A 114326-nucleotide genomic window follows, 5' to 3' on the forward strand; every position below is an offset into this window, starting at 1 on the left:
ATGCGGCTGCGCCGGAAGCGCGGGAAGACACCGGCGGCGATGTCCAGGACTCCTACGAGCGTGCAGGCCCTGGCGACCAGGGCGGGGACGGCCTCGGGGCTCGGACCGCGGAGTATGCGCCGCGACCGGCCTGATCGACTCGGAACCTCGCCCGACATTTCCCCATCTATCCTGACAGACATCGCATCCCGTAGTTCTGCGAGAGACCTTGAATCCGGTGCCATTCCGGCATCCGGCGACATTGCGCCCTCTAGGACGGTGTCTTGGGGAGACAGGTTCACTCCCCACAGGAAAGCCGTTTCAAAAGGCAAGGAAAGTCCGGGGCAAGTGCTCGCGAAGGAGCGGCGCGGCCCGGGACAGGAAGCGCAGGCAGGAACAGCCCATGGGTCTCACGAGCAACAAGGTGCTGGTGCTGGCGGTCTTGCTCGCCGTGCTGCTGTTCGTCGGCACGGTGTGGTGGTGGCCACGGCTGGCACGGCGCAACTGGCGGGCCGTCAGCGGACGGGTCGGCCTGCTGCTGGCCACCCAGGTGGCGGTCTTCGCCTCGATCGGGCTCTCCGCCAACCAGGCATTCGGGTTCTACGCCAGCTGGGCGGACCTCTTCGGCCAGGAGAGCGGCCAGGGCGTCGTCGTCGACCACAACGGCACGGGCGGCTCGGCCGGCGGCCCCCTCCAAGTGGTCGACACCCAGGAGGTGAACGTCTCGGGCGGTTCCCGGCCGCAGATCGGCGGTCAGATCCAGAAGGTCGACATCGTCGGCCGTACGACGCACATCGCGACCCCGGCGTACGTCTATCTGCCCCCGGAGTACTTCCAGTCGCGCTACCGCACCCGCACCTTCCCGGCAGCCACCGTCCTGACCGGCTACCCGGGCACCGCCCAGGCGCTCATCAAGGGGCTGCACTACCCCCAGACGGCCCACGAGATGGCCAAGAACGGCAAGATGCAGCCGATGATCCTCGTCATGCTGCGGCCGACCGTCGCGCCCCCGCGGGACACCGAGTGCGTGGACATCCCCGGCGGCCCGCAGACCGAGTCGTTCTTCGCCAAGGACCTCCCCGACGCCGTATCGGCCCACTACAGGGTGGGCAAAAAGCCCGGCAGCTGGGGCATCATCGGCGACTCCACGGGCGGCTACTGCGCGCTGAAGCTCGCCATCCACCACCCCGAGGTGTACGCCGCCGGTGCGGGCCTGTCGCCGTACTACAAGGCAGCGATCGACCCCACGACGGGCGACCTCTTCCAGGGGGACAAGCGGCTGCAGGACAGCGCCGACCTGCGCTGGTACCTCAAGAACAGGCCCGCGCCCGACACCTCACTGCTCGTCAGCAGCAGCAAGATCGGCGAAGCCAACTACAAGGCCACGCTCGGCTTCATAGACCTCGTGAAGTCCAAGCAGCTCACCCGGATCTCGTCGATCATCCTCGACAGCGGCGGCCACAACTTCAACACGTGGCGACGGGAGATCCCGGCGACGCTGCAGTGGATGAGCGGACGGCTGAGCGACCGCTGACGGTCACTCGCGCCGGGCTGTTGCCCAGGGTCTGCGATTCGACGTTCGCGGAATTCCTCAATGCGAAGGACAACGGTGCGAACGCGAAGGTGGTCGCCGCCGGCGATGCCGACGCCACCGGCACCGCGCTTTGCCGAGAAGTGCAACCTCAAGACCCTTTCCGATCTCCGCAATTCGGTCCTCGAGGTCAAGATCGTGGCGGGTGACGAATGCGAGACGCGGCCCTTCTTTGCGCCCGGGCTGAAGAAGATGTACGGAATCGGCATCTCCGGAATCGACCCAAGGGCGTGGGCGCGCCACGGACGCGACGCTGAAGGCATGGGTGAAGCTCACCGGCGTGCTCAGCATGGATGACCTTGTGGAACTCAACCGGAAGGTCGACACCGAGTGCCAGAAGCGGCGGATGTCGTGAGGGGCTATCCGGGGTCGAAGGGCTTGATCAAGTAGGGCAAATTGATCGGGATGTGTGGCTCATGAGGGCGTAGGGCCGTGTGAAGGCTGCGGGGTGGCTGTGTTTTTACCGGGCGGGGCACCAAGATTCGCCTACGCGCGGTAAGTTTCTGGCCATGCCACGTGGACGTCACCGCCATTCCCCGCCCTTGCACAGGCTGCTGCCTCCTTCGGCGATCGCAGGCGTCTCGCTCGTCTGCGCCGTGGGGCCCTGGCTGTTCACGGAGCCGCTGGTGCTCCGTGCGCTGGCCGCGGGTGCCGCGGTGACGGCGGTCGTCGGCGCGGTCGTCATGCGCCGCTGGGACACGGCGGCCGGTAAACGCGTCGCGGACCTCACGCGCGCGCGGGCGAGCGACGAGTGGCGTCACGAGGAGCGCGTCGCCGAGCTGGAGACCGACCTCGACGAGTCGCGCGAGCTGCGGGTCAAGCTGGAGCACAAGCTGCGCGCGAAGCGTACGGAGCTGGCGGGCCTGCGCAACGAACACGCGGCGCTGCTTCGGCGGTACGCCACGGCGGAGACGGAGCGGGCGAGCGCCCTGGAGGTGCGCCGGCAGCTCGCGATAGAGGCCTCGTCCCCGCCCCCTGCGCTGCCCGCCGCGCGGACGGCGCCCACGGAGCCGGAGACTCCGGAGGCGGTGGCTGCTCCGGAGGCGGCAGAGGCGGCAGAGGTGGTCGACGCGGTCGAGGTTTCCACGGCCTCCGCGTCCTCCGAGTCCGCCACGGTTTCTGAGTCGTCCGTGGCGACCGAAGCTCCGGTGTCCGCTGAGGTCTTCTCCCCGTCCGGGTCCTCGCTCTTCCTGCGGGCCAACGCGGCGCTGAGCCGGATCGCGAGCGGTGGTCCGGCGACGGACGGCACGGAGGGTGCTGAGGGCGCGGAAGACGCGGGGGGCTCCGCACCGACCGAGTTGGTGAGGCCCGAGTCGTTGAAGTCCGACTCGGTGAGGGATGAGCCCGCGAGCGGCGAGTCTGTGAACGTCGAACCTCCGAAGGACGGTTCGTCCGAGACGGGTCCGTCCTCGGACGCCGTGGCGGAGGAGGGTGAGGCACAGGGGAAGCCCGAGGCGGTCGACGGGCATGAGCGCGCGGCCGCCGAGCCGAAGCCGTCCCAGCCCTCCCTGCCGTCCCAGTCTTCCCTGCCGTCCCAGCCCTCGAAGGCGCTCCAGGCCGCGAAGCCCGCCAAGCCGTCCGGGCACTTCACCGTGCCGACCGCCGTGGCTGTAGTACCGGCCACGCCTGTGCGGCGACCCTCGGTCGAGGGCGGGTTCGACTTCTTCGGTACGCAGAAGGAGTCGTCCGCCGCCGCCCTGGAGGCCGTCCAGAACGAGGACCTCGCGGACGTCGTCGGCCAGGAGGCGCTCGCTCTGCACAAGGCCGAGGCCGAGGCCGGGTTCAAGCCCGTGGACGAGGGGTCCCGCGGCGTCGGCCAGGTCATCGATCTGACGGCGCACGACGAGACGGAACAGATCGACATGGCGGGACTGCGGAGCGCGGCTTCCTGAAACCGCGCGTTTCCTGCATACGCGCGCATGCGTGGGCATAGGTCGCACACATGCGTTGCGTACATGCGTTGCGTACATACGTGAGGGCAGTGGCGCCGTGCCACTGCCCTCACGCCGTTACCGGCACCCTCGCGCCTCTGCACGCGCTCTCGCGCTCCTGGATGCGCCTTCACGCCTCCGAGCGCGCTCTCATGCTTCGTACGCTCTATTGCGCGCCCCGCACGCCCCCGTGCGCGCCCTCACGCCATCCATCGATCCGGGCGAGCCTCCCGCCGCCCGGTACGCGACCGGTCGGCCTGTGCCTGAAGAAGCGCCGCCGCCTCTTCGGCATCCCGCAGTCGCGCTGTCACCGTCTTGTTGGCCCCCGTGTCGACGTGGACGTCGGCGACCCCCTTGAAGCGTTCCCACGGCCCCTGCGTCAGCCGTACGCTCTGCACTTTCGCGTGCGGCACGAGTGAGAGGCTGCGGCGCAGCAGTCCGTGGCGCGCCGCGAAGACGGTGTCGGTGACGGCGAGCCCGTAACCCCGCCACCAGAACGGCATGCACCAGCCGGCCCGTCGCGGCGGCCGGTTCAAGGACGACGGCGACGGCACCGTCACCCCTGGCAGCACCCCGGCGATCACCGACTCGGCGACCTCGCGCGGAGCGACGGGTACGAGCACGGAGTTCGACGACCCGGCCACGTCCAGCTCGACGCGCACCCATCCGCGCCGCCGCCACAGCAGCGGTTCGACGATCCGTACGGTCTGCACGCGCCCGGGCGGCACCGTCTCATGCGTACGGTCGAGGAGCCCGTGGTCGATGCGGAGCCCGTCCGGCGATTCGCCCACCGTCCAGTCGTACTCGCCGACGAACCGCCCCACACTGCTCGCGCCCGCCGCGCCGAGCAGCGGCACGCCGGTCGCGAGGACCGTCCACACGCTGTGGGTGGCGAACCACAGCAGCGGCGGTACGACGAGCGCGGCGGCCAGCGAGCCCCAGGTGGCGCCGGTGAGCACCAGGGAAACGGCCAGCACGCGCGCGGGGACGTGCAGCAGCTGCCGTACCGGCGCCTCGCCGACCTCGTGCGCCGTCTCCGGTGCGAAACCGGCCGCGCGGGCCAGGAGTTCGGCGCGCAGCGCGCGGGCCTCACCCTCACCCAAGTACGCCAGTTCGTCCTTCTTGTCCGTCCCGATGACGTCGAGTTTCAGCTTGGTGACGCCCGCGACGCGGGCCAGCAGCGGCTGGGTGACGTCGACGGCCTGGAGCCGGTCGAGCCGGATGTGCGCGGTGCGGCGGAAGAACAGGCCGGTGCGGATGCGCAGTTCGGTGTCGGTCACCGCGAAGTGCGTGAACCACCAGCTCAGAAAGCCGTAGAGGGCGGCACCAGGGACGAACACGGCGAGCCCGATGAGCAGCGCGGTCGTCGTGAGCCTGGTCAGCTGCTCCTGCGCCTGGTTGGGGTCGTGCACGGCCCATCCGGCGATCACGGCGACGGGCGCCCAGGCACGCCGGAACGGGGTCACGGGGTGCAGCCGCCGTTCGACCAGGGCTTTCTCCTCCCGTACGGCGTCCTCGGCGCCCGGTGCGGCCATCGTGCCGGACGGACCGCGCGGCGCGGGCGGCGTCGTACCCGAAGAGCCCGGGGGAGCCGTGCTCACAGCCCCGCCGATCGTGCCTCGCCCAGCTCGGTCAGCCGGTCCCGCAGCCGCTCGGCCTCGGCCGGGTCGAGGCCCGGGATGCACGCGTCGGTCGCCGCGGCCGCCGTGTGCAGCTGCACGCTCGCGAGCCCGAAGTGCCGCTCGACGGGCCCGGAGGTCACCTCGACCAGCTGCATCCGCCCGTACGGCACCACGGTCTCCTCGCGCCACAGCACACCCCGGCTGATCAGCAGGTCGTCCGCGCGCTCGGCGTACCGCCAGGAGCGCCAGTTGCGCCCCAGCATGTGCAGGCCCCAGACCATCAGGGCGAGCGGCAGCAGGGCGAAGGCCGCCCAGGCAGGGCCGGCGAGCAGCCCGGGCAGCAGCCCCACGACGATCGTCAGCAGCCCCAGCCACACCACCAGCAACAGCCGTCGCATCCGCAGCAGCCCCGGGGGCAGTCCGGTCCAGACCGGCTCCGCCGCCGTGTTTCCGGTGCTTTCCATGCTCCCCGTCTCCATGTGGCAAGCGTACGTACGAGACACTGTCCCCATGACTCCTACGACGGAGACCATGGTCGGTATCGGCGGCGCTGCGGAGAGCACCGACATGGTGCTCAACATCGGGCCCCAGCACCCGTCCACGCACGGCGTGCTGCGGCTGCGGCTCGTGCTCGACGGCGAGCGGATCCAGCACGCGGAGCCGGTCATCGGCTATATGCACCGCGGCGCGGAGAAGCTCTTCGAGGCGCGCGACTACCGCCAGATCATCATGCTCGCCAACCGCCATGACTGGCTGTCGGCCTTCTCGAACGAGCTGGGCGTGGTCCTCGCCGTGGAGCGGATGCTCGGCATGGAGGTCCCCCAGCGCGCGGTGTGGATGCGCACGCTGCTCGCGGAGCTCAACCGCGTCCTGAACCACCTGATGTTCCTGGGCTCGTACCCCCTGGAGCTCGGCGGGATCACGCCGATCTTCTACGCCTTCACGGAGCGCGAGGAACTCCAGCACGTCATGGAGGAGATCTCCGGCGGGCGCATGCACTACATGTTCAACCGGGTCGGCGGCCTCAAGGAGGACCTTCCCGCCGGATGGACCTCACGCGCGCGTGCCTCCGTCGCGGCCCTGCGCTCGCGGCTGGGCGTGTACGACGACCTGGTGCTCGGCAACGAGATCTTCAGGGGGCGCACGCGGGGCGTGGGGGCGCTCGCGCCGGAGACCGTGCACGCGTACGGCGTGAGCGGGCCGATCGCGCGCGCTTCCGGCGTCGACTTCGACCTGCGCCGCGACGAGCCGTATCTCGCCTACGGGGAGCTCCAGGACACCCTCAAGGTCGTCACCCGCCAGGAGGGCGACTGCCTGGCCCGCTTCGAGTGCCTCCTGGAGCAGACCCACAACTCGCTTGACCTCGCGGACGCCTGCCTCGACCGGCTCGCCGAGCTGCCGCCCGGGCCGATCAACCAGCGCCTCCCCAAGGTCCTGAAGGCGCCCGAGGGCCACACGTACGCCTGGACCGAGAACCCTCTCGGCATCAACGGCTACTACCTGGTCAGCAAGGGCGAGAAGACCCCGTACCGGCTGAAGCTGCGCTCGGCCTCGTTCAACAACATCCAGGCGCTCACCGAACTGCTGCCGGGCACGCTGGTCGCGGACATGGTGGCGATCCTGGGATCACTGTTCTTCGTGGTCGGCGACATCGACAAGTAGCGCTCTCCGTAGAGGGGCGTTTTCGTCGGCCGGGCCGTCGTGGAGCGGGTCCGGAAATCCAACGGGCTGGAGCAGCCAGCCGAAGTCGCCGAGGCCGCCGGGCGCGGTGAGCTCCGCGGCGGCGCCCGCGCTCGCGAGGGCGCGCACGTAGGCGATGGGGTCCGTCGAGGCGAGCGCGAGCGGGGGGCGGGCGCCGCTCACGCCGAGCGCGCGCAACGCGGCGCGCTGCGTCATCACGCGCCCTCCGGGCAGCGCGCACGCGTCCAGTGCGACGTGCGCGGTGATGTCGCACGACCCGTCCGGCACCGGCACCGTCTCCCGCCCCTCCCGGAAGCCGGTGAGCGTACCGAAGGGCGGTCGGCCGGCGGCGAAGTGCGCGTAGTCGGCGGCGACGGCGAGACCCCGGTCGAGGGTGGACACGGCGGAGGCCCAGGCGGTGTCCCGGGGGAGCCCGATCTCGGCGCGGGCTCCCGCGGAGGGCGCGTGCGCCTGTTCGGGGAGCGTGGGCGCTTCATCGGAGGGCGCGCGGCCTCCCTCACGCAACGCGCGGGCGCCTTCGGGGAGGGTGCGCGCCCCTTCGGACGGCGCGCGCGCTCCTTGCGGCAGCGTGCCCGCCGACGGTGCACCGGCCAGCGGCCACCAGCGCCGCAGCCACTCGGCGTCCGCCCCCTCGACGGGATCCCCGAGGCGTTCGGTCCCGTCCTCCGCTCGTACGAGAACCAGCCGCACCACCCCGTCCGCGTCCACCTCGGCGACATCCACCGGCACGTTGTCCAGCCACTCGTTGGCGAACAGCAGCCCGGTGATCCCCTCAGGAGGCTCGGCGAGCCACTCGATCCGGTGATCAAGGCCGGCGGGGCGGTCGGCATGTTCGACGGCGTACCCGCGCGCGCGGGAGGCCACTTCGGCGGGGAGCGCGGCGAGGACGCCGGTCACCAGCTCGCCGCGGCCCGCCGCCATGTCGACGAAGGCGAGCGAGGCGGGGTGGCCGAGCGCCTCGTCGACGCGGCACAGCAGCCGGGCCACGGCCTGCGCGAAGAGGGGCGAGGCGTGCACCGAGGTCCGGAAGTGGCCCGCGGGTCCCTCGGGCCTGCGGTAGAAGCCGAAGGGCCCGTACAGCGCCTCCTCGGTCGCCTCGCGCCAGCCCCGCCACTCGTCCGTCGCCTCACGTCTCACCGGGCCAGGCTAAGCGTCAGGGAGAGGGGGGCCTCCACCTTGGGGAGTACGAGCGCCGGTCGCGGATCGATCCTCCGGTTGACCCCTGCACGCTGCACGCTTCCCTACCCTGGGCTACGTGCAGCGCCTCTATGACTTTCTCCGCAGGCACCCGACGTGGGTCGACAGCTTCTGGGCCGTCGTCCTGCTCGGGATCTCCGGCGTGAGCCTCACCAATGTCAACGGCGCCGCGAACCAGCAAGCGTCGCTTGCCGCGGCGCTTCCGATCGCCGTCGTGCTGAGTGCGGTCGTCGCGCTGCGCCGCGTCATGCCCGAGAAGATGCTGGTCCTGGCCGCAGTGGCAGGCTTCGCACAGGTGGTCCTGGACGTCCCGCCGGCGCCCGCGGACTTCGCGATGTTGGTGATCATCTATACCGTCGCCGCGGACGGCGACCGCTGGGCATCGCGCATGGGGCTGATCGGCGGTCTCTGCGCGGCGACCGTTGGGCAGCTCCGCTGGCCCGTGAGGGATCAGGGCCCGCTCGGCGCCGTCCTGATAGTGGTCTTCCAGACGGTGCCCTTCGCGCTCGCCTGGGTGCTCGGTGACTCCATCCGCACCCGCCGGGCCTACCTCGCCCAGCTGGAGGAGCGCGCCGCCCGTCTGGAGAAGGAGCGCGAGGCGCAGGCCAAGGTCGCGGTCGCCGCCGAGCGCGCCCGGATCGCGCGCGAGCTGCACGACGTCGTCGCGCACAACGTCTCGGTGATGGTGGTCCAGGCCGACGGCGCCGCCTACGTCATGGACGCCGCCCCCGACCAGGCCAAGAAGGCACTGGAGACCATCTCCGGAACCGGCCGCCAGGCCCTCGCCGAGATGCGCCGCCTGCTCGGCGTCCTGCGCACCGGCGAGCACCAGGAGAGCGGCGAGTACGTGCCGCAGCCCGACGTCGAGCAGCTCGACGACCTCATCGAGCAGTGCCGCACCTCGGGCCTCCCCGTCGACTTCAAGGTGGAGGGCACCCCGCGCCCCCTCCCCAGCGGCGTAGAACTCACGGCGTACCGGATCGTGCAGGAGGCGCTCACCAACACGCGCAAGCACGGGGGAGCGAACGCCGGCGCGAGCGTGCGACTGGTCTACTTCGACGACGGCCTCGGACTGCTCGTCGAGGACGACGGCAAGGGCGCGCCCCACGAGCTGTACGAGGAGGGGGGCGCCGACGGGCAGGGCCACGGCCTGATCGGCATGCGGGAGCGCGTCGGCATGGTCGGCGGCACCCTGGACGCGGGGCCGCGGCCCGGTGGAGGCTTCCGCATCAGCGCCCTGCTCCCGCTCAAGCCCGCCCACTGACACCTGTAACGACACCTTTTGATCACTTTTAACGCCTTTTGACCTTGAGAGAGACGGAAGAGGACCCCGATGGCGATCCGAGTCATGCTGGTCGACGACCAGGTGCTGCTGCGCACCGGTTTCCGGATGGTGCTCGACGCCCAGCCGGACATGGAGGTCGTGGCCGAGGCGGGCGACGGCGTCGAGGCTCTCCAGGTGCTGCGCGCCACCGCGGTCGACGTGGTGCTGATGGACGTACGCATGCCGAAGCTGGACGGCGTGGAGACCACGCGCCGCATCTGCTCGGAACCGAACCCCCCGAAGGTGCTGATCCTGACCACCTTCGACCTCGACGAGTACGCCTTCTCCGGGCTGAAGGCGGGCGCCTCCGGCTTCATGCTCAAGGACGTGCCGCCCGGCGAGCTGCTCGCCGCCATCCGCTCCGTGCACAGCGGTGACGCCGTGGTCGCGCCCTCCACCACCCGGCGCCTGCTGGACCGTTTCGCGCCGATGCTGCCCCACGCCGGCAAGGAGCCCCAGCACCAGGGGCTGGAGCGGCTCACCGACCGTGAGCGCGAGGTCATGGTGCTGGTCGCGCAGGGGCTGTCGAACGGGGAGATCGCGGCGCACCTCGTCCTGTCCGAAGCGACCGTGAAGACCCACGTCGGGCGCATCCTGACCAAGCTGGGACTGCGGGACCGGGTGCAGGTGGTCGTGCTCGCGTACGAGACCGGGCTGGTCCGGGCGGGCGGGCACGGCTGACCAGAAGCGGGGCGCGGGCGTGGGCGTGAGAGCGGGAGCGGGAGCGCGGGTGGTGCGCGCGGGCGCACGGGGCGCATGAGGTTGCGCAGGGGCGTGCGGAGTTGTGTGGGGCGGGCAGCGTTGTGCGGGGGCGTGACCGTGGCGTAACCGGCGCCCACTAGGGTCTGCGCATGCTCCTGTGGATCAACGGCCCCTTCGGGGGTGGCAAGACACAGACCGCACACGAGATCCAGCGACGGCTGCCCGGCAGCGTCGTCTGCGACCCGGAACACGCCGGCTTCGGCCTGCGCCGCATGCTGCCGCCCGAACTGCGCGGAGACTTCCAGGACTTGACGTCCTGGCGGCAGGGCGTGGTCGAGGTGCTCGACCTCGCCCTCAGCAAGCACGACGGCGTGGTCATCGCCCCCATGACGGTCACCAATCCCCGCTACTTCGAGGAGACCGTCGGGCGACTGAGCGAACTGGGCCACGACGTACGGCACTTCGCACTCCTCGCCGAACGCGAGACCGTACTGAAGCGGCTGCGTGAGCGTGGCTTCGGACACCTCATGCAGTACGTCGCAGGCAAGGACGCCCCGCTGCGGCGCGAGAGCTGGGCGGTGCAGCAACTCGACCACTGCCTGGAGCGGCTGCGCGAGCCGGAGTTCGCCGAGCACCTGTGGACCGACCACACGACGGTCGCCAAGACCGCGGACCGGATCGCCGTACTGGCGGGGCTGACGCTCACGCCGAACCGGGACGGGCTGGTGCGAGGGCGGTTGCGGAGGGCGTGGACGAGCGCACGGCACATCCGGTTCGACTGAGGGGCGCGCGGAGAGGCGCCGGGCCGACAGGACCTAGCGCAGGATGCCCTCAAGGAAGTCGCTGCCCAGCCGGGCCACCACAGTGACGTCCAGCTGGTGCAGCACATACCGCCCGCGGCGCCTGGTGGTGATCAGGCCCGCCTTCTTGAGCACGCTCAGATGCCGGGATATCTCAGGAGCCGTCATCCCGTGCATCTGCGCCAGCTCACCCGTGGTGTACGCGCTGCGGGCCAGATGGCGGCAGATGCGCATCCGGACCGGGTGGGACAGCGCGGCCATCCGCAGGGTGAGCTGCTCGACGGAGGGCGGGGCGGCGAGCTCGGGGGAGCCGATGGGGTAGTGCAGCACTGGCTGCCAGCCGGGCCGGTGCAGCACCATCAGGTGCGGCCAGCCGAGGCTGGTGGGGACGAGGAGCAGGCCGCCGTCCGCCGTGAAGGTGTGGCCGTCGGTGAGCTTGTCGATCGTGAGCCGCCCGGCCGTCTCGTCCAGTGACACCGCGGCGGACACCGAGGTCAGCGCCTCGGTCAGGCTCTTGTGCCGGAGCAGATCCGTCTTGTGGCGGGCCTCCGCGGCGAGCTGGTGGCGCAGCCGGGACCAGGAGTCGGCGAAGAAGGCCTCGTCGCAGTCCTCCAGGAACTGCCGCAGCCAGGCCCGCACGCTCGGCGGATCCTCCAGCAGCCGCTCGGTGAACCGCGTCTGCTGCGGCCCGCGCGAGGCGGCCAGGTCCACGGCACGCCGGCGCGCCTCAGGATCGGAGAGCGCACCGGGTTCGTACGAGCCGTACGCCAGCGCGCACGTGAACTCCAGGGCCGCGTCCACGAACTGCTCGTCGGTGAGCTTGTCCAGCAGATCCAGGTCCTCGGCGAGCGTCGCGCCCGGCAGCGTGGTCCCGCCCGGGATGCCCGCGCAGGCCAGGAACAGGTCCGAGAACGTCGTACGCCACAGGAAGTCCGCCTCGCACATCCGGTCCGCGAGATGCGGGTCGAGCCGGGCGGTCACCCCGGTCGCCCAGCCCCGCAGGCCGGGGTGGTGCCCGGGCTCGGCCAGAGCGTGCAGTGCCATTCCGAGCTCGGCCAGCGGCGACGGTACGACGGCGATGCGCTCCCGTCGCAGCCCGTTGATGTCGATGTGCACGCTCATGACCCCATGGTGCACCCCGCCACTGACAACGCCGCCGCCGATTGACGTCGGCCGTCAATCGGGGCGACAGGCGCCGTGAGCAGGCGCAATCTGGGATGACCAACTACCGGGGCAGTCCGCGCGGGGCCTTCGGATCCCATCCCTCGTCCCTGGAGGCGATCCCCCATGAGCATCACCCAGCAGTACCTCCTCGACAGCTACCGGGCCCGGCAGCACGGCGAGCCCGTGCCTCCGGCACCCGGCAGCCACGACTGGCAGGTCGCGAGAGAGCTGCGCGACTACCGGCAGTTCCGTGCGGTCGTGGCGGGGCGCCCGGCCCATGGGCGGATACGGGAGGCCCTGGGCCGGTGGCTGCACGGTCGGCGGCACGCGAGCTGCTGAGCGGCGCCGCCCGGGCCGCCGACCCGACCCCGGCCGGGTCAACCCGACCCGGGCCAACCCGACCCGGGCCTTCCGGGGCGGAGCCGTCAGCGGGGCAGCCGTGCCACGAAGTCCGCGACGGCTGCCCTGACGTCGTCGGCCGTCCACTCCAGCCCCTCGGACCGTACCGAGACCTCCGTGACGGTCAGGCCCGGCCCGCGTGGGTCCCAGAAGCCGGAGAACAGGTAGGTCTTCGTCTTCTCGGCCTGCTCCACCGCCGCGTCTTCCAGGACCTCGGCGTCGTACGGAAGCCAGACCTGGAACTCGTGGGTGTGCGGCTCCTCGGGGTGGACGCGGGCCCAGGGCAGCCCGGCCGCCGCGAACCCTTCGCGCAGCGCCGCGGCGACCACGCGCGCGTGGGCCGTGTACTCAGGCAGCCGGGGCAGCTCACGCTCCAGTCCGGCCAGCGCCGACAGCACCGTCGGGAACTGGGTGGCGACCATGCCTCCGTACCGATGGCGCCAGGTCTTCGCCTCGTCGACGAGCGTCTTGGGGCCGGCGAGTGCGGCGCCGCTGTATCCGTCCAGCGACTTGTAGAACGACACGTAGACGCTGTCCGCGAGTCCGGCGATCTCGTCCAGGGGACGGCCGAAGTGCGAGGTGCAGTCCCACAGGCGTGCCCCGTCGAAGTGGACCACCGCGTCGCGTTCCCGGGCGGCTGCCACGACCTCGGAGAGCTCCTCCCAGGAGGGCAGGACGAAACCGGCGTCCCGCAGGGGCAGTTCGAGCATCAGCGCCCCGAAGGGCTCTTCGAAGTCCCGGACCTCGTCGGCGGTCGGCAGCCGGGGCTCATTCGTGACACGGACCGGGCGCAGCCCGCTGACCGTGCTGAGCGCGTTGCGTTCGTGCACCTCGGGGTGGCTCAACCCGTGCAGGGCGACCGTCGTGTTGCCGGTGCGGCCCGCCCAGCAGCGCAGCGCCACCTGCTGGGCCATCGTGCCCGTGGGGAAGAAGGCGGCGGCCTCCATGCCCAGCAGTCCGGCTACCCGCTCCTCCAGGGCCTCGACTATCCGGTTCCCGTACACGTCAACGGGTTCGTCGAGGTCGTACAGGCTCGCCGCTTCGTCCAGGTCCGCCAGCCGCTCCCGGATCGTGGCCCTGTACCCGGGGCGCGACAGGAGACGCTGCGCTCCCCGGTAGGCGGCCGTCCGCCGCTCCCGCCGCTGCTCGGCCGAGGGCGCCTCGCCCAGCCCTTCGCCCGGCCCTTCGCCCGGCCCTTCGCCCGGCCCTTCGCCCGGCCCTTCGCCCGGCCCTTCGCCCTGCTCCGCCGAGGGCGCCCCGGTCCGTTCTTCGTGCTGCTCCGCCGTATCGCTCATCCCGGGATCATCCCTTGAGGCGGGCTGCTCGGGCACCCGCATTTCCGTGCCCTAGCGCCATGCGGATCCTCACAGCCTGTGGACAACGAAACGGCCCTCGAACCGATCGCGTTAACATGACGAGAAATCGTCCGGTACCCCGAGCGGACTGGAACGGAAGGCCGCCGTCGAGTGAGTACATTCCCACAGCCAGACCCCAAGGACCGCCCCGCGCGGCTCACTGTCGGCGTTGTCGGCGCCGGCCGTGTCGGCCCCGCGCTCGCGGCGGCCCTCCAGCTCGCCGGGCATCGCCCGGTGGCCGTCTCCGGGGTCTCCGACGCGTCCAAGCGGCGGGCCGCCCAGCTGCTGCCCGACGTGCCGCTGATGTCCCCGGCGCAGGTCCTGGAGCGTGCGGAGCTGGTGCTGCTGACCGTCCCGGACGACGCCCTGCCCGGGCTCGTCGAGGGACTGGCCGAGACGGGCGCCGTGCGGCCGGGGCAGCTGCTCGTGCACACCTCAGGGCGGTACGGCGCGCGGGTACTCGACCCGGCGCTCCGGGCGGGCGCACTGCCCCTCGCGCTGCACCCCGCGATGACGTTCACCGGCACCCCTGTGGACGTCCAGCGGCTGGCTGGATGCTCCTTCGGGGTCACCGCGCCCGAGGCGCTGCGGCTGGCCGCCGAGGCCCTGGTGATCGAGATGGGCGGCGAGCCCGAGTGGATCGCCGAGGAGAGCCGGCCGCTCTACCACGCGGCCCTCGCGCTCGGCGCCAACCACCTGGTGACCCTGGTCGCCGAGTCCATGGAGCTGCTGCGCGCCGCGGGCGTGGAGGCCCCCGACCGGATGCTGGGCCCGCTGCTCGGCGCCGCCCTGGACAACGCCCTCAGGTCGGGCGACGCGGCCCTCACCGGGCCCGTCGCGCGCGGGGACGCGGGCACGGTCGCCGCGCACGTCGCCGAGCTGCGCAAGCACGCCCCGCAGACCGTCGCGGGCTATCTCGCGATGGCCCGCGCCACCGCCGACCGCGCGCTCGCCCACGGACTGCTCAAGCCGGAACTCGCCGAGGACCTTCTGGGGGTACTCGCCGACGGCGCGACCCTGCCGGACGACGGGAGCGACCGATGACCACCGCCCTGCTGCGCACCGCCGACGAGCTGCACGCGCGTGCCCGCGCGGGCCGCCGAGCCGTCGTGATGACCATGGGCGCCCTCCACGAGGGCCACGCCACGCTGATCCGCGCCGCCCGCGAGATCGCCGGAGACCAGGGCGAAGTGGTCGTCACCGTCTTCGTGAACCCGCTCCAGTTCGGCAAGGGCGAGGACCTCGACCGCTACCCGCGCACCCTCGACGCCGACCGCAAGATCGCCGAACAGGCGGGCGCGGACGTCGTGTTCGCCCCTGCCGCGGACGAGGTCTACCCCGGCGGTGAGCCCCAGGTCCGCGTCAGCGCGGGCCCCATGGGCGAGCGCCTGGAGGGTGCCGTGCGCCCCGGCCACTTCGACGGCATGCTCACCGTCGTCGCCAAGCTGCTGCACCTCACCCGGCCCGACGTGGCGCTGTACGGGCAGAAGGACGCCCAGCAGCTCGCCCTGATCCGCCGCATGGTGCGCGACCTGAACTTCGGCGTGGAGATCGTCGGCGTGCCCACCGTGCGCGAGGAGGACGGGCTCGCCCTCTCCAGCCGCAACCGCTACCTCTCGCCCGAGGAGCGGCGCACCGCGCTCGCCCTCTCCCAGGCCCTGTTCGCGGGCCGCGACCGGCACGCCGCCCAGGAGGCCCTGCGCGCGCGTGCCCGCGAAGTGCCCGCCACGCGTGCGCGTGCCGAGGCGCTCAGCGCGATCGGCGAGTCCCGCGCGGCGGCCGACGCGCACGCCGTCGCCAAGGCAGTCCCCGCCGAACACTCCGGCGTCCGCGCCGCCGCCCGTCTCGTCCTGGACGAGGCCGCCCGCCTCAGGCCGCCGCTGGTCCTGGACTACCTGGCGCTGGTCGATCCCTCCGACTTCACCGAGATCGAGGACGACTTCACCGGCGAGGCGGTCCTCGCCGTCGCCGCCCGGGTCGGGACGACCCGGCTGATCGACAACATCCCCCTCACCTTCGGAGCCGCCTCGTGACCGGCAAAGGCACAGATCCAGGTACTGGTACAGGTACTGGCATACGACTGCACGCGCCCGCCCCCGGCTGGGCCCTCACCGCGGACGTCGTGGTCGTCGGCTCCGGAGTCGCCGGACTCACCGCGGCCCTGCGCTGCGAGGCCGCCGGCCTGCGGACCGTCGTGGTCACCAAGGCCCGCCTCGACGACGGCTCCACGCGCTGGGCGCAGGGCGGCATCGCCGCAGCCCTCGGCGAGGGCGACACCCCCGAACAGCACCTCGACGACACCCTCGTGGCGGGCGTGGGCCTGTGCGACGAGGACGCCGTACGCATCCTGGTCACCGAGGGCCCCGACGCCGTACGCCGTCTCATCGCGACCGGCGCGCACTTCGACGAGTCGGCCGAGGGTGACCTGGAACTGACCCGCGAGGGCGGCCACCACCGCCGCCGCATCGCGCACGCGGGCGGCGACGCGACCGGCGCGGAGATCTCCCGGGCGCTTGTCGAGGCGGTACGCGCGCGTGGCCTGCGGACGGTCGAGAACGCGCTCGTCCTGGACCTCCTCACGGACGCCGACGGCCGCACCGCGGGTGTGACCCTGCACGTCATGGGAGAGGGCCAGCACGACGGCGTGGGAGCCGTGCACGCCCCCGCCGTGGTCCTCGCGACCGGCGGCATGGGCCAGGTCTTCTCGGCGACCACCAACCCGTCGGTCTCCACCGGCGACGGTGTGGCGCTCGCCCTGCGCGCCGGGGCCGAGATCAGTGACCTCGAATTCGTGCAGTTCCACCCGACCGTGCTGTTCCTCGGCCCGGACGCGGAGGGCCAGCAGCCGCTGGTCTCCGAGGCGGTACGCGGCGAGGGCGCCCACCTGGTCGACGCGGACGGCGTGCGCTTCATGGCCGGGCAGCACGAGCTGGCCGAGCTGGCGCCCCGGGACATCGTCGCCAAGGGCATCATGCGCCGCATGCAGGAGCAGGACGCGGAGCACATGTTCCTCGACGCCCGGCACTTCGGCGCCGACATGTGGGAGCACCGTTTCCCGACGATCCTGGCCGCCTGCCGCACCCACGGCATCGACCCGGTCACCGAGCCCGTCCCGGTCGCCCCGGCCGCCCACTACGCCTCCGGAGGCGTCCGCACGGACGCGCGGGGCCGCACCACGGTGCCGGGCCTGTACGCGTGCGGCGAGGTCGCCTGCACCGGCGTCCACGGCGCCAACCGGCTCGCCTCGAACTCCCTCCTGGAGGGCCTGGTCTACGCCGAGCGCATCGCGGCCGACATCGCGGACAGCCGCTCGGAGAACGGCCTCCACGCGCGCGTGCCGGAACCGGTCCCGCACCCCGAGAAGCCCGCACACCCGCTGCTCGCCCCGGAAGCCCGGTTCGCGATCCAGCGGATCATGACGGACGGCGCGGGCGTCCTGCGCTCGGCCGAGTCCCTCACCCAGGCCGCCGACCGCCTCCAGCAGCTCCACGCGGACGCGCGCGACGCCCTCGACGAGAACGGCAAGACCTCCGAGCCCGGAGTCGACACCTGGGAGGCCACCAACCTCCTGTGCGTGGCCCGTGTCCTGGTCGCCGCCGCCCGTCTGCGCGAGGAGACCCGCGGCTGCCACTGGCGCGAGGACCACGCCGACCGGGACGACACGGACTGGCGGCGCCACATCGTCGTACGGCTGAATCCCGACCGGACGCTGGCCGTACACACCACGGACACCGCAGACTTCCCCCCGACCCTCCCCCAAGCGTTCGACTCGGTTCGAGCAGGGGGGACCCCCATGCCCCAGCCGGCGCCCCGTCCTCAGGAGCAGTGACAGCAGTGAGCACCCCCGACCTTCCCCTCGCCCAGAGCGGCGGCTGCGGCGACGGCTGCGGCTGCGGCGCCGACATGGACGAGGCGTACCTGGAGTGCGGCCTCGACCCCGCGCTCGCCCAGCTCCTTGCCGACGCCGGTCTCGACCCCCTTGAGGTCGAGGACATCGCGAACGTGGCCATCCAGGAGGACCTCGACCACGGCGTGGACGTGACGACCGTCGCGACCATCCCCGAGGACGCCGTCTCCACCGCCGACTTCACCGCCCGGGACGCGGGCGTCGTCGCGGGTCTGCGGGTGGCCGAGGCGGTCATCTCCGTGGTCTGCACCGACGAGTTCGCCGTGGAGCGGCATGTCGAAGACGGCGACCGTGTCGAGGAGGGCCAGAAGCTCCTCAGCGTCACGACCCGCACCCGCGACCTGCTGACGGCCGAACGCAGCGCGCTGAACCTCCTGTGCCGCCTCTCCGGCATCGCGACCGCCACGCGCGCGTGGGCGGACGCCCTGGAGGGCACCGAGGCCCGCGTACGCGACACCCGCAAGACGACGCCGGGCCTGCGCGCCCTGGAGAAGTTCGCGGTGCGCTGCGGCGGCGGCGTCAACCACCGCATGTCGCTCTCGGACGCGGCCCTGGTGAAGGACAACCACGTGGTCGCCGCGGGCGGCGTGGCGCAGGCCTTCAAGGCCGTACGGGAGGCCTTCCCGGAGGTCCCGATCGAGGTCGAGGTCGACACCCTGCACCAGCTGCGCGAGGTCGTGGACGCGGGCGCCGACCTGATCCTTCTGGACAACTTCACGCCCGTCGAGTGCGAGGAGGCCGTCGCCCTCGTCGCCGGCCGCGCCCTCCTGGAGGCCTCGGGCCGCCTCACCCTCGCCAACGCCGAGGCGTACGCCAAGACCGGCGTCGACTACCTGGCGGTGGGCGCCCTCACGCACTCCTCGCCGATCCTGGACATCGGCCTCGACCTGCGCGAGGCGTCGACGGACGAGGCGGAGTAGGACAGATGCTCCTCACGATCGACGTCGGCAACACGCACACCGTCCTCGGCCTGTTCGACGGGGAGGAGATCGTCGAGCACTGGCGCATCTCCACGGACGCCCGTCGCACCGCCGACGAGCTCGCCGTGCTCCTCCAGGGCCTCATGGGCATGCACCCGCTGCTCGGCGAGGAACTCGGCGACGGTATCGACGGCATCGCCATCTGCTCGACGGTTCCGTCCGTCCTGCACGAGCTGCGCGAGGTCACTCGGCGGTACTACGGCGATGTCCCCGCCGTACTGGTCGAACCCGGCATCAAGACCGGCGTACCGATCCTGATGGACAACCCCAAGGAGGTCGGCGCCGACCGGATCATCAACGCGGTGGCCGCCGTCGAGCTCTACGGGGGGCCGGCCATCGTCGTCGACTTCGGTACGGCGACGACGTTCGACGCGGTGTCGGCGCGGGGCGAGTACACGGGTGGTGTCATCGCTCCGGGTATCGAGATCTCCGTGGAGGCACTCGGTGTGCGGGGTGCCCAGCTGCGCAAGATCGAGTTGGCGCGGCCGCGGGCGGTGATCGGCAAGAACACCGTCGAGGCCATGCAGGCCGGCATCGTGTACGGCTTCGCCGGGCAGGTCGACGGAGTCGTCAGCCGGATGGCGCGCGAACTCGCCGACGACCCCGACGACGTCACCGTCATCGCCACGGGGGGCTTGGCTCCCATGGTTCTCGGCGAGGCGTCCGAAATCGACGAACACGAGCCATGGCTCACGCTGATCGGGCTCCGGCTGGTGTACGAGCGAAACGTGTCCCGTACGTAAGGACGCTCGCCCGTGGGTAGTTCGTCGGCTGCGGGCCGGTAGGGGTTGCTCGCGCAGTTCCCCGCGCCCCTAAAAGGGGCGCGGGGAACTGCGCAATCTTTTAGGGGGATGGGACGGCGAAGAAACGCACGGCGCGCGCCGTCCGGTATGACGATTTTGTCTGATTAGCGCGTATCGTCGGCGCATGCCCACGCCATACGGATCCCGCGGCGGCATGGCGTTCGGTGCGGAGGAGCTGCGTGTGCTCCGCCGCGCTCTCGCCCTCGCCCTGCACCCCCGCCCCGCCTCCGCAGAGGACGTCCAGGACTGCCTCCGTCTCGCCGAGTCCGTCGATGAGGCGACCCGCGAGGGAGCCAGGCTCCGGGCCTTCCTGCTGGCCGACCTCGCCCGCTACCGAGCCGCGCTGCCGGGCACCGCCGGCGGCTACCTCGTCCTCCTGGAGGAGGCGCTGGGCGCCGGCTACCGGCCGGACCCAGACGACCTCGCCGCACTCCGCGCCCTGCGCGGCAATCCCGTCGCGGCAGCCCTCCTGGACCGCTGCCAGACCCTCGCCGAGCAGGACGTACGCACCCGCCTGGCGGGCCGTGCGGCTCCCGTGGTCCCGCAGTCCCGCACGCGCCTGCTGGCCATCCCCGGAGGCCGGGCCTCCGAGGAACCCGTCAAGAAGCCCGCGGACAGGCCCGCGACGGGACCGAAGCCGCAGTCCCAGCCCCCGGTGAAGACGCCGCCCCCGGACCGGCCCATCCCCACGCCGGGTGAGGTCTTCCCGCCGAAGCGCAAGCCCGCACCGCCACCGGCCAACCCCCCTCAACAGCTCGCGGCGGGGTAGTTACCCTGGAGGCATGGACTATGTCTCCGCGCTCGTGCCCCCCGTAGTGATGGCCGTGTTCTTCATCGGGCTGATCGTGACGATCGTGAAGACCCAGGGCGGGGCCAACAAGGCCAAGGAGGACGCGTTCGTCGACGCGGCCCTCGCGCGCGCGGAGAGCGCCCGCCAGACCCCCCGGGATCAGCACACCAAGGGCTGATTCCCGCACCGCACGGAAGCTCATCGGCGTACGACTCATACGTTTTTCGAGTCGTACGCCCTTTTTGTTGCCGATCTCCCACTATTGTTCTGAACTGTGCCTCGCCCATTGGGAGAACTCGAAGACGCGGTCATGACGCGGGTGTGGAAGTGGAACCGCCCGGTGACCGTTCGAGAAGTCCTGGAAGATCTTCAGCAGGAACGGTCCATCGCCTACACCACGGTGATGACCGTTTTGGACAATCTCCATCAGAAGGGCTGGGTGCGCCGTGAAGCGGAAGGCCGGGCCTATCGATATGAGGCGGTCTCCACACGCGCCGCCTACGCGGCCGCACTGATGAACGATGCCTGGTCACAGAGTGACAACCCCGCCGCTGCTCTCGTCGCCTTCTTCGGCATGATGTCCCCGGAACAGCGCGAAGCCCTGCGCGATGCCGTGCGTATGGTCGCGGGACCGGAAACCCCCGCGCCCGAGAACCCGGCGGAGAACCCGGCCCGGAACCCGGCGGACGAGAACCCCGCCGCCACTGAGGGCGACGGCGGGCGATAGCGTCCGCTCATGCCAGCAGAGCATCCCGCGGAGCTTCCAGCAGAGCTTCCGGCACAGCATCCCGAAGCCGCCGCAAAAGCCATCACCGTCCGGCGGGCCAGGACCAGCGATGTCGCGGCCGTACGCCGCCTCCTTGACGCGAACGTGCGGCGCCGCATCCTGCTCGACAAAGCGACGGTGACGCTTTACGAGGACATCCAGGAGTTCTGGGTCGCCGAACGGGACGACAACGCCGAGGTGGTCGGCTGTGGTGCGCTGCACGTGATGTGGGAAGACCTCGCGGAAGTCCGCACTCTCGCGGTGAACCCCGCGGTCAAGGGTCTCGGTGTCGGTCATCAGTTGCTGGAGAAGTTGCTGCAGACCGCCCGCTGGCTCGGTGTTCGACGAGTTTTCTGTCTGACCTTCGAAGTGGACTTCTTCGCGAAGCACGGCTTCGTGGAGATCGGCGAGACACCCGTGGACACCGATGTCTACGCGGAGCTCCTGCGTTCCTATGACGAGGGCGTGGCGGAGTTCCTCGGTCTCGAACGAGTGAAACCGAACACCTTGGGCAACAGTCGGATGCTTCTGCATCTGTGATCGCCGACAACTATTCCGGCGGACTGCCTTGCCCAGGGTCTCTATGTCCGAAACGCGCATGTTTCCGGTCTGCCAGTGCCCTGTGAGTCTCCCCCAGGGGTTTGTGTTTTTCCAGCAAAAGCGGTTTGCTTTCCGACGTACTGCAGTACTGCATATAACAGGGGACGGCGAAACGGCGGACGCCGCAGGCCCCCGGCCCTGAAGTTATCGATGAAAGGAAATCCGGTGGCACAGAAGGTTCAGGTCCTTCTTGTCGACGACCTCGACGGTGGCGAGGCGGACGAGACCGTGACGTTCGCGCTCGACGGCAAGACGTACGAAATCGATCTCACGACCGCCAATGCGGACAAGCTCCGTGGCCTTCTTGAGGCCTACGTCAAGGGTGGTCGTCGTACCGGAGGCCGTGCTTCGGGCGGACGCGGAAAGGCGCGCGTCGCTTCCGGTGGCAGCCAGGACACCGCGCAGATCCGCGCTTGGGCGAAGGAGAACGGCTTCGAGGTCAATGACCGTGGCCGAGTTCCCGCGACCATTCGTGAGGCCTACGAGAAGGCCAACGGCTGAGCGCACACGCGCCGCAGTCTTACTCGGTGGCACTGCGTTGCCATCGTTTCCACGAGTCGTACGAGATCGGGGGCGCCCCCACCGCCCCCTCCGACCGCTCCGCCGCCCAGCGCCGACAGCGTCGGCAGTGTCGGCTCGACCTCGCAGCCAGGCTCCGGGGGCCGCAGCCAGACGGCGGCCCCTCGCGAGCCCGTCTGTGTTTTCACCGGCGCTTCCCTTTCCGGTGGAAGTTCCCTTCCGGGCGGCAGCAAAGCCTGGAATCCCGGTGACAGTGGGGCCTCGATTCCCGGCGGCAGCGAAGCCTCGATTCCGGTTCCGGGTGGCAGTGGAGCCTCGATGCTCCCGCCCGCGCCGATCGCCGTGAGGTCCAGCGAGAGCGTGCCCCACTCCAGCCAGTCGAGCAGCCCCGGCAGCTCGTCCGCGCTGCCCGCGGCCACGAGAAGCCGCATCCGCTCTCCGTGCAGCGCCACCGGAGAGGCGGGCCCCAGATGCCGCAGCGCCGCGAAACCCGCCTCCGCCGGCACCTCCAGGACGTCGAAACGCAGGCCCGTGACCAGCCGTACCGGCGACCCGGGCACTGTCGCCCAGCCCAGTTCGTTCTCGTACCACCGCTGCACCGGATCGACCGGGCCGAGCGGCCGACGCGGGAGAGGAACCGTGGGAACCATGCCAGGAGCAACCGCCGGAAGGGCCCCGGAGTTACGCTGGGTGTTCCGGCGAATGCGCAGAGTGCCGGAAAGGGGGGCGCTCGGGAGCGTTCGGCGGCGCAAGGATGTTCGCCCATAGCGGAGGGAACCGGTGCGCGCCGCATGGAGTGTCAGTGCGTACGGGTAAGACATCCCTAGTGGGAGGGGCGACACGCGTGGATCGGGCATCTCACGTTCGCCATCGGCGTACAGATGGTGAGGGTATCTGCCTGGCCTGCGGGAACATCGTCTCGCACCATCAGGTTGGAGCATATGTCGGCGTTCGGGGTCAGGAGGCCAAGGACGGTGTCGGCAGTTGGAATGAGCGGTCCCCGCTTGCGGGACTAAGCTGCGGAAGGACAGGGAGGGGAGCGTCCCCTTACTGCCTGACCGCTCTGAGGAGCGATTAACGATGTTCGAGAGGTTCACCGACCGCGCGCGGCGGGTTGTCGTCCTGGCTCAGGAAGAAGCCCGGATGCTCAACCACAACTACATCGGCACCGAGCACATCCTCCTGGGCCTGATCCACGAGGGTGAGGGTGTCGCCGCTAAGGCCCTGGAGAGCCTCGGGATTTCGCTCGAGGCGGTCCGCCAGCAGGTGGAGGAGATCATCGGCCAGGGCCAGCAGGCGCCCTCGGGCCACATTCCCTTCACCCCTCGTGCCAAGAAGGTCCTGGAGCTGTCGCTCCGCGAGGCCCTTCAGCTGGGCCACAACTACATCGGCACGGAGCACATCCTGCTCGGCCTGATCCGTGAGGGCGAGGGCGTCGCAGCCCAGGTCCTGGTCAAGCTGGGCGCAGACCTCAACCGGGTGCGGCAGCAGGTGATCCAGCTGCTCTCCGGATACCAGGGCAAGGAGACCGCCACCGCCGGTGGTCCTGCCGAGGGCACCCCCTCCACGTCCCTGGTCCTCGACCAGTTCGGCCGGAACCTCACCCAGGCCGCTCGTGAGTCCAAGCTCGACCCGGTCATCGGGCGCGAGAAGGAGATCGAGCGGGTCATGCAGGTGCTGTCCCGCCGTACGAAGAACAACCCGGTCCTGATCGGTGAGCCCGGCGTCGGCAAGACCGCCGTCGTCGAGGGCCTCGCTCAGGCCATCGTCAAGGGCGAGGTGCCCGAGACCCTCAAGGACAAGCACCTCTACACCCTGGACCTCGGCGCGCTGGTCGCCGGCTCCCGCTACCGCGGTGACTTCGAAGAGCGCCTGAAGAAGGTGCTCAAGGAGATCCGCACCCGCGGCGACATCATCCTGTTCATCGACGAGCTCCACACGCTGGTCGGTGCGGGTGCCGCCGAGGGCGCCATCGACGCGGCTTCGATCCTGAAGCCCATGCTGGCCCGTGGCGAGCTGCAGACCATCGGTGCGACGACGCTCGACGAGTACCGCAAGCACCTCGAGAAGGACGCGGCCCTCGAGCGCCGCTTCCAGCCGATCCAGGTGGCGGAGCCTTCCCTCCCCCACACGATCGAGATCCTCAAGGGCCTGCGCGACCGCTACGAGGCTCACCACCGCGTCTCCATCACGGACGAGGCACTGGTCCAGGCCGCGACGCTCGCGGACCGCTACATCTCGGACCGGTTCCTGCCCGACAAGGCGATCGACCTGATCGACGAGGCGGGCTCCCGGATGCGCATCCGCCGGATGACCGCTCCGCCGGACCTCCGCGAGTTCGACGAGAAGATCGCGGGCGTGCGCCGCGACAAGGAGTCCGCGATCGACTCGCAGGACTTCGAGAAGGCCGCCTCCCTCCGCGACAAGGAGAAGCAGCTCCTGGCCGCGAAGGCCAAGCGGGAGAAGGAGTGGAAGGCCGGCGACATGGACGTCGTCGCCGAGGTCGACGGCGAGCTGATCGCCGAGGTCCTGGCCACGGCCACGGGCATCCCGGTCTTCAAGCTGACCGAGGAGGAGTCCTCGCGTCTGCTCCGCATGGAGGACGAGCTCCACAAGCGGGTCATCGGCCAGAAGGACGCCATCAAGGCGCTCTCGCAGGCGATCCGTCGTACGCGAGCGGGTCTGAAGGACCCGAAGCGTCCCGGTGGTTCGTTCATCTTCGCCGGCCCCTCGGGTGTCGGTAAGACCGAGCTCTCGAAGACCCTCGCCGAGTTCCTCTTCGGTGACGAGGACGCGCTGATCTCCCTCGACATGTCGGAGTTCAGCGAGAAGCACACGGTGTCGCGTCTCTTCGGTTCGCCCCCCGGATACGTGGGCTACGAAGAGGGCGGCCAGCTGACCGAGAAGGTCCGCCGCAAGCCGTTCTCCGTCGTCCTCTTCGACGAGGTGGAGAAGGCCCACCCGGACATCTTCAACTCGCTGCTGCAGATCCTGGAGGACGGTCGCCTGACCGACTCCCAGGGCCGGGTCGTGGACTTCAAGAACACGGTCATCATCATGACGACCAACCTCGGCACCCGGGACATCTCCAAGGGCTTCAACCTCGGCTTCGCGGCCTCGGGTGACACGAAGACCAACTACGAGCGCATGAAGACCAAGGTCAACGACGAGCTGAAGCAGCACTTCCGCCCGGAGTTCCTGAACCGTGTCGACGACACGGTGGTCTTCCACCAGCTCACCGAGGAAGACATCATCCAGATCGTCGACCTCATGATCGCCAAGGTGGACGAGCGGCTGAAGGACCGGGACATGGGCATCGAGCTCAGCCCGACCGCCAAGTCGCTCCTCGCGAAGAAGGGTTACGACCCCGTCATGGGTGCCCGGCCGCTGCGCCGGACCATCCAGCGCGAGATCGAAGACATCCTCTCCGAGAAGATCCTCTTCGGCGAGCTGCGTCCCGGCCACATCGTGGTCGTCGACACGGAGGGCGAGGGCGACACCAAGACCTTCACCTTCCGCGGCGAGGAGAAGTCGGCACTGCCCGACGTCCCGCCGATCGAGCAGGCCGCGGGTGGGGCTGGGCCCAACCTGAGCAAGGACGCGTAACCTCCGGGTTCGCTGAATAGAGGGGCTGCCCTGGGACTTCGGTCCTGGGGCAGCCCCTTTTTATGTGTCAGCGCTCCGCGCGGCCGTCCTTGATGCCGAAGCGTTTGCCTCCGATGACCCGGACAGAGCCGCCACCTGACAGGGTCAACTGGAGATCTGGCAGCGCGTGCAGTGGGCGTAGATCCAGGCTTTTGGCGCGGCCCCCCGGCTGAAGCCTGAGCGCAAGGTCGGAAAGCGCCGGGAAGGCCGAGGGCAGGACGGCCACATCACTCCAGTCGACGATCCCGGACAGCCGCAGAACCGTGACGCGAGGCAGTGGGCGCACGTCGCTCAGTTCGGAGAGGGAACGGACCAAAGTGTCGACGCGGGTGATCCGGTCCGTCGCACGTACGGAGTCCCAGAACCTGGTGGGGGACAGCGGGCAGGGCAGGATGAGGTCGGTCAGTGACTCCCATGCTTCCAGGCCCGTGGTGTCCAGCAGCCGTGGCATGGGGAGTTCGAGACGAGTGACGGTCGGGTGGGCGGGGATGGATGCCACAGCGGTGAGATGGGGGGCGTTGAGCGTCAGCCACCGGAGCCGGGGAATGGCTCGTACGTACTCCAGCGTGTCAGCGGGAAGGGGCTGGAGCTGGAGGCTGAGGGAGCTCAGAGAAGACATCCGAGCCAGGCGGGAGACGTCCGTGAGCGACGGGCAGGACGACAGGGTCAGCCGGCTCAGGAACTCTTCCTGAGTGTCCAGAAAGGCCAGGTCCTCCAGGACCGGCATTCTGCGCAGAGCCAGTGTCCTGACTTTCGGAAGCGGGGCTTCCTGGAGTTCCTTCGACGAGAAGGGCCCGGTGAGCGTGAGGTGGTGGGCGCCGGGCAGCAGCCGCAGCAGCGACAGTTGCTCCCTGGTGGTCACCGGCAGGGAATGGTCGCCCAAGTGGTCCACGTGTCCGAGGACTTCGAGGGCGTATTCCTCGGCGGGAAAGTTGTCCCACGCACTGACGAGCCGAGACATGGTCGGGGGCCACGCATCAGGGAGAGAGACGAGGCGGCTCGTGTAGGGAATGATCTCGGCGCCTCCGATTCTGGCGACGAGGTCTGCGACCCGGTACAGCTGCATGCGCGCCAGTCCGCCGGGTGCCGGAAGGAACGGCAGGACATAGGGCCCCAGCCGTGCCAGTTGGGAGGCCTGTGCCCCGGTGACGGAGGAGACGAGGCCGCCGATATGGTCACGGACACGGTCGCGTAGATCCTTCTCCAGCCACGCCGCGTGCTCCGAGCAGAGGGCGGACAGGACGAGGAGCTGGGTGCGCAGGGGCTCCGGAGTGTCCCTGGCCTCCGCTTTGGTGAGGAGTCCGGTCAGCAACTCGCTGATTTCTCGGCGGCAATGGCCCGACGCCAGCAGGATGACGTCGTGCCACAGTTCGTCGTCGGCATTGCGGACGAGTTCCTTCAGGGAGCCGCTTTCGACGAGTTCCTTCGCGGCGAGGAAATCCTGGAACGTGCGGTGGATGAACTGGTAGGAATCCTCGGCGCGTTCCTGGAGCAGGCCCGAGCGGTTGAGGAGGTGCGTCAGGACGTCCTCGGTCGTGCCTTGACCCCGTACGCGTTCCATGCCCGCCAGGGCGGCTTCGAGTTGGGGACGGGCCTGGGCGCGGGTGAATTCGGACTGGCCGCAGCGGACCAGCCAGACCGCGATGCGCTGGAGGATCTGGTGATGTTCCTCGACGGACATGGTGATGCCGTCGGGGGCGTCCACTCGGCGGCGCTTGTCGCGGTTGCCGAGGAGCATCTCCAGGGCCGACTGGTACAGCTTGAAGCGGGTTTCCGGAAGAAATCCCTGGAGGCGGCGGTGGAGTGCGCAGATCACCGCGCACAGGAGCGGAGTGCGGGCCAGGTCGCTGAGAGCGGGATTGTGGCGGAACTGCTGGGACAGGTCCCTTTCCAGTTCGCGCAGCAGATCGTGGTCGTCGTCGTCCAGGCGGGCGGCGCGATGCCAGGCCTTGATGAACGTCTGGATGTCGTCGTCGCGCATCGGCAGGAGCCGTAACTCCTCGAACTGCTCCGACTCGAGCCAGTCGGGCTCGACGGCGAGGGGACGTACGGTGGCGACGCAGCGCGTGCCCGGGTAACGCCGCAGCAGGGCGGACAGCCAGTGGTGTGCTTCCTCGCGGTCGGTCTGCGGGACCTCGTCCAGACCGTCGACGAGCAGGAGGGCGCGTCCCGCACGCAGGACCCGGCCCACCCAGCCTTCGGGCGGCTCGTCCATCCCCAGTTTCGCCGCGTGCGGGAGCTGGGACGGGGACGGGAAGTCCACCCGCTGGGCGCGCAGGGTCCGCAGCGGGACGACGAAGGGGACGAGGCCGTTGAGCCCGGCCAGACTGGGGCCGTGGGTGCCCGAGGCGGAGTGGGCTGCCAGCCACCATGCCAGCGTCGTCTTGCCGGCGCCCGCGTCACCGCGCAGCAGGACGCGGGGGCGGGTGGACAGGAGCGTGTCGACGCGCTGGGGGGTGCGGTCCGTCCGGGACGACCTCTGCCGCGTCGTCGTGGTGTCCAGGTTGCGCGCGTCGGCCTCCGAGATACGGGTCGCCGCCTCCAGGCTCAGATACGCGGTGTCCAGGTCCCATTCGGCTTCGCGGCGGCTGAGATCGTCCAGACCGAAGATCTTGGTCTTGCGATAGGCGGCGCCGACGGCCTGCGCGTACTCCGCCTCGTAGTGGCGGTCCAGCGGGTGGTGGTGGCTGATCGGTTCGCTGAGCGGCAGGTCGTACGGCATGTCCGTCAGGTCACTGATCAAGGTGCCCTCGGCGCGGAGGTGGCCGCGCCCGCGGGGGATGGCGCCGACGATGCCGAGCAGGACGTCGCCCGCGAACACGGGGGCGCCGGACAGGCCCGCCAACGGGGAGGGGCCGTCGGGGAGTTCGACGGCGGGCGGCTGGTCGAAGGCGAACGTGAGGACGGAGTGGGGGCGGGCCGCGGCCGGCAGGACCGTGCCCGCGTACTGGTCGGAGGCGAGGTGGCCTTCCGGGCCCCGGCGCTGGACGTCCGGGTAGCCGATGGTCTCGCAGTGCGGAAGCGGCTGGGTGGTGTCCAGGTGGCCGATGCGGACGTGGGAGGAGCAGGGGAGGTCGGCGTTCGTGAGCAGCAGGGCCGCGTCCAGGCCGGCGTCCTGCCATATGACCTGGGCGGTGATCGGCTCCGCGCGGCCGGGATGGGCGATCTCCGGTGCCGGGCCGGCGCCGATGACGTGGGCGCAGGTGAGGACGAGGCGGCTGTTGAGGGCGACTCCGCTGCCCTGTGCCTGACCCAGTACGACCACCGCGCGGTCGGCCGGACCGGCGGCCCGGGTCATCGCGCCGCGGGCGGGTTGGGTACCTGGCCGAAGGCCGAGGTGCTGCCCTGCCGCTCGTTGCCGACCTGCCACGGGGCGTTGGTCCGCGCGTCCCGCGGGGTGAGGGTGAAGGCGACGCGGTGTGTCCGGCCCGTCTCGCGCGAGGCGTCGGCGCCCGCCTCGACGACCCAGGCCTTGACCTTGCCGCCTCCCTTCACCTCCTTGCGCAGCTCAAGCGTGAATTCCATCTCGATGGCACCGACCTCGAACGACACGGGCTGACCCGATGCCCGTGTCGCGGCCTCGATGAGCTGGTCGCGGACCGAGGCGATGGCGTCGGAGAGTTCGATGCCGTCCAGGTCGGTTGCGCGCGGCGGAGTGGCGGTCATGATCCCCCGGTATCCCTCAAAATGCCGTTCAAGTAGCTGGATTTTACGGGGTGTTGAGGCGCCCGCGAACGGTGTTGAGACAGTCGGCCGGGGTGCGGTTCACGGGGCCGGGGGCTGGGCGGTGTGGAGTAGCCGCCGTCACATTCCCGGGGCCCTGGATCTTGCCGCCCGGTGACATGACGCACAGGCGATTTGTCCGTTACTAGGGCGAATAGTGGAAAGACAAGAACGGGCAAAAGGGACCTTTGGCCTGGAACCCCGAGGGCGGGTTTCGCGTCAGGGTGCGACCTGGGGGATGCGGAGTTTTTTGGTGGGGCGCGACGCCTCCAAGTGGGGCTAAACGTCATTTGCCGGGAGAAATCCGGAAGGCCCCCGTACGGGATGTCGGCGCTGTCAAGGATCGCCAAGTTGCGGGGTTAAGTACTACTAAAGGTCGTAGATGGGTGGTTTGGGGGTCTGTGGGGTCGCGGGTTACCAAGAGGGACCCCATCCGGTGGCCGGTTGTGCGCCGGGTGGTGTTTGTGTCCTTGTCCCCGGCTCCACGAGGTCCCCATGTCGAAGCGCGTCACGTCCCGTCACTCCCGCATGTCCCGTATCCGCACAGGGGCGGCCGTCCTGGCCGTCGGGCTGGGTGCCTCGGTCGTGCTGGGCGCCGGGGTCGCGGGCGCCGCCGAGACCAGCCTCGTCAGCACCGGAACCGTCACGGCGGCGAACGCCGTGCAGACGCAGGCCGCCGCCCAGGCCAAGGCCGCCGCCACGGCGAAGACCGCGGCCGCCGCCAAGGCCGCCGCCGCGAAGGAGGCCGTCGCGACCGCCGCGAAGGCCGCCGCCGCGAAGGCCGCCTCCTGGGTCGACCCGGTGAAGAAGTACACCCTGTCCGCCAGCTTCAACCAGGCCGGCAGCATGTGGCAGTCCACCCACTCCGGGCAGGACTTCGCCGTGCCCAGCGGCACCGAGGTCGTCGCCGCGCACGGCGGCACCGTCGTCAAGACCGGCGGCAACGGCGCCGGTGACGGTCCCGCGTACGGCAACGCCATCGTCATCAAGCACGGCAACGGGACCTACTCGCAGTACGCCCACCTGTCGCGCATCGACGTGAAGGTCGGCCAGATCGTCGCCACCGGCCAGCACATCGCGCTCTCCGGCAACACCGGCAACTCCAGCGGGCCGCACCTGCACTTCGAGATCCGTACGACCGCGAACTACGGGTCCGCCATCGACCCCGTCGCCTTCCTGCGCACCAAGGGCGTGACGGTCTAACCGCTCGGCTCGGCCCCGCCCCGCTCAGCCCCGCTCAGGGCGCGGTGGTGCCGCCGTTCGCCTGCGTCACCAAGTCGATCGCGACCTCCAGGACCGCCTTGCGCTTGTCCTCGGGGTCGCCTTCGACGTCCTTGAGGACGAACATCCCGGCGTGCATCGAGAAGAGCGCGCTGATGCAGCGGACCTGGTCCTTCAGATCGGCGTCCGGCTCCTTGAGCAGGTCGATCATCCGGATCATGCGGTCCTTGAAGTCCTCGCCGGTGCGCAGCTCGCGTACAGTCGCCTGGTTCTCCTGCATGAAGCGGAAGAGCGGGGCCGCGTCGGCGAGGGCCTCGCTGTAGCGGTGCAGGATCTCCTGCTTCGTCGCCAGCGTGCGCGGCTGCTGCCTGCCCCACTCGATCAGCTCGTCCATGGGCCTGGACAGGTCCTGGAAGAGGCTGATCAGGATGTCTTCCTTGGTCTTGAAGTGGTAGTAGAGCGCCGCCTTCGTGACGTCGAGGTGCTCGGCGATCTCGCGCAGCGAGGTCTTCTCGTAGCCCTGCTCGGAGAAGAGTTCGAGGGCCACGTCCTGGATGCGCTGGCGGGTGTCCCCGCGGCGCTGTCGCTTGGTGCCGTCCATGGTGCCGCCCATCCTCGTACTCCTTGCGCTCCCTGAAAACTTACCTGTCGCCCGGCTAGTGAAACTACTTAAACTTACTTGACGCCCGGCTAGTTGCGGGTCTACTTTCCCTGAGTGTAGTCAACTTGCCGGGCGGCAAGTAAGTAGCCGGACGGCGGCAGCTGTACCGGAGCGGTACCTAGGGGAGTGGGAACGATGGCGGACAGCACCGAAGCGGCCATACAAGCCGGAAAACAGGACGGAAACCCGGGCGGGCAACCAGAGGGGGAGCAGCCGCGCAGCGTACGGGTCGTGCTGCTCGCGCTCATGATCGCGATGCTGCTGGCGATGCTCGACAACATGATCGTGGGCACGGCGATGCCGACGATCGTCGGCGAACTGGGCGGCCTCGAACACCTGTCGTGGGTCGTCACCGGGTACACGCTCGCCACCGCCGCCTCCACCCCCATCTGGGGCAAGCTCGGCGACATGTACGGGCGCAAGGGCGCCTTCATGACCTCGATCGTGCTCTTCCTGATCGGCTCCGCGCTCAGCGGCATGGCCCAGGACATGGGCCAGCTCATCGGCTTCCGCGCCATCCAGGGCCTCGGCGCCGGTGGTCTGATGGTCGGCGTCATGGCGATCATCGGTGACCTCATTCCGCCCCGCGAGCGCGGCAAGTACCAGGGCATGATGGCCGGCGTGATGGCGTTCGCCATGATCCTCGGACCGCTGGTCGGCGGCACCATCACCGACCACTGGGGCTGGCGCTGGTCCTTCTACATCAACCTGCCGCTCGGCGTCGTCGCGCTGCTCGCCGTCAGTGCCGTACTGCACCTGCCGAAGAAGCGGAAGCAGGGCACGATCGACTACCTGGGTGCCGGTCTGCTGACCCTCGGCATCTCCTCCATCGTTCTGGTCACCACCTGGGGCGGCACCGAGTACGCCTGGGGCTCCGCCCGGATCATGGAGCTGATCGGGATCGGCGTCGCCTCGCTCGTGGGCTTCGTCTTCTGGCAGACCAAGGCCGCCGCGCCGATCATGCCGCTGCACATCTTCCGCAGCCGCAACTTCACGCTGATGTCGGTCATCGGCTTCATCACCGGCTTCGTGATGTTCGGCGCCGTACTCTTCCTGCCGCTCTACCAGCAGTCCGTGCAGGGCGCGTCCGCCACCAACTCCGGGCTGCTGCTCCTGCCGATGCTCGGCGCGATGCTCGCCGTCTCGATGGTCGCGGGCCGGGTCACCACCAACAGCGGTCGCTACAAGGTCTTTCCGCTCGTCGGCAGTGTGCTGATGATCGTGGGGCTGTTCCTGCTCGCGCAGATGGACACCGGGACGACGCGTGTGACATCCGGGCTGTACATGGCCGTACTCGGCGCCGGCATGGGCTGCCTGATGCAGATCACCATGCTGGTCGCGCAGAACAGCGTCGAGATGAAGGACATGGGCGTCGCGTCCTCGTCGACCACGCTCTTCCGGACCCTGGGCTCCTCCTTCGGTGTCGCCATCATGGGTGCGCTGTTCAACCACCGGGTGCAGGACGTCATGGCCGAGCGGGCCGGGGCGCTCGGGTCCAAGATCACCGAGCAGTCCGCGCAGCTCGACGCGGCGAGTCTGGCGAAGCTGCCGGCTCCGGCTCGGGAGGCCTACCAGTTCGCGGTGTCCTCCGGTACGCACTCCGCGTTCCTGCTGGGGTCTGTCGTGGCTGTGGTCGCGCTGGTCGCTGCGGTGTTCGTGAAGGAGGTTCCGCTGAAGGGGGCGGGGGCGCCTGCGGCTGAGGCCGGCGAGGGTGCGGGGCGGGACTCTGCGGCCACGGCGACCGTGGCTGAGACGGTCTGACCTCTCACCTCTGACCTCTGACCCACCTGGTCCGAAGGCCCCCGGCGTTGTCCGCCCCGGGGGCCTTCTCCTGTTGTACGGGGCTGGGGCGGGCCGAGGGTTTTCGCCCCCGCCGCCCCTACCCGTCCCATCCCTGGGGGCTGCGCCCCCAGACCCCCTAAAGATTGCGCCGTTCCCCGCGCCCCTGAAGAGTCGGCTGCGGGTGGGTGGGGGCTGGGCGCGCAGTTCCCCGCGCCCCTTAAAAGCACCCGGGACGGGCCGGCGGTTGTTTAGGGGCGCGGGGAACTGCGCGAGCAACCCCCACTCACCCGCAGCCGACACACAACCGTGGCAGCATCGAATCGTGGACAAGATGCGGCAGTTGCGGCTTGCCAAGGATGCGATGGATCGGGACTGGGCCGAGCCCGGGCTCGATATTGATGTGGTGGCGGCGCATGCCGGGTACTCGCGGTATCACTTCATACGGGCCTTCAAGGCGGCGTACGGCGAGACGCCCGGGCAGTATCTGACGCACCGTCGTATCGAGCGGGCGGAGGAGATGCTGCGCAGCGCGAATCTGTCGGTGACGGAGATCTGCAACCTGGTCGGGTTCAGCAGCCTCGGCACGTTCTCGGCGAGCTTCAAGACGTGGACAGGGCTGACACCGAGCGCGTACCGGGCCAAGCATGTGGGGCAGGGGGCCGCACTCATACCGGGGTGTTACGCGATGTTGTGGGCCGGGGGATTCAGGCACAGGTCCACAGCCGCCGAGGACCGCAACTCTGGAGAAGCACGCTGAGCGTTCCCGCGCCTACCGTGACGAACAGGAAGCGAGACCACGGCGAATCCACAGCGGAACCACAGCGAATCCCACCCCGCACAGGAGAGCAGAGCCATGATCAAGGGCCTGGGCATCACCACCGTCTGGACGTTCGACCAGGAGCGCACCAAAGCCTTCTTCACCGAGAAGCTCGACTTCGAGGTCCACGACGACCTGGCCATGGGCGACATGCGGTGGATCACCGTGGGCGCCAAGGACCAGCCGGATGTGGAGCTGGCGCTGATGAGCCTGGACGGGCCGGGGCTCGACCCCGAGTCCGCGGAGGCGCTCAAGAAGCTGGTCAGCAAGGGCGCGCTGGGCGCCGGCGCGTTCCGTACGGACAACTGCCGCGCGGACTACGAGACGTTCAAGGCGCGGGGCGTTGAGTTCCTCCAGGAACCGAAGGAGCGGCCGTACGGCGTCGAGGCGATCTTCCGCGACGACAACGGCAACTGGTACTCACTCACCGAGCGCAGCGAGGAACTCGACTTCTCGAAGGACTTCGACGGCTAGACCCGAGCTCCCGAAAGCGACTGACCCCGAAGGGGACTAAGGCAGCATCGGATAGCTTCCCGTGTTCGTCGGTGCGTGCTCCGGCAGCCACAGCACCGCCACCGCGCCCTCGGCGGGTACGCCGTCCGGTGCGCCCGCGGGCCGTACGTTGCGGAAGGTCAGCCGGGCGCCCATCACCCGGGCCTGGCCCGCGGCGATGGTGAGGCCCAGGCCGTGGCCGTGGCCCGCGCGGTCGGTGCTGCCGGTGCGGAAGCGGCTCGGGCCCTCGGCGAGCAGCGCCTCCGGGAAACCGGGACCGTGGTCGCGGACGCGGATGACGCGGCCCTCGACGGTGACCTCGATGGGCGGTTTGCCGTGCCGGGAGGCGTTCGCGAGGAGGTTGAACAGGACACGCTCCAGACGGCGCGGATCCGTCGTGACCTCCGACTCGTGCACCACCCGCACCTCGACGTCCGGGTCCTTGGCGGCCACCCGCCGCGACACGAACTCGCCGAGCAGGATGTCCTGCAACTCGGCCCGCTCGGACGCGCCGTCGAGCCGGGCGACCTCCAGGACGTCCTCGACGAGGGTGCGCATGGCCTGCGCCCGGTCCCGGACGAGTTCGGTGGGGCGGCCGGGCGGCAGCAGTTCCGCCGCCGTCAGCAACCCGGTCACCGGCGTACGCAGCTCGTGCGCGATGTCCGCCGTCACCCGGCGCTCGGCCTCGATGCGCTGCTGGAGCGCGTCCGCCATGGCGTCCACGGCACGTGCGAGGTCGTCGGTCTCGTCGCGTACGACACCGCCGATCGCGTCCCGTACCCGTACCTCGGTCTCGCCCTTGGCGACCTGGTTCGCGGCGGCGGCGGCCTTGCGCAGCCGGCGCGACAGCTGGCCGCCGATGAGCACGCCGAGCGCGCTGCCGCCGAAGACGACCGCGATGGAGCCGATGACGAGGGCCTGGTCGAGGTCCTTCATGACGTCGGCGTTGCGGTCCGTGAACCGCTCGTGCCAGGACAGCACCCGGCCGTCCCTGAGCGGCACGGCGGCCCAGATGTCGGGCACCCCGTTCGGACCGTCGGACACATAGGTGGCCCGCCGTCCCTCCGAGACCTTCGCCAACAGGTCGGCCGGGATGGCCGGGTCGTCGATCTTGGCCCCGAAGGGGGGCGGCCGGCCGGGCCCGTACATGCGCTCCGCGAGCTGGATGCGCTCGTCCGCCAGATCGCGCGAGTTGTCGAGCATCGAGACACGGGCCGCGTTGTGCACGACCAGGCTCAGCGCGACCGCCACGAGCGCGCCGACCAGCGCGATCGCGGCGCTGAGCTTCCACCTGATGCCCGTACGGATGCCCCCGGCTCCGAACGGGCCACCGGCCGCGCCGCCGCTGCCGCCCAGGCCCGGTCCCGTACCGCCGCCCGGTCCCGTACCGCGGCCCCGTCTCCTGCCGCCGCCCGGACTCATCGAACCCAGACGCTGAAATATCCCCCGCATACCCCTGCTCAGGCCTTCAACTTGTAGCCGAAGCCGCGGACCGTCTCGATCCGGTCCTGGCCGATCTTCGTACGCAGCCGCTGCACATGCACGTCGACGACGCGGGTGTCCCCGCCCCAGCCGTAGTCCCACACACGTTCGAGCAGCTTGTCGCGGCTCAGCACCGTACCCGGCGCGGAGGAGAACTCGAGGAGCAGCCGCATCTCGGTGGGCGTCAGCGCCACCGGCGTACCGCCCTTGAGGACCTCCATGCCCTCGGTGTCGATCTCCAGGTCGCCGAAGGCGAGCACGCCGCCGTCCATCGAGGCGGGGCCGTCGGCCGCAGCGCCCTGGCCGCCGTTCGCGTGCCCGAAGCGGCGCAGCACCGCACGGATGCGGGCGACCAGGACGGCACCGTCGAAGGGCTTGGTCACATAGTCGTCGGCGCCCGCCTCCAGGCCGAGCACGACGTCGATCGAGTCGGCGCGGGCCGACAGCATGATCACGGGGACGGTCGACTCGTCACGGATGCGGCGGCACAGGGAGACACCGTCGAGGCCGGGCACCATGACATCCAGCAGGGCGATGTCGGGGCGGTCCGCGCGGAACGCCTCCAGGCCGGACAGTCCGTCGGGCATGGCGGTGACCGCGAAGCCGTCGCGCTCCAGGGCGAGCTGCGTGGCCTCGCGGATGACGTCGTCGTCCTCGACGAACAGGACGTGGGTCTGCTCTGCCATGCGGCTGCTCCGTCTGCTCTCAGTTCGAGGGGGCGGGCGTGTCGGCGCCGCCCACCGCGTTGCTGTACTCGTTGTGGATCCGGGAGTCCTCGGTGAAACGGGTCGCGGACCAGCCGTAGGTGATCACTTCTTCGCTGGAGGGGTACGACACCGGGTCGCCCTTCTTGTACAGCTGCTGGGTGACCACCAGGTCGCCCCGGTCGATCTCGGCGTAGACCGGAGGCTCCTCGGCCTTGAAGACGTTCTGGTACCTGCCGTCCTGCTCGCGGTACACATACGAGCCGACGCCGACGGCATCGCCGCAGGTCATCACGTTGACCACGATGTCGTCCGCCGACCCCCCGGTCAGATCCCCGTACGACACGTCGACCGGGTACTCGTCGGCGACACACGGCTTCAGATCGTGCTTGACCGACGCGCTGACCTCCGGATCGTCCTTGACGAGCTGGACCGCGTCCACCCGCTGGGGTGTCCTGCTGGGCGAGGCGGAGGCGGTGGGCGTGGCGGCGCCCTTGGCCACCGCCTCACTGCCCGCCGGACCCTCGTCGCGGGCACCCGTACCGCCCGTGGCGCAGGCGGTCACGAAAAGGCTGAGGGCGGCGAGCGCGGCCGCTGCCGTACTCCCCGCCTTCAGGACCCCTCTGGCCCGAATTCCTAGGCCGCGCAACGCTCCCGCTCCTCACCCGGTTCGAGCGCGCGGGCGCCGCGCTCGTCGTAGTCCCGGCTCTCCAGCTCCTCGCGGAGCCGGGCCAGCGCCCGGTGCAGCGTGCTCTTGACCGTTCCGGCCGACATGCCAAGCGCGGCGGCCGTCTCCTCGGTGGACATCTGCTCCCAGTGTCGCAGCACCACGACGCTGCGCTGCTTGGGAGCGAGAACCTTCATGATGTCCATAAGGAGCGCCCGGTCCGCGTGCTGCTCGGTGGAATCGTCGACGGACGCGTCCGGCAGCTGCTCGGTCGGAACCTCCTCCAGCTTCCGGGCCCGCCACCACTCGGTACGCGTATTGATCATCACGCGGCGCAGGTAGGCGTCGGCCAGCCGCTTGTCCGCGATGCCGTCCCAGCGGCCGTACGTCCGTACGAGCGCGGTCTGCAGCAGGTCCTGGGCATCGACCGGGTCGGGGACCAGGCGGCGGGCACTGCGCAGCAGCGCGTCCTGCCGAGTGCGGACGTACTCCTCGAATTCGAGCACCTCGCCGTGCGCCATGATCAACCGCCTCCATCCCCGTTTCCGACCTGCCTGCTGCCGGTTGTCCGTTACCTCTGCGCCGCGTTGTCTGCGGTACGCAAATGAAGCTACGGAGGCGTTGTCACGGGGTTGTCCGAGACAGCCTGCGACGAGCACTCGGCTGTCCGTCGGTTGTGTAACGGATGTACGTTCGGGGTAAGGCGAGGGGCTGATGTGTCCAGTTAAACCCTGTTTTGCCTGGTCAGTTGTGTCACCTGCCGCGCCAACTGCTGTGTGACAGCTATGTCGGCGGCTGTGTCGGCGTCGATGCCAGGGGCTACGTCAGGGGTGATGTCAGCGGCAGGCGGTACAGGCCGCCCGGGAGCGGTTCGACGAGTCCGTCGGCGACGAGACCGTCGAGCGCGCGGGCACGCTGTACCGGTTCGTCCCATACGCGGTCCAGCGCCGCCTGCGGGACCGCGGTGACCGCTTCCCTGAGTACGGCGAGGAGCTTGCCGCGGACCTGGCGGTCCGTACCCGCGTACGTCTGTCCGCGCCGGGGCGGGCCCTCGTGCTCCGGCTTGCCCGCCAACCGCCACGCACACTGCCCGGCGATCGGGCAGCTGTGGCAGGTCTCGTTCTTCGCCGTGCAGACGAGCGCGCCGAGCTCCATCGAGGCGGCGGCCCAGCGGGAGGCCGTGCGCTCGCTCTCGGGGAGCAGGGCGCGGGCGAGCTTGCGCTCGGCGGCGGTGGTGGCGTTCGGCGGGTACCGCACCCCGGTGACGGCCCGGGCGAAGACGCGCCGCACATTCGTGTCGAGCACCGCGTGCCGCTGCCCGTACGCGAACGACGCGACCGCGGCCGCCGTGTACTCCCCGATGCCGGGCAGCGCGAGCAGCTGTGCGTGCTCCGACGGTACGTCGCCGCCGTGCCGTTCCGTTATGGCCACCGCGGCGCCGTGCAGGCGCAGGGCGCGCCGGGGGTAGCCGAGCCTTCCCCAGGCGCGGACGGCTTCGCCCGGGGCCTCCTTCGCCAGGTCGGCGGGGCGGGGCCAGCGGGTCAGCCAGTGCTCGTACACGGGTAGTACGCGGTTCACCGGGGTCTGCTGGAGCATGAACTCGCTGACCATCACTCCCCAGGGGCCGGCCTCTTCGTGGCGCCAGGGGAGGTCGCGGGCGTGTGCGTCGAACCAGGCGATGACGGGGGTGTGCAGGGTCTCGCCGGGGGTGGTTTGGGTGGACTCGGTGGGTGCAGTCATCGGGGTCGATCCTGCCACGTGGGGGGTGGGTTTTTCTTTCGCCCCCGCCGCCCCTACCCGTCCCATCCCGTTCCTGGGGCTCCGCCCCAGACCCCGGGGGTGGGTTCTTCGGGTGCGGGTGGGTGGGGGCTGGTCCAAAAGATTGCGCAGTTCCCCGCGCCCCTAAAAACGGAGGCGGGCGGGGGATTGCGGGGCGCAGCCCCGCTTTCAGGGGCGCGGGGAACTGCGCGAGCAACCCCCACCGGCGCGCGGCCGACGAACAAGCCCCGGGGTCGAAGGGGCGGAGCCCCTGGGGGATGGGACGGGTAGGGGCGGCGGGGGCGAACAACGGGCTGTGGCCGGGATGATGATCCGGAAAAGTTGATGTCGGGGCGGCGGGTGGGGCGAGCGGCGGGGCGGATCTCTCGTACAGTTTGCGCCGTGGGATCTCTGCGCAATCCGGTCGGGCCGCTTCCCTCCACCATCTACTGGCGTCGGAGGGCCGTTCTGCTGTCCATGGTCGCCCTGTTGGCGCTGCTCATCGTGTGGGTGGTCGGCTCCGGCGGCGGAGGCGCCAAGAACAACGCCGGTGACTCCAACGGCAAGAATCCCGCGCCCTCGACCATCACGCCCGGCCCCTCCGGCTCCGGTCCCGCGATCAGCCAACACCCGGGCGGCCGCGACGAGTCGAGCGGCAGCGCCGGCAGCGGAGGAAGCGGGACCGGCGACGGATCCGGGTCCGGTTCCGGGGACTCCAGCGGCAGCGGCAGCTCCTCCACCGGTGGGTCCGACGACGGATCCAAGAACGGCGGCGGCTCGGGCGAGCAGCTTCCCGCCGGGTCCGGTCTCCCCAACTGCACCGCCGGTGGCGTGAAGTTGATCCTGCGCAGCGTGCACAACACGTACGCCCCCGGCGAGACACCCACGTTCGAGCTCACCGCCAAGAACTCCTCAGCCGGTGACTGCAAGGTCGATCTCGGCCCGAAGAGCGCAGTACTGACGATCACTCAGGCGGAGAGCGACACCGGAATCTGGGCGTCGGACGACTGCCCGAAGAGCGCCGCCGGCCTCCTCTTCCGGGTGCCGGCCGGCGGACAGGTGACCCACACGGTGGAGTGGGACCGCAAGGGCAGCGCCCCCGAGTGCGCCACGCCTCCGGCGGGTTCGGCCTCCGCGGGTACGTACTTGGTGGAGGCGACCGCACCGGGGCTGGCGAAGGCCCAGACGTCGTTCGTGCTCTCCAAGGACTGAAGCACTGGAACAGGACCAGGGCTGAAGCACTGGTCGAGGACGAGGACGAGGACGAGGGCGAGGGTTAAGGAGAGGGCGAGGGGCTCACGCCCCGGTTCGCCCGTTCCCCGCCCCGCTGCTCTTCGCCCGTCGGCCCCTCTACCTGCCCAGCCGTCTACCCGCCCACCCGTCTACCCGCCCCGCCGTTTACTCGCCCAGCCGTCGGCTAGACGTACCGCTCCAGAATCGACGACTCCGCCAGCCGCGACAGCCCCTCGCGGACACTGCGCGCCCGCGCCTCGCCCACCCCGTCGACCGTCTGCAGGTCGTCCACGCTGGCGGCGAGCAGCTTCTGTAGTCCGCCGAAGTGCTCCACAAGGCGGTCGATGATCGCGCCGGGCAGGCGCGGAACCTTGGCGAGGAGGCGGAAGCCGCGCGGGGAGACGGCGGAGTCCAGCGCCTCGGGGGAGCCGGTGTAGCCCAACGCACGTGCCACGGTGGAGAGTTCGAGGAGCTCCGCGTGGCTGAGCGCGTCCAGCTCGGAGAGGGCCTCGTCGACCGTGCGGGAACGCTTGGCGGTCGGCTCGGGCACGTAGTCCCGTACGACGAGTTCACGCTCGGGCTCGACGCCGGCGATCAACTCGTCCAGCTGGAGGGCGAGAAGACGCCCGTCGGTGCCCAGTTCGACTACGTACTCGGCGATCTCGGTGGCGATGCGCCGCACCATCTCCAGGCGCTGGGCGACAGCCGAGACGTCGCGGACGGTGACGAGGTCCTCGATCTCCAGCGCTGACAACGTTCCCGCGACCTCGTCGAGGCGGAGTTTGTAGCGCTCCAGGGTCGCGAGGGCCTGGTTGGCGCGGGAGAGGATCGCCGCCGAGTCCTCCAGGACGCGGCGCTGACCGTCGACGTACAGCGCGATCAGGCGCATCGACTGGGAGACCGAGACGACGGGGAAGTCGACCTGCTTGGAGACCCGGTCCGCGGTGCGGTGCCGTGTGCCCGTCTCCTCCGTGGGGATCGTCGGGTCGGGCACGAGCTGCACGCCCGCCCGCAGAATCTTGGTGATGTCCTTGTCGATGACGATGCCGCCGTCGAGCTTGCACAGCTCGCGCAGGCGGGTCGCGGTGAACTCGACGTCCAGCACGAAACCGCCGGTGCACATCGACTCGACGGTCTTGTCCCAGCCGAGCACGATGAGTCCGCCGGTGTTGCCACGGAGAATCCGCTCAAGCCCGTCGCGCAGGGCTGTGCCTGGTGCCACGGCGCTCAGTGAGGCGCGCATCAGGCCATCGGCACCGGAGCTCCCACCGGATTTTCCGGGAGCTGCTGCCCGGTCGTTGGCTGCCACTGCACTCCTCCGGTCGCAGGTTTCCGGTCGCCCTCTGTTCGTACGGACGGGCGAGACCAGGGCAAAGTCTACCGGCGCTCTTCCTCCTCCCGTGGGGCCTCTCGACGACGGGAGCGCGGGAGGACCCGCAGGGCGTCGCCCATGTCGGCGACTTCCAGGACCTTCATACCGGGAGGGATCTTGCCCGGGTCCGTCGGTACGAGGGCGTGCGTGAAGCCCAGGCGGTGGGCTTCGGCGAGCCGGCGCTGGACTCCCGTGACCCGTCTGACCTCGCCCGCGAGCCCCACTTCGCCGATCGCCACGAGGTTTTTGGGGAGGGGGGTGTCGCTCGCCGCGGAGGCGAGGGCGAGCGCGATCGCGAGGTCTGCGGCGGGCTCGGAGAGCTTCACGCCGCCGACCGTCGCCGAGTAGATGTCCCGCTTCCCGAGGGCCGTGATCCGGCCGCGCTGCTCCAGAACGGCCAGCATCATCGAGACGCGGGAGGTCTCCAGACCGGACGTCGTACGACGGGGGGAGGGGATCTGCGAGTCGACCGTGAGCGCCTGGACCTCGGCGACCAGGGGGCGGCGGCCCTCCAGGGTGACGGTCAGGCAGGTGCCCGGGACCGGCTCGGCGCGGCGGGTCAGGAACAGGCCGCTCGGGTCGGCGAGGCCCGTGATGCCCTCGTCGTGCAGCTCGAAGCAGCCGACCTCGTCCGTCGTCCCGTAACGGTTCTTGACCCCTCGGACCAGCCTGAGGCGCGCGTGCCGGTCGCCCTCGAAGCTGAGGACGACGTCCACGAGATGTTCGAGCAGGCGGGGGCCCGCGATCGCGCCGTCCTTGGTGACGTGGCCCACGAGGAGGGTGGACATGCCGCGGTCCTTGGAGGCGCGGATGAGCGCTCCGGCGACCTCCCGCACCTGGGCCATGCCGCCCGGCGCTCCGTCGATCTCCGGGGAGGCGACCGTCTGCACGGAGTCCAGGATGAGCAGGGACGGCTTCACCGCGTCCAAGTGGCCGAGGACGGCGGCCAGGTCGGTTTCGGCGGCCAGGTAGAGGTGGTCGTCGATCGCCTTGATGCGGTCGGCGCGGAGGCGCACCTGGCTCGCCGACTCCTCACCCGTCACATACAGCGTGCGGTGCTCGTCGCTCGCCGACTTGGCCGCCACGTCGAGCAGGAGCGTGGACTTGCCGACCCCCGGCTCGCCCGCGACCAGGACGACCGCACCGGGCACGAGCCCGCCGCCGAGGACGCGGTCCAGCTCGGGCACGCCGGTGGAGCGGGCGGTGGCCTGCCGGCCGTCGACCTGCCCGATGGGAACCGCGGAGGTGGTGACGCGGCCCGGAGTCGTCGTCCGTACCGCGGGCGCGCCGTACTCCTCGACCGTCCCCCACGCCTGGCACTCGGGGCAGCGGCCGAGCCACTTGGCCGTCTGCCAGCCGCACTCGGTGCAGCGGTAGGACGGCCGGTCCTTCGCGGTTTTCGTACGGGCAGCCATGCACGGAACCGTAGCCGAGCCCACTGACAGTCCGGCCCCGCATGTCATATGCCATGGCCTGCCATCGCCGCCCGTGAAGGCCCAGGCCATGGAATCGGAGGTTCGTGTCCCCTTTTGAGGGATCGTTTCACCCGTACGGATTAAATGTGCTCAAGGGGGAAGAAGGGGCCACCCCCGGGCGCCTACGGTCGCACGGGTGATGAGCAGCAGTCCGGAGACCTCCACGCACACCACCGGCGCACACCGGGCGCACGGAGACGCGCGCAAGCGGGTGGCCACGCCCCGTGGCGCGCACACCCGCACCATGGCTCAGCGCCCTCCCGCGCGCTACGAGCCCTATCTGGACGGCCTGTTCACCTACTGCCTGTCCGTGCTGTGCGACCACGACGCGGCCACCGCCGCCCTCGGGGACGTCCTCGCACTGGCCGAGCGCCGGAGCCCGCGCGGCCCGGAGTCCGCGGACGACCGCAGGGCGTGGCTGTACGCGCTCGCGCGCTGGTCCTGTCTGCGCAAACTGACCGAGGCCCGGCACAGGCGCCAGGCGGCGCACGCCTCCGGGCGCCGCGCGCCCCACAAGGACACCGCAGGCCGGCGCGCCAAGGGCGCCGCCGACCGGCGCGCGGCCGAGGCGCTGAGCGCCCCCGTGTCCGAAGAGGCCCAGGCGCAGCGCCAGCGCGAACTCGCCCTGCTGGCCTGGCCGGAGGCCGCCGGCACCACCCCCGAGCAGCGTGAGGCGCTCGAACTCGCCGTGCGCCACCAGCTCGCCGCCCACGAGGTCGCCGCCGTCCTCGGCATGGACCTCGCCAAGGCGCGTGAGCTGCTCGCCTGCGCCGCCTGCGAGGTCGAGCGCACCCGCGCGGCCCTCGCCGTGGTGGAGACCGGCACCTGCCCGAGCGTCGCCCGCCTCACCGGCGACAATCAGCTCGTCCTGAGCGCCACCCTGCGCCGCGAACTCGTCCGGCACGTCGACGACTGCCCGCGCTGCCGCCGCACCGCCGAGCGCGCGGTCCCCGGCGCCTGGCCCGGCACCAGCGTCACGCCCGCCGCGCTCCCGGTCCTGGAGGCGCCGCGCGCCGCCCTGCACGTCGCGATGGCGCACGCCCCCCGCGCGCGGGGCAGCGCTCCGCGCTTCGACCGGCGCGGTTTCCCGATGGACCCCAAGGACCACGCCGCGCGAAGGGACCGTCTACGCGCGCGTGCCGTCACGACCACAGTCGTCGCCACGGTGGTGGCCGCGCCCGTCCTCGCCCTCTGGGCGGCCTACCGTGGCGCGCCCCTCACCGGCGAGGGCACCGACGGCAGCTCCGTCACCGCGAGCGAGGCGCACGGCCCCGACGGCATCAACGGCGAAGAGGCGGGCGGTTACGAGAACGCGGGCAACGCCAGCACCAAACCCGACGCCCGTTTCACCAAGGGCAGCCGCTCGCCCGATGTCTCCGTGGAAGTCATCAGCACCCCGGGAAGCACCCCGGGCCAGAACGCCGGACACCTTTCCGTGGCGGCCGGCAGCAGCGGTGACACGACCCTCGTCACGCTGACCGCGTCCGGGAGTTCACCGGTGCACTGGTCCGCGCACACCGGGGTGTCCTGGCTCTACCTCAGCCAGTCGTGGGGAACCCTCGAACCGGGCGAATCGTTGACGATCAAGGTGTACGTCGATCATCTTCGCGAGCCGGTGGGCCCCTGGAGCGCGCGGGTGTCGATCGCACCGGCGGGCGCCGTGGTCACGATCGACGGGTATGGGAACGCGGGCCCGTCCGGCCCCGGCGGCCCGGGCCCCGACCCGACGCCCAGCGACCCGACCCCCTCCGACCCCGACCCCACCCCGAGCGACCCGACCCCGACCCCGACGCCCAGCGATCCAACGCCGTCCGACCCCCAGCCGACCCCCACGGACTCGGCCCCCTCCGACCCGGAGGGCTCGACGCCACCGCCCAGCGACAGCGGCGACCCGAGCCCGTCCTCGTAAGCCTGGTGGGGCTAGTGGGGCTAGTCAGACTGGTGTGGCTGGTGGGACGCGGCGCACCGGGTCGACCGGGACTCCCACCGTGCTGGCCGGGACTCAGCCCACCGGGTCGGCCGGATGCGGTGCCAGGAGCGGCAGCTGCGAGGCGAGCCGTGCCTCGCAGAGCTCGACCAGGCGGCCGTACCCCTCCTTGCCCATCAGCTCGATCAGCTCCGGACGGTAGGAGACGTACACCGGGTCGCCCGCGCCGTGCGCCGAGGTCGCCGAGGTGCACCACCAGTGCAGGTCGTGGCCGCCGGGACCCCAGCCACGGCGGTCGTACTCGCCGATGGAGACCTGGAGCACCCGGGTGTCGTCGGGCCGGTCGATCCACTCGTACGTCCGGCGCACGGGCAGCTGCCAGCAGACGTCCGGCTTGGTCTCCAGCGGCTCGCGGCCCTCCTTGATCGCCAGGATGTGCAGCGAGCAGCCCGCGCCGCCGGCGAACCCGGGCCGGTTCTGGAAGATGCAGGACCCCTGGTACGGCCGGGTCTGCCGGTCGCCGTCCTCGTCCTCCGAGACCCAGCCGGTGGCCACGCCCACGTCATGGTGCTGCCAGATGTCCGGCGTGAGCCTCGCGACATGCTCGGCCACCCGCTTCTCGTCGTCCTCGTCGGAGAAGTGGGCGCCCAGAGTGCAGCAGCCGTCGTCGGCGCGGCCCGCCTGGATGCCCTGGCAGCCGCTTCCGAAGATGCAGTTCCAGCGAGAGGTCAGCCATGTCAGATCGCACCGGAAGACCTGCTCGTCATCGGCCGGATCCGGAAATTCCACCCATGCGCGAGCGAAGTCCAGCCCCTTCTCGTCGGACACGGAGACCTTCTTCGGGGACTTCTTGGACGTGGACGCCTTCGCCTGCGAAGAACTCTTCGACGATCCCTTGGAGGATTTGTCGGGCTTCGCCTTTTTCGTCTTTGGCACGCGTCCAGGGTAAGTCGCTTCTGCCCGCTCCGGGGACGGTCGACGGCCGGAGGCGCAGTAGCGTTCCGTACATGAGACTCGGTGTCCTCGACGTGGGTTCGAACACGGTGCATCTGCTGGTGGTGGACGCCCACCCCGGCGCGCGCCCGCTGCCCGCGCATTCGCACAAGGCCGAATTGCGGCTGGCCCAACTGCTCGACGAGAGCGGGGCGATCGGCCCCGAAGGCGTCGAAAAACTGATCAAGACGGTCCAGGACGCGCTGGAGGCGGCCGAGGACAAGGGCGTCGAGGCCATGCTGCCGTTCGCGACCTCCGCCGTACGCGAGGCCAGCAACGCCGACGATGTGCTGGCCCGGGTGCAGGCCGAGACGGGCGTCGAGCTCCAGGTCCTGACCGGGGCGGAAGAGGCCCGGCTGACCTTCCTGGCCGCCCGCCGCTGGTTCGGCTGGTCGGCGGGCAAGCTGCTCGTCCTCGACATCGGCGGCGGCTCCCTGGAGATCGCGTACGGCATCGACGAGGAACCGGACGCGGCCGTGTCGCTGCCGCTCGGCGCCGGCCGGCTGACCGCGGGCTGGCTGCCCACCGACCCGGCCGACCCCGCCGACGTGAAGGCGCTGCGCCGCCATGTGCGGGCCCAGATCGCCCGTACGGTCGGCGAGTTCAGCCGCTTCGGCGCCCCCGACCACGTGGTCGCCACCTCCAAGACCTTCAAACAGCTCGCCCGCCTGGCCGGCGCCGCCCGCTCCACCGAGGGCCTCTACGTCCAGCGCGAACTCAAGCGTCGCACCCTTGAGGACTGGGTCCCCCGCCTAGCCTCCATGACCGCCGACGAACGCGCCGAACTCCCCGGCGTCTCCCCGGGCCGCTCCAGCCAACTCCTCGCCGGCGCCCTGGTGGCCGAGGGCACCATGGACCTCTTCGGCGTGGAAACCCTGGAGATCTGCCCCTGGGCCCTACGCGAGGGCGTCATCCTCCGCCGCCTCGACCACATGGCCTCGGAGTAGACACGTAGAAGCAGGCGGCTCCACGAGCATGATCCCCGCGCGCTGAAGGGGGCGCGGGGCTGTGACTTTGTGCGGTTCGCCGCGGGTGCGCGCCCAGCCACAACTGACAACCCGCACGGTCATGAGGCCCGAGCCCCGAAAGGGGCGCGGGGAACTGCGCGCCCAGCCACAGACAACCCGCACGGGCCCACGGCGAGCCCCCACCCCAGGGGCGCGGGGCTGTGACACTGTGCGGCTCCGCCGCGCGGGCGCACCCAGCCACACACAACCCGCACCCGCCCACGACAGCCCCCGCAACGGAGAATAGGCGCCCGACCACAGGCCACCACCCCCACCCGCAGGCCACCCCCACCCCGGCCGGAGGCCACCCCGGCCGGCAGCCACAAGAACCCCCGGCCGAAGCGAACCACCCCCGCCGAACCGCCGGAGGCACCCCGTACTCTGTCCCTCGTGGCAGAACCAGTCGTACGCATCCCGGATGCGAAGGTCGCGCTGTCCACGGCGTCCGTGTATCCGGAGTCGACGGCGACGGCCTTCGAGATCGCCGCACGCCTCGGCTACGACGGCGTGGAGGTCATGGTCTGGACCGACCCGGTCAGCCAGGACATCGAAGCCCTCCGCCGCCTCAGCGACTACCACCAGATCCCGATCCTCGCCGTGCACGCCCCCTGCCTGCTGATCACCCAGCGGGTGTGGTCCACCGACCCGTGGATCAAGCTCCAGCGCGCCCAGGCGGCGGCCGAGAAGCTCGGCGCGAGCACCGTCGTCGTACACCCCCCGTTCCGCTGGCAGCGCCAGTACTCACGTGACTTCGTCAGCGGGATCTGGCGGATGGCGAACGAGACGGACGTACGGTTCGCCGTCGAGAACATGTACCCCTGGCGTTACCGCGACCGCGAGATGCTGGCGTACGCCCCCGAATGGGACGTCACGAAGGACGATTACCGTCACTTCACGATCGACCTCAGCCACACGGCGACCGCCCGTACCGACGCCCTGCAGATGATCGACCGCATGGCCGACCGCCTCGGCCACGTCCACCTCGCCGACGGGAACGGCTCCAACAAGGACGAGCACCTCGTCCCGGGCCGCGGCACCCAGCCCTGCGCCGAGCTGCTCGAACGCCTCGCGCTCTCCGGATTCGACGGCCATGTCGTCATCGAGGTCAACACCCGTCGCGCGATGTCCAGCGTCGAACGCGAGGCGGACCTGGCGGAGGCCCTGGCCTTCACCCGGCTCCACCTCGCCTCCGCGGTGAAGGTGCCCCGCCGGTGACGGACGCCGCCCCCCGCCGCGGCCGGGGACGCCCCACTCGTACGCAGACGGAGGCGGCCCCCGCCACCCGCGACCGCATCCTGGAGGCGGCCCGCGAGGAGTTCTCCGAGCGGGGCTACGAGAAGACGTCGGTCCGCGGAATCGCCAAGGCGGCCGGGGTGGACTCCGCGCTCGTGCACCACTACTTCGGCACGAAGGAACAGGTCTTCGAGGCGGCCATCGAGGTCGCCTTCGCGCCCGCCCTCGGCGCCCCGGACGCGGTCGAGGAGGGCCCCCTCGACTCCGTGGGCGAGCGCCTGACCCGCTTCATCCTCGGCATCTGGGAGAACCCGGCGACCCGCACCCCGCTGCTCGCGATCCTCCGCTCCGCCGTGAACAACGAGACCGCGGCCGCCGTCTTCCGCCGCCTGGTCGCCACCCAGCTGCTGCGCCGCATCGCCGGGCAGCTGGACGCCCCCGACGCGGAACTGCGCGCCGAGCTGGCGGCGGCGCAGCTCGTCGGGATCGCGATGCTGCGATACGTGATCAAGGTCGAGCCCCTGGCGTCGGCGGACCCGGAACAGATCGTGGCAAGGGTGGCGCCGGTGGTGCAGGGACACCTGACGGCCCCCTAATACAGGGCCACCTGACGGCCCTCGAACCGGGACGAGGACGAGCCCAGCCACGTACGGCCCACGTACGGCCCACGTACGATCCGCAGCCGAAAGCCGAGACAGGCATCCCGCATTTCGGACACCCTGTCCGTATCGTGGCGCACCGGCGTACGCTCGACAGCAGTCACACATCTCCGAAGGAGCGAGCGACGATGCCCGAGCTGAGGTCCCGCACAGTCACCCACGGACGCAACATGGCGGGCGCACGCGCCCTTATGCGCGCCTCCGGTGTACCGGGTGCGGACATCGGACGGAAGCCGATCATCGCGGTCGCCAACTCCTTCACGGAGTTCGTGCCCGGCCACACCCACCTCCAACCGGTCGGCCGCATCGTCAGCGAGGCCATCACCGCCGCCGGAGGCATCGCGCGCGAGTTCAACACGATCGCGGTCGACGACGGCATCGCGATGGGCCACGGCGGCATGCTGTACTCCCTCCCGTCCCGCGACCTGATCGCGGACTCGGTCGAGTACATGGTCGAGGCCCACTGCGCCGACGCCCTGATCTGCATCTCGAACTGCGACAAGATCACGCCCGGCATGCTGATGGCGGCCCTGCGTCTGAACATCCCGACGGTCTTCGTCTCCGGCGGCCCCATGGAGTCCGGCCGCGCCACCCTGGTCGACGGCACGGTCCGTACGCTCGACCTGGTCGACGCGATCTCCGACGCCGTGAACGACAACATCTCGGACGAGGACATCCTCCGTATCGAGGAGAACGCCTGTCCGACCTGTGGCTCCTGCTCCGGCATGTTCACCGCCAACTCGATGAACTGCCTGACCGAGGCCATCGGCCTGTCCCTCCCCGGCAACGGCTCGGTGCTCGCCACGCACACCGCCCGCAAGGGTCTGTACGAGGACGCGGCCCGCACGGTCGTCGAGATCACCAAGCGCTACTACGACGGTGACGACGAGTCGGTGCTGCCCCGCAACATCGCCACGCACGCCGCGTTCGAGAACGCCATGGCCCTCGACATCGCCATGGGCGGCTCCACCAACACGATCCTGCACCTGCTGGCGGCCGCCCAGGAGGCGGGCGTCCCCTTCGGCCTGGACGAGATCAACGAGGTCTCGCGCCGGGTGCCGTGCCTCGCCAAGGTCGCTCCGAACGTGGCGAAGGACCGCACGTACTACATGGAGGACGTGCACCGCGCGGGCGGCATCCCGGCCCTGCTGGGCGAGCTGCACCGCGCCGGCCTGCTGAACGAGGACGTCCACACGGTCCACAGCCCGTCCCTCTCGGACTGGATGAAGACGTGGGACGTGCGCGCCGGCTCCCCGTCCCCCGAGGCGATCGAGCTGTGGCACGCGGCCCCCGGCTGCGTCCGCTCCTCCGAGGCCTTCTCCCAGTCCGAGCGCTGGGAGGCCCTGGACGAGGACGCCGAGGGCGGCTGCATCCGCTCCGCCGAGCACGCGTACTCCAAGGACGGCGGCCTGGCGGTCCTCAAGGGCAACCTGGCGGTCGACGGCTGCGTCGTGAAGACGGCGGGCGTCGACGAGTCGATCTGGACCTTCGAGGGCCCGGCGGTCGTCTGCGAGTCGCAGGACGAGGCCGTCGACAAGATCCTCAAGAAGGAGATCACGCACGGCGATGTCGTCGTCATCCGCTACGAGGGCCCCAAGGGCGGCCCGGGTATGCAGGAGATGCTCTACCCGACCTCCTTCCTCAAGGGCCGCGGCCTCGGCAAGACCTGCGCCCTGATCACCGACGGCCGCTTCTCCGGCGGCACGTCCGGCCTGTCCATCGGCCACGCCTCCCCGGAGGCCGCCTCCGGCGGCACGATCGCACTGGTCCAGGACGGCGACCGCATCCGCATCGACATCCCGAACCGTTCGATCGAACTGCTCGTGTCGGACGATGAGCTGGACACACGCCGCGCCGCCCTCAACGGCGTCTACGCCCCGGCGAACCGCGACCGCAAGGTCTCGGCCGCCCTCCGCGCCTACGCCGCGATGGCGACGAGCGCGGACAAGGGCGCGGTGCGGGACGTCTCGAAGCTGGGCTGACACGTCTTCGACACCGGCTGACGCTTGGTCTGTGGGGCCGCTCCTTCGGGGGCGGCCCCTTTCCATGTCACCTTCCGTGTCACCAGGCCGAGGGATCGCGCGCGTCGACCGCGAAGAGGGAGCCGTCGGGGGCGGTGGAGTAGACCTTGTTGTTGGCGGCGAGGGGGGCCGGGAGCACGTTGACGAGCGAACCCCGCTTGTCACCCAGGCGCGCCTTCGTCTGCCCGAGCAGGGTGCCATGGGCGGTGTCGACAGCGAGGAGGCGGCCGTCCGCGGCGGTGAGGTAGAGACGGTGTCCGGCCACGGTGGGGGCCGAAGCCCAGCTGACGGACGTCTCCATCCGCCATACCTGGGCCGACGTCTTGGTGTTCATGGCCACCAGCGCACCGCCGTCGGCCAGCAGATAGACCGTGTCTCCCTGTACGACGGCCTGCACCCCGGGCAGCGGGAAGCGCAGCTCGACACGCCTGACGGTGCGGTCGGCGACGTCGTATCGCACGATGGCCTCCGTGTACTGGGCGGTGTTCGTCGAGGTGAACCAGAGCACGCCGTCATGGGCGCCCACGAGGTTCAGCGAGTTGTCCATGCGCCGCTGCCAGCTCATGGCGCCGGTCTCCGGATCCACCGCGGCCACTCGGGTCTGCCCTCCGGCCAGCGTCACGGCGTACGCGACTCCGTCCCCGTACGAGGAGAATCTCGGCAACGACTGCCCAGGGATGGCGTGTTGCCACATCTGCTTGCCGGTCGCCGCGTCGAGCGCGGTGACCTTGGAGTCGCGGCCGGTGAGCAGAACGACGCCGCCGACGTGGGCGATGCCGCCGTCGTAGCGCGTGACGTCGCGGCTCCACCGGGTTGTCCCCGTGGCGGGATCGAGCGCCGTCAGCCGATGTCCACCCCGGCTGAGGACGTGCAGGAGCCCGCCGGACAACACCGGCGCGCTCGTGACGTCGTCGCTCCGCCACCCCGGGTCGCCCCGTGACCACAGCACCTCGCCGTCCGCCGGATCGACTGCGGTGGCCAGCACGCCGGCCCGGATGCAGTACAGCTTGTGGGGCGTGTACGTGCATTGCGGCTGACCGGCGGCCTTGACGCCGTGCGCGCTCAGCTCGACGTCCCACGGCTCGAAGCTGCTCTTCGACGGCTGTTCGGTGCGGCTCTCCGGGGTCGGGGTGTCCGACCAGCCGAGGAAGGCGAAGGCACCGACGCCGACGGTGAGCACGGCCGTGGCGATGGCAGCGGGAAGCCGCCAACGCCGCCCGGACCTCTTCACGGCGGCTGAGTGGGTGCGGTCGTCGGTCCGCTCCGGGCGCTCGCCTTCCGGCTGCTCCGGAGAACGTCCCTTCACGGACGGCGCCGACTCCCGCTCATTCCCGGTGCGCTGTTCGGGAATGAACGCCTGAGTGTCGTACGAGGCCGAAACCGACCGCAGCGCGGTCATCAGGTCGTCCGGTGTGGGCCGGTCCTCGGGTTCCTTGGCGAGACAGCGGGCGACGAGGTCGAGCAGATCGTCCGGTACGCCTGTCAAGTCCGGCTCGTCATGGACGACTTGATACGCCACGAGATACGGGCTGTCGGAGTCGAAGGGCCCACTCCCGGTGGCCGCGTGAACGATCACCGAGCCCAGCGCGAAGATGTCGGCGGCCGGCCCGACCTGTCGTGGCCTGCGGAATTGTTCAGGGGCCATGAACGGCGGAGTGCCGATCAACTTCCCCGTCTCCGTACGCAATTCACTGTCAGAAGGCCGCGAGATACCGAAGTCGATGACCTTCGGTCCGTCATCGGCCAGGAGTACGTTGCTGGGCTTGAGGTCGCGGTGGACAACGCCCGCCCGATGAATGTCACGCAAGGCCTCGGCGAGACCGGCCATGAGATGACGCAGCCGGGCCGGGGGCAGCGCCCCATTCCGCTTCACATGCTCGGCGAGGGTCGGCCCGGGGATGAACAGGGTTGCCATCCACGGGTGATCGGCCTCGGGGTCGGCGTCCACGACGGGCGCGGTGAAGGCACCGCTCACCCGCCGGGCGGCCGCGACCTCCTGCTTGAACCGCCCCCGGAACTCGGGGTCTTGGGCAAACTCGGCGTGTACGACTTTGACGGCGAGCCGCAACCCGGAGGCGGACCGCGCCAGATGCACGATTCCCATGCCACCGGAGCCGAGTTCCGCCTCCAGCAGGTACTGCCCGGCATAGCGCGGATGTTCCGCTTCCGGATCCGTACCCGTACTGCGCTGTGGCGGCATCACTCACCCCCGTGTGTCCGTCCGCATGCGCGACGCGCAGAGCCTAGTCGATGCTTCGTGCGAATCCTTGTCGGCTTGCTAGCCTCGGCGCACAGCATGAATTTGGCGTGAACCAATCAACGGGGGAGGCCGGAATGGCCACGGAAGACATAGAGATCACGGGCGCGGGGGAGACGGCGGAATCGGAGCCGCTGAGCGCGGCAGCGACGCTCACGTACCCGCTCGCACCCGGCTACAACGTCAACGTCCGCAGCGGCCCGGGCACGCACTACCCCGTCGTCCGCACCCTGCCGGCGGGCTCAAGCATCCCGATCCGCTGCCAGTGCCCGGGAGAGTCGGTCACCGGTCCGTACGGGACGTCGAAGATCTGGGACAACATCGCCAACGCGCAGTTCGTCTCGGACGCGTATGTGAAGACGGGCAGCGACGGCTACGTCGCGGTGCGCTGCTCCTGACGACAGCGAGGCCAACGACTGCGAGGATCCTGCTGGGCAGACGGGGGCTGCTGGCCGGAGGGTTCACCGCAGCGTTGCTGATGGTGGCGGGGGCTGCGTCCGAGGCGTCGGCCGCACTGCGCACGTAGTCCGATCGCGCCGGGTGTGCAGTTCCTTGTCCGCAGCGGCCCGGCACGCCACTTCACCATCGTCCGCACCCTGCCGGCGGGTTCCGTACGGGACGTCGAAGATCTGGGACAACATCGCCAACGGGGAGTTCGTCTCGGACGCGTACGTGAACACAGGCAGCGACGGCTACGTGACCCCGAAGTGTGACTCCTGACCGACGCCCCCTGCGAAGGCCCCGCGGCGCCCCCCGGAGCAATAATCGTCAAGTGAGCGACGAGACCAACACCGGAACCGGCACCCCCGCGGGGCCCCAGCCCGAACCCCTGCGCTTCTTCGGCACGACGTGGGTCGACCACGACGGCGGCTACACCGGCCGCCGGATCGGCGTGGCCGCAGGCTCCCTCGCCACCGCGGTGGCCGCCTGCTTCGTCCTCCGTTTCGCCTACCAGGGCCTGGCCATCGCGGACGTGGGAACACCTGTGACCCTCATGGTCGTGGTGATGTTCGCGGTGTGCAGCGCCCTCGCGTTCCGCCACACCTGGGACGCGTTCACCAAGCGCCCCGACCCCGACCGCCAGGCCTCCCTCCGCGGCCTCCTGGCCATCGGCTTCATCGGCTCCCTCCTCGCCTACTCCTTCCGCTCCCTCACGGAGGCCCCCGGCGAGAACCTCCACCGCGAGGAGTACGAAACGGCCCGCGACCAGTACACCCGCCGCACCACCCGCCGCACCGGCAACCCATCCCGAAAGCGCAACCACCGCTGAGCAGGCGGGGGTTGTTGGTTTGGCTGCGGGTGGGTGGGGGTTGGTCTAAAAGATTGCGCAGTTCCCCGCGCCCCTAAAGAACCGCCGGCCCGCCCCGGGTGCTTTTGTTTTTAAGGGGCGCGGGGAACTGCGCGCCCAGCCCCCACCGCCCCGCAGACGACTTTCAGGGGCGCGGGGAACGGCGCAATCTTTCAGGGGGGTCTGGGGGCGCAGCCCCCCGGAACGGGATGGGACGGGTAGGGGCGGCGGGGGCGAAAACCCCCCACCCCAACTCCCCCCACCCGCCACCATGAACCCATGACCCCTCCCACCCCACCAAGCCCTCCGACCCCTCCCACCCCGTCCTCCCACCCCACCCGAGCCCACTCCTTCAACACGGCGGCAGCCCAATACGCCGCCAACCGCCCCTCCTACCCACCCACCCTCTTCGAAGCCATAGAAGCCCTCGCCGACCGCCCGCTCACCGGCTCACGAGTCATGGACATCGGCGCCGGCACCGGCATAGCAACCACCCTCCTCCACCAGCGGGGCGCCACCGTCCTCGCCGTGGAACCCGGCGCCGGCATGACCGCCGAATTCCGCCGCGCCCACCCCCACATCCCGATCGTCCGAGGCAACGGCAACGCCCTCCCCCTGGCCACCGCCTCCGCCGACTTCCTCACCTACGCCCAGTCCTGGCACTGGACCGACCCGACCCACTCCGTCCCGGAGGCCCTCCGCGTCCTGCGCCCAGGCGGCGCCCTGGCCCTCTGGTGGAACACCGACGCCCTGGACGTCCCATGGATCGCGGCGGCAGCCACCCGCGCCGAGCGCTACCTCGGCATCGACCAGGTGGTCGAAAAGAGCGGCAGCGGCGCAAGAGCCGCCGCCACCCTCGCCGCCGACCCGAGCGGCCGGCTCACCTTCGCCCGCCGCCAGGTCCGCTGGAGCCGCCGCGTCCCCCTCGACACGCATCTCGCCAACATCGGCAGCCACTCGGCGTTCCTGGTCCTCGGCGAGGAACGCACCGCTGCGTTCCTCGCCGAGGAGCGACGCCATCTCCTGCCGGCCTTCCCGGAGGGAATCGTGGAGGAGACCTACGTCGTGGACCTGCTGGTGGCGACCCGTTCGTGATCCCGCCCGGCGGCCCACCCCTCCAGGGCCGCCGCACACGCGTGGTCGACATGCCGCAACCCGCCCAACTCCAGCCGTACGTCCCGGTCGTGCGGCAACGCCTCCAAGGCGTCCAGCAGCTTGGGCAGCCGGAGGAACGTGGCGTTGCCGACGACCCGTACGACCATCCCCGAGGCCCCCCGGTCCTCGGTCTCCACATGCACATGACTGATGTCCCACGCGGTCTTGGCCACGGCGAGCGCGAGCCCGACCAGCACGCCCTCGAACAGATTCCCGACGACGATCGCCACCGCGGTCACGCTCAGCACCACCACCTCCCCGCGATGCCCGCGCCACAACACCCCCACCTCCCGAACGGGCACGAGCTTGCAGCCCGCGTGCACGAGCAGCCCCGCCAGCGCCGCCACCGGAATCACCCCGAGCACCCCGGGCACCACAGCTGTGAAGAGCAGCAACCACACCCCGTGCAGCACCCGCGACACCTTCGTCCGCGCCCCGGCCTGCACATTCGCCGCACTCCGTACGATCACCGCGGTCATCGGCAGCGCCCCGAGCACCCCGCACACGGCGTTCCCCGCGCCCTGTGCGATGAGCTCCCGGTCGTAGTCGGTCCGCGGCCCCCGATGCAGCCGGTCCACCGCCGCCGCGCTGAACAAGGACTCGGCCGAAGCGATCAGCGCGAACGCCAGCACCGTCCCGATCACGCCCACTTCCGTAAGCCGCCCCACATCCGAGAGGCCCGGCGGCCGTACGGCATCCAGCAGCCCACGCACCTCGACCCGCCGCACGGACAGGTCGAACCCCCCGGTCACGGCCGACGCGAGCGCCACCGCCAGCAGCGGCGCCGGCACCACCCGCGCCCCCCGCCGCCACCGCGGCCACAGTTGCAGTACGACGACGGTGGCGCCGCCGATCGCCAACGCCACCGGATCCGCGTCACCGGCCAGCGAGGCCAGCCCCGCGATCTTCCCGAGCCCACTCGCGGGCGCGGAGGCGTCACCCATCGCGTACACCTGGCCCGCGATCAGCATGAGCCCGATCCCGGCGAGCATCCCCTGCACCACGGCCACGGACACGGCCCGGAACCAGCGCCCGAGCCGCAGCACCCCGAGCCCGAGCTGCACCAGCCCGGCCCCGAGCACCAGCACACCCAGCGCCTGGACGCCGTACGACTGCACCGCCTCGTACACGAGCACGGTGAGCCCGGCCGCGGGCCCACTGACCTGCAGGCTGCTGCCGGGCATCACTCCGGCCACCAGACCGCCGACGATCCCGGTCACCAGCCCCAGCTCGGCCGGCACACCGGAGGCTATGGCGACACCCACGCACAGGGGCAGCGCCACGAGAAACACCACGAGAGACGCGAATAGATCGGCTTTGCGCATGACAACTGCACCTCCGGTAGAGAAGCGGGAGATGCGTGGGCGCCGCACCGGGGGAGGGCGCGGCGGACGTACGGCGCGGCACGGACCGATGGGCACCCCGGCACCCCGGCATATGACCGCGCACTGAAATCCATTGTCAGGTACGGGAGTTGATCGCGCACCCCTTCCGCGTAACCGCCCCGTGAACGCGGAAGCGCACCACCCCGCCGTGCGCCGGAGCGCCCCCTTCCGATCACGCCGACGCGCGCCTGCGCCGCCGGACGCTCCGGGGCTTGACCGGCACGCACCACAGGAGGAATATTCATCACATGATGATTATTGAGTCGCGCCCACCCGACCCCGCAGGGCCACCCGACTCCACCACCCCACCCGCCGTCCGCGCCGAAAACCTCACCGTCGTACGCGGCACCCGCACCGTCCTGCGCGGACTCGACTTCGCCGTACCGCGCGGCCAGATCACCGGCCTGCTCGGCCCCTCCGGCTGCGGCAAATCGACCCTGATGCGCTCGACGGTCGGCACCCAGGCGAAAGTCACCGGCACCCTCGAAGTCCTCGGTCGCCCCGCCGGCGACCCAGCACTCCGCTCCCGTATCGGCTATGTCACCCAAGCCCCCTCCGTCTACGACGACCTGACCGTCCGCCAGAACCTCGACTACTTCGCCGCGATCCTCGACCCAGGCCGCGCCGCCGCCGAACGCCGCCACGCGGGCGTCACCCAGGCCATCACCGACGTCGACCTCACCTCCCACGCCGACTCCCTCGCCGGCAACCTCTCCGGCGGCCAGCGCAGCCGCGTCTCCCTCGCGGTCGCCCTGCTTGGCACCCCGGAACTCCTGGTCCTCGACGAACCCACCGTCGGCCTCGACCCGGTCCTTCGCCGCGACCTGTGGAACCTCTTCCACACCATCGCCGCCGAACGGAAAGCGACTCTCCTGATCTCCTCCCACGTCATGGACGAGGCCGAGCGCTGCCACCGTCTCCTCCTCATGCGCGAGGGCCAGATCCTCGCCGACGACACCCCCGACGCCCTGCGCGAACGCACCGACTCCGACACCGTCGAAGCCGCCTTCCTCCGCCTGGTCGACGAGGCGATCGCGGCGGGCAACCAGTCCGCGGCGAGCGACACGACCGACACCGCCTCCCCGTCCGGCGCCCCGCGCAAGGAGACCCACCGATGACCACCACCTCGGCCACAAGCCCAGGCACAAACCCCGTCACGGGTACGGGTACGGGTACGGGCGCGGGCCCGAGCACCGGCGCGACAGCACGCCCCAGCGCGCTCAACCTCTCCCGCACCACCGCCACCGCGACCCGAGTGCTGCGCCAGCTCCGCCACGACCCGCGCACGATCGCGCTGATGATCCTGATCCCGTGCGTGATGCTGTTCCTGCTCCGCTATGTCTTCGACGGCAGCCCGCGCACCTTCGACTCCATCGGCGCCTCCCTCCTCGGGATCTTCCCGCTGATCACGATGTTCCTGGTGACCTCGATCGCCACCCTCCGCGAGCGCACCTCCGGCACCCTCGAACGCCTGCTCGCCATGCCCCTCGGCAAGGGCGACCTGATCGCCGGCTACGCCCTGGCCTTCGGCGCCCTGGCCATCGTCCAGTCGGTCCTGGCCACAGGTCTGGCCGTCTGGTTCCTGGGCCTGGACGTCACCGGCTCCCCCTGGCTGCTCCTGCTGGTCGCCCTCCTCGACGCCCTGCTCGGCACAGCCCTCGGCCTCTTCGTCTCGGCCTTCGCCTCCTCGGAATTCCAGGCCGTCCAGTTCATGCCGGCCGTGATCTTCCCCCAACTCCTCCTCTGCGGCCTGTTCACCCCCCGCTCCAACATGCACCCCGTCCTCGAAGCCATCTCCGACGTCCTCCCCATGTCCTACGCCGTCGACGGCATGAACGAAGTCCTCAAACACACCGACATGACCGCCACCTTCATCCGCGACGTCCTGATCGTGGCGGGCTGCGCCCTGCTGGTCCTGACCCTGGGCGCGGCAACGCTGCGGAGGCGGACGCCATAGGACCGCCGCAGCTGTAGTCGGCGGTCGCGCCGCCGGGGCGCGGCACCAGCCGGTCGTAGCCGGTCGTAGCCGGTCAGCGCCGGGTTGCGCAGCCCCCGCGCCCAGCACCAGCACCGGGCAACCAAGCACCCGGCGTCCGCCCAACGGACAACCCAACCCAGCCCGCACCCCGAGTGCGAGGATGACCCCAGGACGACGCACCCCCGGAGGGCACCCGCACCATGACCCAGAAAGTCGCAGTCCTCGGCACCGGCAAGATCGGCGAAGCCCTGCTCAGCGGAATGATCCGAGCCGGCTGGGCCCCCACCGACCTCCTGGTCACCGCCCGCCGCCCGGAGCGAGCCAAGGAACTCCAGGAACGCTACGGAGTCACCGCGGTCACCAACCCGGAGGCAGCCAAGAGCGCCGACACCCTGATCCTCACGGTCAAGCCGCAGGACATGGGCACCCTCCTCGACGAACTCGCCCCGCACATCCCCGCCGACCGCCTGGTCATCAGCGGCGCGGCAGGCATCCCCACCTCCTTCTTCGAGGAGCGCCTGGCCACAGGCACCCCGGTCGTCCGTGTCATGACGAACACGCCCGCCCTCGTCGACGAGGCCATGTCCGTCATCTCCGCCGGCAGCCACGCCACCGAAGCGCACCTCGCGCACGCCGAGGAGATCTTTGGCGCCGTCGGCAAGACGCTCCGCGTCCCCGAGTCCCAGCAGGACGCCTGCACAGCCCTCTCCGGCTCGGGGCCGGCGTACTTCTTCTACCTGGTCGAGGCCATGACGGACGCGGGCATCCTGCTCGGCCTGCCCCGCGACAAGGCCCACGACCTGATCGTCCAGTCCGCGATCGGCGCCGCCGTGATGCTCCGCGACAGCGGGGAGCACCCCGTGAAGCTCCGCGAGAACGTCACGTCCCCCGCGGGCACCACGATCAACGCGATCCGCGAACTCGAGAACCACGGCGTCCGCGCAGCGCTCATCGCCGCGCTGGAGGCAGCCCGCGACCGCAGCCGCGAACTCGCCTCCGGCAACAGCTAGCAAACGCCGGCCTGAGCCAACAGCTGGAACTGAACGACGTGGGACCGGGCCCGCCCCGGCCCCACCGTCCTTCAGCCCACTGTTCTTTCAGCCCGCCGCCAGCAACCCGATCGCCCGATACGCCGCGTCCACCCTCGGCCTGGCCATCCCTCTGGCCTTCTCCGCACCGTCTCGCAGCACCCCCTCCACATACGCAGGATCCGCGCACAACTGCTTGTGCCTCTCCTGTACGGGCCTGAGGAGCTCGACCACGGCCTCGGCGGTGTCCTTCTTCAAAGCGCCGTACGACTCATATACACCGCTCAAGGCTTCGGGGTTCCCACCCTCACACGCCGCGAGAATCTCCAGCAGATTGGAGACCCCGGGCCGCGCCTCCCGGTCGTACACGACGTCCTGCCCGCTACCGCTGTCCGTCATGGCCCGCATGATCTTCTTCCGCACGGCATCCGGCTCGTCGAGCAGATAGACGACTCCCGGCCCGACGTCATCGCTCTTCCCCATCTTTGACGTCGGCTCCTGAAGATTCATGACCCGCGCCCCCACCTCCGGACGGACGGCCCGCGGCACCACGAACGTGTGCCCGTACCGCTGGTTGAACCGCACCGCCAGATCCCGGGTCAGCTCGACATGCTGCGTCTGGTCATCACCCACCGGCACCTCATCGGTCCCGTACGCCAGGATGTCCGCCGCCATCAGCACGGGATACGTCAGCAGCGACAGCCGAACACTCCCGCCCCGCTCCCGCTCGCGCGCGGCCTTCTCCTTGTACTGGATCATCCGCCGCATCTCCCCGTCGGTCGCGACGCACTCCAGCAGATACGACAGCCGCGCGTGCTCGTCCACATGACTCTGTACGAACACGGTGCACAGCTCAGGATCGAGCCCGGACGCCAGCAACAGCGTCGCCGCCTGCCTACTGAGCCTGCGCACCCGCCCCGGATCGTGGTCCACGGTCAGCGCGTGCAGGTCCACGACGCAGAACAGGGCGTCGGCCCGGTGCTGATCGACGACGGCCCACCGCCGTACGGCCCCCAAGTAGTTCCCCAGCGTCAGATGCCCGGTCGGCTTGACCCCACTGAAGATCCGCGTCATCTCTCCACCTTCTGGTCGAGGCCGCCGCGCCCGCCGGCCGGTCCTCCAGGAGGGAGACACAAAAACGGCCGCCGAGGCGGCGGCCGTTGAGTACATACGTGAGTACGGCCGCCGTCAGGCGGCCCACCACTGCTGGGTGCACGTATGCGTAGTCATGGCCCCGAGGGTACGCCTCCAGGGGCCACCCTGGAGCGGAGTTGACACGCCCCTACCCCGTACGTAGTGTTCTCCGAGTTGTCCGACGTGAGCGCCGACCCCGGTCGGTCCCCGGACAGCCACTCCGCAACAAGCACTCAACGAACGGCGACCCGTCGTCGGATCGTTTTCATGCGTGTTTGCGGAATGAGGAATCCGCGTTCGAAAGGACGCCACCCCGATTAGCTCGGGAGCCAGGAATCCGCTAAAGTCTCACTCGTCGGAACGGCCCAACAGCCGCGAAGACAAGCCCCGCTGACTGGGAATCAGGCCCGAAAGGATCTGATAGAGTCGGAACCGCCGGAAAGGGAAACGCGGAAGCGGAAACCTGGAAAGCACCGAGGGAAATCGGACCGGAAACGATCTGATAGAGTCGGAAACGCAAGAACGAAACAAAAACAAAGCAAGACCGAAGGGAAGCGCCCGGAGGAAAGCCCCAGAGGGTGAGTACAAAGGAAGCGTCCGTTCCTTGAGAACTCAACAGCGTGCCAAAAATCAACGCCAGATATGTTGATACCCCGTCTCCGGCCGATCGGCTGGGACGAGGTTCCTTTGAAAAAGTCCTGCCGGACGATGTTCGGTAGGCGCACAGCGAGGACGCTGTGAACCGAGGGGATTATTCCTCTCCTTGGTTCCGCTCTCGTGGTGTCCACCCGATTACGGGTAAACATTCACGGAGAGTTTGATCCTGGCTCAGGACGAACGCTGGCGGCGTGCTTAACACATGCAAGTCGAACGATGAAGCCCTTCGGGGTGGATTAGTGGCGAACGGGTGAGTAACACGTGGGCAATCTGCCCTTCACTCTGGGACAAGCCCTGGAAACGGGGTCTAATACCGGATAACACTTCTGCCCGCATGGGTGGGGGTTAAAAGCTCCGGCGGTGAAGGATGAGCCCGCGGCCTATCAGCTTGTTGGTGAGGTAGTGGCTCACCAAGGCGACGACGGGTAGCCGGCCTGAGAGGGCGACCGGCCACACTGGGACTGAGACACGGCCCAGACTCCTACGGGAGGCAGCAGTGGGGAATATTGCACAATGGGCGAAAGCCTGATGCAGCGACGCCGCGTGAGGGATGACGGCCTTCGGGTTGTAAACCTCTTTCAGCAGGGAAGAAGCGAAAGTGACGGTACCTGCAGAAGAAGCGCCGGCTAACTACGTGCCAGCAGCCGCGGTAATACGTAGGGCGCAAGCGTTGTCCGGAATTATTGGGCGTAAAGAGCTCGTAGGCGGCTTGTCACGTCGGGTGTGAAAGCCCGGGGCTTAACCCCGGGTCTGCATTCGATACGGGCTAGCTAGAGTGTGGTAGGGGAGATCGGAATTCCTGGTGTAGCGGTGAAATGCGCAGATATCAGGAGGAACACCGGTGGCGAAGGCGGATCTCTGGGCCATTACTGACGCTGAGGAGCGAAAGCGTGGGGAGCGAACAGGATTAGATACCCTGGTAGTCCACGCCGTAAACGGTGGGAACTAGGTGTTGGCGACATTCCACGTCGTCGGTGCCGCAGCTAACGCATTAAGTTCCCCGCCTGGGGAGTACGGCCGCAAGGCTAAAACTCAAAGGAATTGACGGGGGCCCGCACAAGCAGCGGAGCATGTGGCTTAATTCGACGCAACGCGAAGAACCTTACCAAGGCTTGACATACACCGGAAACGGCCAGAGATGGTCGCCCCCTTGTGGTCGGTGTACAGGTGGTGCATGGCTGTCGTCAGCTCGTGTCGTGAGATGTTGGGTTAAGTCCCGCAACGAGCGCAACCCTTGTTCTGTGTTGCCAGCATGCCCTTCGGGGTGATGGGGACTCACAGGAGACTGCCGGGGTCAACTCGGAGGAAGGTGGGGACGACGTCAAGTCATCATGCCCCTTATGTCTTGGGCTGCACACGTGCTACAATGGCAGGTGCAAAGAGCTGCGAAGCCGCGAGGCGGAGCGAATCTCAAAAAGCCTGTCTCAGTTCGGATTGGGGTCTGCAACTCGACCCCATGAAGTCGGAGTTGCTAGTAATCGCAGATCAGCATTGCTGCGGTGAATACGTTCCCGGGCCTTGTACACACCGCCCGTCACGTCACGAAAGTCGGTAACACCCGAAGCCGGTGGCCCAACCCCTTGTGGGAGGGAGCTGTCGAAGGTGGGACTGGCGATTGGGACGAAGTCGTAACAAGGTAGCCGTACCGGAAGGTGCGGCTGGATCACCTCCTTTCTAAGGAGCATCTAGGCCGCCAAGCTTTGCTTGGTGGTCCAGGGCCATTACGTCGGCACACGTCCGACGGTGGTTGCTCATGGGTGGAACGTTGATTATTCGGCCGGTTTCACGGGTCGGAGGCTGCAAGTACTGCTCGCAAGAGTGTGGAAAGCATGATCTCCGGACGGGAGTTGGTCGGGCACGCTGTTGGGTGTCTGAAGGTACGGCCGATTACGGCTGCCTTCAGTGCCGGCCCCAGTGAACTCCGGTGGTAACCGGGGGTGATGGGTGGTTGGTCGTTGTTTGAGAACTGCACAGTGGACGCGAGCATCTGTGGCCAAGTTTTTAAGGGCGCACGGTGGATGCCTTGGCACCAGGAACCGATGAAGGACGTGGGAGGCCACGATAGTCCCCGGGGAGCCGTCAACCAGGCTTTGATCCGGGGGTTTCCGAATGGGGAAACCCGGCAGTCGTCATGGGCTGTCACCCATACCTGAACACATAGGGTATGTGGAGGGAACGCGGGGAAGTGAAACATCTCAGTACCCGCAGGAAGAGAAAACAACCGTGATTCCGGGAGTAGTGGCGAGCGAAACTGGATGAGGCCAAACCATATGCGTGTGAGACCCGGCAGGGGTTGCGCATGTGGGGTTGTGGGATCTCTCTTTCACAGTCTGCCGGCTGTGAGGCGAGTCAGAAACCGTTGATGTAGGCGAAGGACATGCGAAAGGTCCGGCGTAGAGGGTAAGACCCCCGTAGTCGAAACATCAACGGCTCGTTTGAGAGACACCCAAGTAGCACGGGGCCCGAGAAATCCCGTGTGAATCTGGCGGGACCACCCGCTAAGCCTAAATATTCCCTGGTGACCGATAGCGGATAGTACCGTGAGGGAATGGTGAAAAGTACCGCGGGAGCGGAGTGAAATAGTACCTGAAACCGTGTGCCTACAAGCCGTGGGAGCGTCGGAGTGCATGCTTGCATGCACTCTCGTGACTGCGTGCCTTTTGAAGAATGAGCCTGCGAGTTTGCGGTGTGTTGCGAGGTTAACCCGTGTGGGGAAGCCGTAGCGAAAGCGAGTCCGAATAGGGCGATTCAGTAGCGCGCTCAAGACCCGAAGCGGAGTGATCTAGCCATGGGCAGGTTGAAGCGGCTGTAAGAGGTCGTGGAGGACCGAACCCACCAGGGTTGAAAACCTGGGGGATGACCTGTGGTTAGGGGTGAAAGGCCAATCAAACTCCGTGATAGCTGGTTCTCCCCGAAATGCATTTAGGTGCAGCGTCGTGTGTTTCTTGCCGGAGGTAGAGCACTGGATAGGCGATGGGCCCTACCGGGTTACTGACCTTAGCCAAACTCCGAATGCCGGTAAGTGAGAGCGCGGCAGTGAGACTGTGGGGGATAAGCTCCATGGTCGAGAGGGAAACAGCCCAGAGCATCGACTAAGGCCCCTAAGCGTACGCTAAGTGGGAAAGGATGTGGAGTCGCAGAGACAACCAGGAGGTTGGCTTAGAAGCAGCCACCCTTGAAAGAGTGCGTAATAGCTCACTGGTCTAGTGATTCCGCGCCGACAATGTAGCGGGGCTCAAGCGTACCGCCGAAGTCGTGTCATTGCAGCAATAGGGCCAACGCCCGCTGTGATGGGTAGGGGAGCGTCGTGTGCCGGGTGAAGCCGCGCCGGAAGGCAGTGGTGGACGGTTCACGAGTGAGAATGCAGGCATGAGTAGCGATACACACGTGAGAAACGTGTGCGCCGATTGACTAAGGGTTCCTGGGTCAAGCTGATCTGCCCAGGGTAAGTCGGGACCTAAGGCGAGGCCGACAGGCGTAGTCGATGGATAACCGGTTGATATTCCGGTACCCGCTGTGAAGCGTCAAACATTGAACCAGGCGATGCTAAGTCCGTGAAGCCGCCCCGGAGCCTTCGGGCAAAGGGGAGTGGTGGAGCCGACGGACCAGACCTGCAGTAGGTGAGTGATGGGGTGACGCAGGAAGGTAGTCCATCCCGGGCGGTGGTTGTCCCGGGGTAAGGGTGTAGGCCGTGCGATAGGCAAATCCGTCGCACATTAAGGCTGAGACCTGATGCCGAGCCGATTGTGGTGAAGTGGATGATCCTATGCTGTCGAGAAAAGCCTCTAGCGAGTTTCATGGCGGCCCGTACCCTAAACCGACTCAGGTGGTCAGGTAGAGAATACCGAGGCGTTCGGGTGAACTATGGTTAAGGAACTCGGCAAAATGCCCCCGTAACTTCGGGAGAAGGGGGGCCATCACCGGTGATTGAATTTACTTCATGAGCTGGGGGTGGCCGCAGAGACCAGCGAGAAGCGACTGTTTACTAAAAACACAGGTCCGTGCGAAGCCGTAAGGCGATGTATACGGACTGACGCCTGCCCGGTGCTGGAACGTTAAGGGGACCGGTTAGTCACTCTTCGGGGTGGCGAAGCTGAGAACTTAAGCGCCAGTAAACGGCGGTGGTAACTATAACCATCCTAAGGTAGCGAAATTCCTTGTCGGGTAAGTTCCGACCTGCACGAATGGCGTAACGACTTCTCGACTGTCTCAACCATAGGCCCGGTGAAATTGCACTACGAGTAAAGATGCTCGTTTCGCGCAGCAGGACGGAAAGACCCCGGGACCTTTACTACAGTTTGATATTGGTGTTCGGTTCGGCTTGTGTAGGATAGCTGGGAGACTTTGAAGCAGGCACGCCAGTGTTTGTGGAGTCGTCGTTGAAATACCAGTCTGGTCGTGCTGGATGTCTAACCTGGGTCCGTGATCCGGATCAGGGACAGTGTCTGATGGGTAGTTTAACTGGGGCGGTTGCCTCCTAAAGAGTAACGGAGGCGCCCAAAGGTTCCCTCAGCCTGGTTGGTAATCAGGTGTTGAGTGTAAGTGCACAAGGGAGCTTGACTGTGAGACCGACGGGTCGAGCAGGGACGAAAGTCGGGACTAGTGATCCGGCGGTGGCTTGTGGAAGCGCCGTCGCTCAACGGATAAAAGGTACCCCGGGGATAACAGGCTGATCTTCCCCAAGAGTCCATATCGACGGGATGGTTTGGCACCTCGATGTCGGCTCGTCGCATCCTGGGGCTGGAGTCGGTCCCAAGGGTTGGGCTGTTCGCCCATTAAAGCGGTACGCGAGCTGGGTTTAGAACGTCGTGAGACAGTTCGGTCCCTATCCGCTGTGCGCGTAGGAATATTGAGAAGGGCTGTCCCTAGTACGAGAGGACCGGGACGGACGAACCTCTGGTGTGCCAGTTGTCCTGCCAAGGGCATGGCTGGTTGGCTACGTTCGGGAGGGATAACCGCTGAAAGCATCTAAGCGGGAAGCCTGCTTCGAGATGAGTATTCCCACCTCCTTGAGAGGGTAAGGCTCCCAGTAGACGACTGGGTTGATAGGCCAGATCTGGAAGCCCGGTAACGGGTGGAGGTGACTGGTACTAATAGGCCGAGGGCTTGTCCTCAGTTGCTCGCGTCCACTGTGTTGGTTCTGAAACCACGAACAACCGTCGTAGCTATGCCACGGCTCCGGTTGACAGTTTCATAGTGTTTCGGTGGTCATAGCGTGAGGGAAACGCCCGGTTACATTCCGAACCCGGAAGCTAAGCCTCACAGCGCCGATGGTACTGCAGGGGGGACCCTGTGGGAGAGTAGGACGCCGCCGAACAAATTTTACAGAAAACCCCCGTACCGGGAAAACGGTACGGGGGTTTTCTGCGTTTGGGGTCACTTCGTTTTAAAGTGCAGCATGCGATACGACCTGGTGATCTTCGACAATGACGGTGTCCTCGTAGACAGCGAGCCGATCTCCAACACCATCCTGGCGGCCTATCTGACCGAGCTCGGGCATCCGACCTCGTACGAGGAGTCCATCAGGGACTACATGGGGTCCGCCATGCACCGTATCCACGAACTCGTCCAGGAGCGCAGCGGCAGGCGGTTGCCGGACGACTTCGACGACACGTTCTATGAGCGGGTCTTCGCCGCCTTCGAACGTGAGTTGGAGCCCGTTCCCGGTGCCGTGCAGGTCCTTGAGAAGCTGGCCGCGGACGGGGTGCCGTACTGCGTGGCCTCCTCCGGGAGTCATGAGCGGATCCGGGTGGGGCACCGGAAGACCGGGCTCGACCGGTGGTTCGACGAGGGGCGCGTTTTCAGTTCGCAGGACGTGGGGCGGGGCAAGCCGGCGCCGGATCTGTTTCTGCACGCGGCCGAGCGGATGGGCGTACTGCCGGAGAAGTGTGTCGTCGTGGAGGACAGTCCGCTGGGGGTGCAGGCGGCGAACTCCGCCGGGATGGACGTCTACGGGTTCACGGCCATGACACCCGCCGCCAAGCTCGCCGGTGCCACTCAACTCTTCGCCGACATGGGGGAGTTGGCTGACCTGCTCGTATGACGGCGCCCATGGCCCGGCACTGACATTTGTCATGCCGAGCTCCGGACGATCGTTTCTGTTGGCGGGTCGGGTCCGACCGCGAAGCTGAGTACATCGAAACGGGACGTACACAGCGACGACGGAGGGACCCGATCATGAGCATCACGGCCATCGAGACCAGCACCGAAGCGATCAGCACCGAAGCGATCAGCGTCGGGGCGACCACGGTCGAGTCGACCGCAGCCGTGAGCGCCGCGGACGTCGCCGCCCGGCCCAGCTTCCTGCCGCTGATCCTCGACGTGGCGGTGCCCGTCGGGTCGTACTACCTCCTGAAGAGCGGGTTCGGCATGAGCACCATGGCGGCGCTCGGCTGGAGCAGCGTGGTGCCGGCCGTGCGGACCGTGTGGAGCGTGGTGAAGGAGCGCAAGGCCAACGGGCTGGCCGGGCTCATCCTCTTCGTCAACATCGTCGGGCTGGCCCTCAGCCTCGTCGCCGGTGACCCGCGGCTGATGCTGGCCAAGGACAGCGGGGTCAGCAGCGCGATCGGCATCGGCATCCTGGTGTCGGTCCGGCTCGGGCGGCCGATGATGACGGCGGGTATGAAGCCGTTCCTCGTCAAGGGTGACACTGCCAAGAGTGCCGCGTGGGACCGGCTGGTCGCCGCCTCCCCGCGGTTCCGGAAGGCCGAGCGGACCTTCTCCCTCGTCTGGGGTGTGGCGCTGCTCGGCGAGTGCGTCCTGCGTGCCGTGGGCGCGTACACGCTGCCGATCGACACCATGGTCTGGCTCGGCACGGTCGTCATGGTCGCCTCGATGGTGCTGGCCTTCCTGGTCAGCGGGCGGCTGGCCGTCGTCCCGATGGAGAAGATGCTGGAGGCCGAACTTGCCGAGCAGGCCGCCGAGCAGGCCCGGTAAGGGCCCAGCCACTGAGCCGGCCACCGCCCCTCCGCAGTGCCCCAGCAGTGCAACGGCAGTCCCTCCGCAGCCAATCCGCAGTCCAGCCACACCGATCAACCGCAGAGCTGAGAGAAATTCATCTTCGGCTTGATCTACCCACGGGTAAGCCGGGGCCCTACGCTCGCCGCCATGACAGATGTGCTGCGGCGCGGTAGGGCCTCTTTGGCGTTTAGCTTCTTTGCTCAAGGCGCCACCTTCGCGCTGCTCGTGACGCGCATTCCGGCCATCCAGGACCGGTACGGGGTCTCCGACGCGCTACTGCCGGCGTTCCTGGCCGCCGTGCCGATCCTCGCCGGGGTCGGGAGCGTGACGACCGAGCACCTGGTCAAGCGAATACGGCCCAGCGTGCTCCTGCGCTGGTCCCAGCCCGTCGTGCTCCTGGCGCTGCTCGAGGTCGGGGCGGGGGACCAGCTGGTCGAACTGGCGGTCGCCCTAGGCGCCTTCGGGCTCGCGGTCGGCGCGCTCGACGCCTCGATGAACATGCTCGGGGTGAGCCTGCAACGGACGTACGGGCGCAGCATCATGCTCGGCTTCCATGCGGCGTACAGCCTCGGTGGGATCGTGGGCGCCTCCCTCGCGTGGGCGGGGGCGCACGGGCACCTCTCGCTGTTCACGTCATATCTGCCGGTCGTACTGGTGCTGCTGCCGGCGGCGTTCGTCGGGAGTCGGTGGTACGTCGACGGGGGCACCCCCGACGAGCAGCGCGATGCGGCCGAGGCCGGGCCTCTCGTCTTCAAGCTGCTGCTGCCGCTCTGTCTGGTGATGACGTTCGCGTACATCGGGGACTCGACCGTCTCCAACTGGAGCGCGAAGTATCTGCAGGACGTGCTGGGCAGTTCGGAGCAGCTGGCGACCGTTCCGTACAACGTCTACATGGTGATGACCCTGGTGGGGCGGGCTGCCGGAGACTTCGGGGTGCGGCGGTTCGGGGCGGTGGCCGTCGTACGGCTGGGGGCGGTTGTCGCGGCCCTCGGGTTCGCGGTGGTGGCGGTGGCGCCCGGGGCGTGGGTGGGGATGCTCGGGTTCACGCTGCTGGGCCTCGGGCTGTGTGTGATCGTGCCGCAGACCTTCGCGGCGGCGGGGCGGCTCTTCCCGGGTTCGTCCGACACGGCGATCGCGCGGCTGAACATCTTCAACTACGTCGGGTTCTTGATCGGTTCGCCGTTGGTGGGGGCGCTGGGGGATGCCTGGAGCTACCGCGGCGCCATGCTCGTACCGATGGTTCTGGTCCTGGTGACCTTGGGGTATGCCCGGTCGTTCGCTTCTCAACCGGACCGATACGGTGACGTGCATGAGCGGCCGCGCACAGCTGATGTGGGACGAGGCAGTAACGGGCTATGACTTCGGTCCGGATCACCCGATGGATCCGGTCCGGCTGGCGTTGACGAGGAAGCTCGTCGATGCCTTCGGGCTCGACCGTGAGGTCGACGTGGTCTCGGCGAAGCCCGCCGGGGAGTCGACGCTTCGGCTGGTGCACCGCGAGGACTATATCGAGGCGGTCAAGGCCGCCTCCGTGGATCCTGACGCTGCCGACACCTCGTACGGGCTCGGGACCATGGACGATCCCGCCTTCGCCGGGATGCACGAGGTGTCCGCGATGATCGCCGGGCAGTCGGTGGGCGCCGCCGAGGCGGTGTGGCACGGGGACGCGCTGCACGCTGTGAACTTCGCGGGCGGGCTGCACCACGCGATGCCGGGCGGGGCCTCCGGGTTCTGCATCTACAACGATGCCTCGCTGGCGATTGCGCGGCTGCTGGAGCTGGGGGCGGAGCGGGTCGCGTATGTGGATGTGGACGTCCACCACGGGGACGGGGTCCAGGCGGCGTTCTGGGAGGATCCGCGGGTCCTGACGATCTCGCTGCACGAGCATCCGCGGACGCTGTTCCCGCAGACGGGATGGCCGGAGGAGACGGGCGCCGACTCGGCCGAGGGCTCCGCCGTCAATGTCGCCCTGCCGGCGGGGACGGGGGACGCGGGGTGGCTGCGGGCCTTCCACTCGGTGGTGCCCGAGCTCATCGCCGACTTCCGGCCGCAGGTGCTGGTCACCCAGCACGGGGCCGACACCCACTTCGAGGATCCGCTGGCGCATCTCGCCGTGTCGCTCGACGCGCAGCGGGCTGTGCAGGTCGCTTGTCACGACCTGGCGCACGAGTACGCCGACGGGCGGTGGGTCGCGCTGGGTGGGGGTGGGTACGCGGTGGTGGACGTCGTGCCGCGGTCGTGGACGCATCTCGTGGCCATTGCGGCGGGGCGGCCCATTGAGCCCGAGACGGTGATTCCTGAGGGGTGGCGGCAGGATGTGTTTGCTCGTACGCGGCAGTTGGCGCCGGTGCGGATGACTGATGGGCGGTGGCCTGTGTCCTGGAAGGGGTGGGAGTCCGGGTACGACCCTGCGGACCGGCTCGACCAGGCGGTGTTGGCTACGCGACGGGCCGTGTTTCCACTACGGGGGTTGTTGGCGTAGGGGGTTTTCGCCCCCGCCGCCCCTACCCGTCCCATCCCGTTCCTGGGGGCTGCGCCCCCAGACCCCCCTAAAAGATTGCGCAGTTCCCCGCGCCCCTGAAGAGAGTCGCCTGCAGGCCGGTGGGGGCTGGTCGCGCAGTTCCCCGCGCCCCTAAAAACACGACCCACCCTCACCCGGTACGGCGACGCACCCGCGGTCGGCGACGCACGGCCCCGACCCACAACGCCACCGAACGCACTACGCCAACTGTGCGGCCTTTTCGGGATTTTCAGGGTGAACACCCGGCAAATGCGTCAGCATCGCTGACGTGTTGAGCACCGGAGCATTGCGTGCACACCTGTTGGCCGCCCGGTTGGCCGGGCCCGTGGCCACCTCGCGCGAGGAGAGTCTGCGCAGTTATCGGCTGTTCGCTGCCCGCGATCCACGTGTGCTGCTCGGGCTCGATCCCGAATGGACCTGGCAGCAGCGGGACTTGATCGAGCTGATGGCCGACAAGTGCGGGGTTTCGGCCGATCCGATGCACACGAGTGGGCATGATGTGATCGACCCGGAGCGGACCCTGGCGGCTCTCGACGCCTTCGCGGAACGGATCGGAGCGGCGGCCCGCAACCGTGACTCTGTGCTCCTCGGCACCGGCCACCCGCACCGACTGATCGGTTTCTACGCCGCCCTCGCGGACGCCCTGTCGGCGGCGGGGTGTACCGTCCTCACCCCCGCGAGGGGTAGCTGTGTCGACATAACGACCCGGTTCGGTCTACGCACGTACAACCTTGACTACGTACAAGGTGTCGCGCTGGTGCGCGAACCCGGCGTGCAGCCCACCGGTAGTGCGACCGGCGCGCACACCCACTCACCCCTCCCGGTTCGGACCGCTCTGGCCGCCGCCGCGGAGTCCGGCGGGCCGCTCCCGGAGCTGGTCATCGGAGACCACGGATGGGTCTGCGGAGCAGGTCAGCTGGGGTTTGAGGCGATGGGGCTGGCCGATACGGACGATCCTGCGCTCTTCGTCGGAGAGGCAGAGGGGCGCGTGTCCGTCGTCGTTCCGCTTGATGACGCTGTGCGGTCTGATTACTACCGACCGCTTACTCGCTATGTACTCAATCGAGCGTGTCTGTCACAGTAGGCGGCCGATGCCATCCCCTCTTCCCCACTCGCATCACCCGCCCCTACATTGGGGAGTGAGCACGCAACGACGAAGAGTCACCGGAAGGGGAAGCCGGTGGCCGTCGAGTGCGGAAGGTTCAGGTGTGTCATGGCTGCAGCTGGCGAGAGGCCTCTGAACGAGGTTCAGTTCCTTACCGTGGCGGAAGTCGCCTCGGTGATGCGAGTGTCGAAGATGACCGTGTACCGCTTGGTGCACAGCGGTCATCTGCCGGCGATCCGGGTGGGGAGGTCCTTCCGGGTGCCGGAGCAAGCGGTTCACGAGTACCTCCGCGAGAGCTATGTGGGGGTGGAGACAGCCTGACGGCGTTCCGGGAGACCGTCCAAGATCTCCCGGTACTCCTCGATTGACCCTCGATTACGACCTCGGCGCTCGGACGGGTAGGCTGGCCCCTCATAGGTCGTGTGGGCCCATGCAGCCCAGCACCGAGTAAAGAGAAGTGAGCGAGGGTAGTCGTGGGCTCTGTTATCAAGAAGCGGCGCAAGCGGATGGCGAAGAAGAAGCACCGCAAGCTGCTCAAGCGCACTCGCGTTCAGCGTCGCAACAAGAAGTAAGCGGCGCCGCAACTGCGCGTACTGTGGCCCCCCACCGGCTGGTGGGGGGCCACAGTCATATCCGGCCACAAAGATTGTGCGTACGCCTGTAGGCCGAATGGCTTGGTCTGATCGTACGTCTGTGGCTGTCGTCACTTCGTGCATCGGGCGGTCATCACAGCGCAACATCAACCCGCTAAGTTGGGCGGCACACGGGGAACGCGGCAGGGTACGAGCAGAGCTACGTCCATTTCTGGAAGGAAGGCGCTGATCTTGGGGAAGGTCGTGCTCGTGACCGGAGTGGCCCGACAGCTGGGGGGCCGGTTCGTACGACGGATCCAGCGTGACCCGCAAGTGGACCGGGTGATCGCCGTGGACGCGGTCCCGCCCGAGCACCATCTGGGCGGCGCCGACTTCGTGCAGGCCGACATCCGGCAGCCCACCATCGCGCGGGTGCTCGCCGAGCACTCCGTCGACACGGTCGTGCACATGGACGTGACGGGCACCGCCCTGGGCACCGGCAGCCGGACCATGGTCAAGGAGACCAACGTCATCGGCACCATGCAGCTGCTGGGTGCCTGCCAGAAGTCCCCGACCGTCAAGCGGCTCGTCGTGAAGTCCAGTACGAACGTCTACGGGTCCGCGCCCCGCGACCCCGCTGTCTTCACCGAGACCACTCCGCCCAAGTCGCTGCCCAGCGGCGGCTTCGCGAAGGACACGGTCGAGGTCGAGGGGTATGTACGAGGGTTCGCCCGCCGGCGGCCCGATGTCGCCGTGTGTGTGCTGCGGTTCGCGAACATCCTCGGCCCGAGCGCGGACTCGCCGCTCGCCTCGTACTTCTCGCTGCCCGTGCTGCCCACCGTGTTCGGCTACGACCCGCGGCTGCAGTTCGCGCACGAGGACGACGTCATCGAGGTGCTGCGGCTCGCCTCGCACGACCCGGAGCGCGGGACGCTCAACAGCGGCACGTTCAACATCGCCGGAGACGGCGTCCTGCTGCTCTCCCAGTGCGCGCGGCGCCTCGGCCGCCCCACCGTGCCGCTGCTGCTGCCCGCGCTCACCTGGGCGGGCACGGCGGTGCGTACGCTGGGCGTCACGGACTTCTCGCCGGAGCAGCTGCGGCTGCTCACGCACGGCAGGGTCGTATCGACGAACCAGATGCGCGAAACGCTGGGATACAAGCCCAAGTACACGACGGCGGAGACCTTCGCGGACTTCGCCCGAAGCCGGGGCCCCGGACTCCTGCCCCCCGAGGCCCTTGCGGGGGCCGTCGACCGGATCGCCGCGCTGCCCCTACTGGGCGGCGGCCACCCCCCGACGCAGAGCGCCAACTGAGGAGCGCATCAACGATGGCGGATGCCAAGGTCATTCCGTTCGACGACGACCGGTCCCGCGGAAGCGCCGTACAACGGCCGCCGCGGCGCCGGAGCGCGGGGAGCCGGCGCAAGGGCGAGCCCGTGGTGGTACGTGAGGTACAGACCCTGCCCGGGCGGCTCCCGGCGCAGGATGATGTTCCTGTGACGCGTGAGGAACAGCTGCCCCGGCAGCCGCAGGAGGGCAGTGGCCTGGAACGGCGTATCGCCGGCGGCCTGGCCTTCCTGCGCCGCCGTCTCACGGGCGACTACGAGATCGACGACTTCGGGTACGACGCCGAGCTCACCGACCAGGTCCTGATGTCCCTGATCCGCCCGCTGTACGAGAAGTACTTCCGGGTCGAGGTGAAGGGCATCGAGAACATCCCGTCGGAGGGCGGCGCCCTGATCGTCGCCAACCACTCGGGCACCCTCCCGCTGGACGGCCTGATGATGCAGGTCGCCGTGCACGACAACCACCCCGCGAACCGCCATCTGCGCCTCCTCGCGGCCGACCTGGTCTTCATGCTGCCGGTGGTCAACGAGCTGGCCCGCAAGGCCGGTCACACCCTCGCCTGCGCCGAGGACGCCGAACGGCTCCTGGAGCGCGGCGAACTCGTCGGCGTGATGCCGGAGGGCTTCAAGGGCATCGGCAAGCCGTTCAGCGAGCGCTACAAGCTCCAGCGCTTCGGCCGCGGCGGTTTCGTCTCCACGGCCCTGCGCCAGGGGACCCCGATCATCCCGTGCTCGATCGTCGGCGCGGAGGAGATCTATCCGATGATCGGCAACGCGAAGACCTTCGCACGGCTGCTGGGCTTCCCGTACTTCCCGATCACGCCGACCTTCCCGTGGCTGGGCCCGCTGGGCGCGATCCCGCTCCCCACCAAGTGGACGATCCAGTTCGGCGAGCCGATCCGCACGGACGGCTATCCGCCGGAGGCCGCCGAGGACCCGATGCTGATGTTCAACCTGACGGACCAGGTCAGAGAGCAGATCCAGCACACGCTGTACAAGCTGCTGGTGCAGCGCAGGTCGGTGTTCTTCTAGTCGCTTTTCTCCGGCAGCCCGGAGTATGAGTCTCATGCCGATACGCGTCTGGGGGCGCCCTTCCTGAGAAGGGCGCCCCCAGACGCGTATGCGGGTCTCCTACTCGCTCGCTGCCCTCTACTTGGTGTCCTCGCTGTCGATGCCCAGGCCGGGCAGCAGGCCGGGCAGGAGGGGCGGCAGCGTGACGTCCGGTTCGCTGGTCGCGCTGCTCTTGCTGCTGGACGGGGATGTGCTGGCGCTGTCCTTGGGCGGGTCGAGGAGACCGCCAGTGTTGCCGCCGAGCAGGCCGTCGCTGCTGCTGCCCGAGCTGGAGGGCTTGGGGTTGCCGCTGCTGTGGCTTCCGTTGGCGGAGCCGTTGGTGGCGCTCGGTACAGGACTGTCCGTGCCGGACGAGCCGGTGGACTCCGCGCTGGCGCCCCGGTGTCGGCCGGTGCCCTGCTGGGAGGGCGGCTGCGGGAGCAGCGACTGCAGCGGGCCGACCTCTTCGTCTATGGCGTCGAAGACGGACGAGACCTGGTCACTGACGTCGCCGAGCTGCACCGGCAGCCGGTCGCGCAGCGCGCCCCAGGCCTCGCGGTGCGACTGCGAGAAGGCGGACAGGGCCTGGATGGGGCCCAGGGAGCCGTCCCGCTCATACGCCTCGTGCAGCAGGCGGTGGCCTTCTGAGGCGTCGTGCTGCATGCCTGACAGGGCGCGCCGGATCTCGCCCACCGACTCGTGGTCGAGGTGGCCCGAACGGCCGCGTTCCATCAGCCGGCGTGCCTCGCTCAGCCGTGTGGACGCCTGGTCGAGATAGACCTCACCCCTGTCGCTGTCGCCGTGGGCCAGGCCCAGCTTGATGTCCTCCATGCCTCGCTTGAGCCCGTAGAGCGAGTCACCGGGCAGGGCGTCGGAGCTGGCGGCGGCCACGCCGCCGAATGCTCCCGCGGCCACGCCGACGGTGAGCCCGCCCGCGGCGAGGCCCTTCGACAGCCGGGACCGTGGTCGCAACTTCCCCAGCCCGCTCGCCCGGTGCGCGCCCTTGGCCCGATGGGACCGTTGCTCGGGCACCGAACGGTCCGAACTCTCGCCTCCGGCGGCGGTGCCCTCCAGCAGCATGGCCTCCATCGCGGCGACGAGCTGGGCTCGCTGCACGATCTTGACCTCAGGGTCCAGCTCCGGTTTGGGCAGCTCGCCGAGACCGGTGGCGAGGGCCAATAGCAGGCCCTGCCCGGTCTGTTCCGACGCAGCCTGGGACGGTGCCGATCCATCGGGCTGCTCGGCCGCCGTGCCCTGGTCGGACTGCTCCTCCAGGGCCAGGGCGAAGGCGTTCGCCCGCCGGTGTGCCGATACGTTCGCGATCACTGGCGGCACCTCCTCTCGTCATGACGGTCGACTCCCCAGGGGGTCCTGAGGGTTGCACGCCCTGACCACATTCACACGATCGAGTGATCGGCGATGGCCAGGGTGTGACCACAGGGAGCCTGTATCCCGCACAACGAGCGTCGCGGCACTTGGGTTACGGACGACGGATGATCGGACCGCGAAGTCAACGGACTTTTACGGAAGGTGAGTTGAACGTCGCTGAGCGTATGGAGTCGTACGGGGACCGTGCGCGGCATGGACGTTCTCAGTAGGGGCTCAGCGGGCGTCGTCCGGGAGGAGCCGGGCGAGGGTGCGCACGGCCCGGTACTGGAGGGTCTTGATGGCGCCCTCGTTCTTGCCCATCACCCGGGCGGTCTCGGCGACGGAGAGCCCTTGGAGGAAGCGGAGCGTCACGCACTCCTGCTGCTGGGGGTTGAGCCGCCGTACGGCATCCAGCAGTGCCGCGTTCGACAGGGACTCCAGGACGGAGTCCTCGGGCGAGCGTTCGACCTCGTTGGCGTCGAGCATCTCCCCGGTTGTCACCTCCAGCCGGAAGCGGCTGGACTTGAAGTGATCCGCGACGAGATTGCGGGCGATGGTGACGAGCCAGGCGCCGAAGTCGCGGCCCTGCCAGGTGAAGGTCCCGATGCGGCGCAGGGCGCGCAGGAACGTCTCGCTGGTGAGGTCTTCCGCGGTCGCTTTACCTCCCACCCGGTAGTAGATGTAGCGGTACACGGTGTCGCTGTACTGGTCGTAGAGACGTCCGAAGGCGTCGGCCTCGCCGGCCTGGGCGCGCTCCACGAGGTCCATCATCCGGGCGCTGTCACTGTCTGCGGCCGGGCGGCGTGCGGTGGTGGCCGAGCCCGAGCGGCCCCGTCTGCCGACCGCTGCGTTGCCGTCGGCCAGGGCGTAGCAAGGGCCGACGGGTGCGGGGACGGCGAAGGCGGGGACGGCGTACGCGGTGGGGACGAAGCCGCGCAGGCGGTCCAGGACCGTTGCGCGCAGCGTAGCCAGGCCCGAGGCGTCAACCCCGACGTGTGAGTACACGGGACTCCCAGAGGCAGAGCTTCCATCACGTTCAGTGCGGAACCGTTCACCCGTCGTAGCGACGGAGGGGTGCCGGTTTGCGTCTGAGGAGAATAACGCTTCGTACAGGCGGCGCTACACCCAGTTGCTCAAATCATCGATTACGTCGCTTCTGTAACTGATCGACGCCTGTTCAAGTACCGCACAGTGACCGGTTGTTGATCGGATTAGTCCGTGTTCCGTTTGAGTGCGGGGCGTGTTGTGGTCGTCTGCGGTGAACGGGACTGGCGGGGGCGTTGTGCGGGTAGGAGGGCGGGATTGGTTCTTCGCCCCCGCCGCCCCTACCCGTCCCATCCTCAAGGGGCTCTGCCCCTTCGACCCCGTTCGGTTGTGTGTCGGGTGCGGGCCGGTGGGGGCTGGTCGCGCAGTTCCCCGCGCCCCTAAAGGCAAAAGACAAAAGGCGAAAGACAAAAGACCGGGAGCGGGCCGGGGGTCACGGGGCGTAGCGCCGAGCCGTTAGGGGCGCGGGGAACTGCGCGAGCAACCCCCACCCGCCCGCACCCAGAGAACAACCCCCGCGCACCCACTCACCCGCAGTGGCGCACGCACGGAAGGGGCCGTGTCGGTACGTTCAGTCCGTCGCTTACGTGGTTATGGGCAAGTTCATGCTGTGGCAGCAGGCAGTAATGCCCACCGGCGACGGGCTGGATGTACCGACACGGCCCCGACCCACAACGACGAACCGCACCGCACCGCACCACGCCACACCGGTCAGCGGCGGCGGCGGTGCAGTGCGATCGCGGCTGCCGTGCCGCCTGCCACCGCGCCGACGCCGGCGGCTGCCGGGATGCCGACCTTCGCCGCCTTGCGGGCGGTGCGGTAGTCGCGCAGGCGCCAGTCGCAGTTGCGGGCGTGCTTGCGGAGCTTGGCGTCGGGGTTGATGGCGTAGGGGTGGCCGACCAGCGAGAGCATGGGGATGTCGTTGTGGGAGTCGCTGTACGCCGCGCAGCGCGCGAGGTCCAGGCCCTCCGCCGACGCCAGCGCGCGAACCGCCTCCGCCTTCGCCGGGCCGTGCAGCGGTTCACCGACCAGCTTGCCCGTGTAGACGCCGTCCACCGACTCAGCCACGGTGCCGAGCGCGCCCGTCAGGCCCAGTCGCCGCGCGATCACCGTGGCGATCTCGACGGGGGCCGCCGTGACCAGCCACACCTTCTGGCCCGCGTCCAGGTGCGCCTGGGCGAGGGCGCGCGTACCGGGCCAGATGCGCTCGGCCATGTACTCGTCGTAGATCTCCTCGCCGATGGACATCAGCTCCGAGACGCGGTGGCCCTTGACGATCGACAACGCCGAGTCGCGGGCCTCCTGCATATGTTCCGGGTCCTCGACGCCGGCCAGCCTGAACCACGCCTGCTGCCAGGCGAATCGGGCGAGATCGCGGGTCTCGAAGAACTTGCGCTTGTACAGGCCCCGGCCGAAGTGGAACAGGGCGGCGCCCTGCATCACGGTGTTGTCGAGGTCGAAGAACGCGGCGGCCTTGTCGTCGCCGAGCACCGGGAACTCCGGTTCCTCGGCGGAGACATCCGGCGCGAGTTCCGCGAGCTCCGCAAGTTCCGCGAGTTCTGAGAGGTCCTCCAACTCCTGGGAGGACTTGCGCGCTGCCTCCGCCGAGGCCTCGCCTGCCAACACGCTCCGCGCGGTGGCGGAGCGCCTACGGGGAGTGAGCCATCCGAGAGCGGCCATGGCGTGAGCATAGCCAGTTTGTTCGGTGCTTCCGGAGTCGAGAGGATTCGGTGCTGTGAACTCTCCGCGACCGAGCCGTTAAAGAAGCGATGCGAACGGCGCGTCGGGCCGGTTCCGGAGTGGGCCGAGGGGGTTCCAGGGGGCGTCCGGGGCGCGAGAATGGCCGGTATGAGTCCCATGTTCCGGCGCGACGGGCGTCGTAAGGATCGTATGGAGAAGCAGGATCCAGCAGCCGAGCGGCTGGTCACCCTGATCAGGAAGCCCGGCTGTCATCTGTGTGATGACGCACAGGAAGTGATCGAGAAGGTGTGTGCCGATCTCGGTGTCCCTTGGGAGCGGAAGGACATCACCGAGGACGAGGAACTGCACCGCGAGTACTGGGAGCAGATCCCGGTCGTGCTGGTCGACGGCGCCCAGCACACGTTCTGGCGGGTGGACGAGCAACGCCTTCGCAAAGCCCTCACACAGTGAACCGCGTGAGGGAAACGCCCTGGCAGGACGCGGGGGAGGCCTGGGGAAGGCCGGGGCAGCGCCCTGGTGCGGGCCCCGCCGAGGCCCATCGTTGTCCCGATGTGTCCTGACCGGGTAGTCCAAGTGGTCCGGAAAGTCGCCTAGGATCGACGGCGATTGGTCTCGGGGGCGGGATTCGTTGAGGAGTGTGTGCGGTTTTGCCCCCTTCAGGTGCGGAACGAAGCTGTCCGCGCGCCGGTTCCATACGGGCGCGCCGGGCCCGCGTGACCCCGGTCACGTTGGCCGGGCAAATCGGACACCATCTTTGTGCACGCGTTCACAAAGACATAGCCTGCTTTCGACGGGGCGGTCTGGGTACGTGTGACCGCCTGCAGCCCCGCTCTACCCGCAGGAGCACCGTGGCAACTGGCCGAACTCACCGACCGGCGACCCGCAGCCGAGGGATTCCCGAGGCCACCGTCGCCCGGCTTCCGCTGTACCTCCGAGCACTGACCGCACTGTCGGAGCGCTCGGTACCCACGGTCTCCTCCGAGGAGCTCGCGGCCGCGGCGGGGGTCAACTCCGCGAAGCTGCGCAAGGATTTCTCCTACCTCGGCTCCTACGGGACGCGCGGTGTGGGGTACGACGTCGAGTATCTCGTGTACCAGATCTCCCGCGAACTGGGCCTGACCCAGGACTGGCCGGTAGTGATCGTCGGTATCGGTAACCTCGGCGCCGCGCTGGCCAATTACGGAGGGTTCGCGTCCCGTGGTTTCCGGGTCGCCGCGCTGATCGACGCCGATCCGGAGATGGCCGGAAAGCAGGTCGCCGGGATCGCCGTGCAGCACAGCGACGGCCTGGAGAAGATCATCGACGAGAACGGCGTCTCCATCGGGGTCATCACCACCCCGCCGGGCGTCGCCCAGGCAGTCTGCGACCGGCTCGTCGCCGCCGGAGTCACCTCCATCCTCAACTTCGCGCCGACCGTCCTGTCCGTCCCGGACGGCGTCGACGTACGCAAGGTCGATCTCTCCATCGAGCTGCAGATCCTCGCCTTCCACGAGCAGCGCAAGGCCGGCGAGGAGGCCGAGGCCCAGGCCGGTGCCGCCGCCGTGGCCCAGGCCGCTCAGGAGAACAACGGCAAAGGGCCTGACGGGGACGTCCCCGCCGTGATGCCGGCATGAGTCTCCTCGTTGTCGGGCTGAGCCACCGCAGCGCTCCGGTCAGCGTCCTGGAGCGGGCCGCGCTGTCCGCGGACGCCCAGATCAAGCTGCTCCAGGACACCCTCGCCGCCGAGCCGGCCACCGAGGCCTCGGTGCTCGCCACCTGCAACCGCATCGAGCTGTACGCCGACGTGGACAAGTTCCACGCGGGCGTCGCCGAGCTGTCCACGCTGCTCGCCCAGCACAGCGGGGTCGGGCTCGAAGAGCTCACCCCCTACCTTTACGTGCACTACGAGGACCGGGCGGTCCACCACCTCTTCTCGGTGGCCTGCGGCCTGGACTCGATGGTCGTGGGCGAGGGCCAGATCCTCGGTCAGATGAAGGACGCGCTCGCCACCGCGCAGGAGCTGCACACCGCGGGCCGGCTGCTGAACGACCTGTTCCAGCAGGCGCTGCGGGTCGGCAAGCGCGCCCACTCCGAGACCGGCATCGACCGCGCCGGACAGTCCCTGGTCACCTTCGGCCTGGAGCAGCTGTCGTCCGGCGCCCCCGTCGACACCTGGATCAAGGGCAAGAAGGCCCTGGTCATCGGCGCGGGCTCGATGTCCTCCCTGGCCGCCGTGACGCTCGCGCGCGCCGGGATCGCCGAGATCGTCATCGCCAACCGCACGCTCGACCGCGCGGAGCGCCTCGCACAGATCCTCACGGACGGCGACGACACGGACGTGCTGGCCCGCGCGGTACCGATGGACTCGGTGCCGGTCGAGCTGACACGTGCCGACATCGCCGTCTCCTGCACCGGCGCCACGGGCCTGGTCCTGACGGCCGAGTCCGTCGCGGCCGCCGTGGAAGGACGTACGGGCACACCCGCGGTCGTACGGGACATCCCGGCCGGTCCGGCGGGCCAGCTCGCTCCGACCAGCGTCGGCACCGAGGACGGCTGCCCGCTCGACCTGTCCGCCGTGCAGGCCGCCACCGGCTTCTCCCTGATGGGTGAGGCCGCCGTGGCCGGCATGGACGCGGCCACCCTGGAGCAGCACGCGGCCTGGGTGGACAAGGGCACCGGAACCGTCGAGCGCCGCGACAGCCGTCGTACGCCCGATGCCGACGCCGAGCTGATCACCGCGCTGGCCGCGGCCGTCGCGACCGTCGGGCGTGTCCCCGAGCGTCGCCGGCCCGAGCCGGTCGTCGAGGCCCCCCGGCCCGCCCCCGTGCTCGCGCTGCTGGACCTCGCGATGCCGCGTGACATCGACGCGGCCGTGCACCGGCTGCTCGGGGTGCGGCTCGTCGACATCGAGTCGCTCGCCGAAGCTTCCGCCGACGCGCCGATGGCCGCCGACGTGGACCAGGTGCGCAGGATCGTCTCCGACGAGGTCGCCGCGTTCAGCGCCGCCCTGCGGGCCGCACACATCACCCCCACCGTCGTCGCGCTGCGCACCATGGCCGCCGACCTCGTCGCGAACGAGATCGCACGGCTCGACGGGCGGCTGCCCGACCTCGACGACAAGCAGCGGGGCGAGATCACCCAGACCGTGCGGCGCGTAGTGGACAAGCTGCTGCACGCGCCGACCGTACGGGTCAAGCAACTGGCCGCCGAACCCGGCGGTGCCGGGTACGCGGACGCGCTGCGGACCCTGTTCGACCTGGACCCCGAGACGGTCGCCTCCGTGTCGCGGGCCGAGAACAACAACGAGAACGCCAAGAACCGAGGGCGAGCATGAATGAGCAGGCACTGAGGCTGGGGACCAGGCGCAGCAAACTAGCCATGGCCCAGTCCGGGCAGGTGGCGGATGCCGTGAGCCAGGTGACCGGACGGCCCGTCGAGCTCGTTGAGATCACGACGTACGGCGACACCTCCCGCGAGAACCTCGCACAGATCGGCGGCACGGGCGTCTTCGTCACCGCGCTGCGTGAGGCGCTGCTGCGCGGCGAGGTCGACTTCGCCGTGCACTCCCTGAAGGATCTGCCGACCACGCAGCCCGACGACCTGGTGCTGGCCGCCGTGCCGGTGCGCGAGGACCCGCGCGACGTGCTCGTCGCCCGCGACGGACTCGCCTTCGCCGAGCTGCCCAACGGGGCACGCATCGGCACCGGTTCGCCGCGCCGCATGGCCCAGCTGAACGCGTACGCGCGCAGCCACGGCATGACGATCGAGACGGTCGCCATCCGTGGGAACGTCGACACCCGCATCGGGTACGTCCGCAACGGGGAGCTCGACGCCGTCGTGCTCGCCGCCGCCGGACTCAACCGGATCGGCCGAAGCGACGAGGTCACCGACTTCCTGTCGGTCGACACCGTTTTGCCCGCCCCCGGCCAGGGGGCCCTGGCGATCGAGTGCGCCGCGGACAACGCGGACCTCATCGCCGCGCTCGGAGAGCTCGACGACCCGTTCACCCGGGCCGCCGTGACCGCCGAGCGGTCCCTGCTCGCCGCCCTGGAGGCCGGCTGCAGCGCACCTGTGGGTGCGCTCGCCGACCTTCTGGCCGACGGGCAGATTGTCAAGGAGATGCGCCTGCGCGGCGTCGTCGGCACAACCGACGGCTCGACGCTGGTGCAGCTGTCCACCACCGGTCCCGTGCCCGAGACACATGACCAAGCAATGGCGCTCGGCCGTGAACTCGCCGCCGAGATGCTTGCCAAGGGCGCGGCCGGTCTGATGGGGGAGCGAGCACTTTGAGCCCCACCAACTTTCCCGCCGGTCCGGAACACGGGCACGTCACCTTCCTGGGTGCCGGACCCGGAGATCCAGGACTTCTGACACTGCGCGCCGTGGAGGCGCTGGCGAACGCGGATGTCCTCGTCGCCGAGCACGAGGTGCTCGACGTGGTCCGCGTGCATGCCAGACAAGGCGTAACCGTCCTGAACACGGATCCGGACACTTCTTCGGACCCGTATTCGGTCACAGGCACGCCTCAGCTAGCGGTTGTTGACAGCGCGTCAACAACCGCTGGTGACCCCGCGTCGAGGGACGCCGCCAATCTTGTCATGCAGGCCGCGCGGGGCGGCAAGCGGGTCGTACGTGCGGTGTCCGGGGACCCCGGACTGGATACGTACGCCGCCGAGGAAATGCTCGCCTGCGCCGCCGCGGGTGTTCCGTTCGAGGTGGTGCCCGGTATCGCGGCCGCCGTCGGTGTGCCCGCGTACGCGGGTGTGCCGCTGCGTGACGCGCACGGCGCGGACGTACGGTTCGTCGACGCGCGTACGGCCTCCGACCGGTGCTGGACCGAGGTCGGGGCGTCCGACGGCACGGTGGTCGTTTCGGCGACGCTTGATTCCGTGGCAGCGGCCGCGGGCGAGCTGGTCGCGGCAGGGCGCAAGCCCGACACCCCGATGACGGTGACGATCGCCGGTACGACGACTCGTCAGCGCACGTGGTCGGCGACCTTGGGGACGATCGCCCAGACGCTGAAGCAGGCGAAGGTGCTGCCGTCCCCGGACGGCGGCCGGCCCGTGATAACCGTGGTCGGTGAGCGATCCGCCGCCGCCCAGCGCGACCAGCTGTCGTGGTTCGAGTCCAAGCCGCTGTTCGGCTGGAAGGTGCTCGTGCCGCGTACGAAGGAGCAGGCGGTGTCGCTCTCCGACCAACTGCGGTCGTACGGGGCCGTGCCGCACGAGGTGCCGACGATCGCCGTCGAACCGCCGCGCACGCCCCAGCAGATGGAGCGCGCGGTCAAGGGCCTGGTGACGGGCCGGTACGAGTGGATCGCGTTCACCTCCGTCAACGCGGTGAAGGCCGTGCGGGAGAAGTTCGAGGAGTACGGGCTCGATGCGCGGGCCTTCGCGGGCATCAAGGTGGCCGCGGTGGGGGAGCAGACGGCGAAGGCGCTGGTCGCCTTCGGTGTGAAGCCGGATCTGGTGCCGAGCGGTGAGCAGTCGGCCGCGGGGCTGCTGGAGGACTGGCCGCCGTACGACCCCGTTTTCGATCCGATCGACCGGGTGTTCCTGCCCCGTGCCGACATCGCCACGGAGACGCTGGTGGCCGGGCTCATCGAGCTGGGCTGGGAGGTCGACGACGTCACGGCGTACCGGACGGTGCGGGCCTCGCCGCCGCCGGCGGACACCCGTGAGGCGATCAAGGGGGGCGGGTTCGACGCCGTGCTCTTCACGTCGTCGTCGACCGTGCGGAACCTGGTGGGTATCGCCGGTAAGCCGCACAACGTGACGGTGATCGCGTGTATTGGTCCTGCCACGGCGAAGACTGCCGAGGAGCACGGGCTGCGGGTCGATGTGATGGCTCCGGAGCCGTCCGTTCACAAGCTGGCTGAGGCGTTGGCGGACTTCGGTCTCCAGCGGAGGGCTGCCGCCCTGGAGGCCGGGGATCCTGTGACCCGGCCGAGCGAGCGCCGCCCGGGTTCGCGCAGGCGCCGGACCACCTGACGCCGGTGGGGGTTCCTGGGGGCTGCGCCCCCAGACCCCCCTCAAGATTGCGCCGTTCCCCGCGCCCCTGAAAGTCGTCTGCGGGACGGTGGGGGTTGCTCGCGCAGTTCCCCGCGCCCCTTAAGGGGCGCGGGGAACTGCGCAGTCTTTTTAGGGGCGCCCCACCCACCCGCAGCCGACACTCAACCGAACCCGTTTCTGCCGACAGGGCGTCGGTATGGGTGGCTGTGGGGCGGGCGTAGCGTAGGGGGCATGACGAAGTACGGATCCTTCCCCGGTACGCGGCCGCGGCGGCTGCGTACGACGCCGGTGATGCGGCGCATGGTCGCCGAGACCCGCCTGCACCCCGCCGACTTCATCCTCCCCGCGTTCGTACGGGAGGGCGTCAGCGAGCCGGTACCGATCGCGGCAATGCCCGGTGTCGTGCAGCACACCCGGGACAGTCTCAAGAAGGCTGCCGTGGAGGCGCTGGAGGCCGGGGTCTCCGGGATCATGCTGTTCGGCGTGCCGGAGGACGAGAAGAAGGACGCTTTCGGGACGCCGGGGACGGATCCGGACGGGATTCTCCAGGTCGCCCTGCGCGATGTGCGTGCCGAGGTCGGCGACGAGCTGCTGGTGATGTCCGATCTGTGTCTCGACGAGACGACCGATCACGGGCATTGCGGGGTGCTGGATGCCGAAGGGCGTGTCGACAACGACGCCACCCTTGAGCGGTACGCCGAGATGGCTCAGGTCCAGGCCGACGCCGGCGCCCATGTCGTGGGGCCCAGCGGGATGATGGACGGGCAGATCGGGGTCGTCCGCGATGCCCTGGACCAGATCGGGCGCGAGGACGTGGCGATCCTCGCCTACACCGCCAAGTACTCGTCCGCGTTCTACGGTCCCTTCCGGGAGGCCGTCGGCTCCTCGCTGAAGGGCGACCGGAAGACGTACCAGCAGGACCCCGCCAACGTACGGGAGTCGATGCGGGAGTTGGCCCTCGATCTGGAGGAGGGGGCCGACATGGTGATGGTCAAGCCGGCGGGGCCCTACCTCGACATCCTGGCGAAGGTCGCGGACGCGGTCGACGTGCCCGTTGCCGCGTACCAGATCTCCGGCGAGTACTCGATGATCGAGGCGGCGGCGGAGAAGGGCTGGATCGACCGCGACAAGGCCATCCTGGAGACCCTGACCGGCATCAAGCGGGCCGGGGCGCAGAACATCCTCACCTACTGGGCCACCGAGGCCGCCCAGAAGCTTCGCCTTCAGTAGCCAGTCTTCAGTAGTTCGTAGCTACGCCTTCAGTAGTTCCCGTTCCACCAGACTGCCGTCGGACGTCGACCGGGTCGGTCCCGCCGAGGACTTCGACGCGGAGGACGGCCCCTCGTCCCGCACGCCCTCTCCGTCGTCGCACGCCGTGAGGGCGAGCGCGGCGACCGCGACCGCCGTGGCGGCGAGGAGACGTATGCGGGCGGTGCGTGCGGACATGGGTGATCCCCCTGTGTGGTGTCGCGAGTCGTTGGTGCGGTGCCTGGATGACCTCAGCTTGTGCGGTGAACCGTGCCGGCCGCCACGGTTGCCGGGGTATTCGGGACGCCGGAACGTACGTACGGGGTCTGACCTGGGGTAATGGCGTCCCTCTGGAACGCGGTCCGGGACGGGAAGCGCCGCTTTATGCCCGGTGATGCTCTCAGCCAGGACCCCGCCGAGCTGAGAAGGAGGATCGACACCACCAAGGCGCACCCGGCGCGCGTCTACGACGTCTTCCTCGGCGGCAAGGACTGACTTCCTGCGCCGCGCCGTGACCACGCTGACGGCGGAGGACGGCATCCGCCAGTTCCTGGACATCGGCACCGGTCTGCCGACGCAGGAGAACGTCCATCAGATCGCGCAGCGCATCGCTCCGGGCTCGCGGGTCGTGTACGTCGACAACGACCCGGTGGTCCTCGCCCACGCGCGCGCTCTGCTCACCAGTGGGCCCGAGGGCCGTACGGACTACATCGACGCGGACTTCACGCAGCCCGCCCAGATCCTCGAACAGGCCGTCAAGACCCTCGACTTCGACCAGCCGGTCGCGCTCGTGCTGGTCGCGATCCTGCACTTCGTCGAGGACGAGGAGGCGTACCCGATCGTGCGCGAGCTCGTCGACGCGCTGCCGTCCGGGAGCCGGCTCGTGCTCAGCCACCTCACCGAGGACCTCAACCCCGAGAACGTGCGCGCGGTCCAGCGGACGTACACCGAACGCGGCTTCACCTTCGTGCTGCGCTCCAAGGCCGAGGTCGAGCGCTTCTTCACCGACAACGGCCTGGAGCTGGACGAGCCGGGCGTCGTCCCCGCCCACCGCTGGCGCCCCGACGGCAACGCCCCCGCCCCCGAGGCCGCCGACCCGGCCCACCTCGCCACCCTCGACGACATCGAGAAGGTCCGCTACCGCGACATCAACGACGTCACGGACGCGGACATCAACGTGTACGCGGCGACGGCCGTCAAGCGCTGACCGAGGGGGCCTGGGCTATCGGGGGCGTGGGGGCGGCGGCGTCCGTATCGCGGAATTACGGGTGTAGGCGGCATCTATGCCCCTAGGGTGCGGGCACGAGCCGCCGTATGGACGCCGCATGGACAAGGAGCCGTCACCATGACTGTCACCGATTCCGCACCCCCGACCGCCCCTGTGCCCCCGCTCGCCGCGCGGACCACCGCGATCGGCGGTTCGGCGGTGCGGGAGATCCTCGCGGTGACCGCGCGGCCCGAGGTGATCAACTTCGCGGGTGGGCTGCCCGCGCCGGAACTCTTCGACGTGGAGGGGATCGGCGCCGCGTTCCGGGACGTGCTCGCGGAGGAGCCCCAGCGGGCCTTGCAGTACTCGACGACCGAGGGGGAGCCGAGGCTGCGGGCCGCGCTCGCGGAGCGCACCAGCGTGCGCGGGCTGGTCACCGCGGCAGACGACCTCCTCGTCACCACCGGCTCGCAGCAGGCACTGTCGCTCCTTGCCACCGCCCTGCTGGAGCCCGGCGACACCGTGCTCGTCGAAAGTCCCTGCTATCTGGCGGCACTTCAGGCCTTCGCGTTCGCGGGGGCGCGGGTGGTGGCCGTGCCCGGCGACGACGACGGGATCGACCCGGACGCCCTCGACGCGCTGGTGATACGCGAACGGCCCAAGCTGCTCTACACCGTGCCCACCTTCCAGAACCCGACGGGACGGACCCTGACGGGTGAGCGGCGCGCCGCGGTCGCCCGGGTCGCCGCCCGGCGCGGGCTGTGGATCGTCGAGGACGACCCGTACGGAGAGCTGCGCTTCGAAGGGGAGCGGGTGCCGTGGATCGCCTCGCACGACGGCGCCGGCGACCGGACCGTGCTGCTCGGCTCCTTCTCCAAGGTGATGGCGCCCGGGTTGCGGCTTGGCTGGCTGCGGGCGCCGGCGGCGCTGCGGCGGGCGTGTGCGGTCGCCAAGCAGGCCGCCGACCTGCACACCCCGACCGTCAACCAGCTCGCCGCCGCACGGTACTTGGCCGACCGGGACCTGGACGCCCATGTCGCCCGGGTCGCGGGCGTGTACCGCGAGCGGCGTGACGCGATGCTCGCGGGGATCGGCGACGCCCTTCCGGCCGGATCGACCTGGACCCGGCCGGAGGGCGGCATGTTCCTCTGGGCGCGCCTCCCGGACTCGTACGACACCACGGCCCTGCTCCCACGCGTGGTGGAACAGGACGTGGCGTACGTCCCCGGGGCGCCCTTCTACGCGGGCGAGCCCGACCCGGCGACGTTGCGGCTCTGCTTCGTCACGCAGACGCCGGAGGAGATCGGGGAGGGGCTGAGGCGGCTGCGGAGGGGGCTGCGCGGCTGAGCGGGGGTCAGTCCCACCAGAAGGACCAGACGCGTTCCCCGATGAGCTGCGCGGCGTATGCGTCCAGGGTTCCCGGGCCTTGCAGGACGTTGTCCGGGCAGAACGCGAAGTGCTCGGCGGCGATGGCCTCGGCCTCGGCGAGGGTGGTGGGCGGGGCGGCCACGGACACGACGAGGACGTCGAAGCCGAGCGCCACGACCCGTATACCGAAGCGGTCCTCCCAGGAGCGCAGGACCGCGCAGAGGCGCGCGGTGTCGTTCTCGTGGTTCGCCGGGCCCGGCCAGCCGACGGCGGCGGGGACATCCGCGCTGCGGCGTGCGGGCACCAGGGCGAGGTGAGGATCCTTGAACCAGGAACGGCCCCCGCCCGCCAGGGAGTCGGCGGCCTCCGCCGCACGCATGTCCGCGTCGGCGGCAAGGACGGGGGCGGCGGCCAGCCCCGGCCACTCCTCGCCGTCCGCCGCGCACTCCGCCCAGAGCTCCGCGAGCACCTCCTCGGCGTCGTGATCCCCCGCGTACGACATCTCCGCGGGCATCAACTCCCACTCCTCAGGCCCGCCTTGGGCACCGCCCAGGTCGACGAGCACCGGGAGCAGCCCCGCACGCCCGGCGGGTGCGCCCAGCGCCGTCCAGTTGCCGGGGGCGGCGGACCGCTCGGCGTGCCAGAGCAACGGCTCGTGCCACGCACCGTCCTCCGTCGTGTCGATCAGCCTCCCGGGCGGGAGCTGAAGCCCGAGGGAACGCCCGCTCGGGTCGGCCGCCAGCTTCGGCAGCGGGTTCGGAAGTGTCGCCATGGACGTGACTGTAAGGGGCGGCACCGACAGTGGGGTGCGCGTGGGTTCTGCGAGAGGACCCGGTGAACGGGTGGGCGTTCCCGGCCCCGGTGTCGGTGCGCGCGGTTACCTTGGGTGAAGGACCGTGGGGTGACGCTAGGGGGACTGGATGGCCGACGGGCCGGTACTCGCTGACCTGCACTTCGGGCGCGAGGATGCCGAACGGGACGTGAAGGACGGGCTGTTGCTGCGCGGCGGGTTTCTGCCCAACGCCGCGTACCGCGCGTCGGTGAGCGGACGCAAGATGCTGATCATCGGCCGCAAGGGCTCCGGCAAGAGCGCCATCTGCATGCAGCTGATGGCGGCCGGCGGCCACAACGGAGCGAAGGCCCTGGTCAGTCCCGACGAGGCGGCGGGGGAGGAGATCCGGCGCTTCGAGTTGCAGGGCCTGCCCGGAGACTCGGCCAAGGCGCTGATCTGGCGGTACGTGTTCGCCGTACACGCGGCCCGCCATCTGGTGACGCACGCAAAGAACGCGCACGGCCGGCGGCCCGACAGCGTGAAGACGCTGGGGCGTTTCCTGAAGCAGAACGGCGAATCGGCCGACGGCGCGGGACTGGGGGACCGCCTCGCCCAGGGAGCCAGAGGGTTACAGACCTCCCTGTCCCTGGAGGCGTTCGGCGTCAAGGCGAGCGTGGACCTGGGGCAGTCGCCCTCGGAAGGCGCGCAGGCCACCCGGCAGCTGGACGTCGTCGAGCAGGGCGTGGCGCAGGCCTTCGCCGACCTGCGCTGCGACACCGCACACGCGCCGCTGCTGCTCATGGTCGACCAGCTGGAGCAGGTGTGGTCCGCGGAGCCGGACAGCAACTCGATGGTGATCGGGCTGCTGCTGGCCGCGAAGCACGCGGCGAGCCTGTACGGGCGGTCCATCCGGCTGCTGCTGTTCCTGCGCGCCGACATCTACGACTCGCTGTCCTTCGGAGAGGGCGACAAGTTCCGCGGCGACGAACTGCGGATCGTCTGGACGGAGCAGGCCCTGCGGGACCTCGCCCTGGCCCGTGCGCGGGCCTCCGCCGGAGCCGGACTGACCGCGGAACAGCTGTGGCGGGACTTCTTCCCGGAGACCGTAGGGGGCGAGGAGACCGCGACGTTCCTCTTCGGCCGCTGTCTGCCACGGCCACGGGACGCCATCCAGTTCCTCAACCTCTGCCAGGAGACGGCCTGGCTGATCCACGGCCGGGAGCGGATCACGGAGGCGGACGTCCTCCAGGCGAGCCGGCAGTTCTCCTCGTGGAAGCTGAAGGACCTGACCCTGGAGTACCTGGTCGCGCACCCCTTCCTCAAACACCTCTTCCCGCTCTTCCAGAACACCGGATACGTGGTCACGCGTGCCGCGCTCGGCAGCCGCTTCGAGGCGGCGGCCGGCACCCTCCACCGGCTGTTCCCCGCGTACGCCGACGCCCTGACGCTCGCCGGGGTCATCGACATCCTCTACGCGGTGGGCTTCCTCGGGGTGCGGCGCGGCAACGACGTGGTGTTCGCGGGCGACGACGACCTGCCGGTGCAGCCCCACGAAACGGAGTTCCACGTCCACCGCTGCTTCCGTGAGGCGCTCGGCGCCACCTCCGCGATCGACATCCGCCGCTACGAGCCGCTCGTGGCGGGCGCCCGTATCGCCTCCGGCAGCTTCGGCCCCGCGGCCTCGGCGACCACCGCCCTCAACCGCGACGACCGGCTGGTACGGGAACTCATCCGCTCCTGCCACTCCGTCTTCTCCCAGGTCGGCCGGGCGGTGGGGCCGATGTCGTACGAGGCCCGGGACGAGATCTTCCAGCAGGTCACCCGCGTACTCGACGACGCCAACCGCCTTGCCACGGACACCAGCTCCGTCGACGTGGACGACCATCTCCTCGTCACGGCCCACTACTTCACCACCCTCGCCGCACAGGTCCTCGCCAGCGGCCTGGACGACACCTCGGGCGCCGGAGGCGTCGCCCACCGCATCGAGGAGGAGGCCCGGCGGCTGCGGCGCCTCGCGGGCGGTTCCTACGGAGGTTCGGGCAACTCGTCGGGAACCTGAACCGGTCGTGAGGAGTGATAACAGGTGATACTCGTGGAGGAGTTGAAGGAAGTGAAGGGGTTCGGGGCCAGGCCGTCGTACGGTGGCGGCGAACGGCCGACGGGGGAGGGAACCGGGGGTGCAGGGCGTACTGCTCGCTGAGCGGTTTCGGATCAGGGACCGGCTCGGCGCGGGCGCGATGGGCCAGGTCTGGTCCGCGCAGGACGAGCGGATGCGGCGGGAGGTGGCGGTCAAGGTCGTCCATCCGCAGTACGGCATGGACGAGGCGGAAACGCAGGCCAGGTTCCAGCGCGAAGTGCAGCTGGCGGGACGGCTCTCCCACCAGAACATCGTCACCGTCCACGACTGGGGTGAGGTGCCGGTCGACGGGCGCCGGACGCTCTTCCTCGTGATGGAACTCGTCCACGGAGTGCCGCTGCACAAGCGGTTCAAGGAGTCCGCGCCTCTCTGGCCGCTCGCCGTCGGATGGGCCGTACAGATCGCCCAGGCGCTGCATGCCGCGCATCGCGAGGGAGTCGTCCACCGGGACATCAAGCCCGCCAACGTCCTGCTCACCCCCGAAGGGACGGTCAAGGTCCTCGACTTCGGTGTCGCCAAGTTCATGGGCGACACCATCGGCGCCCGCGAACTCACCGTCACCGGTGCCCCGCTCGGCTCCCCGCCCTACATGTCCCCCGAACAGGCCGAAGGCGCCCGGGAGATCGACCACCGCAGCGATCTCTACTCCCTGGGCTGCCTCCTCTACCACGCGGTGACCGGTCGGCCGCCCTTCACCAGCACCACCCAGTGGGCAGTACTCCGCATGCAGATGGAGGACACCCCGACACCGCCGAGCGCTCTCGCCGTGGGCCTCCCCGGCCCGCTGAACGATCTCATCCTGCGCCTGCTCGCCAAACGCCCCCAGGACCGGCCCGCGAACGCCGCCGCTGTCTACGACGCCCTGAGCACGGTGCTGGTGGACCAGGCCATCACCGTGCCCGGCGGAAACATCCTGGACGTTGCTCAACTGGGGCACGCCGAATCCCTTTCAGGGCGGTTGCTGACGAAGGCCTCGCAGCTCTGGCAGTTGACGGAGCGGCACACCACGTCCAGGCGGGCGACGGCCGAGGAAGTCCTCGGCCTCGCGCGCCAGGAGGCCGCGCAGGAGCGCGAGCGGGCCCGCGAGCAGAGCGAGAAGTGGCTCGCTTCAGCCCGCAACCAGGTGGAGCAGGCGCAGACCGAGGCCGTCCTGCTGGTGGAGGAGGCCGACCGGCGCGCGACCGCGATGGTCTCGAACGCCGAGCAGACCGCGCAGCAGGAGCGCGACAACACCAAGGAGTACCGCGCCAAGACGGTCGAGCTGCAGGTAGAGGCACGGCGGCTGCGCGGCGAGGCCGAGCAGCTACGCGCCGACGCGGTCGCCGAAAGCGAGCGGATCCGCTCCGAGGCCCGGCTTGAGGCCGTCCAGCAGATCGAGGAGGCGGCCAAGACCGCCGAGGAGCTGCTCACCAGGGCCAGGGCCGACGCCGAAAGCCGGGCCGACCAGACCTTGTTGGACGCGCAGCGCCGGGCCGAGCACATCATCGCCGACGCCAACGCCAGGGCCGCCAGGATCCGCAGCGAACCCGGGGGCGAGCCCACGGCCGGTACCAGCCCCGTTCGGCAGGACGGGCCGCTCTTGCCGCCCTTCGGGTTCGATGTGGTGGTGCGGGGATACAACCAGGCACAAGTGGACAGCCGCGTCTCCAAGCTCGTGGCCGACCGCGAGACCGCCCTGGCCCGCATCGCCCATCTGGAAGTGCGCATCGAGGAGGAGTTCGCGCGGCTGCCTGCCGAACACCTCGACTCCAAGACCGGGGAGCCTGTGCGGCGCCGGGCCGGTGGCGTCATCGCCGATGCCTACGCGCGAGCCGAGCGTGAGTTCGCGGCCTACGCCCCCCAGGCCCGCAAGGACGCCGTGGATTCGTCCTACGGCTTCGAACTCGTGCTGCGAGGCTACGACCGCGGGCAGGTGAACGACCGCGTCGCCGGTCTCGTGGCCGACCGTGACAGCGCCCTGATCCGCATCACCGCGCTGGAAAGGCTCATCGAGGAGCTGGTTTCGGCCCACCAAAGCCGTGATCGCGAGGTGGCGCAGGGATACGGGGAAGCGCAGCAGTAGCGAACAGCGGCGCCTCCCCCAGCCCCAGCCCGTCAGAGCCGCTCAGGCGTCCTGATCCCCAGCAGCGCCATGCCCTGCTGGAGCGTGCGGGCCGTCAGGTCGACGAGGAACAGGCGGTTCTCGACGACCTCCGTCGGGTTGTCGTCGCTCAGGACCTGGCACTTGTCGTAGAACGTGGTCAGCAGCGACGCCAGCTGGTACAGGTACGCGGCCAGCTTGTGCGGCTCGTACCCCGCGGCCACCTCGGCGAGCGTCTCGCCGAAGCGGTCCAGGTGCAGGCCCAACTCCCGCTCGGCCGGGGCCAGTTCCAGCTCCGGGTGAGCGACCGGACGCGCCTCGCCCGCCTTGCGCAGGATCGACTGGATACGGGCGTACGCGTACTGGAGGTACACGGACGTGTCACCGTTCAGCGAGACCATCTGGTCCAGGTCGAACTTGTAGTCCCGGACGGCAGACGTGGAGAGATCCGCGTACTTCACGGCGCCGATGCCGACGTACCGGCCGTTCTCGACGATCTCCTGCTCGCTCAGGCCCACCTTCTCGGCCTTCTCCCGCACGACAGTCGTGGCACGGTCGATCGCCTCGTCCAGCAGATCCACCAGCCGGATCGTCTCGCCCTCACGCGTCTTGAACGGCTTGCCGTCCTTGCCCAGGACCGTGCCGAACGCGAGCTGGTGGGCCTTCACGTCGTCGCTCAGCCAGCCGGCCCTGCGCGCGGTCTCGAAGACCATCTTGAAGTGCAGGGACTGGCGGGCGTCCACGACGTAGATCAGGCTGTTCGCCTTCAGGTTGAAGACACGGTCGCGGATGGCGGACAGGTCCGTCGCCGCATAGCCGTAGCCGCCGTCCGACTTCTTCACGATCAGCGGGACCGGGTTGCCGTCCGGACCCTTGACGTCGTCGAAGAAGACGCACAGCGCGCCCTCGGAGCGGACCGCGACGCCCGACTCCTCCAGGAGGCGGCACGTCTCGTCGAGCATGTCGTTGTAACCCGACTCACCGACGATGTCCGGGTCCCGGATCTCCATGTCCAGCTTCTCGAAGACGGAGAAGAAGTAGATCTTCGACTCGTCCACGAACTTCTGCCAGCTGGCGAGCGTCGCGGGGTCGCCCGCCTGGAGGTCGACCACCCGGCGACGCGCCCTCGTCTTGAACTCCTCGTCGGAGTCGAAGAGCTTCCGCGCCGTCTTGTAGAGGCGGTCGAGGTTCGACATCGCCTCCTCGCCGCTCACCTGGGCGTCCTTGTGGTCCAGCTCGTGCGGGTGCTCGTCCAGGTACTGGATGAGCATGCCGAACTGGGTGCCCCAGTCGCCGATGTGATGACGACGGACGACGTTCTCGCCCGTGAACTCCAGGATCTGCACCACCGCGTCGCCGATCACGGCCGACCGCAGATGACCTACGTGCATCTCCTTCGCCACGTTCGGCTGCGCGTAGTCGATCACCGTCGTGCCCGGGTGCTCCGCGAGCGGCACGCCGAGGCGCCCGCCGTCCGCGTACCGCTCCGCCAGGTTCTCGGTGATGGCCCGGTCGGTGATCGTGATGTTCAGGAAGCCGGGCCCTGAGACCTCGATGTCCTTGATCACGTCACCCGACTCCACCCGCGCCACGACCTGCGTCGCCAGCTCTCTCGGGTTCGCCTTCGCCTTCTTCGCGAGGGCCAGGATCCCGTTGGCCTGGAAGTCGGCCCGGTCGCTTCGTCGCAGCAGCGGGTCAGCGGAACCGGCCTCCGGCAGGGCTGCCGAGAGGGCGTCCGCGAGGCGCTGATGGACGGAAGCGGTGAGGGACGTGACCGAGGCCATGGAGTGGCTGCCGTTCTGCTCGGGTTCCGGAAATTCACTGGCTGTGACAGCCAGGAAAGCCCAGTATCCCATGCACTGAAAAGCCGTTTTCGCGGTTCAGGCCCGAGCTGGGAGAATGGTGCGGTCAGCGGTACTGGCGTATGAGAAAGAAGGACGTGCCGATCGTGGCTCAGAGCACCGAGACCACCGACTGGGTCTCCCGTTACGCGGATGAGGTCATCGAGGAGTCGGAGCGTCGGGCCCCGGGCAAACCGGTCGTCGTCGCGTCCGGACTCTCCCCCTCCGGCCCGATCCACCTCGGCAACCTCCGCGAGGTCATGACCCCGCACCTCGTCGCCGACGAGATCCGCCGCCGCGGGCACACCGTGCGCCATCTGCTCTCCTGGGACGACTACGACCGTTACCGCAAGGTCCCGGTCGGCATCCCCGGCATCGACGACTCGTGGCACGAGCACATCGGCAAGCCGCTGACCTCCGTACCGGCCCCGAAGGGCTCGGAGCACCCGAACTGGGCCGAGCACTTCAAGGCCGCGATGGTCGAGGCGCTGGCCGAGCTCGGCGTCGAGTACGACGGGATCAGCCAGACCGCGCAGTACACCTCCGGCGTCTACCGCGAACAGGTCCTGTTCGCGATGAAGCACCGCGGTGACATCGACGCGATCCTCGACCAGTACCGGACCAAGAAGGCCCCCGCCAAGAAGCAGCAGGGCCAGAAGCCCGTCGACGAGGCCGAACTCGAAGCCGCCGAAGGCTCCGGCGCCGCCGCCGAGGACGACGGCACCTCGGCCGCCGGGTACTACCCGTACAAGCCCTACTGCGGGCAGTGCGACAAGGACCTCACCACCGTCACGGCGTACGACGACGACACCACCGAGCTGACGTACACCTGCACCGCCTGCGGTTTCTCCGAGACCGTCCGGCTGAGCGAGTTCAACCGCGGCAAGCTGGTCTGGAAGGTCGACTGGCCCATGCGCTGGGCCTACGAGGGTGTCGTCTTCGAGCCCAGCGGCGTCGACCACTCCTCTCCCGGGTCCTCCTTCCAGGTCGGCGGCCAGATCGTCGGCATCTTCGGCGGCAAGCAGCCGATCGGGCCCATGTACGCCTTCGTCGGCATCAGCGGCATGGCCAAGATGTCCAGCAGCAAGGGCGGGGTCCCCACCCCGGCCGACGCCCTCCAGATCATGGAGCCGCAGCTGCTGCGCTGGCTGTACGCCCGCCGCCGTCCCAACCAGTCGTTCAAGATCGCCTTCGACCAGGAGATCCAGCGGCTGTACGACGAGTGGGACAAGCTCGCCGGCAAGGTCGCCGACGGGTCGGTCCTTCCGGCAGACGCCGCCGCGTACGCCCGTGCCGTCGGCACCGCCGCCGGGGAACTCCCCCCGACGCCCCGCCCGATGCCGTACCGCACCCTCGCCTCCGTCGCCGACATCACCGCCGGCCACCAGGACCAGGCCCTGCGGATCCTCAGCGAACTCGACCCCGAGAACCCGCTCACCTCGCTCGACGAGGTCCGGCCCCGGCTCGACAAGGCCGAGACCTGGATCAACACGCAGGTTCCCGCCGAGGAGCGGACGGTCGTCCGCGACGAGCCCGACGTCGAGCTGCTGAAGTCCCTCGACGACCAGGGGCGCGAATCGCTGCGGCTGCTGACGGAGGGGCTGGAGGCGAACTGGTCCCTGGACGGGCTCACCCACCTCGTCTACGGCGTCCCCAAGGTCCAGGCCGGCTTCTCCGCCGACGCCACCGCCAAGGAACTGCCGCCGGAGATCAAGGTCGCCCAGCGCACGTTCTTCGCGCGGCTGTACCACCTGCTGGTCGGACGGGACACCGGTCCGCGTCTGCCCACGCTGCTGCTGGCGGTCGGACAGGACCGGGTGCGCAAGCTGCTCGGCGCATAAGGCCTTCGGCTGTACGAGGAAGGGGGCGCCCGGTGATCACCGGGCGCCCCCTTCCTCGTACACGCTGACGTGCCTACGCGATGTGGTCTTCCTGGAGTTCCGCCGTATGGCGGTTGGTGAAGCGGATGACCATGCGGTCGGCCTCGCGCTGCGGGAGCGTGGTGCCGTACGTCGCCTCCACGTCGCCCCTGAACTGGCCCGAGGTCGGATAGCTGCCGTCTATCGACTTCTTGAAGACCAGGTAGTAGTCCTCCTCGGTCGGCTCCGAGCCGCCGCCCCCACCCAGCTCACGGGTCCGGCCCGGGCCGGACGGGATCGGGAAGGTACCGGTGTCCTCCGGAGAGGGCTCCGGGGCGGGGGCAGGCTGCTCCTCGTACCGCTGCTGCGGGAACGTCTGCTGCTCGAACCGCTGCTGCTCCTCGAACTGCTGCCGAGCCCGGAACCGCTGCTGCTCCTCGAACAGCTCGGCCTGCTGCTGCTCCTCGAACTGCTCGGCCTGCTGCTGCTCCTCGTACCACTGCCGGTACGCGGCATCCGGGTCGTACGTCGGGTCGTAGCCGCCCTGATACGCGACGGACTGGGGGTCCCGCGCCTGAAGCCACTGACTCTGCGGCTCGGCGTAGTCCTCCGGCTGCTCGGGGGGCTCGTTCGCCTCGGCGGCGGGAAGCTGTTCCCGGACAGGCGCCGCGTTGCTCTGTACGACGGGTGCCGTCGGTTCCGGCTCGCGCGCCACCTCCAACTGCGGCGCCGGGGGCAGCAGCACCGGCTCGATGCCCGCCGCCGCCAGACCCGATGGGGCCGTCTCCGCCAGCGGGACGCCGTAGCGCGCCAGCCTCAGCGGCATCAGCGACTCCACCGGGGCCTTGCGGCGCCATGCGCGGCCGAAGCGGGAGTGGAGGCGCGCCTGGTAGACGAGACGGTCCTGCTCCAGCTTGATGACCTGCTCGTAGGAGCGCAGCTCCCACAGCTTCATACGGCGCCAGAGGAGGAAGGTGGGGATGGGGGAGAGCAGCCAGCGGGTGAGGCGGACGCCCTCCATGTGCTTGTCCGCGGTGATGTCCGCGATCCGGCCGATCGCATGGCGGGCCGCCTCGACCGAGACCACGAACAGAACCGGGATCACGGCGTGCATGCCCACGCCCAGCGGGTCGGGCCAGGCCGCCGCGCCGTTGAACGCGATCGTCGCGACCGTCAGCAGCCACGCCGTCTGGCGCAGCAGCGGGAAGGGGATGCGGATCCAGGTGAGGAGCAGGTCCAGGGCCAGCAGGACGCAGATGCCCGCGTCGATACCGATCGGGAACACGTACGAGAAGTTCCCGAAGCCCTTCTTGATGGCGAGCTCACGGACGGCGGCGTACGAACCGGCGAAACCGATCCCCGCGATGACGAGCGCACCGGCGACGACCACGCCGATGAGAACGCGGTGCATCCGTGTGAGCTGAATGGGCGCGGACACCCGTACTCCCCTCCCATTGCACGTTGTTGCGGGCAACAGGGTGGCACATGTGTGCGGCGTACGGACGGGCGGTACGGCAGGAGCCCGGTCCCCGAGGGGTCCGGGCTCCATCAACTGTCCTGGTGGAGCTACGAGTTGAGCCGCAGAACGCCGCCCAACGACCTCAGCTCTTCTTGGTCGCCGACTTGGACGGCGAGGCACTCTTGGACGCCGACTTCGACGGCGAGGCGCTCTTGGACGCCGACTTCGAAGGGGTGGCCGACTTCGAGGGGGAGGCGCTCGCCTGGGTGCCCCCGTCCTGGTTCGCGGCGGACACCGCGGCCACCGCCTCCTTCGCGGCCTTCTCGGCCGCCTTCAGCAGCGCGGCGGCGCTCGGGGTCTTCTCGCCCGCCAGACCGGCACCGTTGTAGTCGAGCGTGACGACGACGTTCTCGACGCGGGCCACGATCGTCTGCTGCTTGAAGGAGCCTTCCTTCTTCTTCAGGTCGTACGTCACCGCCGTCGCCTCGTCACCCGTCCCGGCCACCGGCTCCGACTTGGTGTTCTTCGCGCCCGTCACCGCCTGCGCGTTCGTGACCTGCTTCTCGAAATACGTGTGCGCGAGCTGGTCGCCCTCGCCCCGCGAGTCCGAGTCGAAACGCAGCAGCGCCACGTTCAGCCAGCGGAACTGCGAGCCCTTCACACCGTTGTTGTCGAGGCTGCTCCAATAGCAGTTGCCGCGTGTCGCCACATCATCCGACTTGCCCTCCTTGCCGGACTTGGCGCCCTTCGGGACCAGTTCGCCCAGCGTCTTCTTCGACAGCACCCCGCACGGCTCGGGAAGCGTCGCGTACGCGGCCGGCTTGACGGCATTGGCCGAAGCGCTCGCGGACGCCTTCGCGTCGGGGCTCGAACCGGCACTCGCCTTCGCGTCGTCACCGGAGCCGGAGTCCGAAGAACAGCCCGCGGCGACGAGCATCACCGGGACGGCTGCTGCGCTGACAAGGATGCGGGTGAGTCGCGGTGCTCGGCCTACTCGCTGTACTGGTCGGTGCATGGTTCCTTCACTCGTGGCGCTCGTGGTACGGCCGCACATGGAACGTGCGGCCGGTCGGGTCCGAGGGGCCACGGTACGCGGTGAGGCCGCTGAGCGTTTCCTGTTCGAGGGGTTTGAGAGAGGCCACCGACAGGCACCGCGGACCCCCTACGCGCTGAGCGTCTCCACCAGCTTCTGCGCCAGTTTCCGCGCGCTGTCCTGCATTTCCTTGCTGTCCGGAGCCTCGGTCGACGCGGTCGGCTGCTCCACGTACTCAATCGTCACGATCACATTCGACGTGCGGAACACCACAGTCACCGTGCGCTGCTGAGCCGTCGAGGACGCCGAACTCAGCTTGTCGTTCAGGAACGCCTCGTCGCCGAGACCGTCGAGCGTACGGGGCTGGAGATCGACGGGGGTCTCGGACGCGGACGCGGAGGGGGACGTGGAGGAGGACGAGGGCGAGGAGGAGGACGCGGCCGGGGATGAGGAGGGAGTGGCCGTGTCCGAGGTGCCGGAGTCGGCACTCGAACCGGTGTCGGTGGGCTCGGGAAGGTCGGCCGCCGTCTCCTTGCGCCCGTAGATCTCCTCGGCCTTGCTGTCGTCGCTCACCGAGTTGTCGTACGAGACCACGCGCTCGAAGTCGATGAGGAGGTGATCGGTGGCGGACGTGGACTCCACCTTCCAGCGGCAGCCGTCGCGCCGGTCCGTGTCGTACGTGAGCGTGGCCTCGCCCTCGTACGCCTTCTCGCGCTGCTCCTCGTCCGCGATCTGCTCGATCCCGGGAAGCAGCGAGTCGAGGGTGTCGTGGGAGGCCGCGCCGCAGGCCTCCGGGAGGGTGCGGTACTTGCCCGGCTGAGCCACCGTCGCCGTGGCGGTGGAGTCGCTCCCCTTGGAGTCCTCTTCCGGACCGCCGCTTCCCGAACCGCCCGTACAGCCCGCCAGCAAGGCCGCGAGGAGTACGGCGACGCCGGGTACGTACGCCTTCCGCTGCACGGTCAGGCTCCTCTCGACGGTTCCCGACGGCGCTGTGGCCCGGGTGTCCTGTGGTTATTCGGTTGCCGCGTGGGGGCGGCCCCTGGAGACAATGTGTATCGCACGCACTGCCGTGGACGCCGGTCCGTTGTCCTATACGTCGACCTTGGCGCCGGTTTTGCGTTTTATGACTTGTGTTGGTTTCCGGGGGAATGAGGACGAAATGTCGTACGTAGAGGTTCCGGGGGCGAAGGTCCCCATCCGCATGTGGACCGACCCGGCCTCGGTCGAGGACGTGGCCCTGCGCCAGCTCCAGAACGTGGCGACCCTGCCGTGGATCAAGGGGCTCGCCGTGATGCCGGATGTGCATTACGGGAAGGGCGCGACCGTCGGGTCCGTCATCGCCATGCAGGATGCGGTGTGTCCTGCGGCGGTGGGGGTCGACATCGGGTGCGGGATGTCTGCCGTCAAGACGTCGCTCACCGCCAATGATCTGCCGGGGGATCTTTCGCGGCTTCGGTCGAAGATCGAGGAGGCGATTCCGGTGGGGCGGGGGATGCATGACTCTGCGGTTGAGCCGGGGCGGTTCCATGGGATGGCTACGGCTGGGTGGGATGAGTTCTGGGGGCGGTTCGATGGGGTCGCGGAGGCGGTGAAGTTCCGGCAGGGGCGGGCCACTTTGCAGATGGGAACACTTGGCGGGGGAAATCACTTTGTCGAAGTCTGCGTAGATACGTCCGATTCGGTGTGGCTCATGCTTCACTCCGGATCTCGGAACATCGGCAAGGAACTGGCCGAGTACCACATCGGTGTCGCCCAGAAGCTCCCGCACAACCAGGGCCTGGTCGACCGTGACCTCGCGGTCTTCGTCGCGGACACTCCGCAGATGGCCGCGTACCGCAACGACCTGTTCTGGGCGCAGGAGTACGCGAAGCACAACCGCACGATCATGATGGCGCTCCTGAAGGACGTGATCCGCAAGGAGTTCAAGAAGGCGAAGCCCACCTTCGAGCCGGAGATCAGCGCGCACCACAATTACGTCGCTGAGGAGCGGTACGACGGGATGGACCTGCTCGTGACCCGCAAGGGCGCGATCCGCGCAGGCTCCGGCGAGTACGGGATCATCCCCGGCTCGATGGGTACGGGTTCGTACATCGTGAAGGGCCTCGGCAACGAGAAGGCGTTCAACTCGGCGTCGCATGGTGCCGGTCGGCGTATGAGCCGCAACGCGGCGAAGCGGCGCTTCTCGACGAAGGACCTGGAGGAGCAGACCCAGGGCGTGGAGTGCCGCAAGGACTCCGGCGTCGTGGATGAGATTCCGGGTGCGTACAAGCCGATCGAGAAGGTCATCGACCAGCAGCGCGACTTGGTTGAGGTCGTGGCGAAGCTGAAGCAGGTTGTGTGTGTGAAGGGCTGAGTGCGACGCGATGAAGGCCCCGGACTTCGGTAGTCCGGGGCCTTCAGCGTGGTTACGCGAGCCGCTTCTCCAGCAGCGTCACCGCGTACGGGCTGCCCAAGCCGCCGTCCTTCGTGGACTGTTCGCCGACGACCGTGTAGCCCACGGCCTGGTAGTACTCCTGTAGGCGTGGGTTGCTGGAGAGGCAGTCCAGGCGGGAGAGGGGGCGGCCGGAGGCTGCGATGCGGTGTTCTGCCTCTGTCAGCATTCGGCGGCCTGTGCCGGGTGGGGCCACGCGGCGGTCGGTCATCAGGCGGTGGATGTAGGCGGCGGTGGGGGGTTGGGGGCCCCAGGCCGCCGGGTCGTCCCACCAGAGTTCCCAGGCACCCGCGATCTGTTCGCCCAGGAGTGCGAGCCAGACCTCGCCCTCGGTCAGGCGGGTGCGGAAGTGGGGCTCGCCCAGTTGGCCCGGCTTCCACTGGTCGATGCCTTGGGCCAGCTGCCAGCGGGCCGCGTCGTCGCGTAGGCGGACCAGGGTGGGGAGGTCGTTCTCGGTTGCTCTGCGAAAGATCAGTGGGGGGTCGAGCGGGGGGTCGAGGAGGGCTGCCCGGAGGGACTCCGTGAAGGTGTTGTCCAGGCCGAGGGCGTCGGTGACGTAGGCCTGGATCGAGCCGTGGCGGGTCTTCAGGGCGGAGAGGAACTCCGTCATCACCTCGGCGGGGGCCCTGCCGTAGGCCGGCCAGGTCAGGGTGCGGTCCGGGTTTGCCGTGTGCCAGTCCGACAGGAGGCGGGCCGTTGCCCGTTCTGTGAGGGTGAAGTCCTCGACGATCGTCTTCTCCGGGACTCCCAGGAGGGACAGGAGCAGGGCTGCGATCAAGCCCGTGCGGTCCTTGCCCGAGGCGCAGTGGAAGACCAGCGGGGTGTTCGATTCGGCCGACTCCGCGATCAGCTCCAGCGTCTCGCGGATTTCCTTGGTGCCGTCCTCGGCCACCTCCATGTAGCGGGCGGCCAGGTACGCGCCGGGGGCGACCGAGGGGCCCAACGCCGCTTGGTCGTACGGGCGGTGCTCGATGCTCTGGTTGTGGTACGTGAGGGTCGGGTGTTCCGGGACCCTGCCCCGCGCCTCGATCTCCCAGGGGTAGCGGAGGTCCACGACCGTGCGGATACCGAGGGACAAGAAGCGGTCCCAGTCCGGCGTTCCCGGGGTCAGCTTGCCGAGCGAGTCCGCTCGGAACAGGCGGCCCGGGCGGACCGTTCTGCCGTCCTCGGTCCGATATCCGCCCAGGTCGCGGAAGTTGTGCAGACGGTTGAAAGGTATGTGTCTGTTCACAACGCGGGAGCGTACGTGGGCCGTACGCCCGTCGCGATCACTTCGCGTGCGTCACCGCGTAGATCATGACGAACGCCACGATGTGGATGCCGAAGAGGAAGTAGGCCAAGAAGTACCAGACCTTGCGTTCGTTCCTCGTCTCCTCGGCCAGGCGGCGCTTCTCGAGGGAGTCCTCCGGCGTCTGCGGTGGTTCCGTCATCACAGCTCCCGGTGGACCTTCGTGTTCGACGCCTGTGCGCGCGGGCGGACGACCAGGAGGTCGATGTTGACGTGGCTGGGGCGGGTGATCGCCCAGGTGATGGTGTCGGCGACGTCGTCGGCGGTCAGGGGGGCCGCCACGCCCGCGTAGACCTTCGCCGCCTTGCCCGTGTCGCCGCCGAAGCGGGTCAGCGCGAACTCGTCCGTCTTGACCATGCCGGGCGCGACCTCGATGACACGGACGGGCGTGCCGACGATCTCCAGGCGCAGCGTCTCGGCGAGGACGTGCTCGGCGTGCTTGGCGGCCACGTAGCCGCCGCCGCCCTCGTACGTGCCGTGGCCCGCGGTGGAGGAGAGCACCACGACCGTGCCGTCGCCGCTCGCGGTGAGGGCGGGGAGGAGGGCCTGGGTGATGTTGAGCGTGCCGATGACGTTCGTCTCGTACATCTGGCGCCAGTCGGCCGGGTCGCCCGTCGCGATCGGGTCGGCGCCCAGCGCGCCGCCGGCGTTGTTGACCAGGACGCCGATCGTCTTGAACGCCGTCGCGAACTCGTCGACCGCCGCGCGGTCCGTGACGTCCAGCGCGTACGCGGCCGCCTCGTGGCCCGCCGCGTTGATCTCTTCCGCCAGCGCCTCGATGCGGTCCTTGCGGCGGGCGGTCAGCACGACGCGGTAGCCAGCCGCGGCGAGTTGCCGGGCCGTCGCCGCGCCGATACCGCTGCTCGCGCCGGTGACGACGGCGATGCGGGAAGGGGCGGAGGGCGCGGTCATGTGTGCTCCTTGGGCGGTGCGCTCGTCCTCTTGGGCGGTGCGCTCGTCTTCTGGGATGTACGGCAGTCTTCGCCAGGATAGGCAGGTGGCGGGCGGTGGCGTCGAGCTGTCCGGGTTCCGGGTCCGGTGAGCTGCGCGGTTGGATCCGGTGAGGTGCGCGGTCGGGTGCGGTGGGCTCCGCGGTCGGGTGCGGTGGGGTCAGTTGCCGCGTGGCGCGTACATGATGATGGCCATTCCCGCGAGGCAGATCAGTGCGCCGGTGATGTCCCAGCGGTCGGGGCGGTAGCCGTCCGCGACCATGCCCCAGGCGAGGGAGCCGGCCACGAAGACTCCGCCGTACGCGGCGAGGATGCGGCCGAAGTCGGCGTTCGGCTGGAGGGTGGCGACGAAGCCGTACACGCCGAGTGCCATGACGCCCGCGCCGATCCAGGGCCAGCCGCGGTGTTCGCGTACGCCCTGCCAGACCAGCCAGGCGCCGCCGATCTCGAAGAGTGCGGCGAGGACGAAGAGGGCGGCGGAGCGGACGATCAGCATGCGTTCACCTTCGCATGGGGGTGCGAGAGGGGTTGCGTCACCTGATGGACGGCGCCTGTCGGCGGTCAGGGGTGGGATACATCGGGTGACCCTGTGCTTCGAGCGAAGGAAATGACGTCATGCGGATGCGGATGCGGATGCTGTGTGGGGTGGGTGCGGGGGCTCTTCTTGTGGTGGGTGCGGGCTCGCCTGTTGTTGCCCTCGCTCCTGAGGCCGATCTCGCCTACCACGGGTACGTGTCCATGGCCGCCGGCAGCGTTGATGTCCGGCTGACGCCGCAGAACCATGGGCCGAACGCTGTTGCCGATGCGACGGTGCGGCTGCGGTGGTCGGCGGCGCTGGCGGATGTGCAGCGGCTGCCGGAGGGGTGTGCTCGGGCGGGGGCGCGGGTTGTGGTGTGCCGGACGGGGGCGTTGGCGGCGGATGGGCTGGGGGAGGAGATTCGGCTGACGGTGTGGCTTCGGGGGGTGCCGTCGGAGGTCGCGATGGAGGTGGACACGGTGTGGAGTGGTGGGGCCGTGGATCGGAACCATGCGAATGATCGGCAGCGGGTGTTGGCGCTGGACACCGGGGATTCGTATGTGTTCTGAGGGGAGTGTCGGTGGGCTTGTGGGTCGGGGCCGCGCCGGTACGTCCAGCCCGTCGCCGGTGGGCATTACTGCTTGCTGCCACAGCATGAACTTGCCCATAACCCCGTATGCGACGGGCTTTGGACGTACCGGCACGGCCCCTTCCGTGCGTCGCCGACCGCGCCGCCGTACCGGGTGAGGATGGGGGTCCTGTGCGTCGCCGGGTGCGGGGTCGTGCTTTTAGGGGCGCGGGGAACTGCGCGACCAGCCCCCACCGGCCTGTAGCCGACGAACAACCCGCACCCGCTTCAGCCCGTCCGGCGTTTGAGGACGAGGCCGTCCCGGCTGTGGGTGGGTGTCTGCGTCGTACGATTTCTGTTTCGTGCAGAGGAAAGGTGGGGCATGGCTGGGCGGGAGCGGTTGCTTGGTGAGTTGTCTGTGGTGTCGCGTCGGTATATGGCGTCGTACGCGCTGTTCAACCAGGCCGTTGCCGATCATCTGGGGCTGCATCCGACGGATCTGCAGTGTCTGAATCTGCTCAGCCTGGAGGACGGGGCGGTGACGACCGGGCGGATTGCCGAGCTGACCGGGCTGACGACCGGGTCGGCCACGCGGCTGGTGGATCGGCTGGAGAAGGCCGGGTACGTCGTGCGGGAGCGGGACGTGGTCGACCGGCGGCGGGTGCTTGTGGCGACCGTGCCGGAGAAGATCGTCGAGTTCGGGCGGATGTGGGACCGGCTGGGGGGTGGCTGGTATGCCCTCTTCGATGGGCTTGAGGATGATGAACTCGCCCTGATCATCGGGCATATGAGGCGCACGGTCGATTTCAGTGCGGAGCAGATCGCGCGGCTGCGGGGCGGGGAGTTTCAGGATGCCTCGGAGGAGGTGTCGTAGTGCTCGCGCGCTTCGTTGACCTCCTCGATGTGTAGTTCCGCCCAGTCCTTCACGGCGGAGAGCAGGCAGCTGAGGCTGGTGCCGAGGGGGGTCAGTTCGTAGTCGACCCGGACAGGTACGGAGGGGGTGACGGTGCGGGCGACGATGCCGTCGCGCTCCAGTGAACGCAGGGTCTGTGTCAGCATCTTGGGGCTTACGCCCGCGATCTTGCGGCCCAGGTCGCTGTAGCGCATGGACCCTTCGGCCAGTGCGCTGACGACCAGGCTGACCCACTTGTCGCTGATGCGGTCGAGGAGCTGGTTGGTGGGGCAGCTCCTGATGAACGCGTCGTACTCGATGCGTGCCTGCTGGCGTTGTTGGGCCGCCGTCGTGGTCGCCATGGCTTACCTCCGGGTGACGTACGCACCTTCAGGTGCCTACTTACCAAAGGATAGTAACTCTTCCTAGGGTTGTTGCAACGGGAAAGATACCCGGTAAATCGCCTTGGAGTGAGGAGAGTTGACGTGCGTGCAGCTGTTGTGACGGGTTTTGGTGGTCCGGATGTCGTGGAGATCGTCGAGGTGGCGGTGCCCGAGCCGGGGGCTCGGCAGGTGCGGATCAAGGTCGCGGCCGCCGCGTTGAATCCGGTCGACGCGGGAGTGCGTGCGGGCGTGTTCGGGGGTGCGGGGAAGAGGCTGGGGCTGGGGTGGGATGTGGCCGGGACCGTCGACGCGACGGGCGTGGCCACGGGGTGGAGTGTCGGCGACGAAGTGGTGGCGCTGGCTTACGGGACCGCCAAGTCCCTTGGTACGCATGCCGATTACGTCGTTGTCGACGCCGATGCCGTGGCCAAGGCGCCCGCTTCGGTCGACGTGGTGCACGCGGCGACCCTGCCGCTGAACGCGCTGACCGCCTCGCAGGCCCTGGACGCGCTGGGGCTGGAGGCGGGGCAGAGCCTGGTGGTCACGGGGGCCGCGGGTGCGGTCGGTGGTTATGCCGTGCAGCTCGCCGTCCATCGTGGGCTGTCGGTGACTGCCGTTGCCCGGGAGGGTGACGAGGAGCTCGTACGGTCGCTGGGGGCGGCCCGGTTCGTGTCGGGGGCCGTGGCGGCGGGGAGCGTGGACGGGGTGCTGGACGCGGCGCTGCTCGGTGAGGCCGCCCTGGAGTGGGTGCGGGACGGCGGCGCGTTCGTGGGGGTCATTCCGGGGGCCCACCCGGCGTCCGTGCGGGGGGTGCGGACCGGCGCGGTGGAGGTCGCCCCCGACGGGGCGCGGCTCGCGGAGCTGGCGGCGCTCGTCGACGAGGGGGTGCTGACGCTTCGGGTCGCCGAGACGTACGCCCTGGACGAGGCGGCCAAGGCACACACGCGGCTGGCGGAGGGCGGGCTGCGGGGGCGGCTCGTGCTCCAGCCCTAGGGTCGTCAGCCCTGGGGGCGTCAGCCCTAGGGTCGTATTTCCTCAGGCTCGCATTTCCTCAGTGGTGGTGGTCCTCCGGTGCCTTGAGCGGCAGGAGGCGTACGAGGGGGCAGCACAGGAGGGTGACGGCGGCTACGGCGGTGAGGCTCATAGTGGTGGCGTGGGCCTCGCCACCGCCGCCGGCGGTCGGCTTGAGTGCCCTGAAGTAGACGGTGGTGACGGCTGCTGCGCCGATCGCGTTGGCGAGTTGCTGGACCGCGCCTAGCGAGCCGCCCGCGCTGCCCGCCTCGCTCTGCGCGATGTCGCCGATGGTGACGTCGTAGATCGAGCCGAAGCAGGTGCCCATGCCGAGGCCGATGACGAGCAGGGGTGGGACCAGGGCCCAACTGCCGGTGTCCGTACCGGAGATGGTGACGAGGGTGAGCAGGTAGCCCGTCCCGGCGAGGGTGATGAGCAGGCCGAGGAGGACGAGGCGGCGGCCCAGTGTGCCGATCAGGCGGTAGCAGGCGATCGCGGCGATGACGATGCCGGCGGACAGGGGCATCAGGCCGAGTGCGGCGCCTGCCGGAGAGCGGCCTAGGGCCTGCTGGAAGAAGAGCGAGACGACGTAGAGGAGTCCGGCGACCGCGGCGAAGAAGACGATGCCGAGGACGAGTCCTGAGGTGAAGCCCCGGTTGTGGAGGAGGGAGGGCTGGATCAGCGGGTTGGCCGCGGTGCGCTGGCGGTGGCAGAAGGCGGCGAAGAGGGCCGCTCCCGCGGTGAGGAGCAGGAGGTTCGTGGCCGTCCAGCCGTGTGCCGAGCTCTCGATCAGGGCCGAGAGCAGGGCGAGCATCGTGGCTGCCAGAAGGGCTGAGCCGGGGCCGTCGACGGTGACCGTGCGGTCGCCGGTGTCGCGGGGGAGCAGGCGGGCGGCGGTGAGGAGTGCGGCGCCGCCGAGGACGAGGTTGATGAGGAACATCGAGCGCCAGCCGAGGCCGCCGATGTCCGTGTCGATGAGGAAGCCCGCGAGGATCGGGCCGCCGACGGCCGAGAGGCCCATCACCGGGCCGAAGAGGCTGTACGCCTTGCCGATCTGGTCCCGGGGCCAGGTGGCGCCGAGGATGCCGAAGCCCTGCGGGATGACGAGCGCGCCGAAGGCGCCCTGTGCGAGGCGGGCGGCGACGAGCGTCCCCGGGCTCGGCGCGAGGCCGCAGGCGACCGAGGCCGCGGTGAAGCCGGCGAGGCCGGTGAGGAAGAGAGTGCGGCGGCCGTACTTGTCGCCCAGTCGCCCGCCGAGGACCAGCAGCACACCGAGGGCGAGGGCGTAGGAGGCGCCGAGCCACTGGATGAGGGCGGTGCCGCCGCCGAGGTCCTTGGCGATGGTCGGGGCGGCGATGTTGGTGATCGTGCTGTCGAGGAGGTCCAGGATGTCGGCGGCCAGGACGACTCCGAGGATCGCCCAGCGGGTGCGCGATGACGGGGGCGCGGATTCTTCTTTGGAGTGGTTGGGTTCTTTTGCGTTGTGCAGTGTCTGCGTCACGCAGATAAATGTGCGGCATGGGGGAGGGGGAGGTCAAGTCATTACTCGGCGATGGCTGGGATTGCGGCGATGGCGGGGGTTGTGGGGGTGACGGGGACTGCGGGGGTGACTGGTGTGGCGGATGGGGTCAGGTGGGCTGGCGGCCGCTCGCGTATGCCGTCGGCGGGACGCCTACCGTCGCCGTGAAGTCCCGTACCAGGTGGGCCTGATCGGCGTAGCCGAGGTCGGCGGCCAGGCCTGCCCAGTCCACAGGCTGGGAGGTCTCGGCTCGTTCCAGGGCCTCGTGGATGCGGTAGCGGAGGATGACCCACTTGGGGCCCACGCCGACGTATCCGGCGAACAGGCGCTGCAGCAGTCGTACGGACATGCCTTCGGCGCGGGCGAAGTCGCCGACGCGGCGGATCGTGCGGTCGGTGCGGATGCGGTCGACGAGGGCCGTCGCCAGATCGGCCTGGGGGTCGGGGTGGGGGCCGAGGGTGTGGACGAAGGTGTCGAGGGCGGCGATGCGGGCGGCCTCCTCGGTGGGGGCGAGGATCGTGGCGGGGTCCGTGTCCGGGTAGACCTCGGGCCACCATGTCCGTCGGCCCGTCCACTCCGACACGGGGCGCTGCGGGGCGAAGGGGCGGAAGGCGCCGGGCCTGAACTTGACGCCGCACACCCGTCCCCGGCCCTCCAGTTTCTGGGTGAACAGGCCGAACTGGACGCCCGCCACCTCGACGGAGGGCTCCTGGCCCTCGTACTGCTGGAACACGATGTGGACCGAGGGGTGCGGGACCACATGGGAGACGTACGGCTCGGGGAGGTCCCAGTCGATCAGCCAGTAGTGCTCCACGTAGGGGCGGAGGGGTTCGGGGGGTTCGGGGCGTCGGAAGTTCACGCGCGCGAAGAGTTCCGCGGCGTCGACGATGCCTCGGGTGTCACGGCGTGGGGCGGCCATGAGGGGATCGTAGGGCGGGGCACTGACAACGCCCGGGCTGCTGGACTGGCGGGCTGTCGGGCTGCTGTTCTGTCGGGCTGCCGGAATATCTGTGGAGGGGGGATGGTTCGAGGGTATAGTTGAATACTCAACAACCTGGAGGGTGAGCGACCATGCAGTTCGGGATCTTCAGCGTCGGTGATGTCACACCGGACCCGACCACGGGCCGGACGCCGAGCGAGCACGAGCGCATCAAGGCCATGGTCGCCATCGCGCAGAAGGCCGAGGAGGTCGGGCTCGACGTCTTCGCGACCGGCGAGCACCACAACCCGCCGTTCGTGCCGTCGTCGCCGACCACCATGCTCGGCTACATCGCCGCGCGCACCGAGAAGCTCGTCCTCTCCACGTCCACGACCCTCATCACCACCAACGACCCGGTGAAGATCGCCGAGGACTTCGCGATGCTCCAGCATCTGGCGGACGGGCGAGTGGACGTGATGATGGGGCGCGGCAACACCGGCCCGGTCTACCCCTGGTTCGGAAAGGACATCCGCCAGGGCATCAACCTCGCCATCGAGAACTACGCGCTGCTGCACCGGCTGTGGCGCGAGGACGTGGTGACGTGGGAGGGCAAGTTCCGTACGCCGCTGCAGTCGTTCACCTCGACGCCGCGGCCGCTGGACGGCGTAGCGCCGTTCGTCTGGCACGGCTCCATCCGCTCGCCCGAGATAGCCGAGCAGGCCGCGTACTACGGCGACGGCTTCTTCCACAACAACATCTTCTGGCCGGCCGACCACACCAAGCGGATGGTCGAGCTCTACCGCGAGCGGTACGCGCACTACGGGCACGGCACGGCCGAGCAGGCGATCGTGGGGCTGGGCGGCCAGGTGTTCATGCGGCGCAATTCGCAGGATGCCGTGAAGGAGTTCCGGCCGTACTTCGACAACGCGCCGGTGTATGGGAACGGGCCGTCGCTGGAGGACTTCACCGAGCAGACCCCGCTGACCGTCGGCTCGCCGCAGCAGGTGATCGAGAAGACGCTGGCCTTCCGGGAGTACGCCGGTGACTACCAGCGCCAGCTGTTCCTGATGGACCACGCGGGGCTGCCGCTGAAGACCGTCCTTGAGCAGCTCGATCTGCTGGGCGAGGAGGTCGTGCCGGTGTTGCGCGAGGAGTTCGCCAAGGGGCGTCCGGCCGGGGTGCCGGATGCGCCGACCCACGCGTCTCTCGTCCAGTCCCATGTCCAGTCTCTCGGTACGGCTTCCCAGGAGGTGACCGTCGTATGAAGCTCGTCGTCGTTTCTGCGGGGTTGAGTGTTCCGTCGTCCACGCGGTTGCTGGGGGACCGGCTGGCGGCCGCGACGGTGCGGGGTGCCGATGTCGAGGTCGAGGTCGAGGTTGTCGAGCTGCGTGATCTCGCCGTCGAGATCGCTCACAACTTCACGAACGGGTTTCCCGGGCGGGAGCTGGCCGCCGCGATCGACGCGGTGACGTCCGCGGACGGGCTCATCGTCGTCACGCCGGTGTTCTCCGCCTCCTACAGCGGGCTGTTCAAGTCCTTCTTCGACGTGATGTCCGGTGGGGACAAGGATGTGCTGGCCGGGAAGCCGGTGCTGATCGCGGCGACCGGTGGTTCGGGGCGGCACTCGTTGGTCCTTGAGCATGCGCTGCGGCCGTTGTTCGCGTATCTGCGGGCTGTGGTCGTGCCGACCGGGGTGTATGCGGCTTCGGAGGACTGGGGGGCCGAGGGGCTGGCGGAGCGGATTGAGAGGGCGGCGGGGGAGTTGGCCCGGTTGATGGTGGGGCTGGCGACGGGGTCGCGGGGGAGTGGGGCTGTGGCGGTGACCGGGGCTGGGGGTCGTTTCGAGGTGATCCCCTTCGCGCAGCAGCTCGCGGCGCTACGGCCGTAGGGCGCCGGGGCCTTTTTCGCCCCCGCCGCCCCTACCCGTCCCATCCCGTTCCTGGGGGCTGCGCCCCCAGACCCCCGCTTAAAAGATTGCGCAGTTCCCCGCGCCCCTAAAAGGGGCGCGGGGAACTGCGCAATCTTTTGGGCCAGCCCCCACCCACCGGCAGGCGAAACACAACCCCCGGGGTCGAAGGGGCGGAGCCCCTGGGGGATGGGACGGGTAGGGGCGGCGGGGGCGAAAGAATCCGGCGCAGACCCTGCCGCTCCGGCCGCCCCCGAGCCGGGGGTGTCCCCGGGGCGGCCGGGCGCAGGGACTGTCAGGGCTCGCCCGTCCTGACATACGGGACACAGTGACCGGGGGAGGTAAGGCGACGCGCCAGGCAGGGGTGAGAGGCGGGTAAGAAGGGCGGTGATAGGTCCGCTCATCAGGTGGTACTCGGCCAGGGGCTTGGCAGACTGGTGGGGTGCCCCAGAACGTGCTGCTCGCCGAGGACGACCGTGCCATCCGTCACGCCCTGGAAAGGGCGCTGACACTGGAGGGCTATGAGGTGACGGCCGTCGCCGACGGGGTGGAGGCGCTGGCCCAGACCCACCGCACCCCACCGGACGTCCTCGTCCTGGACGTGATGATGCCCGGCATCGACGGCCTCCAGGTGTGCCGCGTGCTGCGCGCGGAGGGCAACCGCGTCCCCATCCTGATGCTCACCGCGCTCGTCGAGACCGCGGACCGCATCGCGGGCCTGGACGCCGGCGCCGACGACTACGTGGTCAAGCCGTTCGACGTCGAGGAGGTCTTCGCCCGGCTGCGCGCCCTGCTGCGCCGCACCGGCAACGGGAGCGGCGCCTTCGACGACGTACAGGCATCCGGGTCCAAGGAGGCCCAGGCGTCGAACGGGCAGCTCATCGCGGCCGGGCTGCGCATGGACATCCAGGCGCGGCGCGCGTGGCGCGAGCAGCGGGAGCTGGAGCTGACCCGGACCGAGTTCGAACTCCTCGAACTGCTCGTCCGCAACGCCGGCATCGTCCTCGACCACGCCACGATCTACGACCGGATCTGGGGCTACGACTTCGGCCCGGGATCGAAGAACCTCGCCGTGTACGTGGGCTATCTGCGGCGCAAGCTCGACGAGCCGGGGGCACCGGCACTGATCCACACCGTGCGGGGCGTGGGGTACGTACTGAGGGAGGACTGAGTGCCCCCCAGCTCGGCCAAGTCTTCCCGGTCCCGCCCGCCTGGCACGTCTGGCACGTCTGGCGCTTCTGGCGCACCTGGCGCACCTGGGACGCCTGGTGCATCCGGTCGGCTTCGCCGGCTTTTCCGGCTGCGGCTTCGGCGCGTGTCCTCTCTGCGGGCCACCTTCACCGTGTCCTTCGCGGCCGTCGCCGCCGCCGTCACGGTCCTCGTCGGGTTCCTGAGTT

100 protein-coding genes, 3 rRNA genes and 2 pseudogenes (2 of these 105 running past the window's edge) are annotated in these 114326 nt (G+C 69.4%); 68 read left to right on the plus strand and 37 right to left on the minus strand.

Annotated features, from left to right (window positions below):
• On the minus strand, positions 1 to 158 hold the 5' portion of the coding sequence (locus tag OG975_RS26900) for a phosphatidylglycerol lysyltransferase domain-containing protein (protein WP_406331952.1). 1648 nt of this gene lie to the left of the window's left edge; only the first 158 of its 1806 coding nucleotides appear in the window; its start codon is at positions 156 to 158; the stop codon falls past the left edge of the window.
• Positions 159 to 382: 224 nt separating this feature from the next.
• Here OG975_RS26900 and OG975_RS26905 point away from each other — a divergent pair, with 224 nt between their 5' ends.
• The 3 genes from OG975_RS26905 to OG975_RS26915 all read left to right on the plus strand — a co-directional run bounded on the left by OG975_RS26905 (position 383) and on the right by OG975_RS26915 (position 3462).
• Entirely contained in the window at positions 383 to 1513 is a 1131-nt protein-coding gene (locus OG975_RS26905) for an alpha/beta hydrolase (RefSeq protein ID WP_406331953.1), read from the plus strand.
• A gap of 105 nt (positions 1514 to 1618) precedes the next feature.
• Positions 1619 to 1867 carry a hypothetical protein gene (locus tag OG975_RS26910; RefSeq protein ID WP_406331954.1) on the plus strand — a complete coding sequence of 83 codons (249 nt, stop codon included), beginning with the start codon at positions 1619 to 1621 and terminating at the stop codon, positions 1865 to 1867.
• A 212-nt stretch (positions 1868 to 2079) separates the two neighbouring features.
• Entirely contained in the window at positions 2080 to 3462 is a 1383-nt protein-coding gene (locus OG975_RS26915) for a hypothetical protein (protein WP_406331955.1), read from the plus strand.
• A gap of 239 nt (positions 3463 to 3701) precedes the next feature.
• Here the strand turns inward: OG975_RS26915 and OG975_RS26920 are convergent, their stop codons facing one another.
• Both OG975_RS26920 and OG975_RS26925 read right to left on the minus strand, forming a co-directional pair.
• Positions 3702 to 5036: a PH domain-containing protein gene (locus OG975_RS26920; protein ID WP_406336476.1), complete on the minus strand. Its 1335-nt coding sequence runs from the start codon at positions 5034 to 5036 to the stop codon at positions 3702 to 3704.
• A 62-nt stretch (positions 5037 to 5098) separates the two neighbouring features.
• Positions 5099 to 5602, minus strand: a complete 504-nt coding sequence (locus OG975_RS26925) for a PH domain-containing protein (RefSeq protein WP_406331956.1) — start codon at positions 5600 to 5602, stop codon at positions 5099 to 5101.
• 31 nt (positions 5603 to 5633) lie between these two features.
• On the opposite strand from OG975_RS26925, the gene OG975_RS26930 reads away from it, so the two are divergent.
• Positions 5634 to 6785, plus strand: a complete 1152-nt coding sequence (locus OG975_RS26930; protein WP_406331957.1) for an NADH-quinone oxidoreductase subunit D — start codon at positions 5634 to 5636, stop codon at positions 6783 to 6785.
• Here OG975_RS26930 and OG975_RS26935 read toward each other — a convergent pair.
• Entirely contained in the window at positions 6750 to 7961 is a 1212-nt protein-coding gene (locus OG975_RS26935) for an SAM-dependent methyltransferase (RefSeq protein ID WP_406331958.1), read from the minus strand. The two genes, OG975_RS26930 and OG975_RS26935, sit on opposite strands and share 36 nt — an antisense overlap.
• Positions 7962 to 8079: 118 nt before the next feature.
• Between OG975_RS26935 and OG975_RS26940 the strand changes: the two genes are divergently transcribed.
• The 3 genes from OG975_RS26940 to OG975_RS26950 all read left to right on the plus strand — a co-directional run bounded on the left by OG975_RS26940 (position 8080) and on the right by OG975_RS26950 (position 10829).
• Entirely contained in the window at positions 8080 to 9285 is a 1206-nt protein-coding gene (locus OG975_RS26940; protein ID WP_406331959.1) for a histidine kinase, read from the plus strand.
• A 69-nt stretch (positions 9286 to 9354) separates the two neighbouring features.
• Complete coding sequence (locus tag OG975_RS26945; RefSeq protein ID WP_406331960.1) at positions 9355 to 10026, plus strand: response regulator; 672 nt, start codon at positions 9355 to 9357, stop codon at positions 10024 to 10026.
• A 170-nt stretch (positions 10027 to 10196) separates the two neighbouring features.
• Positions 10197 to 10829: an AAA family ATPase gene (locus OG975_RS26950; protein WP_406331961.1), complete on the plus strand. Its 633-nt coding sequence runs from the start codon at positions 10197 to 10199 to the stop codon at positions 10827 to 10829.
• Between the two features lie 33 nt (positions 10830 to 10862).
• Here the strand turns inward: OG975_RS26950 and OG975_RS26955 are convergent, their stop codons facing one another.
• Entirely contained in the window at positions 10863 to 11969 is a 1107-nt protein-coding gene (locus tag OG975_RS26955) for a DUF5937 family protein (RefSeq protein ID WP_406331962.1), read from the minus strand.
• Positions 11970 to 12134: 165 nt separating this feature from the next.
• Here OG975_RS26955 and OG975_RS26960 point away from each other — a divergent pair, with 165 nt between their 5' ends.
• On the plus strand, positions 12135 to 12350 hold the full coding sequence (locus tag OG975_RS26960) for a hypothetical protein (RefSeq protein ID WP_330306417.1): 216 nt from the start codon (positions 12135 to 12137) through the stop codon (positions 12348 to 12350).
• A gap of 86 nt (positions 12351 to 12436) precedes the next feature.
• On the opposite strand, the gene OG975_RS26965 is transcribed toward OG975_RS26960, so the two are convergent.
• Positions 12437 to 13705 carry a threonine aldolase family protein gene (locus tag OG975_RS26965; protein WP_406331964.1) on the minus strand — a complete coding sequence of 423 codons (1269 nt, stop codon included), beginning with the start codon at positions 13703 to 13705 and terminating at the stop codon, positions 12437 to 12439.
• A gap of 171 nt (positions 13706 to 13876) precedes the next feature.
• On the opposite strand from OG975_RS26965, the gene OG975_RS26970 reads away from it, so the two are divergent.
• The 10 genes from OG975_RS26970 (at position 13877) to OG975_RS27015 (ending at position 22112) form a co-directional block, all read left to right on the plus strand.
• Positions 13877 to 14809: a Rossmann-like and DUF2520 domain-containing protein gene (locus OG975_RS26970; protein WP_406331966.1), complete on the plus strand. Its 933-nt coding sequence runs from the start codon at positions 13877 to 13879 to the stop codon at positions 14807 to 14809.
• Complete coding sequence (gene panC, locus OG975_RS26975; RefSeq protein WP_406331967.1) at positions 14806 to 15798, plus strand: pantoate--beta-alanine ligase; 993 nt, start codon at positions 14806 to 14808, stop codon at positions 15796 to 15798. The genes OG975_RS26970 and panC overlap by 4 nt, the downstream gene beginning before the upstream one ends.
• On the plus strand, positions 15795 to 17594 hold the full coding sequence (locus OG975_RS26980) for an L-aspartate oxidase (RefSeq protein WP_406331968.1): 1800 nt from the start codon (positions 15795 to 15797) through the stop codon (positions 17592 to 17594). The genes panC and OG975_RS26980 overlap by 4 nt, the downstream gene beginning before the upstream one ends.
• Before the next feature lie 5 nt (positions 17595 to 17599).
• Positions 17600 to 18592, plus strand: coding sequence for a carboxylating nicotinate-nucleotide diphosphorylase (gene nadC / locus OG975_RS26985; protein WP_406331969.1), 993 nt, complete (start codon positions 17600 to 17602; stop codon positions 18590 to 18592).
• A gap of 5 nt (positions 18593 to 18597) precedes the next feature.
• Positions 18598 to 19395 (plus strand): type III pantothenate kinase, encoded by a 798-nt coding sequence (locus OG975_RS26990; protein WP_327430628.1) that lies wholly within the window; start codon positions 18598 to 18600, stop codon positions 19393 to 19395.
• Positions 19396 to 19609: 214 nt separating this feature from the next.
• The gene (locus tag OG975_RS26995) at positions 19610 to 20224 is read left to right on the plus strand and encodes a hypothetical protein (protein WP_406336478.1); all 615 of its coding nucleotides are present in this window, start codon (positions 19610 to 19612) and stop codon (positions 20222 to 20224) included.
• Positions 20225 to 20237: 13 nt separating this feature from the next.
• Entirely contained in the window at positions 20238 to 20423 is a 186-nt protein-coding gene (locus tag OG975_RS27000; protein WP_327430629.1) for a hypothetical protein, read from the plus strand.
• A 132-nt stretch (positions 20424 to 20555) separates the two neighbouring features.
• Complete coding sequence (locus OG975_RS27005; RefSeq protein ID WP_381261577.1) at positions 20556 to 20972, plus strand: BlaI/MecI/CopY family transcriptional regulator; 417 nt, start codon at positions 20556 to 20558, stop codon at positions 20970 to 20972.
• 9 nt (positions 20973 to 20981) lie between these two features.
• Positions 20982 to 21551, plus strand: coding sequence for an amino-acid N-acetyltransferase (locus OG975_RS27010; RefSeq protein ID WP_327430631.1), 570 nt, complete (start codon positions 20982 to 20984; stop codon positions 21549 to 21551).
• 225 nt (positions 21552 to 21776) lie between these two features.
• Positions 21777 to 22112 carry an Lsr2 family protein gene (locus OG975_RS27015; protein WP_327430632.1) on the plus strand — a complete coding sequence of 112 codons (336 nt, stop codon included), beginning with the start codon at positions 21777 to 21779 and terminating at the stop codon, positions 22110 to 22112.
• On the opposite strand, the gene OG975_RS27020 is transcribed toward OG975_RS27015, so the two are convergent.
• Positions 22091 to 22780, minus strand: a complete 690-nt coding sequence (locus OG975_RS27020) for an SCO3374 family protein (protein ID WP_406331970.1) — start codon at positions 22778 to 22780, stop codon at positions 22091 to 22093. The two genes, OG975_RS27015 and OG975_RS27020, sit on opposite strands and share 22 nt — an antisense overlap.
• Before the next feature lie 430 nt (positions 22781 to 23210).
• On the opposite strand from OG975_RS27020, the gene OG975_RS27025 reads away from it, so the two are divergent.
• Complete coding sequence (locus OG975_RS27025) at positions 23211 to 25736, plus strand: ATP-dependent Clp protease ATP-binding subunit (RefSeq protein WP_406331971.1); 2526 nt, start codon at positions 23211 to 23213, stop codon at positions 25734 to 25736.
• A 67-nt stretch (positions 25737 to 25803) separates the two neighbouring features.
• Here OG975_RS27025 and OG975_RS27030 read toward each other — a convergent pair whose 3' ends face one another.
• Complete coding sequence (locus tag OG975_RS27030) at positions 25804 to 29073, minus strand: NACHT domain-containing protein (RefSeq protein ID WP_406331972.1); 3270 nt, start codon at positions 29071 to 29073, stop codon at positions 25804 to 25806.
• Positions 29070 to 29441 (minus strand): trypco2 family protein, encoded by a 372-nt coding sequence (locus tag OG975_RS27035; protein WP_406331973.1) that lies wholly within the window; start codon positions 29439 to 29441, stop codon positions 29070 to 29072. The genes OG975_RS27030 and OG975_RS27035 overlap by 4 nt, the downstream gene beginning before the upstream one ends.
• Positions 29442 to 29993: 552 nt before the next feature.
• Between OG975_RS27035 and OG975_RS27040 the strand changes: the two genes are divergently transcribed.
• Positions 29994 to 30701 carry a M23 family metallopeptidase gene (locus OG975_RS27040; protein ID WP_406331974.1) on the plus strand — a complete coding sequence of 236 codons (708 nt, stop codon included), beginning with the start codon at positions 29994 to 29996 and terminating at the stop codon, positions 30699 to 30701.
• 34 nt (positions 30702 to 30735) lie between these two features.
• Here OG975_RS27040 and OG975_RS27045 read toward each other — a convergent pair whose 3' ends face one another.
• Positions 30736 to 31332: a TetR/AcrR family transcriptional regulator gene (locus tag OG975_RS27045; RefSeq protein WP_406331975.1), complete on the minus strand. Its 597-nt coding sequence runs from the start codon at positions 31330 to 31332 to the stop codon at positions 30736 to 30738.
• 183 nt (positions 31333 to 31515) lie between these two features.
• On the opposite strand from OG975_RS27045, the gene OG975_RS27050 reads away from it, so the two are divergent.
• From OG975_RS27050 to OG975_RS27060, 3 genes are all read left to right on the plus strand, one after another.
• Positions 31516 to 33141, plus strand: coding sequence for an MDR family MFS transporter (locus tag OG975_RS27050; protein ID WP_406331977.1), 1626 nt, complete (start codon positions 31516 to 31518; stop codon positions 33139 to 33141).
• 352 nt (positions 33142 to 33493) lie between these two features.
• A complete protein-coding gene (locus OG975_RS27055) occupies positions 33494 to 33919 on the plus strand; it encodes a helix-turn-helix transcriptional regulator (RefSeq protein ID WP_406336480.1) in 426 nt (141 codons plus the stop codon).
• A gap of 96 nt (positions 33920 to 34015) precedes the next feature.
• Entirely contained in the window at positions 34016 to 34453 is a 438-nt protein-coding gene (locus OG975_RS27060) for a VOC family protein (protein ID WP_406331978.1), read from the plus strand.
• Between the two features lie 36 nt (positions 34454 to 34489).
• Here the strand turns inward: OG975_RS27060 and cseC are convergent, their stop codons facing one another.
• From cseC to OG975_RS27085, 5 genes are all read right to left on the minus strand, one after another.
• Complete coding sequence (cseC, locus tag OG975_RS27065; protein ID WP_406331980.1) at positions 34490 to 35923, minus strand: two-component system sensor histidine kinase CseC; 1434 nt, start codon at positions 35921 to 35923, stop codon at positions 34490 to 34492.
• Positions 35924 to 35931: 8 nt separating this feature from the next.
• On the minus strand, positions 35932 to 36639 hold the full coding sequence (gene cseB, locus OG975_RS27070) for a two-component system response regulator CseB (RefSeq protein WP_406331981.1): 708 nt from the start codon (positions 36637 to 36639) through the stop codon (positions 35932 to 35934).
• A gap of 19 nt (positions 36640 to 36658) precedes the next feature.
• Positions 36659 to 37306, minus strand: a complete 648-nt coding sequence (locus tag OG975_RS27075; RefSeq protein ID WP_406331982.1) for a hypothetical protein — start codon at positions 37304 to 37306, stop codon at positions 36659 to 36661.
• Entirely contained in the window at positions 37294 to 37845 is a 552-nt protein-coding gene (locus OG975_RS27080; RefSeq protein WP_327430645.1) for a SigE family RNA polymerase sigma factor, read from the minus strand. Before OG975_RS27080 ends, OG975_RS27075 begins: the two co-directional genes overlap by 13 nt.
• Positions 37846 to 38143: 298 nt before the next feature.
• Positions 38144 to 39064, minus strand: a complete 921-nt coding sequence (locus OG975_RS27085) for an A/G-specific adenine glycosylase (RefSeq protein ID WP_406331983.1) — start codon at positions 39062 to 39064, stop codon at positions 38144 to 38146.
• Positions 39065 to 39484: 420 nt separating this feature from the next.
• Between OG975_RS27085 and OG975_RS27090 the strand changes: the two genes are divergently transcribed.
• Positions 39485 to 40294, plus strand: coding sequence for a hypothetical protein (locus OG975_RS27090; RefSeq protein ID WP_406331984.1), 810 nt, complete (start codon positions 39485 to 39487; stop codon positions 40292 to 40294).
• 205 nt (positions 40295 to 40499) lie between these two features.
• On the opposite strand, the gene disA is transcribed toward OG975_RS27090, so the two are convergent.
• Both disA and radA read right to left on the minus strand, forming a co-directional pair.
• Positions 40500 to 41624: a DNA integrity scanning diadenylate cyclase DisA gene (disA, locus tag OG975_RS27095; protein WP_406331985.1), complete on the minus strand. Its 1125-nt coding sequence runs from the start codon at positions 41622 to 41624 to the stop codon at positions 40500 to 40502.
• 68 nt (positions 41625 to 41692) lie between these two features.
• On the minus strand, positions 41693 to 43102 hold the full coding sequence (gene radA / locus OG975_RS27100; protein ID WP_327430649.1) for a DNA repair protein RadA: 1410 nt from the start codon (positions 43100 to 43102) through the stop codon (positions 41693 to 41695).
• Between the two features lie 196 nt (positions 43103 to 43298).
• Between radA and OG975_RS27105 the strand changes: the two genes are divergently transcribed.
• Positions 43299 to 45071, plus strand: coding sequence for a BACON domain-containing protein (locus tag OG975_RS27105; RefSeq protein ID WP_406331986.1), 1773 nt, complete (start codon positions 43299 to 43301; stop codon positions 45069 to 45071).
• Positions 45072 to 45164: 93 nt separating this feature from the next.
• Here the strand turns inward: OG975_RS27105 and OG975_RS27110 are convergent, their stop codons facing one another.
• Entirely contained in the window at positions 45165 to 46025 is an 861-nt protein-coding gene (locus OG975_RS27110; RefSeq protein ID WP_406331987.1) for a hypothetical protein, read from the minus strand.
• Positions 46026 to 46096: 71 nt separating this feature from the next.
• On the opposite strand from OG975_RS27110, the gene OG975_RS27115 reads away from it, so the two are divergent.
• The 4 genes from OG975_RS27115 (at position 46097) to ilvD (ending at position 50963) form a co-directional block, all read left to right on the plus strand.
• On the plus strand, positions 46097 to 47029 hold the full coding sequence (locus tag OG975_RS27115; protein WP_406331988.1) for a Ppx/GppA family phosphatase: 933 nt from the start codon (positions 46097 to 46099) through the stop codon (positions 47027 to 47029).
• A 450-nt stretch (positions 47030 to 47479) separates the two neighbouring features.
• Positions 47480 to 48304 carry a sugar phosphate isomerase/epimerase family protein gene (locus OG975_RS27120; RefSeq protein ID WP_406331989.1) on the plus strand — a complete coding sequence of 275 codons (825 nt, stop codon included), beginning with the start codon at positions 47480 to 47482 and terminating at the stop codon, positions 48302 to 48304.
• Entirely contained in the window at positions 48301 to 48918 is a 618-nt protein-coding gene (locus OG975_RS27125) for a TetR family transcriptional regulator (protein WP_406331990.1), read from the plus strand. The genes OG975_RS27120 and OG975_RS27125 overlap by 4 nt, the downstream gene beginning before the upstream one ends.
• A 191-nt stretch (positions 48919 to 49109) precedes the next feature.
• Positions 49110 to 50963 (plus strand): dihydroxy-acid dehydratase, encoded by a 1854-nt coding sequence (gene ilvD, locus OG975_RS27130; protein WP_406331991.1) that lies wholly within the window; start codon positions 49110 to 49112, stop codon positions 50961 to 50963.
• Positions 50964 to 51042: 79 nt separating this feature from the next.
• On the opposite strand, the gene OG975_RS27135 is transcribed toward ilvD, so the two are convergent.
• A complete protein-coding gene (locus tag OG975_RS27135) occupies positions 51043 to 53202 on the minus strand; it encodes a protein kinase domain-containing protein (RefSeq protein WP_406331992.1) in 2160 nt (719 codons plus the stop codon).
• Between the two features lie 134 nt (positions 53203 to 53336).
• On the opposite strand from OG975_RS27135, the gene OG975_RS27140 reads away from it, so the two are divergent.
• The 4 genes and pseudogenes from OG975_RS27140 (at position 53337) to OG975_RS27155 (ending at position 55642) form a co-directional block, all read left to right on the plus strand.
• The gene (locus OG975_RS27140; protein WP_406331993.1) at positions 53337 to 53657 is read left to right on the plus strand and encodes a peptidase; all 321 of its coding nucleotides are present in this window, start codon (positions 53337 to 53339) and stop codon (positions 53655 to 53657) included.
• A gap of 80 nt (positions 53658 to 53737) precedes the next feature.
• Positions 53738 to 53979 (plus strand): annotated as a pseudogene (locus tag OG975_RS27145) (hypothetical protein).
• A gap of 52 nt (positions 53980 to 54031) precedes the next feature.
• Positions 54032 to 54529 (plus strand): EamA/RhaT family transporter, encoded by a 498-nt coding sequence (locus OG975_RS27150; RefSeq protein WP_406331994.1) that lies wholly within the window; start codon positions 54032 to 54034, stop codon positions 54527 to 54529.
• Between the two features lie 297 nt (positions 54530 to 54826).
• Positions 54827 to 55642 (plus strand): class I SAM-dependent methyltransferase, encoded by an 816-nt coding sequence (locus OG975_RS27155; RefSeq protein ID WP_406331995.1) that lies wholly within the window; start codon positions 54827 to 54829, stop codon positions 55640 to 55642.
• Here OG975_RS27155 and OG975_RS27160 read toward each other — a convergent pair.
• On the minus strand, positions 55606 to 57027 hold the full coding sequence (locus tag OG975_RS27160; protein WP_406331997.1) for a SulP family inorganic anion transporter: 1422 nt from the start codon (positions 57025 to 57027) through the stop codon (positions 55606 to 55608). The two genes, OG975_RS27155 and OG975_RS27160, sit on opposite strands and share 37 nt — an antisense overlap.
• Positions 57028 to 57338: 311 nt before the next feature.
• Here OG975_RS27160 and OG975_RS27165 point away from each other — a divergent pair, with 311 nt between their 5' ends.
• The 3 genes from OG975_RS27165 to proC all read left to right on the plus strand — a co-directional run bounded on the left by OG975_RS27165 (position 57339) and on the right by proC (position 60075).
• A complete protein-coding gene (locus tag OG975_RS27165) occupies positions 57339 to 58205 on the plus strand; it encodes an ABC transporter ATP-binding protein (protein ID WP_406336482.1) in 867 nt (288 codons plus the stop codon).
• Positions 58202 to 59044, plus strand: a complete 843-nt coding sequence (locus OG975_RS27170; RefSeq protein ID WP_406331999.1) for an ABC transporter permease — start codon at positions 58202 to 58204, stop codon at positions 59042 to 59044. Before OG975_RS27165 ends, OG975_RS27170 begins: the two co-directional genes overlap by 4 nt.
• 221 nt (positions 59045 to 59265) lie before the next feature.
• A complete protein-coding gene (gene proC, locus OG975_RS27175; RefSeq protein WP_330306453.1) occupies positions 59266 to 60075 on the plus strand; it encodes a pyrroline-5-carboxylate reductase in 810 nt (269 codons plus the stop codon).
• An 87-nt stretch (positions 60076 to 60162) separates the two neighbouring features.
• Here proC and trpS read toward each other — a convergent pair whose 3' ends face one another.
• Positions 60163 to 61167, minus strand: a complete 1005-nt coding sequence (gene trpS / locus OG975_RS27180; RefSeq protein WP_406332000.1) for a tryptophan--tRNA ligase — start codon at positions 61165 to 61167, stop codon at positions 60163 to 60165.
• Positions 61168 to 62032: 865 nt separating this feature from the next.
• Here trpS and OG975_RS27185 point away from each other — a divergent pair.
• The 12 genes from OG975_RS27185 (at position 62033) to OG975_RS27240 (ending at position 75420) form a co-directional block, all read left to right on the plus strand.
• Positions 62033 to 63558, plus strand: a 16S ribosomal RNA gene (locus OG975_RS27185).
• 317 nt (positions 63559 to 63875) lie between these two features.
• A 23S ribosomal RNA gene (locus tag OG975_RS27190) occupies positions 63876 to 66998 on the plus strand.
• Positions 66999 to 67084: 86 nt separating this feature from the next.
• Positions 67085 to 67201: ribosomal RNA gene (gene rrf / locus OG975_RS27195) — 5S ribosomal RNA — on the plus strand.
• Together the 16S, 23S and 5S rRNA genes form the textbook arrangement of a ribosomal RNA operon.
• Before the next feature lie 81 nt (positions 67202 to 67282).
• Complete coding sequence (locus tag OG975_RS27200) at positions 67283 to 67927, plus strand: HAD family hydrolase (RefSeq protein ID WP_406332002.1); 645 nt, start codon at positions 67283 to 67285, stop codon at positions 67925 to 67927.
• A gap of 134 nt (positions 67928 to 68061) precedes the next feature.
• Positions 68062 to 68820, plus strand: a complete 759-nt coding sequence (locus OG975_RS27205) for a VC0807 family protein (RefSeq protein WP_406332003.1) — start codon at positions 68062 to 68064, stop codon at positions 68818 to 68820.
• 171 nt (positions 68821 to 68991) lie between these two features.
• On the plus strand, positions 68992 to 70203 hold the full coding sequence (locus OG975_RS27210; RefSeq protein ID WP_406332004.1) for an MFS transporter: 1212 nt from the start codon (positions 68992 to 68994) through the stop codon (positions 70201 to 70203).
• Positions 70154 to 71326, plus strand: coding sequence for an acetoin utilization protein AcuC (locus OG975_RS27215; RefSeq protein ID WP_406332005.1), 1173 nt, complete (start codon positions 70154 to 70156; stop codon positions 71324 to 71326). Before OG975_RS27210 ends, OG975_RS27215 begins: the two co-directional genes overlap by 50 nt.
• A gap of 307 nt (positions 71327 to 71633) precedes the next feature.
• Complete coding sequence (locus OG975_RS27220; RefSeq protein WP_327430669.1) at positions 71634 to 72449, plus strand: phosphatase; 816 nt, start codon at positions 71634 to 71636, stop codon at positions 72447 to 72449.
• A gap of 129 nt (positions 72450 to 72578) precedes the next feature.
• Complete coding sequence (locus tag OG975_RS27225; RefSeq protein ID WP_004984898.1) at positions 72579 to 72791, plus strand: helix-turn-helix domain-containing protein; 213 nt, start codon at positions 72579 to 72581, stop codon at positions 72789 to 72791.
• Positions 72792 to 72943: 152 nt separating this feature from the next.
• A complete protein-coding gene (locus OG975_RS27230) occupies positions 72944 to 73042 on the plus strand; it encodes a 30S ribosomal protein bS22 (RefSeq protein ID WP_003948845.1) in 99 nt (32 codons plus the stop codon).
• 252 nt (positions 73043 to 73294) lie between these two features.
• The gene (locus OG975_RS27235) at positions 73295 to 74356 is read left to right on the plus strand and encodes an NAD-dependent epimerase/dehydratase family protein (protein WP_406332007.1); all 1062 of its coding nucleotides are present in this window, start codon (positions 73295 to 73297) and stop codon (positions 74354 to 74356) included.
• Positions 74357 to 74370: 14 nt separating this feature from the next.
• On the plus strand, positions 74371 to 75420 hold the full coding sequence (locus OG975_RS27240) for a lysophospholipid acyltransferase family protein (protein ID WP_406332008.1): 1050 nt from the start codon (positions 74371 to 74373) through the stop codon (positions 75418 to 75420).
• A 117-nt stretch (positions 75421 to 75537) separates the two neighbouring features.
• On the opposite strand, the gene OG975_RS27245 is transcribed toward OG975_RS27240, so the two are convergent.
• The 3 genes from OG975_RS27245 to OG975_RS27255 all read right to left on the minus strand — a co-directional run bounded on the left by OG975_RS27245 (position 75538) and on the right by OG975_RS27255 (position 79530).
• Positions 75538 to 76764, minus strand: coding sequence for a DUF5667 domain-containing protein (locus tag OG975_RS27245; RefSeq protein WP_406332009.1), 1227 nt, complete (start codon positions 76762 to 76764; stop codon positions 75538 to 75540).
• Between the two features lie 276 nt (positions 76765 to 77040).
• Positions 77041 to 77811: an ECF subfamily RNA polymerase sigma factor, BldN family gene (locus tag OG975_RS27250; RefSeq protein ID WP_327430673.1), complete on the minus strand. Its 771-nt coding sequence runs from the start codon at positions 77809 to 77811 to the stop codon at positions 77041 to 77043.
• A gap of 750 nt (positions 77812 to 78561) precedes the next feature.
• Positions 78562 to 79530 (minus strand): HAD-IB family hydrolase, encoded by a 969-nt coding sequence (locus OG975_RS27255; protein ID WP_327430674.1) that lies wholly within the window; start codon positions 79528 to 79530, stop codon positions 78562 to 78564.
• A gap of 159 nt (positions 79531 to 79689) precedes the next feature.
• Here OG975_RS27255 and OG975_RS27260 point away from each other — a divergent pair, with 159 nt between their 5' ends.
• The 6 genes from OG975_RS27260 (at position 79690) to hemB (ending at position 86771) form a co-directional block, all read left to right on the plus strand.
• Positions 79690 to 80001, plus strand: a complete 312-nt coding sequence (locus tag OG975_RS27260; protein ID WP_406332010.1) for a glutaredoxin family protein — start codon at positions 79690 to 79692, stop codon at positions 79999 to 80001.
• Between the two features lie 398 nt (positions 80002 to 80399).
• Positions 80400 to 81164 (plus strand): redox-sensing transcriptional repressor Rex, encoded by a 765-nt coding sequence (locus OG975_RS27265; protein ID WP_330306463.1) that lies wholly within the window; start codon positions 80400 to 80402, stop codon positions 81162 to 81164.
• Positions 81161 to 82864 carry a glutamyl-tRNA reductase gene (locus OG975_RS27270; RefSeq protein ID WP_406332011.1) on the plus strand — a complete coding sequence of 568 codons (1704 nt, stop codon included), beginning with the start codon at positions 81161 to 81163 and terminating at the stop codon, positions 82862 to 82864. Before OG975_RS27265 ends, OG975_RS27270 begins: the two co-directional genes overlap by 4 nt.
• Complete coding sequence (gene hemC / locus OG975_RS27275) at positions 82861 to 83820, plus strand: hydroxymethylbilane synthase (protein WP_406332012.1); 960 nt, start codon at positions 82861 to 82863, stop codon at positions 83818 to 83820. The genes OG975_RS27270 and hemC overlap by 4 nt, the downstream gene beginning before the upstream one ends.
• Entirely contained in the window at positions 83817 to 85520 is a 1704-nt protein-coding gene (locus OG975_RS27280; protein WP_406332014.1) for a uroporphyrinogen-III synthase, read from the plus strand. The genes hemC and OG975_RS27280 overlap by 4 nt, the downstream gene beginning before the upstream one ends.
• Before the next feature lie 252 nt (positions 85521 to 85772).
• Positions 85773 to 86771: a porphobilinogen synthase gene (gene hemB, locus OG975_RS27285; RefSeq protein ID WP_406332015.1), complete on the plus strand. Its 999-nt coding sequence runs from the start codon at positions 85773 to 85775 to the stop codon at positions 86769 to 86771.
• 21 nt (positions 86772 to 86792) lie between these two features.
• Here hemB and OG975_RS27290 read toward each other — a convergent pair whose 3' ends face one another.
• The gene (locus OG975_RS27290) at positions 86793 to 86987 is read right to left on the minus strand and encodes a hypothetical protein (protein ID WP_406332016.1); all 195 of its coding nucleotides are present in this window, start codon (positions 86985 to 86987) and stop codon (positions 86793 to 86795) included.
• Between the two features lie 141 nt (positions 86988 to 87128).
• Between OG975_RS27290 and OG975_RS27295 the strand changes: the two genes are divergently transcribed.
• The 3 genes and pseudogenes from OG975_RS27295 (at position 87129) to OG975_RS27305 (ending at position 89343) form a co-directional block, all read left to right on the plus strand.
• Entirely contained in the window at positions 87129 to 87284 is a 156-nt protein-coding gene (locus OG975_RS27295; RefSeq protein ID WP_406332018.1) for an SAM-dependent methyltransferase, read from the plus strand.
• Positions 87267 to 87996 (plus strand): annotated as a pseudogene (locus OG975_RS27300) (SAM-dependent methyltransferase); the annotation flags it as partial. The gene OG975_RS27295 and the pseudogene OG975_RS27300, both read left to right, overlap by 18 nt.
• A gap of 138 nt (positions 87997 to 88134) precedes the next feature.
• On the plus strand, positions 88135 to 89343 hold the full coding sequence (locus tag OG975_RS27305) for a PLP-dependent aminotransferase family protein (protein WP_406332019.1): 1209 nt from the start codon (positions 88135 to 88137) through the stop codon (positions 89341 to 89343).
• Positions 89344 to 89350: 7 nt separating this feature from the next.
• Here OG975_RS27305 and OG975_RS27310 read toward each other — a convergent pair whose 3' ends face one another.
• Positions 89351 to 90136 carry a DUF4253 domain-containing protein gene (locus OG975_RS27310; protein ID WP_406332020.1) on the minus strand — a complete coding sequence of 262 codons (786 nt, stop codon included), beginning with the start codon at positions 90134 to 90136 and terminating at the stop codon, positions 89351 to 89353.
• A 148-nt stretch (positions 90137 to 90284) separates the two neighbouring features.
• Here OG975_RS27310 and OG975_RS27315 point away from each other — a divergent pair, with 148 nt between their 5' ends.
• Positions 90285 to 92195: a P-loop ATPase, Sll1717 family gene (locus OG975_RS27315; RefSeq protein WP_406332022.1), complete on the plus strand. Its 1911-nt coding sequence runs from the start codon at positions 90285 to 90287 to the stop codon at positions 92193 to 92195.
• Between the two features lie 118 nt (positions 92196 to 92313).
• Positions 92314 to 94335 carry a protein kinase domain-containing protein gene (locus OG975_RS27320; RefSeq protein ID WP_406332023.1) on the plus strand — a complete coding sequence of 674 codons (2022 nt, stop codon included), beginning with the start codon at positions 92314 to 92316 and terminating at the stop codon, positions 94333 to 94335.
• Positions 94336 to 94367: 32 nt separating this feature from the next.
• Here the strand turns inward: OG975_RS27320 and argS are convergent, their stop codons facing one another.
• On the minus strand, positions 94368 to 96137 hold the full coding sequence (gene argS / locus OG975_RS27325) for an arginine--tRNA ligase (protein ID WP_406336483.1): 1770 nt from the start codon (positions 96135 to 96137) through the stop codon (positions 94368 to 94370).
• A 155-nt stretch (positions 96138 to 96292) separates the two neighbouring features.
• Here argS and lysS point away from each other — a divergent pair, with 155 nt between their 5' ends.
• Positions 96293 to 98035, plus strand: a complete 1743-nt coding sequence (lysS, locus tag OG975_RS27330; RefSeq protein ID WP_406336485.1) for a lysine--tRNA ligase — start codon at positions 96293 to 96295, stop codon at positions 98033 to 98035.
• Between the two features lie 73 nt (positions 98036 to 98108).
• Here lysS and OG975_RS27335 read toward each other — a convergent pair whose 3' ends face one another.
• From OG975_RS27335 to OG975_RS27345, 3 genes are all read right to left on the minus strand, one after another.
• Complete coding sequence (locus OG975_RS27335; protein WP_406336487.1) at positions 98109 to 99464, minus strand: DUF2637 domain-containing protein; 1356 nt, start codon at positions 99462 to 99464, stop codon at positions 98109 to 98111.
• 190 nt (positions 99465 to 99654) lie between these two features.
• Complete coding sequence (locus OG975_RS27340; RefSeq protein WP_406332025.1) at positions 99655 to 100527, minus strand: DUF3558 family protein; 873 nt, start codon at positions 100525 to 100527, stop codon at positions 99655 to 99657.
• Positions 100528 to 100674: 147 nt separating this feature from the next.
• Positions 100675 to 101502 carry a DUF3558 domain-containing protein gene (locus tag OG975_RS27345; protein WP_406332026.1) on the minus strand — a complete coding sequence of 276 codons (828 nt, stop codon included), beginning with the start codon at positions 101500 to 101502 and terminating at the stop codon, positions 100675 to 100677.
• Between the two features lie 202 nt (positions 101503 to 101704).
• On the opposite strand from OG975_RS27345, the gene OG975_RS27350 reads away from it, so the two are divergent.
• On the plus strand, positions 101705 to 102898 hold the full coding sequence (locus OG975_RS27350; RefSeq protein ID WP_406336489.1) for an RtcB family protein: 1194 nt from the start codon (positions 101705 to 101707) through the stop codon (positions 102896 to 102898).
• 52 nt (positions 102899 to 102950) lie between these two features.
• Here the strand turns inward: OG975_RS27350 and OG975_RS27355 are convergent, their stop codons facing one another.
• The 4 genes from OG975_RS27355 to OG975_RS27370 form a co-directional block, all read right to left on the minus strand.
• The gene (locus OG975_RS27355) at positions 102951 to 104207 is read right to left on the minus strand and encodes a GNAT family N-acetyltransferase (RefSeq protein ID WP_406332027.1); all 1257 of its coding nucleotides are present in this window, start codon (positions 104205 to 104207) and stop codon (positions 102951 to 102953) included.
• 37 nt (positions 104208 to 104244) lie between these two features.
• Complete coding sequence (locus tag OG975_RS27360) at positions 104245 to 104406, minus strand: hypothetical protein (protein ID WP_406332029.1); 162 nt, start codon at positions 104404 to 104406, stop codon at positions 104245 to 104247.
• Positions 104406 to 105176 (minus strand): SDR family NAD(P)-dependent oxidoreductase, encoded by a 771-nt coding sequence (locus OG975_RS27365; protein ID WP_406332030.1) that lies wholly within the window; start codon positions 105174 to 105176, stop codon positions 104406 to 104408. The genes OG975_RS27360 and OG975_RS27365 overlap by 1 nt, the downstream gene beginning before the upstream one ends.
• A gap of 198 nt (positions 105177 to 105374) precedes the next feature.
• Positions 105375 to 105710, minus strand: a complete 336-nt coding sequence (locus OG975_RS27370; protein ID WP_406332031.1) for a YnfA family protein — start codon at positions 105708 to 105710, stop codon at positions 105375 to 105377.
• Positions 105711 to 105829: 119 nt separating this feature from the next.
• Here OG975_RS27370 and OG975_RS27375 point away from each other — a divergent pair, with 119 nt between their 5' ends.
• Together OG975_RS27375 and OG975_RS27380 are read left to right on the plus strand one after the other, a co-directional pair.
• Positions 105830 to 106300, plus strand: coding sequence for a hypothetical protein (locus OG975_RS27375; RefSeq protein ID WP_406332032.1), 471 nt, complete (start codon positions 105830 to 105832; stop codon positions 106298 to 106300).
• Between the two features lie 381 nt (positions 106301 to 106681).
• Positions 106682 to 107173, plus strand: coding sequence for a MarR family winged helix-turn-helix transcriptional regulator (locus OG975_RS27380; protein WP_369261117.1), 492 nt, complete (start codon positions 106682 to 106684; stop codon positions 107171 to 107173).
• Here OG975_RS27380 and OG975_RS27385 read toward each other — a convergent pair.
• Positions 107146 to 107553, minus strand: a complete 408-nt coding sequence (locus OG975_RS27385; RefSeq protein ID WP_406332033.1) for a winged helix-turn-helix transcriptional regulator — start codon at positions 107551 to 107553, stop codon at positions 107146 to 107148. The genes OG975_RS27380 and OG975_RS27385 overlap by 28 nt on opposite strands.
• Positions 107554 to 107676: 123 nt before the next feature.
• Here OG975_RS27385 and OG975_RS27390 point away from each other — a divergent pair, with 123 nt between their 5' ends.
• On the plus strand, positions 107677 to 108567 hold the full coding sequence (locus OG975_RS27390; RefSeq protein WP_406332035.1) for an NADP-dependent oxidoreductase: 891 nt from the start codon (positions 107677 to 107679) through the stop codon (positions 108565 to 108567).
• A gap of 58 nt (positions 108568 to 108625) precedes the next feature.
• Here the strand turns inward: OG975_RS27390 and OG975_RS27395 are convergent, their stop codons facing one another.
• Together OG975_RS27395 and OG975_RS27400 are read right to left on the minus strand one after the other, a co-directional pair.
• A complete protein-coding gene (locus tag OG975_RS27395) occupies positions 108626 to 110086 on the minus strand; it encodes an MFS transporter (protein WP_406332036.1) in 1461 nt (486 codons plus the stop codon).
• 127 nt (positions 110087 to 110213) lie between these two features.
• Complete coding sequence (locus OG975_RS27400) at positions 110214 to 111023, minus strand: DUF6597 domain-containing transcriptional factor (RefSeq protein ID WP_406332037.1); 810 nt, start codon at positions 111021 to 111023, stop codon at positions 110214 to 110216.
• A 152-nt stretch (positions 111024 to 111175) separates the two neighbouring features.
• Here OG975_RS27400 and OG975_RS27405 point away from each other — a divergent pair, with 152 nt between their 5' ends.
• From OG975_RS27405 to OG975_RS27420, 4 genes are all read left to right on the plus strand, one after another.
• Complete coding sequence (locus OG975_RS27405) at positions 111176 to 112288, plus strand: LLM class flavin-dependent oxidoreductase (protein WP_406332038.1); 1113 nt, start codon at positions 111176 to 111178, stop codon at positions 112286 to 112288.
• Positions 112285 to 112911, plus strand: a complete 627-nt coding sequence (locus OG975_RS27410; protein WP_406332039.1) for a CE1759 family FMN reductase — start codon at positions 112285 to 112287, stop codon at positions 112909 to 112911. The genes OG975_RS27405 and OG975_RS27410 overlap by 4 nt, the downstream gene beginning before the upstream one ends.
• Before the next feature lie 460 nt (positions 112912 to 113371).
• Complete coding sequence (locus tag OG975_RS27415; RefSeq protein ID WP_406332040.1) at positions 113372 to 114100, plus strand: response regulator transcription factor; 729 nt, start codon at positions 113372 to 113374, stop codon at positions 114098 to 114100.
• 144 nt (positions 114101 to 114244) lie between these two features.
• On the plus strand, positions 114245 to 114326 hold the 5' portion of the coding sequence (locus OG975_RS27420) for an ATP-binding protein (RefSeq protein WP_406332041.1). Its footprint extends 1418 nt past the window's final position; 82 of the gene's 1500 nt are visible here — the first part of the coding sequence; its start codon is at positions 114245 to 114247; its stop codon lies beyond the right edge, outside the window.

The sequence above is a fragment of the Streptomyces sp. NBC_00203 genome (assembly GCF_045206325.1).
Classification (GTDB): Bacteria; Actinomycetota; Actinomycetes; order Streptomycetales; family Streptomycetaceae; genus Streptomyces; species Streptomyces lutosisoli.

What these genes read in the sequence shown, in the direction of transcription:
- OG975_RS26905 (WP_406331953.1), top strand. Translation starts at nt 383, where the DNA reads ATGGGTCTCACGAGCAACAAGGTGCTGGTGCTGGCGGTCTTGCTCGCC.
- OG975_RS26910 (WP_406331954.1), top strand. Translation starts at nt 1,619, where the DNA reads ATGCCGACGCCACCGGCACCGCGCTTTGCCGAGAAGTGCAACCTCAAG.
- OG975_RS26915 (WP_406331955.1), top strand. Translation starts at nt 2,080, where the DNA reads ATGCCACGTGGACGTCACCGCCATTCCCCGCCCTTGCACAGGCTGCTG.
- OG975_RS26920 (WP_406336476.1), bottom strand. Translation starts at nt 5,036, where the DNA reads ATGGCCGCACCGGGCGCCGAGGACGCCGTACGGGAGGAGAAAGCCCTG.
- OG975_RS26925 (WP_406331956.1), bottom strand. Translation starts at nt 5,602, where the DNA reads ATGGAGACGGGGAGCATGGAAAGCACCGGAAACACGGCGGCGGAGCCG.
- OG975_RS26930 (WP_406331957.1), top strand. Translation starts at nt 5,634, where the DNA reads ATGACTCCTACGACGGAGACCATGGTCGGTATCGGCGGCGCTGCGGAG.
- OG975_RS26945 (WP_406331960.1), top strand. Translation starts at nt 9,355, where the DNA reads ATGGCGATCCGAGTCATGCTGGTCGACGACCAGGTGCTGCTGCGCACC.
- OG975_RS26950 (WP_406331961.1), top strand. Translation starts at nt 10,197, where the DNA reads ATGCTCCTGTGGATCAACGGCCCCTTCGGGGGTGGCAAGACACAGACC.
- OG975_RS26955 (WP_406331962.1), bottom strand. Translation starts at nt 11,969, where the DNA reads ATGAGCGTGCACATCGACATCAACGGGCTGCGACGGGAGCGCATCGCC.
- OG975_RS26960 (WP_330306417.1), top strand. Translation starts at nt 12,135, where the DNA reads ATGAGCATCACCCAGCAGTACCTCCTCGACAGCTACCGGGCCCGGCAG.
- OG975_RS26965 (WP_406331964.1), bottom strand. Translation starts at nt 13,705, where the DNA reads ATGAGCGATACGGCGGAGCAGCACGAAGAACGGACCGGGGCGCCCTCG.
- panC (WP_406331967.1), top strand. Translation starts at nt 14,806, where the DNA reads ATGACCACCGCCCTGCTGCGCACCGCCGACGAGCTGCACGCGCGTGCC.
- OG975_RS26990 (WP_327430628.1), top strand. Translation starts at nt 18,598, where the DNA reads ATGCTCCTCACGATCGACGTCGGCAACACGCACACCGTCCTCGGCCTG.
- OG975_RS26995 (WP_406336478.1), top strand. Translation starts at nt 19,610, where the DNA reads ATGGCGTTCGGTGCGGAGGAGCTGCGTGTGCTCCGCCGCGCTCTCGCC.
- OG975_RS27000 (WP_327430629.1), top strand. Translation starts at nt 20,238, where the DNA reads ATGGACTATGTCTCCGCGCTCGTGCCCCCCGTAGTGATGGCCGTGTTC.
- OG975_RS27005 (WP_381261577.1), top strand. Translation starts at nt 20,556, where the DNA reads ATGACGCGGGTGTGGAAGTGGAACCGCCCGGTGACCGTTCGAGAAGTC.
- OG975_RS27010 (WP_327430631.1), top strand. Translation starts at nt 20,982, where the DNA reads ATGCCAGCAGAGCATCCCGCGGAGCTTCCAGCAGAGCTTCCGGCACAG.
- OG975_RS27020 (WP_406331970.1), bottom strand. Translation starts at nt 22,780, where the DNA reads ATGGTTCCCACGGTTCCTCTCCCGCGTCGGCCGCTCGGCCCGGTCGAT.
- OG975_RS27025 (WP_406331971.1), top strand. Translation starts at nt 23,211, where the DNA reads ATGTTCGAGAGGTTCACCGACCGCGCGCGGCGGGTTGTCGTCCTGGCT.
- OG975_RS27030 (WP_406331972.1), bottom strand. Translation starts at nt 29,073, where the DNA reads ATGACCCGGGCCGCCGGTCCGGCCGACCGCGCGGTGGTCGTACTGGGT.
- OG975_RS27035 (WP_406331973.1), bottom strand. Translation starts at nt 29,441, where the DNA reads ATGACCGCCACTCCGCCGCGCGCAACCGACCTGGACGGCATCGAACTC.
- OG975_RS27040 (WP_406331974.1), top strand. Translation starts at nt 29,994, where the DNA reads ATGTCGAAGCGCGTCACGTCCCGTCACTCCCGCATGTCCCGTATCCGC.
- OG975_RS27045 (WP_406331975.1), bottom strand. Translation starts at nt 31,332, where the DNA reads ATGGGCGGCACCATGGACGGCACCAAGCGACAGCGCCGCGGGGACACC.
- OG975_RS27050 (WP_406331977.1), top strand. Translation starts at nt 31,516, where the DNA reads ATGGCGGACAGCACCGAAGCGGCCATACAAGCCGGAAAACAGGACGGA.
- OG975_RS27055 (WP_406336480.1), top strand. Translation starts at nt 33,494, where the DNA reads ATGCGGCAGTTGCGGCTTGCCAAGGATGCGATGGATCGGGACTGGGCC.
- OG975_RS27060 (WP_406331978.1), top strand. Translation starts at nt 34,016, where the DNA reads ATGATCAAGGGCCTGGGCATCACCACCGTCTGGACGTTCGACCAGGAG.
- cseC (WP_406331980.1), bottom strand. Translation starts at nt 35,923, where the DNA reads ATGCGGGGGATATTTCAGCGTCTGGGTTCGATGAGTCCGGGCGGCGGC.
- cseB (WP_406331981.1), bottom strand. Translation starts at nt 36,639, where the DNA reads ATGGCAGAGCAGACCCACGTCCTGTTCGTCGAGGACGACGACGTCATC.
- OG975_RS27080 (WP_327430645.1), bottom strand. Translation starts at nt 37,845, where the DNA reads ATGGCGCACGGCGAGGTGCTCGAATTCGAGGAGTACGTCCGCACTCGG.
- OG975_RS27085 (WP_406331983.1), bottom strand. Translation starts at nt 39,064, where the DNA reads ATGACTGCACCCACCGAGTCCACCCAAACCACCCCCGGCGAGACCCTG.
- radA (WP_327430649.1), bottom strand. Translation starts at nt 43,102, where the DNA reads ATGGCTGCCCGTACGAAAACCGCGAAGGACCGGCCGTCCTACCGCTGC.
- OG975_RS27115 (WP_406331988.1), top strand. Translation starts at nt 46,097, where the DNA reads ATGAGACTCGGTGTCCTCGACGTGGGTTCGAACACGGTGCATCTGCTG.
- ilvD (WP_406331991.1), top strand. Translation starts at nt 49,110, where the DNA reads ATGCCCGAGCTGAGGTCCCGCACAGTCACCCACGGACGCAACATGGCG.
- OG975_RS27135 (WP_406331992.1), bottom strand. Translation starts at nt 53,202, where the DNA reads ATGCCGCCACAGCGCAGTACGGGTACGGATCCGGAAGCGGAACATCCG.
- OG975_RS27140 (WP_406331993.1), top strand. Translation starts at nt 53,337, where the DNA reads ATGGCCACGGAAGACATAGAGATCACGGGCGCGGGGGAGACGGCGGAA.
- OG975_RS27155 (WP_406331995.1), top strand. Translation starts at nt 54,827, where the DNA reads ATGACCCCTCCCACCCCACCAAGCCCTCCGACCCCTCCCACCCCGTCC.
- OG975_RS27160 (WP_406331997.1), bottom strand. Translation starts at nt 57,027, where the DNA reads ATGCGCAAAGCCGATCTATTCGCGTCTCTCGTGGTGTTTCTCGTGGCG.
- OG975_RS27165 (WP_406336482.1), top strand. Translation starts at nt 57,339, where the DNA reads ATGATTATTGAGTCGCGCCCACCCGACCCCGCAGGGCCACCCGACTCC.
- OG975_RS27170 (WP_406331999.1), top strand. Translation starts at nt 58,202, where the DNA reads ATGACCACCACCTCGGCCACAAGCCCAGGCACAAACCCCGTCACGGGT.
- proC (WP_330306453.1), top strand. Translation starts at nt 59,266, where the DNA reads ATGACCCAGAAAGTCGCAGTCCTCGGCACCGGCAAGATCGGCGAAGCC.
- trpS (WP_406332000.1), bottom strand. Translation starts at nt 61,167, where the DNA reads ATGACGCGGATCTTCAGTGGGGTCAAGCCGACCGGGCATCTGACGCTG.
- OG975_RS27200 (WP_406332002.1), top strand. Translation starts at nt 67,283, where the DNA reads ATGCGATACGACCTGGTGATCTTCGACAATGACGGTGTCCTCGTAGAC.
- OG975_RS27205 (WP_406332003.1), top strand. Translation starts at nt 68,062, where the DNA reads ATGAGCATCACGGCCATCGAGACCAGCACCGAAGCGATCAGCACCGAA.
- OG975_RS27210 (WP_406332004.1), top strand. Translation starts at nt 68,992, where the DNA reads ATGACAGATGTGCTGCGGCGCGGTAGGGCCTCTTTGGCGTTTAGCTTC.
- OG975_RS27215 (WP_406332005.1), top strand. Translation starts at nt 70,154, where the DNA reads ATGAGCGGCCGCGCACAGCTGATGTGGGACGAGGCAGTAACGGGCTAT.
- OG975_RS27225 (WP_004984898.1), top strand. Translation starts at nt 72,579, where the DNA reads ATGGCTGCAGCTGGCGAGAGGCCTCTGAACGAGGTTCAGTTCCTTACC.
- OG975_RS27240 (WP_406332008.1), top strand. Translation starts at nt 74,371, where the DNA reads ATGGCGGATGCCAAGGTCATTCCGTTCGACGACGACCGGTCCCGCGGA.
- OG975_RS27255 (WP_327430674.1), bottom strand. Translation starts at nt 79,530, where the DNA reads ATGGCCGCTCTCGGATGGCTCACTCCCCGTAGGCGCTCCGCCACCGCG.
- OG975_RS27260 (WP_406332010.1), top strand. Translation starts at nt 79,690, where the DNA reads ATGGCCGGTATGAGTCCCATGTTCCGGCGCGACGGGCGTCGTAAGGAT.
- OG975_RS27270 (WP_406332011.1), top strand. Translation starts at nt 81,161, where the DNA reads ATGAGTCTCCTCGTTGTCGGGCTGAGCCACCGCAGCGCTCCGGTCAGC.
- hemC (WP_406332012.1), top strand. Translation starts at nt 82,861, where the DNA reads ATGAATGAGCAGGCACTGAGGCTGGGGACCAGGCGCAGCAAACTAGCC.
- hemB (WP_406332015.1), top strand. Translation starts at nt 85,773, where the DNA reads ATGACGAAGTACGGATCCTTCCCCGGTACGCGGCCGCGGCGGCTGCGT.
- OG975_RS27290 (WP_406332016.1), bottom strand. Translation starts at nt 86,987, where the DNA reads ATGTCCGCACGCACCGCCCGCATACGTCTCCTCGCCGCCACGGCGGTC.
- OG975_RS27295 (WP_406332018.1), top strand. Translation starts at nt 87,129, where the DNA reads ATGGCGTCCCTCTGGAACGCGGTCCGGGACGGGAAGCGCCGCTTTATG.
- OG975_RS27305 (WP_406332019.1), top strand. Translation starts at nt 88,135, where the DNA reads ATGACTGTCACCGATTCCGCACCCCCGACCGCCCCTGTGCCCCCGCTC.
- OG975_RS27310 (WP_406332020.1), bottom strand. Translation starts at nt 90,136, where the DNA reads ATGGCGACACTTCCGAACCCGCTGCCGAAGCTGGCGGCCGACCCGAGC.
- OG975_RS27315 (WP_406332022.1), top strand. Translation starts at nt 90,285, where the DNA reads ATGGCCGACGGGCCGGTACTCGCTGACCTGCACTTCGGGCGCGAGGAT.
- argS (WP_406336483.1), bottom strand. Translation starts at nt 96,137, where the DNA reads ATGGCCTCGGTCACGTCCCTCACCGCTTCCGTCCATCAGCGCCTCGCG.
- OG975_RS27335 (WP_406336487.1), bottom strand. Translation starts at nt 99,464, where the DNA reads ATGCACCGCGTTCTCATCGGCGTGGTCGTCGCCGGTGCGCTCGTCATC.
- OG975_RS27340 (WP_406332025.1), bottom strand. Translation starts at nt 100,527, where the DNA reads ATGCACCGACCAGTACAGCGAGTAGGCCGAGCACCGCGACTCACCCGC.
- OG975_RS27350 (WP_406336489.1), top strand. Translation starts at nt 101,705, where the DNA reads ATGTCGTACGTAGAGGTTCCGGGGGCGAAGGTCCCCATCCGCATGTGG.
- OG975_RS27360 (WP_406332029.1), bottom strand. Translation starts at nt 104,406, where the DNA reads ATGACGGAACCACCGCAGACGCCGGAGGACTCCCTCGAGAAGCGCCGC.
- OG975_RS27365 (WP_406332030.1), bottom strand. Translation starts at nt 105,176, where the DNA reads ATGACCGCGCCCTCCGCCCCTTCCCGCATCGCCGTCGTCACCGGCGCG.
- OG975_RS27370 (WP_406332031.1), bottom strand. Translation starts at nt 105,710, where the DNA reads ATGCTGATCGTCCGCTCCGCCGCCCTCTTCGTCCTCGCCGCACTCTTC.
- OG975_RS27375 (WP_406332032.1), top strand. Translation starts at nt 105,830, where the DNA reads ATGCGGATGCGGATGCGGATGCTGTGTGGGGTGGGTGCGGGGGCTCTT.
- OG975_RS27380 (WP_369261117.1), top strand. Translation starts at nt 106,682, where the DNA reads ATGGCTGGGCGGGAGCGGTTGCTTGGTGAGTTGTCTGTGGTGTCGCGT.
- OG975_RS27385 (WP_406332033.1), bottom strand. Translation starts at nt 107,553, where the DNA reads ATGGCGACCACGACGGCGGCCCAACAACGCCAGCAGGCACGCATCGAG.
- OG975_RS27400 (WP_406332037.1), bottom strand. Translation starts at nt 111,023, where the DNA reads ATGGCCGCCCCACGCCGTGACACCCGAGGCATCGTCGACGCCGCGGAA.
- OG975_RS27405 (WP_406332038.1), top strand. Translation starts at nt 111,176, where the DNA reads ATGCAGTTCGGGATCTTCAGCGTCGGTGATGTCACACCGGACCCGACC.
- OG975_RS27410 (WP_406332039.1), top strand. Translation starts at nt 112,285, where the DNA reads ATGAAGCTCGTCGTCGTTTCTGCGGGGTTGAGTGTTCCGTCGTCCACG.